This is a genomic window from Pseudomonas sp. WS 5411, from assembly GCF_012985595.1.
Classification (GTDB): domain Bacteria; phylum Pseudomonadota; class Gammaproteobacteria; order Pseudomonadales; family Pseudomonadaceae; genus Aquipseudomonas; species Aquipseudomonas shahriarae.
The window spans coordinates 227,636-342,978 of the sequence record NZ_JAARMC010000001.1 but is presented as its reverse complement, the minus strand read 5'-3'; the positions used below and the strand labels follow the sequence as shown (position 1 = coordinate 342,978).

General features: G+C 61.3%; 98 protein-coding genes and 1 pseudogene (2 of these 99 running past the window's edge). 50 read left to right on the top strand and 49 right to left on the bottom strand.

Going from position 1 to position 115,343, the window contains the following annotated elements; translation table 11 throughout:
* The 3 genes in view from HBR93_RS01565 to HBR93_RS01555 are tightly spaced (at most 10 nt apart) and all read left to right on the top strand, a layout consistent with a single transcriptional unit that may run on beyond the window.
* On the top strand, positions 1-35 hold the final stretch of the coding sequence (locus HBR93_RS01565; RefSeq protein ID WP_115128941.1) for an amino acid ABC transporter permease. It extends 1,147 nt beyond the left edge of the window; only the last 35 of its 1,182 coding nucleotides appear in the window; its start codon lies off the left edge, out of view; it ends in the stop codon at positions 33-35.
* A gap of 10 nt (positions 36-45) precedes the next feature.
* Complete coding sequence (locus HBR93_RS01560; protein ID WP_115128940.1) at positions 46-1,143, top strand: amino acid ABC transporter permease; 1,098 nt, start codon at positions 46-48, stop codon at positions 1,141-1,143.
* Between the two features lie 10 nt (positions 1,144-1,153).
* A complete protein-coding gene (locus HBR93_RS01555; protein ID WP_045062117.1) occupies positions 1,154-1,918 on the top strand; it encodes an amino acid ABC transporter ATP-binding protein in 765 nt (254 codons plus the stop codon).
* 107 nt (positions 1,919-2,025) lie between these two features.
* On the opposite strand, the gene HBR93_RS01550 is transcribed toward HBR93_RS01555, so the two are convergent.
* On the bottom strand, positions 2,026-2,199 hold the full coding sequence (locus HBR93_RS01550) for a YgiT-type zinc finger protein (RefSeq protein WP_169959846.1): 174 nt from the start codon (positions 2,197-2,199) through the stop codon (positions 2,026-2,028).
* Positions 2,200-2,219: 20 nt separating this feature from the next.
* A pseudogene (locus HBR93_RS26860) lies at positions 2,220-2,291 on the bottom strand (type II toxin-antitoxin system MqsR family toxin); the annotation flags it as partial.
* Positions 2,292-2,450: 159 nt separating this feature from the next.
* Between HBR93_RS26860 and HBR93_RS01545 the strand changes: the two are divergent.
* Both HBR93_RS01545 and HBR93_RS01540 read left to right on the top strand, forming a co-directional pair.
* Entirely contained in the window at positions 2,451-3,110 is a 660-nt protein-coding gene (locus HBR93_RS01545; protein ID WP_057958539.1) for a FadR/GntR family transcriptional regulator, read from the top strand.
* Positions 3,100-4,380, top strand: coding sequence for a CynX/NimT family MFS transporter (locus HBR93_RS01540; RefSeq protein ID WP_169959726.1), 1,281 nt, complete (start codon positions 3,100-3,102; stop codon positions 4,378-4,380). The genes HBR93_RS01545 and HBR93_RS01540 overlap by 11 nt, the downstream gene beginning before the upstream one ends.
* Here HBR93_RS01540 and HBR93_RS01535 read toward each other — a convergent pair.
* From HBR93_RS01535 to HBR93_RS01500, 8 genes are all read right to left on the bottom strand, one after another.
* Positions 4,377-5,027: a DUF1120 domain-containing protein gene (locus tag HBR93_RS01535; RefSeq protein ID WP_169959725.1), complete on the bottom strand. Its 651-nt coding sequence runs from the start codon at positions 5,025-5,027 to the stop codon at positions 4,377-4,379. The genes HBR93_RS01540 and HBR93_RS01535 overlap by 4 nt on opposite strands.
* A 17-nt stretch (positions 5,028-5,044) precedes the next feature.
* Positions 5,045-6,187, bottom strand: a complete 1,143-nt coding sequence (locus HBR93_RS01530; RefSeq protein WP_169959724.1) for a DUF1120 domain-containing protein — start codon at positions 6,185-6,187, stop codon at positions 5,045-5,047.
* An 11-nt stretch (positions 6,188-6,198) separates the two neighbouring features.
* Positions 6,199-8,631: a fimbria/pilus outer membrane usher protein gene (locus HBR93_RS01525; RefSeq protein WP_346266837.1), complete on the bottom strand. Its 2,433-nt coding sequence runs from the start codon at positions 8,629-8,631 to the stop codon at positions 6,199-6,201.
* A 55-nt stretch (positions 8,632-8,686) separates the two neighbouring features.
* Positions 8,687-9,388 carry a fimbria/pilus chaperone family protein gene (locus HBR93_RS01520; protein WP_115128934.1) on the bottom strand — a complete coding sequence of 234 codons (702 nt, stop codon included), beginning with the start codon at positions 9,386-9,388 and terminating at the stop codon, positions 8,687-8,689.
* Positions 9,389-9,421: 33 nt separating this feature from the next.
* Positions 9,422-10,048 carry a DUF1120 domain-containing protein gene (locus HBR93_RS01515; protein ID WP_115128933.1) on the bottom strand — a complete coding sequence of 209 codons (627 nt, stop codon included), beginning with the start codon at positions 10,046-10,048 and terminating at the stop codon, positions 9,422-9,424.
* Between the two features lie 89 nt (positions 10,049-10,137).
* Positions 10,138-10,758 carry a DUF1120 domain-containing protein gene (locus HBR93_RS01510; protein WP_115128932.1) on the bottom strand — a complete coding sequence of 207 codons (621 nt, stop codon included), beginning with the start codon at positions 10,756-10,758 and terminating at the stop codon, positions 10,138-10,140.
* A gap of 37 nt (positions 10,759-10,795) precedes the next feature.
* Positions 10,796-11,410 carry a DUF1120 domain-containing protein gene (locus tag HBR93_RS01505; RefSeq protein WP_115128931.1) on the bottom strand — a complete coding sequence of 205 codons (615 nt, stop codon included), beginning with the start codon at positions 11,408-11,410 and terminating at the stop codon, positions 10,796-10,798.
* A gap of 47 nt (positions 11,411-11,457) precedes the next feature.
* Positions 11,458-12,084 carry a DUF1120 domain-containing protein gene (locus tag HBR93_RS01500; protein ID WP_057438259.1) on the bottom strand — a complete coding sequence of 209 codons (627 nt, stop codon included), beginning with the start codon at positions 12,082-12,084 and terminating at the stop codon, positions 11,458-11,460.
* A gap of 428 nt (positions 12,085-12,512) precedes the next feature.
* Here HBR93_RS01500 and HBR93_RS01495 point away from each other — a divergent pair, with 428 nt between their 5' ends.
* From HBR93_RS01495 to HBR93_RS01475, 5 genes are all read left to right on the top strand, one after another.
* On the top strand, positions 12,513-13,322 hold the full coding sequence (locus HBR93_RS01495; protein ID WP_057958546.1) for a response regulator: 810 nt from the start codon (positions 12,513-12,515) through the stop codon (positions 13,320-13,322).
* 200 nt (positions 13,323-13,522) lie between these two features.
* Positions 13,523-14,158, top strand: coding sequence for a response regulator transcription factor (locus HBR93_RS01490; RefSeq protein ID WP_057438263.1), 636 nt, complete (start codon positions 13,523-13,525; stop codon positions 14,156-14,158).
* An 84-nt stretch (positions 14,159-14,242) separates the two neighbouring features.
* Positions 14,243-14,713: a nuclear transport factor 2 family protein gene (locus tag HBR93_RS01485; RefSeq protein ID WP_120734108.1), complete on the top strand. Its 471-nt coding sequence runs from the start codon at positions 14,243-14,245 to the stop codon at positions 14,711-14,713.
* Positions 14,714-14,749: 36 nt separating this feature from the next.
* Positions 14,750-15,034: a GIY-YIG nuclease family protein gene (locus tag HBR93_RS01480; protein ID WP_057444436.1), complete on the top strand. Its 285-nt coding sequence runs from the start codon at positions 14,750-14,752 to the stop codon at positions 15,032-15,034.
* A gap of 81 nt (positions 15,035-15,115) precedes the next feature.
* A complete protein-coding gene (locus HBR93_RS01475; protein WP_057438265.1) occupies positions 15,116-16,045 on the top strand; it encodes a glutathione S-transferase family protein in 930 nt (309 codons plus the stop codon).
* Positions 16,046-16,243: 198 nt separating this feature from the next.
* On the opposite strand, the gene HBR93_RS01470 is transcribed toward HBR93_RS01475, so the two are convergent.
* The gene (locus HBR93_RS01470) at positions 16,244-16,597 is read right to left on the bottom strand and encodes a glutaredoxin family protein (RefSeq protein WP_057438267.1); all 354 of its coding nucleotides are present in this window, start codon (positions 16,595-16,597) and stop codon (positions 16,244-16,246) included.
* Complete coding sequence (yejK, locus tag HBR93_RS01465) at positions 16,597-17,601, bottom strand: nucleoid-associated protein YejK (protein ID WP_038443112.1); 1,005 nt, start codon at positions 17,599-17,601, stop codon at positions 16,597-16,599. The genes HBR93_RS01470 and yejK overlap by 1 nt, the downstream gene beginning before the upstream one ends.
* Positions 17,602-17,997: 396 nt before the next feature.
* Here yejK and HBR93_RS01460 point away from each other — a divergent pair, with 396 nt between their 5' ends.
* Positions 17,998-18,279: an HU family DNA-binding protein gene (locus HBR93_RS01460; RefSeq protein ID WP_038443110.1), complete on the top strand. Its 282-nt coding sequence runs from the start codon at positions 17,998-18,000 to the stop codon at positions 18,277-18,279.
* A gap of 67 nt (positions 18,280-18,346) precedes the next feature.
* On the opposite strand, the gene rlmF is transcribed toward HBR93_RS01460, so the two are convergent.
* From rlmF to HBR93_RS01435, 5 genes are all read right to left on the bottom strand, one after another.
* Complete coding sequence (gene rlmF / locus HBR93_RS01455; protein ID WP_057958549.1) at positions 18,347-19,363, bottom strand: 23S rRNA (adenine(1618)-N(6))-methyltransferase RlmF; 1,017 nt, start codon at positions 19,361-19,363, stop codon at positions 18,347-18,349.
* A gap of 138 nt (positions 19,364-19,501) precedes the next feature.
* Positions 19,502-22,348: a valine--tRNA ligase gene (locus tag HBR93_RS01450; RefSeq protein ID WP_169959722.1), complete on the bottom strand. Its 2,847-nt coding sequence runs from the start codon at positions 22,346-22,348 to the stop codon at positions 19,502-19,504.
* 213 nt (positions 22,349-22,561) lie between these two features.
* Positions 22,562-22,945 carry a DNA polymerase III subunit chi gene (locus HBR93_RS01445; protein WP_169959721.1) on the bottom strand — a complete coding sequence of 128 codons (384 nt, stop codon included), beginning with the start codon at positions 22,943-22,945 and terminating at the stop codon, positions 22,562-22,564.
* Positions 22,946-22,952: 7 nt separating this feature from the next.
* The gene (locus HBR93_RS01440) at positions 22,953-23,381 is read right to left on the bottom strand and encodes a DNA polymerase III subunit chi (protein WP_057438270.1); all 429 of its coding nucleotides are present in this window, start codon (positions 23,379-23,381) and stop codon (positions 22,953-22,955) included.
* A gap of 65 nt (positions 23,382-23,446) precedes the next feature.
* Positions 23,447-24,937, bottom strand: coding sequence for a leucyl aminopeptidase (locus HBR93_RS01435; protein WP_057438272.1), 1,491 nt, complete (start codon positions 24,935-24,937; stop codon positions 23,447-23,449).
* A gap of 282 nt (positions 24,938-25,219) precedes the next feature.
* On the opposite strand from HBR93_RS01435, the gene lptF reads away from it, so the two are divergent.
* The 10 genes from lptF (at position 25,220) to tadA (ending at position 35,713) form a co-directional block, all read left to right on the top strand.
* Positions 25,220-26,338 carry an LPS export ABC transporter permease LptF gene (gene lptF / locus HBR93_RS01430; RefSeq protein ID WP_057438274.1) on the top strand — a complete coding sequence of 373 codons (1,119 nt, stop codon included), beginning with the start codon at positions 25,220-25,222 and terminating at the stop codon, positions 26,336-26,338.
* A complete protein-coding gene (lptG, locus tag HBR93_RS01425) occupies positions 26,331-27,410 on the top strand; it encodes an LPS export ABC transporter permease LptG (RefSeq protein ID WP_115128928.1) in 1,080 nt (359 codons plus the stop codon). Before lptF ends, lptG begins: the two co-directional genes overlap by 8 nt.
* A gap of 152 nt (positions 27,411-27,562) precedes the next feature.
* A complete protein-coding gene (gene lepA / locus HBR93_RS01420; protein WP_003210439.1) occupies positions 27,563-29,362 on the top strand; it encodes a translation elongation factor 4 in 1,800 nt (599 codons plus the stop codon).
* A gap of 5 nt (positions 29,363-29,367) precedes the next feature.
* Positions 29,368-30,222: a signal peptidase I gene (lepB, locus tag HBR93_RS01415; RefSeq protein ID WP_057438278.1), complete on the top strand. Its 855-nt coding sequence runs from the start codon at positions 29,368-29,370 to the stop codon at positions 30,220-30,222.
* Positions 30,223-30,376: 154 nt separating this feature from the next.
* A complete protein-coding gene (gene rnc / locus HBR93_RS01410) occupies positions 30,377-31,066 on the top strand; it encodes a ribonuclease III (protein WP_029297476.1) in 690 nt (229 codons plus the stop codon).
* On the top strand, positions 31,059-31,961 hold the full coding sequence (gene era / locus HBR93_RS01405) for a GTPase Era (protein ID WP_029297473.1): 903 nt from the start codon (positions 31,059-31,061) through the stop codon (positions 31,959-31,961). The genes rnc and era overlap by 8 nt, the downstream gene beginning before the upstream one ends.
* Positions 31,962-32,127: 166 nt before the next feature.
* Entirely contained in the window at positions 32,128-32,817 is a 690-nt protein-coding gene (gene recO / locus HBR93_RS01400) for a DNA repair protein RecO (protein WP_057438280.1), read from the top strand.
* 51 nt (positions 32,818-32,868) lie between these two features.
* Positions 32,869-33,612, top strand: a complete 744-nt coding sequence (gene pdxJ / locus HBR93_RS01395; RefSeq protein ID WP_057438282.1) for a pyridoxine 5'-phosphate synthase — start codon at positions 32,869-32,871, stop codon at positions 33,610-33,612.
* Positions 33,613-33,842: 230 nt separating this feature from the next.
* Entirely contained in the window at positions 33,843-35,222 is a 1,380-nt protein-coding gene (locus HBR93_RS01390) for a multicopper oxidase family protein (RefSeq protein ID WP_057438284.1), read from the top strand.
* A complete protein-coding gene (gene tadA, locus HBR93_RS01385) occupies positions 35,222-35,713 on the top strand; it encodes a tRNA adenosine(34) deaminase TadA (RefSeq protein ID WP_057958555.1) in 492 nt (163 codons plus the stop codon). The genes HBR93_RS01390 and tadA overlap by 1 nt, the downstream gene beginning before the upstream one ends.
* An 85-nt stretch (positions 35,714-35,798) precedes the next feature.
* On the opposite strand, the gene cmoB is transcribed toward tadA, so the two are convergent.
* From cmoB to lon, 5 genes are all read right to left on the bottom strand, one after another.
* Positions 35,799-36,755 (bottom strand): tRNA 5-methoxyuridine(34)/uridine 5-oxyacetic acid(34) synthase CmoB, encoded by a 957-nt coding sequence (cmoB, locus tag HBR93_RS01380; protein WP_057438288.1) that lies wholly within the window; start codon positions 36,753-36,755, stop codon positions 35,799-35,801.
* Complete coding sequence (gene cmoA / locus HBR93_RS01375; protein ID WP_057438290.1) at positions 36,752-37,495, bottom strand: carboxy-S-adenosyl-L-methionine synthase CmoA; 744 nt, start codon at positions 37,493-37,495, stop codon at positions 36,752-36,754. The genes cmoB and cmoA overlap by 4 nt, the downstream gene beginning before the upstream one ends.
* A 192-nt stretch (positions 37,496-37,687) precedes the next feature.
* Positions 37,688-38,335: a lysoplasmalogenase gene (locus HBR93_RS01370; RefSeq protein WP_057958557.1), complete on the bottom strand. Its 648-nt coding sequence runs from the start codon at positions 38,333-38,335 to the stop codon at positions 37,688-37,690.
* A 1-nt stretch (position 38,336) separates the two neighbouring features.
* Entirely contained in the window at positions 38,337-38,729 is a 393-nt protein-coding gene (locus HBR93_RS01365; protein ID WP_029297456.1) for a protease inhibitor I42 family protein, read from the bottom strand.
* Positions 38,730-38,919: 190 nt separating this feature from the next.
* Entirely contained in the window at positions 38,920-41,340 is a 2,421-nt protein-coding gene (lon, locus tag HBR93_RS01360) for an endopeptidase La (protein WP_057438296.1), read from the bottom strand.
* A gap of 387 nt (positions 41,341-41,727) precedes the next feature.
* Between lon and HBR93_RS01355 the strand changes: the two genes are divergently transcribed.
* Positions 41,728-44,064: an EAL domain-containing protein gene (locus HBR93_RS01355; RefSeq protein WP_169959720.1), complete on the top strand. Its 2,337-nt coding sequence runs from the start codon at positions 41,728-41,730 to the stop codon at positions 44,062-44,064.
* 187 nt (positions 44,065-44,251) lie between these two features.
* Here HBR93_RS01355 and HBR93_RS01350 read toward each other — a convergent pair whose 3' ends face one another.
* The 3 genes from HBR93_RS01350 to HBR93_RS01340 form a co-directional block, all read right to left on the bottom strand.
* Entirely contained in the window at positions 44,252-46,663 is a 2,412-nt protein-coding gene (locus HBR93_RS01350) for a glucose/quinate/shikimate family membrane-bound PQQ-dependent dehydrogenase (RefSeq protein ID WP_169959719.1), read from the bottom strand.
* A 100-nt stretch (positions 46,664-46,763) separates the two neighbouring features.
* Entirely contained in the window at positions 46,764-48,101 is a 1,338-nt protein-coding gene (locus tag HBR93_RS01345; RefSeq protein WP_057438298.1) for a carbohydrate porin, read from the bottom strand.
* 439 nt (positions 48,102-48,540) lie between these two features.
* The gene (locus HBR93_RS01340) at positions 48,541-50,559 is read right to left on the bottom strand and encodes a TonB-dependent receptor (protein WP_057438300.1); all 2,019 of its coding nucleotides are present in this window, start codon (positions 50,557-50,559) and stop codon (positions 48,541-48,543) included.
* A gap of 177 nt (positions 50,560-50,736) precedes the next feature.
* On the opposite strand from HBR93_RS01340, the gene HBR93_RS01335 reads away from it, so the two are divergent.
* Positions 50,737-50,970: a VF530 family protein gene (locus tag HBR93_RS01335; RefSeq protein WP_057438302.1), complete on the top strand. Its 234-nt coding sequence runs from the start codon at positions 50,737-50,739 to the stop codon at positions 50,968-50,970.
* A gap of 4 nt (positions 50,971-50,974) precedes the next feature.
* Entirely contained in the window at positions 50,975-51,601 is a 627-nt protein-coding gene (locus HBR93_RS01330) for a Pr6Pr family membrane protein (protein WP_115128923.1), read from the top strand.
* 106 nt (positions 51,602-51,707) lie between these two features.
* Here the strand turns inward: HBR93_RS01330 and HBR93_RS01325 are convergent, their stop codons facing one another.
* A complete protein-coding gene (locus HBR93_RS01325; protein ID WP_169959718.1) occupies positions 51,708-52,475 on the bottom strand; it encodes a siderophore-interacting protein in 768 nt (255 codons plus the stop codon).
* Positions 52,472-53,044, bottom strand: a complete 573-nt coding sequence (locus HBR93_RS01320) for a PadR family transcriptional regulator (RefSeq protein ID WP_169959717.1) — start codon at positions 53,042-53,044, stop codon at positions 52,472-52,474. The genes HBR93_RS01325 and HBR93_RS01320 overlap by 4 nt, the downstream gene beginning before the upstream one ends.
* Before the next feature lie 490 nt (positions 53,045-53,534).
* Here HBR93_RS01320 and HBR93_RS01315 point away from each other — a divergent pair, with 490 nt between their 5' ends.
* The 7 genes from HBR93_RS01315 to HBR93_RS26795 all read left to right on the top strand — a co-directional run bounded on the left by HBR93_RS01315 (position 53,535) and on the right by HBR93_RS26795 (position 61,256).
* Positions 53,535-54,026, top strand: a complete 492-nt coding sequence (locus tag HBR93_RS01315; protein WP_057438304.1) for a CS1 type fimbrial major subunit — start codon at positions 53,535-53,537, stop codon at positions 54,024-54,026.
* A 117-nt stretch (positions 54,027-54,143) separates the two neighbouring features.
* Entirely contained in the window at positions 54,144-56,669 is a 2,526-nt protein-coding gene (locus HBR93_RS01310; RefSeq protein ID WP_169959716.1) for a CS1-pili formation C-terminal domain-containing protein, read from the top strand.
* A gap of 5 nt (positions 56,670-56,674) precedes the next feature.
* The gene (locus HBR93_RS01305; RefSeq protein ID WP_225923819.1) at positions 56,675-57,934 is read left to right on the top strand and encodes a hypothetical protein; all 1,260 of its coding nucleotides are present in this window, start codon (positions 56,675-56,677) and stop codon (positions 57,932-57,934) included.
* 641 nt (positions 57,935-58,575) lie between these two features.
* Positions 58,576-59,223, top strand: coding sequence for a hypothetical protein (locus HBR93_RS26855; protein WP_057438309.1), 648 nt, complete (start codon positions 58,576-58,578; stop codon positions 59,221-59,223).
* 15 nt (positions 59,224-59,238) lie between these two features.
* Positions 59,239-59,979: a hypothetical protein gene (locus tag HBR93_RS01295; protein WP_057438396.1), complete on the top strand. Its 741-nt coding sequence runs from the start codon at positions 59,239-59,241 to the stop codon at positions 59,977-59,979.
* A gap of 56 nt (positions 59,980-60,035) precedes the next feature.
* Positions 60,036-60,506 carry a CS1 type fimbrial major subunit gene (locus HBR93_RS26800; RefSeq protein WP_057438311.1) on the top strand — a complete coding sequence of 157 codons (471 nt, stop codon included), beginning with the start codon at positions 60,036-60,038 and terminating at the stop codon, positions 60,504-60,506.
* Positions 60,507-60,515: 9 nt separating this feature from the next.
* A complete protein-coding gene (locus tag HBR93_RS26795; protein WP_057438313.1) occupies positions 60,516-61,256 on the top strand; it encodes a hypothetical protein in 741 nt (246 codons plus the stop codon).
* Here HBR93_RS26795 and HBR93_RS01285 read toward each other — a convergent pair.
* Positions 61,253-64,342 (bottom strand): transglycosylase domain-containing protein, encoded by a 3,090-nt coding sequence (locus HBR93_RS01285; RefSeq protein ID WP_169959715.1) that lies wholly within the window; start codon positions 64,340-64,342, stop codon positions 61,253-61,255. The two genes, HBR93_RS26795 and HBR93_RS01285, sit on opposite strands and share 4 nt — an antisense overlap.
* Before the next feature lie 616 nt (positions 64,343-64,958).
* On the opposite strand from HBR93_RS01285, the gene HBR93_RS01280 reads away from it, so the two are divergent.
* Positions 64,959-66,377 carry an amino acid permease gene (locus HBR93_RS01280; RefSeq protein ID WP_057958570.1) on the top strand — a complete coding sequence of 473 codons (1,419 nt, stop codon included), beginning with the start codon at positions 64,959-64,961 and terminating at the stop codon, positions 66,375-66,377.
* Between the two features lie 51 nt (positions 66,378-66,428).
* Here the strand turns inward: HBR93_RS01280 and HBR93_RS01275 are convergent, their stop codons facing one another.
* Positions 66,429-72,917, bottom strand: a complete 6,489-nt coding sequence (locus HBR93_RS01275; RefSeq protein WP_169959714.1) for an NEL-type E3 ubiquitin ligase domain-containing protein — start codon at positions 72,915-72,917, stop codon at positions 66,429-66,431.
* 62 nt (positions 72,918-72,979) lie between these two features.
* Positions 72,980-74,116, bottom strand: a complete 1,137-nt coding sequence (locus HBR93_RS01270; RefSeq protein WP_115128918.1) for an OpgC domain-containing protein — start codon at positions 74,114-74,116, stop codon at positions 72,980-72,982.
* A gap of 262 nt (positions 74,117-74,378) precedes the next feature.
* Here HBR93_RS01270 and HBR93_RS01265 point away from each other — a divergent pair, with 262 nt between their 5' ends.
* Genes HBR93_RS01265 through HBR93_RS01255 form a run of 3 tightly spaced genes read left to right on the top strand, consistent with a single transcriptional unit; the run spans position 74,379 to position 77,273 of the window.
* On the top strand, positions 74,379-74,753 hold the full coding sequence (locus HBR93_RS01265; protein ID WP_115128917.1) for a GtrA family protein: 375 nt from the start codon (positions 74,379-74,381) through the stop codon (positions 74,751-74,753).
* Positions 74,750-75,697: a glycosyltransferase family 2 protein gene (locus HBR93_RS01260; RefSeq protein WP_169959713.1), complete on the top strand. Its 948-nt coding sequence runs from the start codon at positions 74,750-74,752 to the stop codon at positions 75,695-75,697. Before HBR93_RS01265 ends, HBR93_RS01260 begins: the two co-directional genes overlap by 4 nt.
* Positions 75,684-77,273 (top strand): glycosyltransferase family 39 protein, encoded by a 1,590-nt coding sequence (locus HBR93_RS01255; RefSeq protein WP_169959712.1) that lies wholly within the window; start codon positions 75,684-75,686, stop codon positions 77,271-77,273. Before HBR93_RS01260 ends, HBR93_RS01255 begins: the two co-directional genes overlap by 14 nt.
* 4 nt (positions 77,274-77,277) lie before the next feature.
* Here HBR93_RS01255 and HBR93_RS01250 read toward each other — a convergent pair whose 3' ends face one another.
* Positions 77,278-77,562, bottom strand: coding sequence for a putative quinol monooxygenase (locus tag HBR93_RS01250; protein ID WP_057438320.1), 285 nt, complete (start codon positions 77,560-77,562; stop codon positions 77,278-77,280).
* 12 nt (positions 77,563-77,574) lie between these two features.
* Positions 77,575-79,194 carry an FMN-binding glutamate synthase family protein gene (locus tag HBR93_RS01245; protein WP_057438323.1) on the bottom strand — a complete coding sequence of 540 codons (1,620 nt, stop codon included), beginning with the start codon at positions 79,192-79,194 and terminating at the stop codon, positions 77,575-77,577.
* 233 nt (positions 79,195-79,427) lie between these two features.
* Here HBR93_RS01245 and HBR93_RS01240 point away from each other — a divergent pair, with 233 nt between their 5' ends.
* On the top strand, positions 79,428-79,700 hold the full coding sequence (locus HBR93_RS01240; RefSeq protein WP_057438325.1) for a type B 50S ribosomal protein L31: 273 nt from the start codon (positions 79,428-79,430) through the stop codon (positions 79,698-79,700).
* A gap of 12 nt (positions 79,701-79,712) precedes the next feature.
* Here HBR93_RS01240 and HBR93_RS01235 read toward each other — a convergent pair whose 3' ends face one another.
* From HBR93_RS01235 to HBR93_RS01220, 4 genes are all read right to left on the bottom strand, one after another.
* Positions 79,713-81,113, bottom strand: a complete 1,401-nt coding sequence (locus tag HBR93_RS01235; RefSeq protein WP_169959711.1) for an ATP-binding protein — start codon at positions 81,111-81,113, stop codon at positions 79,713-79,715.
* Between the two features lie 2 nt (positions 81,114-81,115).
* A complete protein-coding gene (locus HBR93_RS01230; RefSeq protein WP_115128912.1) occupies positions 81,116-82,921 on the bottom strand; it encodes a DAHL domain-containing protein in 1,806 nt (601 codons plus the stop codon).
* Positions 82,918-83,859 carry a cytochrome c peroxidase gene (locus tag HBR93_RS01225; protein ID WP_170044124.1) on the bottom strand — a complete coding sequence of 314 codons (942 nt, stop codon included), beginning with the start codon at positions 83,857-83,859 and terminating at the stop codon, positions 82,918-82,920. The genes HBR93_RS01230 and HBR93_RS01225 overlap by 4 nt, the downstream gene beginning before the upstream one ends.
* Before the next feature lie 63 nt (positions 83,860-83,922).
* Positions 83,923-85,797, bottom strand: a complete 1,875-nt coding sequence (locus tag HBR93_RS01220; RefSeq protein ID WP_057444419.1) for a GGDEF and EAL domain-containing protein — start codon at positions 85,795-85,797, stop codon at positions 83,923-83,925.
* 252 nt (positions 85,798-86,049) lie between these two features.
* On the opposite strand from HBR93_RS01220, the gene HBR93_RS01215 reads away from it, so the two are divergent.
* The 3 genes from HBR93_RS01215 to HBR93_RS01205 all read left to right on the top strand — a co-directional run bounded on the left by HBR93_RS01215 (position 86,050) and on the right by HBR93_RS01205 (position 88,740).
* Positions 86,050-87,396 (top strand): HD domain-containing phosphohydrolase, encoded by a 1,347-nt coding sequence (locus tag HBR93_RS01215; RefSeq protein ID WP_057438331.1) that lies wholly within the window; start codon positions 86,050-86,052, stop codon positions 87,394-87,396.
* Positions 87,397-87,662: 266 nt separating this feature from the next.
* Positions 87,663-88,076: an NUDIX domain-containing protein gene (locus HBR93_RS01210; protein WP_169959709.1), complete on the top strand. Its 414-nt coding sequence runs from the start codon at positions 87,663-87,665 to the stop codon at positions 88,074-88,076.
* A 25-nt stretch (positions 88,077-88,101) separates the two neighbouring features.
* A complete protein-coding gene (locus HBR93_RS01205) occupies positions 88,102-88,740 on the top strand; it encodes a LysE family translocator (protein ID WP_057438335.1) in 639 nt (212 codons plus the stop codon).
* A 4-nt stretch (positions 88,741-88,744) separates the two neighbouring features.
* Here the strand turns inward: HBR93_RS01205 and metR are convergent, their stop codons facing one another.
* Positions 88,745-89,662, bottom strand: coding sequence for a transcriptional regulator MetR (gene metR, locus HBR93_RS01200; protein ID WP_169959708.1), 918 nt, complete (start codon positions 89,660-89,662; stop codon positions 88,745-88,747).
* Positions 89,663-89,844: 182 nt separating this feature from the next.
* Here metR and HBR93_RS01195 point away from each other — a divergent pair, with 182 nt between their 5' ends.
* From HBR93_RS01195 to HBR93_RS01175, 5 genes are all read left to right on the top strand, one after another.
* Positions 89,845-90,864, top strand: a complete 1,020-nt coding sequence (locus tag HBR93_RS01195) for an alpha/beta hydrolase (RefSeq protein ID WP_169959707.1) — start codon at positions 89,845-89,847, stop codon at positions 90,862-90,864.
* A 61-nt stretch (positions 90,865-90,925) separates the two neighbouring features.
* On the top strand, positions 90,926-91,579 hold the full coding sequence (locus HBR93_RS01190) for a DsbA family oxidoreductase (RefSeq protein ID WP_057438339.1): 654 nt from the start codon (positions 90,926-90,928) through the stop codon (positions 91,577-91,579).
* A gap of 184 nt (positions 91,580-91,763) precedes the next feature.
* Complete coding sequence (locus tag HBR93_RS01185) at positions 91,764-92,684, top strand: hypothetical protein (protein WP_057958584.1); 921 nt, start codon at positions 91,764-91,766, stop codon at positions 92,682-92,684.
* Positions 92,681-93,061: a transporter gene (locus HBR93_RS01180; protein ID WP_057438341.1), complete on the top strand. Its 381-nt coding sequence runs from the start codon at positions 92,681-92,683 to the stop codon at positions 93,059-93,061. The genes HBR93_RS01185 and HBR93_RS01180 overlap by 4 nt, the downstream gene beginning before the upstream one ends.
* Positions 93,058-93,471: an EamA family transporter gene (locus tag HBR93_RS01175; RefSeq protein WP_057438343.1), complete on the top strand. Its 414-nt coding sequence runs from the start codon at positions 93,058-93,060 to the stop codon at positions 93,469-93,471. The genes HBR93_RS01180 and HBR93_RS01175 overlap by 4 nt, the downstream gene beginning before the upstream one ends.
* Positions 93,472-93,585: 114 nt before the next feature.
* Here HBR93_RS01175 and HBR93_RS01170 read toward each other — a convergent pair whose 3' ends face one another.
* Positions 93,586-94,350, bottom strand: coding sequence for a MipA/OmpV family protein (locus tag HBR93_RS01170; RefSeq protein ID WP_169959706.1), 765 nt, complete (start codon positions 94,348-94,350; stop codon positions 93,586-93,588).
* A gap of 230 nt (positions 94,351-94,580) precedes the next feature.
* Between HBR93_RS01170 and HBR93_RS01165 the strand changes: the two genes are divergently transcribed.
* From HBR93_RS01165 to HBR93_RS01140, 6 genes are all read left to right on the top strand, one after another.
* The gene (locus HBR93_RS01165) at positions 94,581-95,279 is read left to right on the top strand and encodes an MtnX-like HAD-IB family phosphatase (RefSeq protein WP_057438346.1); all 699 of its coding nucleotides are present in this window, start codon (positions 94,581-94,583) and stop codon (positions 95,277-95,279) included.
* Entirely contained in the window at positions 95,272-96,666 is a 1,395-nt protein-coding gene (locus HBR93_RS01160; RefSeq protein WP_057438348.1) for an aminotransferase class III-fold pyridoxal phosphate-dependent enzyme, read from the top strand. The genes HBR93_RS01165 and HBR93_RS01160 overlap by 8 nt, the downstream gene beginning before the upstream one ends.
* The gene (locus tag HBR93_RS01155) at positions 96,663-97,544 is read left to right on the top strand and encodes an alpha/beta fold hydrolase (protein ID WP_057958588.1); all 882 of its coding nucleotides are present in this window, start codon (positions 96,663-96,665) and stop codon (positions 97,542-97,544) included. Before HBR93_RS01160 ends, HBR93_RS01155 begins: the two co-directional genes overlap by 4 nt.
* A gap of 84 nt (positions 97,545-97,628) precedes the next feature.
* Positions 97,629-98,756 (top strand): GNAT family N-acetyltransferase, encoded by a 1,128-nt coding sequence (locus HBR93_RS01150; RefSeq protein WP_169959705.1) that lies wholly within the window; start codon positions 97,629-97,631, stop codon positions 98,754-98,756.
* Positions 98,753-100,531, top strand: a complete 1,779-nt coding sequence (locus tag HBR93_RS01145) for a HAMP domain-containing sensor histidine kinase (protein WP_057438354.1) — start codon at positions 98,753-98,755, stop codon at positions 100,529-100,531. Before HBR93_RS01150 ends, HBR93_RS01145 begins: the two co-directional genes overlap by 4 nt.
* A complete protein-coding gene (locus tag HBR93_RS01140; protein ID WP_057958591.1) occupies positions 100,521-101,918 on the top strand; it encodes a sigma-54 dependent transcriptional regulator in 1,398 nt (465 codons plus the stop codon). The genes HBR93_RS01145 and HBR93_RS01140 overlap by 11 nt, the downstream gene beginning before the upstream one ends.
* 1,329 nt (positions 101,919-103,247) lie before the next feature.
* On the opposite strand, the gene HBR93_RS01135 is transcribed toward HBR93_RS01140, so the two are convergent.
* The 11 genes from HBR93_RS01135 to HBR93_RS01085 all read right to left on the bottom strand — a co-directional run.
* On the bottom strand, positions 103,248-103,586 hold the full coding sequence (locus tag HBR93_RS01135) for a GlpM family protein (protein WP_057438356.1): 339 nt from the start codon (positions 103,584-103,586) through the stop codon (positions 103,248-103,250).
* Positions 103,587-103,596: 10 nt separating this feature from the next.
* The gene (locus HBR93_RS01130) at positions 103,597-104,937 is read right to left on the bottom strand and encodes a sigma-54 dependent transcriptional regulator (protein ID WP_057958597.1); all 1,341 of its coding nucleotides are present in this window, start codon (positions 104,935-104,937) and stop codon (positions 103,597-103,599) included.
* Positions 104,934-106,835, bottom strand: coding sequence for a sensor histidine kinase (locus HBR93_RS01125; protein ID WP_115128904.1), 1,902 nt, complete (start codon positions 106,833-106,835; stop codon positions 104,934-104,936). The genes HBR93_RS01130 and HBR93_RS01125 overlap by 4 nt, the downstream gene beginning before the upstream one ends.
* Before the next feature lie 161 nt (positions 106,836-106,996).
* On the bottom strand, positions 106,997-107,731 hold the full coding sequence (locus HBR93_RS01120) for an amino acid ABC transporter ATP-binding protein (protein WP_057438360.1): 735 nt from the start codon (positions 107,729-107,731) through the stop codon (positions 106,997-106,999).
* Positions 107,728-108,399 carry an ABC transporter permease subunit gene (locus HBR93_RS01115; RefSeq protein WP_057438361.1) on the bottom strand — a complete coding sequence of 224 codons (672 nt, stop codon included), beginning with the start codon at positions 108,397-108,399 and terminating at the stop codon, positions 107,728-107,730. Before HBR93_RS01115 ends, HBR93_RS01120 begins: the two co-directional genes overlap by 4 nt.
* Positions 108,399-109,145, bottom strand: a complete 747-nt coding sequence (locus HBR93_RS01110; RefSeq protein ID WP_057438362.1) for an amino acid ABC transporter permease — start codon at positions 109,143-109,145, stop codon at positions 108,399-108,401. The genes HBR93_RS01115 and HBR93_RS01110 overlap by 1 nt, the downstream gene beginning before the upstream one ends.
* A 195-nt stretch (positions 109,146-109,340) precedes the next feature.
* A complete protein-coding gene (locus HBR93_RS01105) occupies positions 109,341-110,273 on the bottom strand; it encodes a glutamate/aspartate ABC transporter substrate-binding protein (protein WP_029295166.1) in 933 nt (310 codons plus the stop codon).
* A 378-nt stretch (positions 110,274-110,651) separates the two neighbouring features.
* Positions 110,652-112,190 (bottom strand): glycerol-3-phosphate dehydrogenase, encoded by a 1,539-nt coding sequence (glpD, locus tag HBR93_RS01100; RefSeq protein WP_057438364.1) that lies wholly within the window; start codon positions 112,188-112,190, stop codon positions 110,652-110,654.
* 270 nt (positions 112,191-112,460) lie between these two features.
* Positions 112,461-113,216, bottom strand: a complete 756-nt coding sequence (locus HBR93_RS01095; protein ID WP_057438366.1) for a DeoR/GlpR family transcriptional regulator — start codon at positions 113,214-113,216, stop codon at positions 112,461-112,463.
* 95 nt (positions 113,217-113,311) lie between these two features.
* A complete protein-coding gene (gene glpK / locus HBR93_RS01090; RefSeq protein ID WP_057438368.1) occupies positions 113,312-114,817 on the bottom strand; it encodes a glycerol kinase GlpK in 1,506 nt (501 codons plus the stop codon).
* A gap of 78 nt (positions 114,818-114,895) precedes the next feature.
* Positions 114,896-115,343, bottom strand: the 3' portion of a protein-coding gene (locus HBR93_RS01085; protein WP_057444414.1) for an MIP/aquaporin family protein. 407 nt of this gene lie beyond the right edge of the window; 448 of the gene's 855 nt are visible here — the last part of the coding sequence; its start codon lies beyond the right edge, outside the window — the gene reads right to left on this strand; its stop codon occupies positions 114,896-114,898.

Below are 115,343 nucleotides of genomic sequence, written 5' to 3'. Positions count from 1 at the left end.
GGTACAACAAGCGCATTGCGCTGATCGAACGGTGAGGACACCCGCATGACTTCCCATACTTTCAAACCTGATATGCCGCCGCCGAACAAAGTCTTTGGCCCGATGGCATGGATGCGCGCCAACCTGTTTTCCAGTTGGCTCAATACCCTGCTGACCTTGCTGGCGTTCTACCTGGTGTACCTGGTGGTGCCACCGATCCTGCAGTGGGCGATCCTCGACGCCAACTGGGTCGGCACCACCCGCGCCGACTGCACCAAGGAAGGCGCCTGCTGGGTGTTTATCCAACAGCGCTTCGGGCAGTTCATGTACGGCTACTACCCCGGCGACCTGCGCTGGCGCGTGGACCTCACCGTGTGGCTGGCCGTGATTGGCGTGGCACCGCTGTTCATCTCGCGGTTTCAGCGCAAGGCGGTCTATGGCCTGGGCTTTCTGGTGCTGTACCCGATCATCGCCTACTTCCTGCTGCACGGCGGGATCTTCGGCCTGACCAACGTCGCCACCAGCCAATGGGGCGGCCTGATGCTGACCCTGGTCATCGCCACCGTTGGCATCGCCGGGGCCTTGCCCCTGGGGATTGTGCTGGCGCTGGGGCGACGCTCGAACATGCCGGCGATTCGTGTGGTGTGTGTGACCTTCATCGAGTTCTGGCGCGGCGTGCCGTTGATTACCGTGCTGTTCATGTCGTCGGTGATGCTGCCGCTGTTCCTGCCTGAAGGCATGGGCATCGACAAGCTGCTGCGGGCCCTGATCGGCGTGATCCTGTTCCAGTCGGCCTATGTGGCTGAAGTGGTGCGCGGTGGCTTGCAGGCGATTCCCAAGGGGCAGTACGAAGCGGCCGCCGCGATGGGCCTGGGCTACTGGCGCAGCATGGGCCTGGTGATCCTGCCGCAAGCCCTGAAGCTGGTGATCCCCGGCATCGTCAACACGTTTATTGCGCTGTTCAAGGACACCAGCCTGGTGATCATCATCGGCTTGTTCGACCTGCTCAACAGCGTCAAGCAAGCCGCCGCCGACCCGAAATGGCTGGGCATGGCCACTGAAGGCTATGTGTTCGCGGCCCTGGTGTTCTGGATTTTCTGTTTTGGTATGTCGCGCTATTCCATTCATTTGGAACACAAGCTCGACACTGGCCACAAGCGTTAGGAGTTTTTTGATGAGCGAAGCAATCAAACAGCCGGTGAGCCCTGAAGGCATTATCCAGATGCAGGGCGTCAACAAGTGGTACGGCCAGTTCCATGTGTTGAAAGACATCAACCTCAACGTCAAGCAGGGCGAGCGCATCGTGCTGTGCGGCCCGTCGGGCTCGGGCAAATCCACCACCATTCGCTGCCTCAACCGCCTGGAAGAGCACCAGCAGGGGCGCATCGTGGTCGATGGCGTGGAACTGACCAATGACCTCAAGCAGATCGAAAGCGTGCGCCGGGAAGTGGGCATGGTGTTCCAGCACTTCAACCTGTTCCCGCACCTGACCATCCTGCAGAACTGCACGCTGGCGCCGATGTGGGTGCGCAAAATGCCCAAGCGCAAGGCCGAGGAAATCGCCATGCACTACCTGGAGCGCGTGCGCATCCCGGAGCAGGCCCACAAGTTCCCGGGACAATTGTCGGGCGGCCAGCAACAGCGCGTGGCGATTGCCCGTGCCCTGTGCATGAAGCCGAAAATCATGCTGTTCGACGAGCCGACCTCGGCCCTCGACCCGGAGATGGTCAAGGAGGTGCTGGACACCATGATCGGCCTGGCCGAAGACGGCATGACCATGTTGTGCGTGACCCACGAAATGGGCTTTGCGCGCACCGTGGCCAACCGCGTGATCTTTATGGACAAGGGCGAGATCGTGGAACAGGCGGCGCCCAATGACTTCTTCGACAACCCGCAGAATGAGCGGACCAAGTTGTTCTTGAGTCAGATTTTGCATTGATGGATGTTTGAGACCAACCCGGCCTGGCGCCGGGTTTTTTTTGCGGCTAGGAAGCGTTGAGTACTTCAGTGTCGCTGTTCACGGTAGAGGTGAAGGCACCGAACAAATCAGCACCCTCGGCGGATGCGTTTTATCTCGGCGCCGATCATTTTTCGCGCGGCGAGAACCAACTCATCACCCGCTTCTGCATAGCGATCCGCACTATCGGTATCGGGGTCCCAAAAGCCGTCGCCACAGGCTTTGCATTCCCAGCCTGAAAGAGTGTCGACCCGACGCTCCATGCCCTGGACACTGATGGTTTTGCGTTCCTTCCAAGCCGCCTGACATCCGCCTTTATCACCGCCAAATCGTAATGAGGTGTGTACTTTTCCATAAGACACCTGAGGCCAATAATTACCCTTGAAGGGTAATTTTACTGATCGAAAATTCGCTTCCTTTGCCCGCCTGAAAACCCTGGTGCGTTGCTTCTGTAGGCAACTCCGAATAGGCTGTACGAAAATTCATCCTATGATTGGACGAAAGTACAAAACCCATGCCGGACATCGCCCCTCTGATCAAACGCTCCCTGGTCGACCAGGCCCTGGACCAACTGCGCCAGCGCATCACCCAAGGCAAATGGGCGATTGGCGAGCGCCTGCCCACCGAGCCGGAGCTGTCGGCCGAGCTGGGCATCAGCCGCAATACCGTGCGCGAAGCCATGCGGGTGCTGGCGTTCTCCGGGCTGATCGAGGTTCGCCAGGGAGACGGTAGCTACCTGCGTTCCATGACCGATCCGTTGGGGGTGATGAATGCCATGTCCCAGTGCACCCTGGAGCAGGCGCAGGAGACGCGGCAGATTCTTGAGGTCGAGGCCGTCGGCCTGGCGGCCTTGCGCCGCACCCCTGAGGATCTGCAACGCCTGCACCAAGCGCTGCAGGCCAGTGGCGAGCACTACCACGGCGACCTGGAGCACTACATCCAGTGCGACCTGGTGTTCCACAAGCGCCTGGTGGACGCGGCCCACAACCCGGCCTTGAGCGAGCTGTACCAGTACTTTTCCAGCATCGTCGGCGCCCAGTTGCGCCAGACCCTGAATATCAAGCCGCGTCGCCAGGCAGTGTTCGACCTGCATGTCGAACTGCTCAATGCCGTGGAGCAGCAGGCCCCGGAGCGCGCCAAAGCCCTGTCCCGGCAGTTGATCAATGAACCTTGAACCCGAGAACGCCATGTCCCGCCCAGAAAATGCCCTTGAAGAATTGCTGATCGACGCCGAGGCCGACGACGAGGTGGTCCAGCACAGTCCGCCGCAGGTGCATCGTCCGTGGCTGTTATTACTGGGCCTGATCCTGGTGGCGTTGAACCTGCGCCCGGCGTTGTCGAGCATGGCACCGCTGCTCAGTGAAGTGTCCGCCAGCCTGGGGTTGTCGGCGGCCCAGGCCGGCCTGCTGACCACCTTGCCGGTGCTGTGCCTGGGCCTGTTTGCGCCCATGGCGCCGATCCTCGCCCGACGGTTTGGCGCCGAGCGGGTGGTGCTGGGGATTTTATTGACCCTGGCCGCCGGGATCATTCTGCGCAGCTCGTTCGGTGAGGTCGGGCTGTTCGCCGGCAGTCTGTTGGCCGGGGCCAGTATCGGCATTATCGGGGTGTTGTTGCCGGGGATCGTCAAGCGTGACTTCGCCAGGCAGGCCGGGGCCATGACGGGGGTCTACACCATGGCCCTGTGCCTGGGCGCGGCGTTGGCAGCAGGGGCCACGGTGCCGTTGAGTCATTACTTCGCAGACAGCTGGAACATCGGCCTGGGCTTCTGGATGCTGCCGGCACTGCTGGCGGCGCTGTTCTGGTTACCGCAAGTCGGGCAGAAACACGGCGCCCACCAGGTGGCGTATCGGGTCAAAGGCTTGCTGCGCGACCCGCTAGCCTGGCAGGTGACGTTGTACATGGGCCTGCAATCGTCCCTGGCCTATATCGTGTTCGGCTGGTTGCCGTCGATCCTCATCGGCCGTGGCCTGAGTGCCACTGAAGCCGGGTTGGCCCTGTCCGGCTCGATCATCGTGCAACTGGCCAGCTCCCTGGCCGCACCCTGGCTGGCCACCCGTGGCAAGGATCAACGCCAGGCCATTGTGGTGGTAATGCTGCTGACCCTCGGCGGCCTGTTCGGGTGCCTGTATGCACCGTTGGACGGTCTGTGGGGCTGGGCGATTCTGTTGGGCCTGGGCCAGGGTGGCACGTTCAGCCTGGCGCTGACCTTGATCGTGCTGCGCTCGCGCGATTCCCATGTGGCCGCCAACCTGTCGAGCATGGCCCAGGGCATCGGTTACACCCTGGCGTCCCTTGGCCCGTTCGCGGTCGGCCTGGTGCATGACTGGACCGGCGGCTGGACGGCCATTGGCTGGATTTTCGCGGTAATCGGCCTGGGTGCAATCGTCGCCGGGCTGGGCGCAGGACGTGCGCAGTATGTGCAGGTCACCAGCGAGAAACTCTAGAGATACAGCACTTCCAGGGTTGCCGAGCCATCCAGCGGGGTATCGGTGCTCAGGTCCAGGTTCTGCCGGGCATTGATCACCGCCTCGACTTTGACCGTGCTGATCAGAACCTGAATCGCCGACGGTCCGGCGACACTGTCTTTGGTTTCGGTGAAACCCAGGTAACTGTTGGCGCCAATCTCGATGGTGTTGAGGTTGGCGGTACGCCAGGCCAGGCCGCCGGTGGTGGACTCGGTGCCGTAGATCAGCGAAGTACTGTCGACCAGCGTTTTTCTGGGATCAAACGTCATGGAGTACAGCCCGATGCGATTACCACTGTTGTCGAACCCCAGCCCGTAATAGATCTCGCTGTTGACCGTGGCCGAACCGTTGCGATTGTCGCGCATGCGCAGGGCAAAGCGCGCTGGGGCATTGCAGCCGATTCTGACTTGCAACTGCTTGATCGGCAGGCGTGTGCCCTTGTCGAGGTTCAGGTCATGCTGGGAAATCTTGCCGTAGTCGATCATCCCGCCGCTGGACAGCAGCGGGGTACAGGCTGTCGGCGTGACCTGGCCTTTGACGCTCAGGTCCACGGTCGAGGCGGCCAGCGCAGGTTGCGCCGAGACCAGTAACAGCAGGGCGGGCAAAGCCAGGCAGTGCTTGTGCATAAAGAAGGTTCCAGAGGTCAGAGGTAGATGATTTCCAGGGTGCCGGAGCCGTTGATACGCACCACGTTGCGCAGGTCCATGGATTGGGTGGGGGCCAGGTAGGGCTTGATGCGCACCGTGCCGACCAGGTGTTGAGCGGCAATCGGCCCCAGGGTGCTGCCGATGCTGTCGGTAAACCCCATCAGGCTATTGGCGGCGATCGGGATCTGCCGGGCGGTGGCGCTGCTCCAGGCCTGGCCGTTGCTGGTGGAGTCGGTGCGATAGAGGGTGCCCAGGTTATCGGCGCTGAAGTCCGCCGGGTCGATGTTCAGATAGTAGCGACCGATTTTGTTGTGACTGGCATCCACGCCCAGGCCGTAGGCGGTCTCATCGGTGCCGCCGATGGCCGAGCCGAATCGGTTGTCGTGCATCACCAGGGCGAAGCGTGCGGGGGCATCGCAATTCACGGAAAACTGCAACGTACGGGTGGGCAGCGGGGTTTCTGCAGTGGCGCTCAGGTCCTTGGCCAGCAAGGTGCCGTAATCCACCAGGCCGCCGTTGGATAACTGCGGTGTGCAAGCGACGGGGGCGAAGTGGGCGCGCAGGGTCAGTTCCCGGTAGCGTCCGCTTTGGGGGGCGTCGAAGGTGCCCGACACTTCCCAGGTGGTCGCATCGCGCACGTGGGTCGCGGCCACGTCGGCCCAGGCACTGAGGCTTACTTGCAGGGAAAAGTGCTGGCCTTGCACCGGAGTGCCGCGGACCATCGGCACCACCCCATGGCCTGGACGCCAGTTCAACGCTGTGGCGACGGTGGCGGGAGGCTGGCCGGCGCCCGGTAGTAACCCCAGCTCCACTGCCTGGCCATCCAGCACGCCATCGCTGACTTGCAGGGCGTAGTGTCCATGTTCGGTAAATTGCAGGTATTGCGCATTCGCCGCCAGGGCCCGATAGAACACACTCATATCCGCCGGTTGCGGACAGCTCAGGTTCAGGCTCAGGCGGCGTTCGCCGAGCAGGCGCTGGGGGGCGCTGTCGTTTTGTGCAAGGCGGCTCATCAGGCCCAAATCCAGCAGGGATTCACTGAGGGTCAACTGGCACTCGTCATCGGCCAGGGCATTGCCGGCAAGGCCGACGGTAAGCACGACCGCCATCAGTCGCTTTGGGGCGCGGAAAAGGCGCATGGTGATCGTCCTCATAAGGCGTTGCAGCTCGCTGGCGCGGTTTCGAAGTACACCTGGGGATCGCCCTTGGCCGACAGTTCAAATTGCAGCCGGCAGCGCTCCATCTCTGGTGCGCTGACCCACAATTCGGACTGCTCCAGCACGTTGGGCAGGAACACCTGGCCACCGTCCTGCACCAGGGTCACGAACTCGCCGCTGGCGGTACTGACAGAGGCGCCACGGGGCAGCAACGCCCCCTGCGCGGTGCGCGCGGTGAGCAACACTCGACGGGTCAAGGTCACGCCGAATTCGACCCGTTGCACGGCGCCGCGCCCGGCCGAGATCATGGTCAGGCCGTTGTTGATATCGGCGTTGCGCGGCAGCGAGCGGGTCTGCACTTCCACCGGGCTGCGGCCATAGGCGCTCACCTGGGGCACCACGGCCTGGCCTTGCCAGTCGGTCCACACCGGGCCGCTGGGCGTGCTCAGCTTGATACCGCCCATGTCGCCCAGCGCCACCACGGCAAAGGTGTCGCGCACCGCATACGGCGACAACGTGACACCGCCACCATGCAGCACCACGCCCCCCCGGGCGCTGCCCTGATAGCTCGAACGCTCGGCATCGGCGCGGCTGTAGCTGAAATCGAGTTGGCTGTAGCGGGGCAGGGCCGAGAGGCCGAGGGTGGTTTCGACCTGCTGGTCGCGGGTGTCGTGTTCGGCGCTGACGCGGTAACTCAATTGATCGTCGATCTGTTCGTTCAGCCCCAGCCCCGTGCGATGTTCGCCACCCGAGTTGCGGACCCAGGCCCGCACGCGGCGGCTCTCGCCCAGGGGCAGGCTGACGTTCAGGTACACCGCGTTGTCCTGCTGCTGGCGCCCGCCCATCTGCCACTCGGCACTGGCCGACAATGACACCCCGCCGACGCTGGTGCCCCAGGACGCCAGGCCGCGACTGCTGCTCTCGCCGTCAGCGCTGCTCGAGCGCGAAACCCCGGCACTGAAAGCCCCCAGCCACGGGTGGGACCAGCCCAGCGTGGCGCTTTGTTGATCGCGATAACGGGAGCGCGGTTGCTGGGTGGTGTCGGGCGCGTAGGTGGCTTCTTCCAGTTCCCGATAGCCCGGTGTCCTCCAGGAATTGGCCACGCTGAACGACCATTGATCATTCAGGCGCTGGGCCCAGGACAGGTCGGTTTGCAGGCCACGGACCTTATCCCGCGCCTGGGTATCGGCGAGCTGTGTGGACAGCTGGATCTGACTGTCCAGCCACGGCAGCCAACCCAGGCTCAGCCCCGCAGCCCGGTATTCACTGGACATCAGCACGCCGCTGCCCAGGGACAGTTGCGAGTGCACGGCACCGGTCCAGCCCGCGCTGGCGACCCACGGATCGTCGCCCTGGGCATCGCCGATATTGCGCACACGGCCCACCGCCACCGAGTACCCCGGTGCTGGCAACCCGAGGCCGAGCATGGCGGCGGGGACGGTGAAGCGTCGCTCGCCGCCGCTGCTTTCCTTGACCGTGACTTCGACGTCCGAACGCGAGTTCAGGCGCCGTACGTCCGTCAGGGAGAACGGGCCGGCGGGCACCACCGTGGAGTGAATCAACGCGCCGTTCTGCCGCACCTCGACTTGCGCCGGGCTGTTGGCAATACCGTCGATGGTCGCGCTTTGCCCCTGTTCCAGTAGAGCCTGTTCGGTCAGAACCTGGACCCCGGTGATCTGCGCACCGGATAACACCGGGTTGTAGAGGCTGATCTGCCCGGCTTGCAGCACGGCTTGATGGCTGGCAAAGGTGCGCTGGGCATAGGCCTCCAGATGGGTGCTGCGCGACAGCCCATCCTGCCAGGTCTGTACTTGGCGGCTGCGCATGATCCAGTCGCCGGCGTTGAAACCCACCTCGGTATTGGCCGAGCCAAACCGGCTGTTGCCGTCGCCGAAGCGGTTATAGAACCCTGTGAGATCGTAATTGAGCAAGCCGGCGACGCCGCCGGTTTCATAGCCCGAGACGTCCTGTTGCACCGGGCGCAATGCATCGGTTGGCACCACCAGGGACACGCTGAGGCTGGCGGGGTCCGGCTCCACCAGGCTTTGTGGGTACTGCGCGAGAAAATCATGGCAGGGCCCTTCGTCGCCGGGGATCGTCAGGTTGGCGGCGTCCAGCAAGGATCGGTCAAAACACAGTACGCCCTGTTGATCAAAACCCACCTCCAGGCGCCCACGAGGCTGGCCGTTGACCCGCAGGCTCACCGCCTGCCTGCCGGCGGCAAAGCGCGGGGCGTCCAGCAGCAGGTTGGCCAACTGTGGGTCAATGCCGCGCTGGTGCAGGGTGGTGGCGTCGAAGCCGGGCCGTGCTTCGGCCCAGGCTTTGCCCGGCAATAAGGCACAGGCCAGCAGCATCGCGGGGAAGGCAAGGCGAGCGGGGGTGTCGGGCACTGCTTCGCCGTCACGGGAGCTCAATATTGTTTTCACGAAAGGCACTCGATTGAAGGGCGTCTGTGGCGGGGCGGGAACCTCTTGTTGCTCGTCAGATGATCGGGGCTTCGTAGGCGGCAGCCGCAAAGCCGTAGACGGTGGCCGGTTGCAGTCGCACTTTAGTGGCGGGGCCGCCGCTGGCCTGCACACTCAGGGTCTCCCCGGGCAACACGTAGGTGCGAGGCAGCATGGCTTTGCCGTCACCGGGCAGCAGGCGCAGGTCCTGGGCCAGGCGCACCACATACGGGCTGTCGTTGCGCACGTGCAAGGTACTGCCCTGTTGCGACCAGGTCAGGCTGGTCCAGGGCGTGCGATTGAGGGCCAGGCCCTTGGGGTGGATGATCACCGGCAGGTTCTGGCGCACCGTCACGCCGACCTGTGCGTGCCCGGCTTTGGCCGCGGAACGGCCCTGGGGCATACCTTCGAAGATCGCCCGTTTGAGCCGCTGGGTACGCAGCGGTTGTTGGCTTTGCAGGATGAAACGGACCAATTGCGATTTGTCCGGCTCCACCCGTGACAGTGGCGGCGTGACTACCAGCAGGGGTTCGGTGTCTTCGGGAATGTCTTCCAGGGTGACGTGCAACAAGGCGAGCTGGCCGTCGGTGTTGGTCACTGAAACGGCGGCCTCACCCTCGGCTTCGTAAATAATCACCACGGAGGTGTCCGGCACCATGCCGTCGGCCTGGGCCTGTGCGCCAAGCAGCAGCGACAGGGCAAGCCAGCAGGTTGTTGTTTTGAGTAAGGTTGTGGTCATGCCGGGGTCTTCCATTGGGGCAGCGTGAAGAGGTCAGAGGTAACGCAGGTCCAGCACGATGGAGCCATCGAGCGGCACCTCCTGATTCAGGGTCAGGTACTGGGTGAAGTTGATCGACGTGTCGATGCGCAATTGAGTCGTCAACTGGCCGATGAAGTCCGGCTGGCGATCTCCGGGCAGGGCAAAGCCGACATAGGATTTGGGGTACGCATTGGGTTCCGGGCGCCAGGTTTCGCCACTGTCGGTGGAGGCCAGGACCTGCATGGGCTGTGAGTCGCCCTGGGGGTTGCGGTAGGACAGGGCGATGGACCCCAGGCGCTCGGCCGGGACGTGGATGTTTCGGCCCAAGCCATAGAAGAAACCAGGGGCCAGTGAGGATTGCGCGCGGTTATCGAGCCCCACCAGGGCAAACAACATCGGCCTGGTGCATTGCACCTTCAGTTCCAGCAACTGGCCCGGTAGTACGGTGAACTCGTTGGCGTTGAGGGTGTGGGCGGGAATTTTCCCATGATTAACCGTGCCGTCCTCTGACAGCGTCACGTGGCAGGCATCCGGCGTCAGCCGCCCCGTTACCGTGATATCGACAGAAGACGCGGCGAAGGCCGCTGCGCCATTCGTCAGCAAAAGCCAGATCGCCAGAAGGCGAGGGTAGGTGTTCATCGGTGGGCGCCACTGGCCGAAGTAGACACGGCCGATACGAAAGAAATACCCATGCCCGCAAGTCTCAGCCAGGCATGGGCGTCCAAGGGTTACAGGTACTTGACTTCAAGGGTGGCGGAACCATCGAGGGTGACCTCGTTGCTCAGGTCCAGGCCGTCGGTACGGGCAATGCTGGTTTCCACTACCAGTTCCGCCACCAGCTCCTGGATGGAGGCCGGCTGGGTGGCGTCATCCATGCTGGCTGCGGCCATGTACAAACCTGGATTCCAGAACTTTTCGCTGTACCAGGTATTGCCGCCGTCTGCGGATGCAATCGGCTGCATCGGTATTCCGTTGGCGACCGCGTTGCGCAGCGTCAACCCGAACCAGCCCAGTTTTTGCGTGCCGTTGATCAAGCCCAGGCCGAACTGGGCCGCAGTGGGGGACGAGCCGGCGCGGTTGTCGATGGCGTGCAGGGCAAATTGAATCGGGGCATCGCACGTGACCCCCAGGATCAGGACGTGGGTGCCGATTTGTGTGGAGCTGTCCGCATGCAAGTCTTTCGCGGAAATCTTGCCATGGTCGACGATTCCGCCATGGTCCATGTTAGGCGTACAGGCGCTGGGTACGATCAGACCCTTGACGGTCAGGTCGACGGTGGAGGCCGCGTAACTGGTGGCAGAGCCAAGCAGCAGCAGGCTGGTGGCGATGGCGGTGAACACGGGTTTCATGGGAGCGAGTTCCTTTCGATTGGGGCTGTGTGTGGCGTTACAGATAGTTGACCTGGACCGTGGCGTGCCCATCGACGGGGACTTCGTCGGTCAGGGTCAGGCCATCGGCAGGCGCAATGTGGGTGTACAGGCGGATCTCCGCGTCCAAGGCGCGGACGGCGATAGGTACCAGGTCATTGCCCCTCGCAACTGCCGTCACCAGGGTGTGGTTGAGCATATTGGTCAGTTCCCACGTCACGCCGCCGTCTCGCGAGGTAATGGTCCGTACCGGGGCACCGTCAGCTATCGGGGTGTAGAGATGAAAGGCGGACCCTCCCAGTTTCTCGCCCTCGGGCGTCATGCCCAGGCCATGCCAGTTGTCGTGGTTGGCCGAGGAGCCGGCACGGTTGTCGACAGTGTTCAGGGTGAAAAGCGTCGGTGCTTCACAGCGCACGCTCAGTAGCATGGATTGATTGGGCAGTTTGGTGTGCTGGTCGGCGTTGAGGTCCTTGGCCGACATTTTCCCGAAGTCGATGGTGCCGTCGCCTGAGATCAACGGTGCGCAGGCGCTGGGCGTAATGGTGCCTTTGACGGCGAGGTCGGTGGTGCTGGCGGCGAATGCCGCCGGTGTGAACAGCAATGTCAGTAGGAGTCTGGAGGCAAAAGCGTTCATAGACATAGGGCCCTTTATCTGGAGTGGTCCAAGCAGCGTCGACCGGTTTAGAGGTACTTCACTTCCAGGGTTGCCGAACCGTCCAGCGCCACCTCATCGGTCAGGGTCAGCGTGTTTGCCGGGGCAATCCAGGTATTGAGCACGATCTCCACGGATGCGGTTTCGAGGGGGTGCGGCAAGTAACCGACATCCGGGACAAAGCTGCCGAATGCAATCAACCGGTTGGGCGCGACATAGTCGTCGTCCCACTGCATGCGCCATGTGCCATCGCGAAATTGCAGCATTTGCGATGGGATGTCGGCGACGGGGTTACGCACGATCACTACATACATCCCGAGTTTTTCCGTGCCATTGATCAGCCCCAGGCCATAGCCTGAGGCATTGGTGCCGTGCGATGTACCTGCCCGATTATCGACAGGGTTGATCGCAAACAGCGTCATGGCCTCGCAATTCACAGTCAGTTGCAGGGTCTTGTCTTCAATTCGTGTTTGTGTGTCCGGGTTCAGGTCTTTGGCCGAGATTTTCCCGAAGTCGATAGCGCCCGGCACGGTGAGGGTGCAGGCGCTTGGGGTGATAAGCCCTTTGACCGTAAGGTCCACGGTGCTGGCGGCAAAGGCCGACGAGGCACTGGCGAGCAACAGGGCGGTGCCCACCAGGTTTAACGACTTGTTCATGTTCAGGTTGTTCCAGTGCAGGTTCGGCTGATAAGGCGCACACGGCAATACCTGCCCTTTGTGAAGGGTGGCTTACAAGGCGGCTTGGGCTTATGGGTTTCAGGGCTGCTGCGGGGCGGCGCCTGAGCTCCCTCTTCTCGGGGTAGGCGCAATTTAGCGGGGAGACTGGGCAGGGGAAATACAACTATTACGACAATCGGCGGGAGAGGGAAATCAGTTTGGAGCGTGTCGGAATAAGTTAATTTGTTTTGTAGGAAAGTTGGTTTTTTCGTAGTTTTTGCATCGTCATGACCGCCTTCATAAGGCTACTTTTGTAGTGCGATAGCAGTCTTGTGAAGTGTTCGCACGTCCCCTGGCTGTTGCGTCAGCGTTGCCGGCCTACTACGAGCGCTGGGCGTTGCAGGACCCATCGCAATCATGAGGTGACCATGGAGACTGGCGTATTTTCCAACGCAGTGCTTTCCCGTGAACCGACACCTTCGCCTACACCGCCTGTGCACTGGCAGCACCTCAAGGTACTGGTGGTGGAAGACCACTCCGCCTACCGTATCTTAATGGGGTGGTTCCTCAAACAGCTCGGGCTGGGCCATCAATTGGTCGGCGACGGGCAGCACGGGCTGGCAGCCCTTACCGAACGACGATTCGACCTGGTGATCAGTGATTGTCAGATGCCGCATATGGACGGCTACACCATGAGCCGTGCAATCCGTCTGCGTGAACACGCTAACGCCCAGAGGCGGGTACCGATCATTGCCTTGACCGGTAACCTGGTGCATGACGACCCCCAGCGTTGCCGCGATGCAGGCATGGATGCCTGGTTGCTCAAGCCGTTGTCCCTGGGGCAATTGCATAGCGTATTGGCATTGTGGCTGCCAGGCCCGGCCGATGTGCAGGCGCCGGTGCCCGTTTCGGCACTCTGGCCGACCCGTGCCGGCCTGATTGAAACCTTTGGCGATGCTCTTGTAGTGGACCAGATGCTCGCCAGCCTGCTTTGCGAAGCCCGGGAGGACAGTGTCGGCCTGGCTCATGCGTGCCGGACTCTGAATGCGCCGTTGACCGCCGAGCGCTTGCATCGCCTGGTGGGGAGCCTGGCCTTCCTCGGGGTGGCGGACCTGGAGTTGCGAGGCATGCGCCTGATCGAGCGCGTCCATGCCCAGGGCATAGCATTGAGCGCGTCGCAGCTGGAAGCGTTCCAGGCTGACTTGCATACCTACCTCACTTACTTGGGCTCGCTGTGATGCCTTTGTCGATTTGTAGGTAAATGGAAGTCTGTGTTGAAAGTTTTTGGTGTAGGCGTTTTCTTTTTATTTTGTAGGTGTTGCCGGGCTGGCTACCAAACATTGATCGTGATGAAAAAACCGGGAGCTCAGGCAGTTGTTGAAGGGGACCGGCGCAGGTATTTTGCGCGGATTCAAGTTGCCATCATCCGTGGGTATTTATGCTTCGCGTAATTATTGCTGACGATCATCCCATTGTGCGTATCGGGCAGAGAGTGGTAATCGAGGCGAATGGTCGGTGCAAAGTCGTGGGGGAGGCCGATGGCCCCGATGAACTGCTGCGGTTGCTGGAAACCACGCCCTGCGACGTACTGGTGACCGACTTCGCTATGCCGGGCGGCCAGCAGGCTGACGGCTATGGCCTGCTGAGCCTGTTGCACCGCCAGTACCCGAGGTTGCCGGTGATTCTGGTGACCATGTTTGCCAACGTCGCCACCTTGCGCGCCTCCTTTGCCCACGGCGCACAGGCGATCGTCGCCAAAAGTGCCTCGGCCAAGGAGTTGCCCCTGGCTATCAAGACCGTGCACGCCGGCCAGACCTTTGTCAGCGAATGCCTGCGGGTGCAGTTGGTGGAGGCGGGTACGGGCGACCAGTCGCAACAGCCGCAGTTGTCCGGCAAGGAGCGCGAAGTGGTGCGCATGCTCGCCAGTGGCATGACGGTCAGTCAGATCGCCGCGCGGGTCAATCGCAGCATTTCTACCATCAGCAAACAGAAAAGCACGGCCATGAACCGCCTGTGTATTTCCACCGACGTGGATCTGTTCGCCTATGCTCGCAGCTGCGGGATGGTGCCCTAGGTATTCCGCAGATCAATGCCGATGGTGTTGCAGGCCCATGCACACTATCGTAAGTGACTTTCAACCCTTTGCCGGATGCTGCCCATGAGCGACGCCCATAACGCCCTGATCAACGAATTCTATGGCGCCTTCCAGCGCCTGGATGCCGAGGCCATGAGTGCCTGCTACACCGAGGATGTGCTGTTCAGCGACCCGGCGTTCGGCGAATTGCGCGGGCGCGATGCTGGCGACATGTGGCGCATGCTCACCACCCGGGCCAAGGACTTTTCCCTGACCTTCGACCAGGTACACAGTGACGACAACAAAGGCAGTGCTCACTGGGTGGCGACCTACCTGTTCAGCCAGACCGGCCGCACGGTGGTCAACGATATCCAGGCGCGCTTTGTGTTTCGCGACGGCAAGATCTGCGAGCACCACGACCATTTCGACCTGTGGCGCTGGTCGCGTCAGGCCCTGGGCGCCAAGGGCCTGCTGCTGGGCTGGACGCCGCTGGTGCGCAACGCGGTGCGCGGCCAGGCGTTGAAAGGGTTGAAGGCGTTCCAGGCCAGTCGTTGATAAGATTGGCGCTCTTTTCGTTTGCCAGAACCTTTTGTGAACAGCCCACCTGAACCTGTCGCGCCCAAACCCTGGTTTGTCTACCTGGTCCGGGCGGCCAATGGCGCGCTCTATTGCGGGATCAGCAACGATCCGCTGCGCCGCTTTGCGATGCACCAGAGCGGCAAGGGCGCGCGGTTTTTTCTGTCCAGCCCGGCGGTGGCGCTGGTGTATACCGAGGCTTGCGCGAGCAAGGGCGAAGCCCTGCGCCAGGAACGCCTGATAAAGAAGCTCAAGAAAAGCGCCAAGGAGTGTCTGGCCCGGGCTTATCAATCTGACTGATCAGTTCCCATCAGGCCAATGGCTAGGCCGCCGGGGTTTTGCGCGATAATCTGGCCGCTCCTTCATCTGGCGGAGTCCGGCATGTCTGAGTTGATCCTGCACCACTACCCCCAATCCCCTTTCGCGGAAAAAGCCCGCCTGCTCCTGGGCTTCAAAGGGCTGTCCTGGCATTCGGTGATCATTCCCCCGGTGATGCCCAAGCCGGACCTGACGGCCCTGACCGGCGGTTACCGCAAAACCCCGGTGCTGCAGGTGGGCGCGGATATTTATTGCGACACCGCGCTGATCGCCCGTCGCCTGGAACAGGAAAAGGCCACGCCGCCGCTGTTTCCCGAAGGCCAGGAACTGCTCAGCCAAAGTTTTGCCGCCTGGGCCGATTCAGTGGTGTTTTCCCATGCCGTGGCCCTGGTGTTCCAACCCGAATCCCTGGCCGTGAAATTTGCCAAGGTGCCACCGCAGTTGCTGCAGGTGCTGGTCGCCGACCGTAGCAAGATGTTCGGCGACGGTAGCGCCGCCCGCATGCCGCTGGAGGTGGCGCGGCACCAGTGGCCGGCAATCATTGCGCGGCTTGAGCAACAGTTGCAGCGTCAGTCAGGGGATTTCCTGTTTGGCGAACCGTCGATTGCCGACTTCGCCATGGCCCATCCGTTGTGGTTCCTCAAAGGCTCATCAGTGACCTCGCCGCTTGTGGATAACTATCCGGCTGCCAGCGCCTGGCTTGCTCGGGTGCTGGGCTTCGGGCATGGCACCGCCAGCGAGATGAATGCCGGGCAGGCCCTGGAAATCGCCCGCGATAGCGCGCCTGCGGCGTTGCCGGATGAAGTGTTTGAAGATCCCAACGGGTTCAAGGTCGGCCAGCAAGTGACCATCGCCGCGACCGACTATGGCGTCGACCCGGTGGCGGGGGAGTTGGTGTTTGCCGGTCGCGAAGAGTTGATCCTGCGCCGCGAGGATGAGCGTGGCGGCACCGTGCATGTGCACTTTCCGCGCCTGGGCTTCTTAATCCGTTAATCAAACCGCTGTAGGCGCGGGTTTGCTCGAATGCCGTTCAGTCAGGTGCAGATCCCCTGTGGGAGCGGGCTTGCTGGTCAGTCAACATCAATGTTTGCTGGGCCGACGTCTTCGCGAGCAAGCCCGCTCCCACATTTGGTCTTCGCTGCGTTGAGCATTGCGTTCGCTTAACGGGTCGGCATTAGGGCTTGCTCGCGCCTACAGGTTCAGGGCGGACAGGATGGCATCCGGGTTGTAGTCGCGGATCTGCGTGCCATTCACGTCCACAAATGGAATCCCGCCGCCTCCCAGGGCCTCATAAGCCTTGCGTCCCTGGGCATCCTTCTCGATGTCCACGGTCTTGTAGGGGATACCCTTCTGATCGAGGAACCGCTGGGTCTGCTTGCAGTACCCGCACCACTCGGTGCTGTACAGCGTGACCCGGGCAGTGGCGCGTACCTGCTCCGGGACGACCTGCGACGGATTGAACAGTCGCTCGATCTTGCCCCAGTTCTGGATCGCCACCACCACCAGCAACACCAGCAGGACTTTCTTCAGTACCCCGCCGAGCATCAGTTACGGCGCTTGAGCTGGTCGGTCAGTTGGGTCGGCAAGCCCTTGATGATCAGGGTGCCGGCGGCTTCGTCATACTCGATCTTGTCGCCCAGCAGGTGCGCTTCAAAGCTGATCGACAGGCCCTCGGCGCGCCCGGTGAAGCGGCGGAACTGGTTGAGGGTGCGTTTATCCGCCGGGATTTCCGGCGACAGGCCGTAATCCTTGTTGCGGATATGGTCGTAGAAGGCCTTTGGCCGATCTTCATCAATCAGGCCCGACAGTTCTTCCAGGCCCATCGGCTCGCCGAGCTTGGCCTGGCTGCTGGCGTAATCCACCAGGGTCTTGGTTTTCTCGCGGGCGGACTCGTCCGGCAGGTCTTCGCTTTCGACGAAGTCACTGAAGGCCTTGAGCAGGGTGCGAGTCTCGCCCGGACCGTCGACGCCTTCCTGGCAGCCGATAAAGTCGCGGAAGTACTCCGAGACCTTCTTGCCGTTCTTGCCCTTGATAAACGAGATGTACTGTTTGGACTGCTTGTTGTTCTGCCATTCGGACACGTTGATGCGTGCCGCCAGGTGCAACTGGCCCAGGTCCAGGTGGCGCGAGGGCGTCACGTCCAGCTCGTCGGTCACTGCCACGCCTTCGCTGTGGTGCAGCAGGGCGATGGCCAGGTAGTCGGTCATGCCCTGTTGATAGTGGGCAAACAACACGTGGCCGCCGACGGAGAGGTTGGACTCCTCCATCAGTTTTTGCAGATGCTCCACGGCAATCCGGCTGAAGGCGGTGAAATCCTTGCCGCCTTCGAAGTATTCCTTCAACCAGCCACTGAACGGGTGCGCGCCGGACTCGGCATGGAAGAAACCCCAGGCCTTGCCTTGTTTGGCGTTATAGCTCTCGTTGAGGTCGGCGAGCATGTTCTCGATGGCGGCGGACTCGGCCAATTCGGAGTCACGGGCGTGGAGAACTGCGGGCGTGCCGTCGGGTTTTTTGTCGATCAGGTGGACGATGCAATGACGGATCGGCATGGGCTTCTCGGCTGGTTGAGCGGGAGCGGTTGGCCTCCCGGAAAAAGTCGCCAGTGTACCGCACCCGTTGGTCGCGGCGTCGTTTGAAGCGGTTTCGGGAGGCCTCTGACGGGTCATATGCCTTTTTTTCACGGTTTAGAGCGATAAAGCTGACCAAATGGGTAGGTAGAAGCGGATATTTCCCCGTCTCTGTGCTAGTTTTGCCCGGTCTTACGCGATGTATCGGCGTTAAGCGTGCATTCAGCATTTGTCAGGTCGAACCAAACCCCGTTTCAGGCATCTATAACCCCGATCTCTCGCGGTTATGGCCAGGGGTGCCAGGCCATGACGGTCGGGCTCGATGGCTGACACTGCACTCTGCAATCCAAATGAATTTGATAGGGAAGGAACACCACAATGGCTTTGACTAAAGACCAACTGATCGCTGATATCGCCGAATCCACTGATACCACCAAGGTTCAAGTACGTGCCGTACTGGAGCAACTGGCTCAGATCGTTGGTGACCAGCTGGACAACGGCGGCGAAATCACTCTGCCAGGTGTTGGCAAGCTGAAAGTGACCGAGCGTCCAGCCCGTACCGGCCGTAACCCTTCGACTGGCGCTGCCATCGAAATCGCTGCGAAGAAAGTGATCAAGCTGGTTGTGGCCAAAGGCCTGACCGACTCGATCAACAAGTAAGACGCAGCAAAAAAAACCGTGCACCGGAGCGATCCGGGCACGGTTTTTTGTTGCCTGCGATTTACCTCTAGCGCACCCAGCGCTGGCGCCAGATCTGCTGCTCGTTCTTGGTCTGGAAGGTCCAGGCCACAAAACGGCTCTGTTTCTGGCCCTGGGACATCTCCACTACCTGGCTTTCCAGGGCACCGGCTTTTTTCAGCGCGGTCTCGATGGCAGGCAGGTTGGAGGCTTTTGACACCAGAGTGCTGAACCACAGCACTTTATGGGCGAAATGCGCGCTTTCGGCGATCAATTGCGTGACAAACCGCGCTTCGCCGCCCTCACACCATAGCTCTGCCGACTGGCCGCCGAAGTTCAGTACCGGCAACTTGCGCTTGGGGTCGGCCTTGCCCAGGGCGCGCCACTTACGCTCGCTGCCTTTGGTCGCTTCGTCCATGGAGGCATGGAACGGCGGGTTGCACATGGTCAGGTCAAAACGCTCACCCGGCTCCAGCAGCCCCAGCAGAATATGTTTCGGGTTGGTTTGCAGGCGCAGTTGGATGACCTTGCTCAGGTCGTTGGACTGCACGATGGCCTTGGCGGCCGCCACGGCGGTAGGGTCAATCTCGGAACCGAGGAAATTCCAGCGGTAATCCATGTAGCCGATCAGCGGGTAGACGCAGTTGGCGCCCATGCCGATATCCAGCACCTTGACGATCGAGCCACGGGGGATCTTGCCGTCGTTGACACTGGCCAGCAGGTCGGCGAGGAAGTGCACGTAGTCGGCACGCCCTGGCACCGGTGGGCACAGGTAGTCAGCCGGGATATCCCAGTGCTGCACGCCATAGAACGCCTTGAGCAGCGCCCGGTTGAACACCCGCACCGCGTCCGGGCTGGCGAAGTCGATGCTTTCCTTGCCGTAGGGGTTGAGGATCACGTACTGGGCCAGTTCCGGCGTGGTCTTGATCAGCGCCGGGAAGTCGTAACGGCCCTGGTGGCGGTTGCGCGGATGCAGAGTGGCCTCTTTGCGTGGCACCACGGGCTTGGCTGTGGCGGCGGTTTTCGGCTTCTTGCGGGGCGGTTTGGGTGTGCTGGGGGCGGTCATGATGATTCTGGTGTTGGCTCAAAGTGGCGGCCATTGTCACACATCCTGAGCCCGCCCCGGGCAAATGTGGGAAGCGGGGTGTTTTCCAGGGCCAAAAAAAAGAGACCCGAAGGTCTCTTTTTTTACGCGGGTTGCCTCTTACAGGCTGGAAATCCGCGCATGTTGCTCCGCCAGCTTGCCCAACGCCTGTTCGGCCTCGGCCAGCTTGGCGCGTTCCTTGTCGATGACTTCGGCCGGGGCCTTGTCCACGAAGGCTGCATTGGACAGCTTGCCGCCCACGCGCTGCACTTCGCCCTGCAGGCGCAGGATTTCCTTGTCCAGGCGCGCCAGCTCGGCACCTTTGTCGATCAGGCCGGCCATCGGCACCAGCACTTCCATCTCGCCGACCAGTGCGGTGGCAGACAGCGGTGCTTCGGCGCCGTCAGCCAATACGGTGATCGACTCCAGCTTCGCCAGCTTCTTGAGCAGGGCGTCATTCTCGGTGAGACGGCGCTGGTCCTCGGCACTGGCGTTCTTCACGAACACCGCCAAAGGCTTGCCGGGGCCGATGTTCATCTCGGCGCGGATATTGCGCGTGCCGAGCATCAGGGTCTTGAGCCATTCGATGTCGCTTTCGGCAGCCTCGTCGATGCGTGCTTCATTGGCCACTGGCCAAGGTTGCAGCATGATGGTCTTGCCTTCGATACCGGCCAGCGGCGCCAGGCGCTGCCAGATTTCTTCGGTGATGAACGGCATGAACGGATGCGCCAGGCGCAACGCCACTTCCAGCACGCGCACCAGGGTGCGACGGGTACCGCGCTGGCGCTCGACCGGCGCGTTCTCGTCCCACAGCACCGGCTTGGAGAGTTCCAGGTACCAGTCGCAATACTGGTTCCAGATGAACTCGTACAAGGCCTGGGCGGCCAGGTCGAAACGGAACTGGTCGAGTTGGCGGGTCACTTCGGCTTCGGTGCGCTGCAGCTGCGAGATGATCCAGCGATCAGCCAGGGACAGCTCAAAGGCTTCGCCGTTCTGGCCACAGTCTTCGCCCTTGTCCAGCACGTAGCGCGCTGCGTTCCAGATCTTGTTGCAGAAGTTGCGATAGCCTTCGACGCGACCCATGTCGAACTTGATGTCGCGACCGGTGGACGCCAGCGAGCAGAAGGTGAAACGCAGGGCGTCGGTGCCGTAGCTGGCGATGCCGTCGGCGAACTCGTCGCGGGTCTGCTTCTCGATTTTTTTCGCCAGTTTTGGCTGCATCATGCCCGAAGTGCGTTTCTGCACCAGGGTTTCCAGGTCGATACCGTCGATGATATCCAGCGGGTCCAGGACGTTGCCCTTGGACTTGGACATCTTCTGGCCCTGGCCATCACGTACCAGGCCGTGTACGTACACGGTCTTGAACGGTACCTGCGGGGTGCCGTCTTCATTCTTCACCAAGTGCATGGTGAGCATGATCATCCGGGCAACCCAGAAGAAAATGATATCGAAGCCGGTGACCAGCACGTCGGTGGAGTGGAACTTCTTCAGGAACTCGGTCTGCTGCGGCCAGCCCAGGGTCGAGAAGGTCCACAGGCCGGCACTGAACCAGGTGTCCAGTACGTCGTTGTCCTGCTGCAGCGCCACGTCCGGGCCGAGGTTGTGCTTGGCGCGCACTTCGGCTTCATCGCGGCCGACATAGACTTTGCCTGACTCGTCGTACCAGGCCGGAATGCGGTGGCCCCACCACAATTGACGGCTGATGCACCAATCCTGGATGTCACGCATCCACGAGAAGTACATGTTTTCGTACTGTTTGGGCACGAACTGGATACGGCCGTCTTCCACGGCAGCAATCGCCGGCTCGGCCAACGGTTTGGTCGACACATACCATTGGTCGGTCAGCCACGGCTCGATCACGGTGCCGGAGCGGTCGCCCTTTGGCACTTTCAGGGCGTGGTCGTCCACGCTGACCAACAGGCCGGCGGCATCGAATGCGGCAACGATCTGCTTACGTGCTTCGAAACGATCGAGACCGGCGAACTCAGCCGGGATCCTGCCGTCGATGCTGTCGTTCAGCGTGCCGTCGAGGTTGAACACCTGGCAGGCGGGCAGTACGGCAGCGTTTTTATCGAAGATATTCAGCAGCGGCAGGTTATGGCGCTTGCCGACTTCATAGTCATTGAAATCGTGGGCCGGGGTGATTTTCACGCAGCCGGTGCCGAATTCAGGGTCGCAGTAGTCGTCCGCGATGATCGGGATGCGGCGGCCTACCAGCGGCAGCTCGACGAACTTGCCGATCAGTGCCTGGTAACGCTCGTCGTTCGGGTTAACCGCTACGGCAGCGTCGCCGAGCATGGTTTCCGGACGGGTGGTAGCGACGATCAGGTAGTCGTTGCCTTCGGCGGTCTTGGCGCCGTCGGCCAGCGGGTACTTGAGGTTCCACAGGAAACCCTTCTCGTCGTGGTTTTCCACTTCAAGGTCGGAAATCGCTGTGTGCAGCTTGGTGTCCCAGTTGACCAGGCGCTTGCCACGGTAGATCAGGCCATCTTCATGCAGGCGCACGAAGGCTTCCTTGACCGATTCCGACAGGCCATCGTCCATGGTGAAGCGCTCGCGGCTCCAATCCACCGACGAGCCGAGACGACGGATCTGACGGCTGATATTGCCGCCGGAATGGTCTTTCCATTCCCAGATCTTCTCCAGGAACTTCTCGCGGCCCAGGTCGTGACGGTTTTGGCCAGTGGCTTCCAGTTGGCGCTCCACCAGCATCTGGGTGGCGATACCCGCGTGGTCGGTGCCTGGCTGCCACAGGGTGTTGCGGCCCTGCATACGGCGGAAACGGATCAACGCATCCATGATCGCATTGTTGAAGCCATGGCCCATGTGCAGGCTGCCAGTGACGTTCGGCGGCGGAATCATGATGGTGTAGGACTCGCCCGCACCTTGCGGAGCGAAATAGTTCTCGGACTCCCAGGTCTGGTACCAGGAAGTTTCAATAGCGTGCGGCTGGTAGGTCTTATCCATGCGCGGCGGGACCCTAGTTGGCATTTATTCAGGAAAGCCGGCAAGTATAACGAGGGATAGGGGAGAGGGCGAGACGAAGAGAGGGGCTAAGGCTGGCGCGGGTCAAATGTGGGAACGGGCTTGCCCGCGATAGCGGTGTGTCAGTCATCGACAAATCGACTGATCCACCGCCATCGCGGGCAAACCCGCTCCTACAGGGGATATCTATGTGGCTTAGGATTGGTACTGGCTAAGCAACCGCTCCATCCGCGCATCCATCCGGCGCTTGATCTCGGTTTCGATATGCGGGGCAAAGTCGTCGATCACGTCCTGCATGATCAATTGCGCAGCGGCGCGCAGTTCGTTGTCCAGGTGCAACAACAGGGCATCGGGGGCTTTTTCGGCGGCAGGTGCTGCCTGGGCGACGGGCGGTTCGACCGGCGCGGCGGCGGCTGGCTTGGCGCCGACTGTATCGAACAGCAGGGGGATCTGTACCTCTTCTGCGACAGTATCGGTCAGCAGCGGCGGTTGCAGGTTGTCATCACCCAGCAACTGGCGGATCGACTCGAGGTCGTCCAGCAGGTGGTCAGACGGTTTTAGCGGGTTTGAAGTGTCCATCATGTGCTCAGAGTCGCTGTAATCGGTGATCTTGCAGAGAATAGCCCTGTTCGCGGTAGAAACGGAAACTCTCACGCGCGGCCTGACGAATAGCCGGATCTTCCACCACCACTTCCGCGACCCGGGCAAACCCCTTGGCGAAGGCTGGCACTTTCAGATCCAGGTTGACCAGCAGGTCATGGTGATCGCCACAACTGTCGCCCACACCCAGCACCACCTGGCTGTCCGGCTCCGATTCTGCGGGGCCGTGGGGCACGAAGCTCTCGCCCTTGAAGCGCCACAGGCGGGCATCGAGGTCGTCACGCTGGGCGGCATCGCTGCAGTGCAGGTAGATGCGGTGGCCCATGCGCCAGGCCTTTTCCGTGAGTTTGCAGGCAAAGTCCAGGCGAGCCGACGGATCGGCGCTGGGCAATATATAGAAGTCGACTTGGGTCATTACATTTCCAGGCAGGCACGCAAAAACCTGTAGGAGCCTGTAAATCGGCTCCTACAGGGTTGCGTTTAGGCTTTGGCGCGATCCAGCAGGTACTGGGTCAGCAACGGCACCGGACGGCCGGTAGCGCCTTTGTCCTTGCCACCGCTGGTCCAGGCGGTGCCGGCGATATCCAGGTGGGCCCAGTTGAAGTTCTTGGCAAAACGCGACAGGAAGCACGCCGCCGTGATGGTGCCGGCCTTTGGCCCGCCAATGTTGGCGATGTCGGCGAACGGGCTGTCCAGTTGCTCCTGGTACTCATCGAACAGGGGCAACTGCCAGGCGCGGTCGTCGGCCGCCTTGCCGGCGCTGAGCAATTGCTCGACCAGCTCGTCGTTGTTGCCCAGCAGGCCCGAGGTGTGGGAGCCGAGAGCGACGATGCAGGCGCCGGTCAGGGTGGCGATATCAATCACTGCCTGGGGCTTGAAGCGCTCGGCGTAGGTCAGGGCATCGCACAGCACCAGGCGGCCTTCGGCGTCGGTGTTGAGGATTTCCACGGTCTGGCCGCTCATGGTGGTCACGATATCGCCTGGGCGGGCAGCACCGCCGCTCGGCATGTTTTCGGCACAGGCCAGGATGCACACCAGGTTGATCGGCAGCTTGAGCTCCAGCACGGCGCGCAGGGTACCGAACACACTGGCGGCGCCGCCCATGTCGTACTTCATCTCGTCCATGCCGGCACCCGGCTTGAGGCTGATGCCGCCGGTGTCGAAGGTGATGCCTTTACCGACCAGGGCGAACGGTTTGTCGGCTTTCTTGCCGCCGTTGTATTGCATGACGATCAGGCGGGGCGGCTGGTCGCTGCCCTGGCCCACGGCATAGAACGAGCCCATGCCCAGTTCTTTGATCTTCTTCTCGTCGAGGACTTCGACTTTCAGGCCCTTGAATTCTTTGCCCAAGGCCTTGGCCTGTTCACCGAGGTAGGTCGGGTGGCAGATGTTGGGTGGCATATTGCCCAGGTCGCGGGTGAACGCCATGCCCGCAGCGATGGCCTGGGCGTGGGTGGTGGCGCGCTGTACTTCAGCCTGGGCGGCCTTGATGGTCAGCAGGGTGATTTTCTTCAGGGCGCGGGGTTCGGCTTTCTGGCTCTTGAACTGTTCGAACGTGTAACCACCGTCCAGTAGGGTTTCGGCCAACAGGCGGGTCTTGCCGTAGCTGTCGCGGCCCTTGACCACGATTTCGTCCAGCGCCAGTGCCGCATCGCTGCCGCCCAGGCCCTTGAGGGTGTTGAGGATGGCGCTGATGATCTTGCGGAACGGGCGGTCGCCCAGTTCGGCATCCTTGCCCACACCCACCAGTAACACGCGGTCGGCTTTGAGGTTCGGCAGGCCTTGCAACAGCAGGCTTTGCCCGACTTTGCCGGCCAGGTCGCCACGCTTGAGCACCGCGCTGATGGCGCCACCGCTCAGTTCATCGACTTGTTTGGCGGCCGCGCCGAGCTTGCGGCCTTCGCCGATGGCGACCACGAGGGTGGCGGTCTTCAACGTTTCGGGGCTAACGCTTTTTACAACCAATTCCATGTTCGGGTCCCTTATATAAGGTCAAAGAGCCTGGAGTCTGTACTCCGGCCTGTGGGCTGGGCCGCCTGTAGACGGCCGCGACAAAGCCCGCAGTTTGTACCGCGTCGCCCGAGCCTGACAACCCTTGACGCCAGCTTTGTGCATGGGTGTGAGCAAGCTCCGTGACAGGCGCGGACAATCACAGGATAATGCGCCATCTTTTTCGCCGGCCCGTGTCAACGGGGCGACTTGATATGCTTGCTTGTTTGGCCGCCTTAGCCTGACAACCCTGGAGTGTCTGGTTTGATCGTCTTCCGTTATCTGTCCCGCGAAGTTCTGCTGACCCTGAGTGCCGTGAGTGCGGTACTGCTGGTCATCATCATGAGTGGTCGTTTCGTCAAATACCTGGCCCAGGCCGCCTCGGGTGCCCTGGATCCGGGCTCGTTGTTCCTGATCATGGGGTTCCGCCTGCCTGGCTTCTTGCAGCTGATCCTGCCCCTGGGCCTGTTTCTCGGGATCCTGCTGGCCTATGGCCGGCTCTACCTCGAAAGCGAGATGACCGTGCTGTCGGCCACCGGCATGAGCCAGCAGCGTCTGCTGGCCATGACCATGGTCCCGGCCACCGGCGTAGCGCTGGTAGTGGCCTGGCTGAGCCTGAGCCTGGCGCCCCAGGGCGCCATGCAATTTCAACTGGTGCTCAACAAACAGGACGCGATGACCGAGTTCGACACCCTCGAACCGGGGCGCTTCCAGGCGCTCAACGACGGCACCCGCGTAACCTACACCGAGCGCATGACCGACGATCGGGCCAACCTCGGCGGTGTGTTCATCTCCGAGAAGCGCCTGGGCCAGGACAAGAAAGACCGAGGCATTTCGGTACTGGTGGCCGATAGCGGGCGCCAGGAAGTGCGTCCGGACGGCAGCCGCTACCTGATCCTGGAAAACGGCTATCGCTACGACGGCAGCCCCGGCCAGGCCGACTACCGCGCCATCAAGTACGAGACCTACGGGGTCATGCTGGCCCGGCCGGATGTGAGCAACGAGGTCACTGACCGCGATGCCATCCCGACCTCAGCCCTGATCGGCAGCAAGGAACTGCGCTCGATTGCCGAGCTGCAATGGCGTATTTCCCTGCCACTGCTGGTGTTTATCGTCACCTTGATGGCGGTGCCGCTGTCCCGGGTCAACCCGCGCCAGGGCCGCTTCCTCAAGCTGCTGCCGGCGATCCTGCTGTACATGGCCTACCTGACCATCCTGATTTCCGCTCGTGGCTCCCTGGAGAAGGGCAAGCTGTCGCCGACCCTGGGGCTGTGGTGGGTCCACGGCATCTTCCTGGTGATTGGCCTGGGCCTGCTGTATTGGGAACCGATTCGTTTGAAAATGCAGAGCCGTCGCGGCATGAAGGAGATGGCTCGTGGGTAAGTTGGATCGCTACATCGGTAGCAGCGTACTGGTCGCCATCCTGGCGGTATTGGGCATCATCCTCGGCCTGGCGTCGTTGTTTGCCTTCATTGATGAAGTGGGCAACGTCACCGATACCTACACGGTCACTGACGTACTGAGCTACGTGGCGCTGACCGCCCCGCGCCGGCTCTACGACATGATGCCGATGGCCGCACTGATCGGCTGCCTGATCGGCCTGGGCAGCCTGGCCAGCAACAGCGAGCTGACCATCATGCGCGCCGCCGGGGTGTCCATTGCCCGTATCGTCTGGGCGGTGATGAAACCCATGCTGCTGCTGATGGCCGCCAGCGTGCTGATCGGCGAATACGTGGCGCCACCGGCGGAAACCACCGCCCAGGCCAACCGTGCGCTGGCCCAGGGCTCGGGCGATGCGCAGAGCTCCAAGCGGGGCCTGTGGCACCGCCAGGGCGATGAATTTATCCACATCAACGCCGTGCAACCCGGTGGCCTGCTGGTGGGGGTGACCCGCTATCGCTTTGATGAAGAGCGCCACATGCTGTCGTCGAGCTTTGCCAAGCGGGCACAGTTCAATGACAACCAGTGGGTGCTGAGCGATGTCACCACCACCCATTTCCGCAACCCCGGTAAAGGCACCGAGGCCAGCACCGAGGTGATCAACGAGCCGACACAGACCTGGGACATCGCCCTCAAGCCGGAACTGCTCAATACCGTGGTGATGATCCCGGAAAGCCTGCCGATCTCCGGTTTGTGGAGCTACATCCACTACCTCAAGGACCAGGGCCTGAACAACGGCCGCTACTGGCTGGCATTTTGGGTCAAGGTGTTGCAGCCGGTGGTGACGGCTGCCCTGGTGCTGATGGCGATTTCGTTTATTTTCGGCCCGTTGCGCTCGGTAACCCTGGGCCAGCGAGTATTTACCGGGGTATTGGTCGGTTTCACCTTCCGCATTGCCCAGGACCTGCTGGGGCCGTCGAGCCTGGTATTCGGCTTCTCGCCGCTGTTTGCGGTGCTGGTGCCGACCGGCATCTGTGCCCTGGCCGGGTTCTGGCTGCTGCGGCGGGCCGGTTGATCCGCGGTTGTTGAACAAAAAATGCCCCATTCGCAAGAACGGGGCATTTTTGTTATTGGTCGTCAAAGATGACGTCTGGCCTGAGCATCAGGTACAATTCCCGGCTATTTTTCAGCGGGCAATCTGCCTGCAGCCTTTTTGAGTGTTGATCCGTGAGTGATTTGAGTCATATCCGCAATTTCTCCATCATCGCCCACATTGACCATGGTAAGTCGACGCTGGCCGATCGATTCATCCAGATGTGCGGCGGCCTTGCCGAGCGTGAAATGGAAGCCCAGGTCCTGGACTCCATGGACCTCGAACGCGAGCGCGGGATCACCATCAAGGCCCACAGCGTTACCCTGTACTACACCGCCAAAGACGGTATCAAGTACCAGCTGAACTTCATTGACACCCCGGGCCACGTCGACTTCACCTACGAAGTCAGCCGTTCCCTGGCCGCCTGCGAAGGCGCGCTGTTGGTGGTGGACGCGGGGCAGGGCGTTGAAGCCCAGTCCGTGGCCAACTGCTACACCGCGATCGAGCAGGGCCTGGAAGTCATGCCGGTGCTGAACAAGATCGACCTGCCACAGGCCGATCCGGACCGTGTGAAGGAAGAAATCGAAAAAATCATCGGCATTGACGCCACCGACGCCGTCGAGTGCAGCGCCAAGACCGGCCTGGGTGTCGACGAAGTGCTCGAGCGCCTGGTCAAGACCATTCCTGCGCCAACCGGTAACTACGAAGATCCGCTGCAAGCGTTGATCATCGACTCCTGGTTCGACAACTACCTGGGCGTTGTGTCCCTGGTACGCGTGCGCCATGGCCGGGTGAAGAAGGGCGACAAGATTCTGGTCAAGTCCACCGGCAAGATCCACCTGGTGGACAGCGTCGGTGTATTCAACCCCAAGCACACCGCTACCACTGATCTGAAAGCCGGTGAAGTAGGCTTCATCATCGCCGGTATCAAGGACATCCACGGTGCGCCGGTCGGTGACACCCTGACCTTGAGCTCGACGCCTGATGTCGACGTGCTGCCAGGCTTCAAGCGCATCCAGCCCCAGGTCTACGCCGGCCTGTTCCCGGTCAGCTCCGATGACTTCGAGGATTTCCGCGAAGCCCTGCAAAAGCTGACCCTCAACGACTCGTCGTTGCAGTACACCCCGGAAAGCTCCGACGCCCTGGGCTTCGGCTTCCGCTGCGGGTTCCTGGGCATGCTGCACATGGAAATCATCCAGGAGCGCCTGGAGCGCGAGTACGACCTGGACCTGATCACCACCGCGCCAACCGTTATTTTTGAGCTGGCGCTGAAAACCGGTGAAACGATTTACGTCGACAACCCGTCCAAGCTGCCGGATCTGTCGTCGATCGAAGACATGCGCGAACCGATCGTGCGCGCCAATATTCTTGTGCCGCAGGAACACCTGGGCAACGTCATTACCCTGTGTATCGAAAAGCGTGGCGTGCAGCACGACATGCTGTTCCTCGGTACCCAGGTCCAAGTGACCTACGATTTGCCGATGAACGAAGTGGTCCTGGACTTCTTTGACCGTCTCAAATCCACCAGTCGCGGCTATGCTTCGCTGGATTACCATTTCGACCGTTATCAATCGGCCAATCTGGTGAAGCTCGATGTGCTGATCAACGGCGACAAGGTCGATGCCCTGGCGCTGATCGTGCACAAGGATAATGCGCACTACAAAGGTCGCCAGTTGACCGAGAAGATGAAGGAACTGATTCCGCGCCAGATGTTCGACGTTGCGATCCAGGCCGCCATTGGCGGGCAGATCATTGCGCGGACCTCCGTCAAGGCTCTCAGAAAGAACGTACTGGCCAAATGCTATGGCGGCGACGTCAGCCGTAAGCGCAAGCTGCTTGAGAAGCAAAAGGCCGGTAAAAAACGCATGAAGCAAGTGGGTAACGTGGAAATTCCACAAGAAGCCTTCCTTGCGGTGCTCAGGTTGGATAGTTAGGTCCTATGTCACTAAATTTCCCGCTGTTGCTGGTCATCGCCGTTGCCGTCTGTGGCTTCCTGGCGCTGCTCGATCTGCTGTTCTTCGCCCCGCGTCGCCGGGCGGCCATCGCGTCCTATCAGGGCAGCGTCAGCCAGCCCGATGGCGTGGTGATCGAGAAGCTGAACAAAGAGCCCCTGCTGGTTGAATACGGCAAGTCGTTCTTCCCGGTGTTGTTCATCGTGCTGGTGCTGCGCTCGTTTCTGGTAGAGCCGTTCCAGATTCCTTCGGGTTCGATGAAGCCAACCCTGGATGTGGGCGACTTTATCCTGGTGAACAAGTTTTCCTACGGGATCCGCTTGCCGGTGATCGACAAGAAAATCATCGAGGTGGGTGATCCGCAGCGCGGCGATGTGATGGTGTTCCGCTACCCAAGCGACCCGAACGTCAACTACATCAAGCGTGTGGTCGGCCTGCCGGGTGACGTGATTCGCTACACCAGCGACAAACGCCTGTTCGTCAATGGCGAGTCGGTGGCTGAGAAACTCATCGGTGCCGAGCCGAATACCCTGGGCAGCGCCGAGCTGTACGAGGAAAAACTCGGGGCGGTAGAGCACCAGATCCGCAAGGAAATGAGCCGCTACCGTTCGCCGCCCGACAACCAGTGGACCGTGCCTGCCGGGCACTACTTCATGATGGGCGACAACCGCGACAACTCCAACGACAGCCGCTACTGGGATGATCCAAGCATTCCCAAGGAGCTGCTGGGCATGGTTCCGGACCAGAATATCGTCGGCAAGGCCTTCGCGGTCTGGATGAGCTGGCCCGAACCCAAACTCAGCCACCTGCCGAATTTCTCGCGGGTGGGGCTGATCAAGTAATCCATGCGGCGCTGTGAACACAGCGCCGAATGCTTTTCTGGGGCTTGGACATTGGTCCGGCCTCGAGCGATACGCAGCATTGCCAGGATTTGAATTTGAACACAGCGTTAATCGTCGATGGCCTTTGCCGCCACGTACTGAAAGTAGGTAAACCGTGAGCGTTTCTTTGAGTCGTCTTGAGCGTCAGCTCGGCTACACCTTCAAGGACCAGGAATTGATGGTCCTTGCCCTCACACATCGCAGTTTTGCCGGGCGCAACAATGAACGCCTGGAATTCCTCGGTGATGCCATTCTCAACTTCGCCGCTGGCGAAGCCTTGTTCAACCGCTTCCCCCTGGCCCGTGAAGGCCAGCTGTCGCGCCTGCGCGCGCGCCTGGTGAAAGGCGAGACCCTGGCCGTACTGGCCCGTGGTTTTGACCTGGGCGAGTACCTGCGCCTGGGGTCCGGCGAGTTGAAAAGCGGCGGTTTCCGTCGCGAGTCGATCCTGGCCGATGCCCTGGAAGCCCTGATCGGCGCGATCTATCTCGATGCCGGGATGGAAGTGGCCAAGGAGCGGGTCATGGCCTGGCTGGCGTCGGAAATCGACAGCCTGACCCTGGTGGATACCAACAAGGATCCCAAGACCCGCCTGCAGGAATTTTTGCAGTCGCGCGGCTGCGAACTGCCACGCTACGAAGTGGTGGATATCCAGGGTGAGCCGCATTGCCGTGTGTTCTTCGTCGAATGCGAAGTCACCTTATTGAACGAAAAAAGCCGAGGTCAGGGTGTGAGCCGTCGTATTGCCGAACAGGTAGCGGCCGCTGCAGCACTGATTGCCCTGGGCGTGGAGAATGGCCATGACTGATTCAACCGCAACACGCTGTGGCTATGTTGCCATCGTCGGCCGTCCCAACGTGGGCAAGTCCACGCTGCTCAACCACATCCTCGGGCAGAAGCTGGCGATCACCTCGCGCAAGCCGCAGACCACCCGCCACAACATGCTGGGCATCAAGACCGAAGGCAACGTGCAAGCGGTCTATGTCGATACCCCGGGCATGCACAAAGGTGGCGAGAAAGCCCTGAACCGCTACATGAACAAGACCGCTTCGGCGGCGTTGAAAGACGTCGACGTGGTGATCTTCGTGGTTGACCGCACCAAGTGGACCGATGAAGACCAGATGGTCCTCGAGCGTGTGCAGTACGTCACCGGCCCTTTGATCGTCGCGCTGAACAAGACCGACCGCATCGAAGACAAAGCCGAGCTGATGCCGCACCTGAGCTGGTTGCAGGAACAACTGCCGAACGCCCAGATCATGCCGATCTCGGCCCAGCACGGGCACAACCTCGAAGCCCTGGAGCGGGTGATCGCCGGCTACCTGCCGGAGAACGAGCACTTCTTCCCGGAAGACCAGATTACCGACCGCAGCAGCCGCTTCCTCGCCGCTGAACTGGTACGCGAGAAAATCATGCGCCAGATGGGCGCCGAACTGCCGTACCAGATCACCGTGGAAATCGAAGAGTTCAAGCAGCAGGGCAAGACCCTGCATATCCATGCGCTGATCCTCGTCGAACGTGACGGCCAGAAGAAAATCATCATTGGCGACAAGGGCGAGCGCATCAAGCGCATCGGCACCGAGGCGCGCAAGGACATGGAATTGCTGTTCGATTCCAAGATCATGCTTAACCTGTGGGTGAAGGTTAAGGGTGGCTGGTCCGATGATGAGCGTGCACTGCGCTCCCTGGGCTACGGCGACCTGTAATCAGCCTTTAGTAACACCGCAGGACAAAGTGTGGGAGCGGGCTTGCTCGCGAATGCAATGGATCAGTCACCAGATGCTTTGGCTGACCCACCGCATTCGCGAGCAAGCCCGCTCCCACATTGGATAGTCGTTGTTTTCCAGACCGTGTTCCCGCAGCGAGAACCCCATGTCCCCAACCCCACCCCCCAGCCAACCCGCCTACGTCCTGCACAGCCGCGCCTACCGCGAGACCAGCGCCCTGGTGGACTTCCTCACGCCCCAGGGCCGGCTGCGCGCGGTGTTGCGCAGCGCGCGGGGCAAGGCGGGCACGCTGGCGCGGCCATTCGTGGCCCTGGACGTGGAGTTTCGCGGCAAGGGCGAGCTGAAAAACGTCGGCCGCCTGGAAAGCATCGGCACCTCGGCCTGGCTCAATGGCGAGGCGCTGTTCAGCGGCCTCTACCTCAATGAACTGCTGATCCGCCTGCTGCCCGCCGAAGACCCGCACCCCGCGGTGTTCGATCACTACGCTGCGACCTTGCTGGCCCTGGCCGAAGGCCGCCCCCTGGAGCCGCTGTTGCGTGCTTTCGAGTGGCGTCTGCTCGACGACCTGGGCTACGGTTTTGAACTGAGCAACGACCTGCACGGCGAGCCCATCGCCAGCGACGGCATGTACCGCCTGCAGGTGGATGCCGGCCTGGAGCGCGTCTACCTGCTGCAACCCGGCCTGTTCCAGGGCACCGAGTTGCTGGCGATGGCCGACGCCGACTGGAGCGCCCCCGGTGCCTTGTCTGCGGCCAAGCGCCTGATGCGCCAGGCCCTGGCCGTGCATCTGGGCGGTCGGCCGCTGGTCAGTCGCGAGTTGTTTCGAAAGCCCTGACATCCCCGTGTATGCTGTGCGCCGATTCTTTCCCTTTTCAGGAGCGCTTCCGTGACCACCAGCAATCGCATTCTTCTTGGCGTCAACATCGACCACGTCGCCACCCTGCGCCAGGCCCGGGGCACTCGCTACCCTGATCCGGTCAAGGCCGCGCTGGATGCCGAAGAAGCCGGCGCCGACGGGATCACCGTGCACCTGCGCGAAGACCGCCGGCACATCCAGGAGCGCGACGTACTGGTGCTCAAGGATGTGCTGCAAACGCGCATGAACTTCGAAATGGGCATCACCGAAGAAATGATGGCCTTCGCCGAGCGCATCCGTCCGGCGCATATCTGCCTGGTCCCGGAAACCCGCCAGGAACTCACCACCGAAGGCGGCCTGGATGTCGCCGGCCAGGAAGCGCGGATCAAGGCGGCAGTCGAGCGTCTGTCGCAGATCGGCAGTGAAGTCTCGCTGTTTATCGACGCCGACGAACGGCAGATCGAAGCCTCGCGCCGCGTGGGCGCCCCGGCCATCGAGTTGCACACCGGCCGCTACGCCGATGCCACCACCCCCACCGAAGTGGCCGAAGAACTGCAGCGCATCATCGACGGCGTGGCCTGTGGCCTGCGCGAGGGCCTGATCGTCAACGCCGGCCATGGCCTGCACTACCACAACGTCGAAGCCGTGGCGGCGATCAAGGGCATCAACGAACTGAACATCGGCCACGCGCTGGTGGCGCACGCGCTGTTCGTCGGTTTCAAAGGAGCGGTTGCCGAAATGAAAGCGCTGATCCTGGCTGCCGCCAAGCCCTAATCAACGCTGGGCTTGTGTGGGAGCGGGCTTGCCCGCGATAAGGGCGTTTCAGTCGATACCTCTATTGACTGACACAGCGCTATCGCGGGCAAACCCGCTCCCACACAAGCTTGCTCCCACATAAGGCCTTTCCCACATGCGGCAATGCGAAGCCTTACTGTTTAGCCGGTAGGGGTGTATCGTATTTGCCCTTTGCGGGCCTTGGGCCTGCGCAGATTTGTGAGGTTGTTGTGTCCCGATCCTTTTCCCGTCGACAAATCCTTGGTGGCCTCGTCGGCCTGGCAGTCGTGGGTGTCGGTGCCGGTGGCGCCTATCGCTACTGGCTGGGGAAAGTCGCGGACGCCAGCGCCGGGCGCGATTACGAGTTGATCGCCGCACCGTTGGACGTGGAACTGGTGCCGGGACACAAGACCGAGGCTTGGGCCTTTGGCCCTTCGGCGCCGGGCACCGAGTTGCGCGTACGCCAGGGCGAATGGCTGCGGGTGCGCTTTATCAACCATCTGCCGGTTGCCACCACCATCCACTGGCACGGCATCCGCCTGCCCCTGGAAATGGACGGCGTGCCCTACGTCTCGCAACTGCCGGTATTGCCCGGTGAGTATTTCGACTACCAGTTCCGCGTGCCGGATGCCGGCAGCTACTGGTATCACCCCCATGTCAGCAGCAGCGAAGAACTGGGTCGTGGCCTGGTCGGTCCGTTGATTGTCGAGGAGCGCGAGCCCACCGGCTTCCAGCACGAACGCACCCTGAGCTTGAAAAACTGGCATATCGACGAGCAGGGTGAGTTTGTCGAGTTCAGCATCCCCCGCGAAGCAGCCCGTGGCGGTACGGCCGGGCGCCTGTCGACCATCAACGGTGTGCCGCAGGCGGTCATCGACCTGCCTGCCGGGCAAATCACCCGGGTGCGCCTGCTCAACCTCGACAACACCCTGACCTATCGCCTGAATATCCCTAACGTCGAGGCGCAGATCTACGCGCTGGACGGCAACCCCATCGAGCCACGGCCCCTGGGCAAGGAATACTGGCTGGGCCCGGGCATGCGCATCTGCCTGGCAATCAAAGCCCCGCCGGCCGGCGAAGAGCTGTCGATCCGCAATGGCCCGGTGCGCCTGGGCACCTTCCGCTCGGTGGCCAACACCGACGCGCCCGGCGAGTGGCCACCAGCGTTGCCGGCCAACCCGATTGCCGAGCCCGACCTGGCGAATGCCGAGAAACTCAACTTCAATTTCGAATGGGTCGGCTCGGTCTCGGTCGATGTCGAAAACAGACCGCCGAGCCTGTGGCAGATCAACGGCCAGGCCTGGGATATCACCGACAAGACCTGCGCCGACCGCCCGATTGCCAAGCTCGAGTTGGGCAAGAGCTATATTTTCGAACTGAAGAACATGACCCAGTACCAGCACCCGATCCACCTGCATGGCATGAGTTTCAAGGTCATCGCCTCGAACCGCCACAAAGTCACGCCGTACTTCACCGACACCTACCTGCTGGGCAAGAACGAACGCGCTCGCGTGGCGTTGGTGGCGGATAACCCTGGGGTGTGGATGTTCCACTGCCATGTGATCGACCATATGGAAACCGGCCTGATGGCCGCCATCGAGGTGGCGTGATGCGCCAGATACGCCCGACGGCGATTATCGACCGCAGCCGCGACCAGGACTTTATGCGCGAAGCCCTGGCCCTCGCCGCCCAGGGCGCGGCCCTCGGCGAAGTGCCGGTGGGTGCGGTGCTGGTGCAGGACGGCGAAATCATCGGGCGCGGCTTCAATTGCCCGATCAGCGGCAGCGACCCCAGCGCCCACGCCGAGATGGTCGCCATCCGCGCGGCGGCCCAGGCCGTCAGCAACTACCGCCTGCCGGGCAGCACCCTGTATGTGACCCTGGAACCGTGCAGCATGTGCGCCGGGCTGATCGTCCACTCGCGCATCGCGCGGGTGGTGTACGGCGCGTTGGAGCCCAAGGCGGGGATTGTGCAAAGCCAGGGGCAGTTCTTTACCCAGGGCTTTCTCAATCATCGAGTGATGTATGAAGGCGGGGTGTTGGCCGAGGAGTGCGGAGCGGTGTTGAGTGAGTTCTTCAAGGCGCGCCGGGCTAAACCCTGACCTCAATGTGAGAACCGGATCAATGTGGGAGCAGGCAAGCCAGCTCCCACATTTTTGATCTGCATTTTCTCAGGGCGATTGGGGGTTACTTCTTGGCGATAATCACCGCGCGCATCGGCGCCGGCAGCCCTTCAATCGTCTTGCTGTGATCCTCAGGGTCGAGGAAGTCACTCAGGGACTGATACTTCATCCACTCTGTCCCGCGTTGTTCCTCGACCGTGGTCACGCTCACATCCACGCAGCGTACCTCAGTGAAGCCGGCACGCCGCAGCCATAGCATCAGCGCCGGCACCGAAGGCAGGAACCACACATTACGCATTTGTGCGTAACGGTCTTCCGGCACCAGTACCTGTTGTTGATCGCCCTCGATCACCAACGTTTCCAGCACCAACTCGCCGCCCTTGACCAGGCAATCCTTGAGCGCCAGCAAATGCTCGATCGGCGAGCGGCGGTGGTAGAACACGCCCATGGAGAACACCGTGTCAAAACCTTCCATGTTCGGCGGCAGGTCTTCGAACGGGAAGGGCAGGTGCCAGGCGTTGGGCGCCGACAGGTAGCGCTGCACCGCCTGGAACTGGCAGAAGAACAACCAGTTGGGGTCCACGCCAATCACACTGTCGGCGCCGGCGCCGAGCATGCGCCACATGTAGTAGCCGTTGCCACAGCCCACATCGAGGATGCGCTTGCCCGCAAGGTTCAGGTGCGGCGCGACCCGCGACCATTTCCAGTCCGAGCGCCATTCGGTGTCCACATGCACCCCGAACAGGTTGAACGGACCTTTGCGCCATGGGCTCAGGCCCATCAGCGCGGCATGCATCTGCTCACGGGTTGCGTCATCGCAATCGGTGTCGAGGGTCAGGCCGTTCAGCAGGTCGACTTCGCTTGGCAGGATCTTGGGCAGCGCGTCCAGCGCACTTTGCCAGCGCGCCAGGTCGCCATGGCCCTTTTCCATTTTTGCATCGAGTTGTGCTTGCAGGCCCTGGGCCCACACGGCCAGGGGAGTGCCGACCAGATGGCGGGCGAGGGGGGACAGATCAATCATGGCAAGGCAATCAACGAGGCAAAGTTAAGACACTGGAACCACGGCACGACTTTCGAGAACCCGGCCGCCAGCAGGCGTTCGCGGTGTTCTTCGAGGCTGTCGGGCTTCATGACGTTTTCGATGGCGCTGCGCTTCTGGGCGATTTCCAGTTCGCTGTAGCCGTTGGCGCGTTTGAACGCTACGTGCAGATCGGTGAGCAATGCATGTTCTTCGGGATCATTGAAGCGCAGTTTTTCCGAGAGAATCAGCGCGCCACCGGGCAGCAGCGATTGGCGAATCCGCCCGAGCAAGGCCAGGCGCTCCTCGGGGGCGATAAATTGCAGGGTGAAATTCAGCGCCACCACCGAGGCCGGCTGAAACTCTAGGGCGAGGATATCGCCTTCGATCACCTCCACCGGCAGCAGCTCCTGGAACATCGAGTCCTGGCCGTTGAGGTATTCGCGGCAGCGCTCGACCATCGCCGCCGAGTTATCCACAGCGATCACCCGGCAACCGTCGGTGCGCACGTGGCGACGCAGGGCCTGGGTCACCGCGCCCAGGGACGAACCCAGGTCATACAGCACGCTGCCCGGCTGGGCAAACTGCGCCGCCAGCACGCCGAGGTTCTCGACAATCGTCGGGTAACCGGGCACCGAGCGCTTGATCATGTCCGGGAACACCCGCACCACGTCCTCGTTAAAGGCGAAGTCCGGCACCTGGGGCAAGGGCTGGGCGAATAGGCGATCGGGTTCTTTGCTCACGGCTGTTCCGGCGACGAAGTGGAAAAGGCCGGCATTTTAGCCAACTTGGCCGAGCGATGCGCGCCTTCTCTGATCTGTGGCGAGCGGGCTTGTTGTGGCGAGCGGGCTTGCCCGCGCTGGATTGCGCAGCAGTCCCATCTAGGGGGCCGCTGCGCGCCCCAACGCGGGCAAGCCCGCTCGCCACAGGGGGAGTCAGGTCAGGGGCGTGCGGCGCGGCTGGGAAAAGGCCGAGGCGGTGATGCCCCACTGTCCCAACCAGTAGGTGATGATCAACAGGTACGGTGCGGCATCGAAGGTCACCACAAAGCGGTTGATGCCGATCAGCGTGTCGGAAAACACAAACAACGCCGCGCCGACGGCCGCCAGCTGCGCCGAGCGCTTGGGCACGTCGCTGCCCAGGCGCGCCAGTGCACGCCAGAGCATGGCGCTGATCACCAGCGCATACACCACCACCGGAATCAGCAAGTCGCCCAGGCCGTGGGATATCAGGATGCTCAACAGGATCGCCCCAACCCCCAGGGCCAAGGCCAGCGGCAACAGGGCCGGGCGCCGGCAGTCGCTGAAGTAGGCTTTGAGATACGCCAGGTGCGCGAACAAAAACGCGCCCAGGCCGAAGATAAACAGGTCGCCAGGCCAGGCCAGCAACACATCGCCCACCACGGAGAAAATCAACCCCAGGCTGATCCAGCGTCGATAGTCACTGGGCGGCGCATCATGCAGCCAACCCAACAGCGCCAGTACCGGTAGCGGCTTGACCAACAGGCACAGCAAGGTGGCATGCGTGCTCAGACCGTAGATAAAGGTACCCGCACCCATCAACGCAAGAATCATCCATGGCATATCAGTTCACCGTAATGGCGCAGTCAAAGGTGTCCACCGGATTCACTTCCGGGGCCCAGGGTTGTTGGGAGGTCAGGCGCAGGCGGCCGCTACCTGCGGTAAAGGCCTGGAAGCGCCAGGTGGATTGCCCGGCGGCACCCACTACACCGGCGTCCTCGGGGTTGCTGTAGACCTCGGGGCCGAGGCTGCGCAGCACGCCGCCGGCCGAATCCTGGATCGCCCAGCGATAACCGGTTGTGGGGTTGCTCGGCAAGGTCAGGGTCAGGTTTTGCCCGGCCTTGAGCTTGAGCGGGCAGGCGCTCTGTTTTTCGACGGTGACGTTTTGCTTCGGTGCACTGGCGCAAGCCGCGAGCAGGGCGAGGCTTAGCGGAAGAAGCAGGCGGGCAGCGGTCATGAAGGCTCCGTTTATTGGCGACGAAGGGCGAGCATAACCGAAGATGAGACAAGGTGTTACAGCAGGGTTTTGTGTTGAGGCGGCTGACGCCATCGCGGGCAAGCCCGCTCCCACATTTTGATATGTGAACACATTCAAGTATGGGAGCGGGCTTGCCCGCGATGAGGCCAGTACCGACGCTACAGATCTATCAGAACAACACCTTCGCCACATCCGCAAAGCGCTTGGCAAAGTGCACCGTCATGCCTTCCTTGAGGTACTCCGGCAATTCTTCAAAGCTGCCCCGGTTGGGCTCCGGCAGGATCAGTTCATGGATCTTCTGGCGCCGCGCCGCAATCACCTTCTCGCGCACGCCACCAATCGGCAGTACGTGCCCGGTCAGGGTCAGTTCGCCGGTCATGGCCACGCCTTTTTTCGGCGGCTGGTTGCGCGCCAGCGAGAGCAGCGCACTGGCCATGGTCACCCCGGCACTCGGGCCGTCCTTGGGCGTGGCGCCTTCCGGTACGTGCAGGTGCACGAAGGCTTCGTCGAAGAACTTCGGGTCACCGCCAAACGACTTCAGGTTGGAGCTGATGTAGCTATAGGCGATTTCGGCGGATTCCTTCATCACTTCACCCAACTGCCCGGTGAGCTTGAACCCACGATTGAGCGTGTGGATACGCGTCGCCTCGATCGGCAAGGTCGCGCCGCCCATGCTGGTCCAGGCCAGGCCGGTGATGACACCCGTGCCCGACAGTACCTGCTCGTTGCGGAACACCGGCATGCCCAGGGAGCTTTCCAGGTCCTTGTTGCCGATCTTGATCACCGAGTCCGGCTCATCCAGCAGCTTGACCACCGCCTTGCGCACCAGCTTGCCCAGTTGCTTCTCCAACTGGCGCACCCCGGCTTCACGGGCATAGCCGTCGATCAGCGCACGCAGGGCGCCATCGGTGATGCTCAGGCTGTTCTTGGCCACGCCGGCTTTTTCCAACTGCTTTGGCCACAGGTGACGCTTGGCAATGGCGACTTTTTCTTCGGTGATATAGCCCGACAGGCGAATCACTTCCATACGGTCCAGCAACGGGCCGGGTATCGAGTCCAGGGTGTTGGCGGTGCACACGAACAGCACTTTGGACAGGTCCAGGCGCAGGTCCAGGTAGTGATCGAGGAATTCGACGTTCTGTTCCGGGTCGAGGGTCTCCAGCAGGGCCGACGCCGGGTCGCCCTGGTAGCTCTGGCCCATCTTGTCGATCTCGTCGAGCATGATCACCGGGTTCATCACCTCCACATCCTTGAGCGCCTGCACCAGCTTGCCCGGCAGGGCGCCGATGTAGGTGCGGCGATGGCCCTTGATTTCGGCCTCGTCGCGCATGCCGCCGACGCTGAAACGGTAGAACGGCCGCCCCAGAGACTCGGCGATGGATTTGCCGACGCTGGTCTTGCCCACACCCGGCGGGCCTACCAACAGCACGATGGAACCGGCGACTTCGCCTTTATAGGCGCCGACCGCGAGGAACTCGAGGATGCGACTCTTGATGTCGTCCAGCCCCGCATGGTGTTTATCCAGGACTTTGCGTGCGTGTTTGAGGTCGAGTTTGTCCTCGCCATACACGCCCCACGGCACCGAGGTCGCCCAGTCCAGATAGTTACGCGTGACCGCGTATTCCGGCGAGCCGGTTTCGAGGATCGACAGCTTGTTCAGCTCTTCATCAATGCGTTTCTGCGCCTGGGCCGGCAGCACCTTGCCTTCCAGGCGCTGCTCGAACTGTTCGACGTCGGCGCTGCGATCGTCCTTGGTCAGCCCCAGCTCCTGCTGGATCACCTTGAGTTGTTCCTTGAGGAAAAACTCGCGCTGGTGCTCGCCGATCTTGCGGTTCACCTCGGCGGAGATTTCCTTTTGCAGGCGCGCGACTTCCACCTCTTTGCGCAGCATCGGCAACACTTTTTCCATGCGCTTGAGCATTGGCACGCAGTCCAGCACTTCCTGCAACTCGTTACCGGTGGCCGAGGTCAGCGCGGCGGCGAAGTCGGTCAGGGGCGACGGGTCGTTGGGGCTGAAGCGGTTGAGGTAGTTCTTCAGCTCTTCGCTGTACAGCGGGTTGAGCGGCAGCAGTTCCTTGATCGCATTGATCAGGGCCATGCCGTAGGCCTTGACCTCATCGGTCGGCTCGCTGGGCTGGTGCGGGTATTCGACCTCCACCAGATACGGTGGGCGGTGGTGCTTGAGCCAGGTCTTGATGCGCACGCGGGTCAGGCCCTGGGCAACGAACTGCAGCTTGCCGTTTTCGCGGCTGGCGTGATGCACCTTGACCAGGGTGCCGTACAACGGCAGGGCAGAGGTATCGAAATGCCGCGGGTCTTCGGGCGGCGTGTCCATGAAAAACAGCGCCAGGGAGTGGTGGTCGGATTTGCTCACCAGCTCCAGGGTCTCGGCCCAGGGTTCTTCATTGACGATCACCGGCAACACTTGCGCCGGGAAGAACGGCCGGTTGTGGATCGGAATGATATAGACCTTGTCCGGCAGATTTTGCCCAGGCAGGGCCAGGCCGGTGTTGGACGATGGAGTTTCAGCGTTTTCGGGGTCGGCGTAGTCGTTGAGGTCGATATCGGGGAATTCTTGCTGGTCGCTCATGGGGCACCTGCACAGTGAAGTATGGGGGTTAGATGGGGCAGGTGAGCGGTGGTTTCAATGGCCCGGCGTGGTTAGCAACAAATTGCATGACATTTTCGAAGACCCCTGTGGCACTGGCTGTTTGTGCGGCACCCAGAACCCTTCAGCAAATCAGGGGCGATTTTATGCCTGCGTGCGCCGTTTAGACGGTGATCTGTCGTCAAAATAATGTCAGCCAACCTCCCGTATTTATTAGGTTTACTTCTGCTCGGCGAAGACTAATCTGGGTTTTCCAAATGTTCGGCATCGACGGGCATTTATTTGACACCGGGCCGCCAGTCGCGAGGGAAGCGTATGACAAAAGGGCGCTTGAGCTGGGGCGTGGGCACGCTGCCAGGAGGCAAGCGGATGAAATGGCGCCACGCCTTCCAGGCGCGGCTGGCCGGGGTGTTGGCGTTGCTGCTGCTGGTCGTGGTGGGCGCGGTGTATTTTGCCGTGAAAGTGGCCACTACCCGGGCCGTGGAAAATCAGGCCCTGGTGCAACTGGAGACCGGCAGCCGAGTGTTCGAGCGCCTGCTGGACCTGCGCGGGCGGCGCCTGCAATACGGCCTCGACTGGCTGACGGTGGACGAACAGTTGCGCCGTGCCGTCGCTGAGGGCCAGCCGGCGGCGATCCTTGCGGCCCTGCACCGGCAGGGCAGCGGCATCCGTTCCAGCGAGGTGTTTGTGCTGGGGCTGGATGGGCAGGTCATCGTCAGCACCCTGGCTGGCGTGCCGGCGCAGCAAGTCTTTCCCTACGCCGAGGCGCTGCGTCAGGCTCGGCGCAATTCCCTGCATATGCTCGTTGTCTCCCTGGCCGGCCGGCCGTTTTTGCTGGTCCAGGAAGATGTGCTGGACCCGCTGCCCATTGCGCGGGTGGTCATGGGCTTTTCCATGGATGAGGTGTTTGCCGCCGAGTTGCGCTCCCTGAGCAACCTGGAGGTGTCGTTCATGAGCGTGGACAAGGGCCAGCCGGGCGCCTTGTTCAGCACCCAGCCCGTGACCGATCGCCCGGCCATTATCGAGGCGCTACAGGCTTCGCACCCCAGGGCGCTGGCACAAATAAGCGAGTTTCACGGCCAGCGTTTTCTCAGCCAGGTGCTGCCCCTGGCCAACACCGGCGATGGCGGGCAAGTCATGGCCTTGCTGCAAAGCCCGCTGGACCAGGCCCTGCAATCCTTTGCGCCGCTGGACCGGCAATTTCTCGGCATCGCCCTCGCGGCCCTGCTGGTCTCGCTGGTGGGCGCGCTGTTGATGGCGCGCCGCGTGTCGCGCCCGCTCGATGCCCTGGTGCAGGCAGCCGAGCGCATTGGTGGCGGGGATTACCGCACGCCAGTGGCGGTGCGCGGCAAGGATGAATTCGGCCTGCTGGCCCGCGCCTTCAATGCCATGCAAAGCGGCATCGCCGTGCGCGAGCGGCAACTGGCGCACAATGCCCTGCACGATGCGCTGACCGGCCTGCCCAACCGCGCCCTGGCCATGGAGCGCCTGGGCAGTGCGATCAGTGCGCGGCGGCCGGTGGTGCTGCTGTACCTGGGGATTGAAAACTACCGGGTGATCAACGAAGGCTTTGGCCCCCAAGGGGTCGAGGAAATGTTGCGCGAAGCCAGCCGCTGCCTGCTGTCGAGCCTGGCGGCCGGGGATTCGGCGGCGCGCATTACCGGCAGCGAATTTCTGGTGCTGTTGGAAAACACCAAGCTCGACAGCGCCGTGGCCCGCGCCGACCGCCTGTACAGCCTGCTGACCGAACCGCAGCGGGTGGGTGTCGATGAACTGCGCCACGAAGTGAGCATGGGCATTGCCGCCTACCCCGAAGATGGCCAGCAGGTCGAAGAACTGATCAGCCGCGCGGCCATTGCGCGCCACGATGCGGCCGCGCTGCCCGGCTATCTGCAGATCTATCAACAAGACCGCGACCTTGCCCATCAACGCCAGATCAGCCTGATCCGCGACCTGCGCCGCGCCGCCATCGAAGACGAATTGTTCCTGTGCTATCAACCCAAGCTCGACCTGCGCCACGGCTACGTGCGCCAGGCCGAGGCACTGTTGCGCTGGCAGCACCCGACCCTGGGCCTGGTGTCCCCCGTCGAATTCATCCCCCTGGCCGAACGCTCCGGCAGCATGGCCAGCCTGACCCATTGGGTGATCGAAGAGGCGATCCGTCAGTTGGCAGAGTGGAGCGTGCGCGGGCTGGAGGTGCAGCTGTCGCTGAACATTTCGGTGGACGACCTCGGCGACGAAGGGCTGGCGCCGCGGGTGACCGAACTGCTGGAGCTGCACGGGGTATTGGCCGGGCAGTTGATTTTCGAGATCACCGAAAGCGCGATCATGCACAACCCGGAACAGGCCTTGCGCATCCTCGAGCAACTGCGCGGCTGTGGCATCAGCCTGTCGGTGGACGACTTCGGCACGGGCTACTCATCCCTGGCCCAGTTGCAGCGCCTACCGGTGCAGGAGCTGAAGATCGACCAGTCCTTTGTGCGCAACCTCGACAGCACCAGCGGTGACGCGGTGATCGTGCGTTCGACCATCGAGATGAGCCACAACCTGGGGCTCAAGGTGGTGGCCGAAGGGGTGGAGTTCGAACCCAGCCTGAGGCTGCTCAAACAATGGAATTGCGACACCGCCCAGGGCTACCTGATCAGCCGGCCGTTGAATGCCATGGCCTTTGAGATGTGGATGCGCCGGGATCGCAGTACGGTGTGACGGGGCCTGCGCGGTCAAAATATGGGAGAGGGCTTGTGTGGGAGCTGGCTTGCCTGCGATAGCGGTGGGTCAGTGCAACATATGCCAACGGATCCACCGCTATCGCAGGCAAGCCAGCTCCCACATTTGAGTTGTATTTCAAATAAAAAACCCCGGAATTCCGGGGTTTTTTTGTTGCAGCTGTCGCTTAATCCGCCAGCTTGAACGCCATCACATAGTCACCCTGCTTGGTCCCCAGGGAACCATGACCGCCCGCCACGACCAGCACGTACTGCTTGCCGTCCTTGCCGGTGTAGGTCATCGGGGTGGTTTGCGCGCCTGCAGGCAGGCGGCCTTCCCACAGTTGCTTGCCGTTTTTCACGTCATAGGCACGCAGGTACTGGTCGAGGGTACCGCTGAGGAAGGACACGCCACCGGCGGTGGTGAAGGTCCCGCCCAGGCTTGGCACACCCATGCTCAGGGGGATGGGCACTGGCGAGCTGTCACGCACGGTGCCGTTCTTGTGCATCCAGATGGTCTTGTTGTTGGTCAAGTCCACGGCGGCCACATAACCCCAGGCCGGTGCCTGGCATGGCAGGCCCATTGGCGAGAGCATGGCTTCCAGGACCACGCCATAAGGCGTGCCTTTGTTTGGCTGCACACCTTCGGTCTCGCTGACACGCGGGCCCATGGCGGCGATTTTTTCTGCCGGGATCATGGTCGACTTGAACGCCATGTAGCTTGGGTTGACGAAGGCAATCTGGCGCACCGGATCAACCGAGATGCCGCCCCAGTCGAACACGCCGAAGTTGCCGGGGTAAACGATCGAACCTTGCAGCGATGGCGGGGTGAACGGGCCATCGTAGCGCAGGGATTTGAAGTCGATCCGGCAGAGCATTTGGTCGAACGGGGTCACGCCCCACATGTCACGTTCCTTGAGGGGCGGTGGCATGAAGTTGAGGTCGGACTTGGGCTGGGTCGGCGAGGTGTGATCGCCTGCCACTGCGCCTTGCGGTACCGGGATTTCGTTGATCGGCACCACCGGCTCGCCCGTTGCACGGTCCAGCACGTAGATGCTGCCTTGCTTGGTCGAGGCCATCACGGCTTGCTTCACGCCGGCCGCTGTCTTGATGTCGATCAGGCTTGGCTGGCCGCCCACGTCCATGTCCCACAGGTCATGGTGGGTGAACTGGTAGTGCCAGCGCACTTTACCGGTGTCGATATCCAGGGCGGTCAGGCCGGCAGCGTGCAGCTCGGAAGCCGGGGTGCGGTAGCCACCGAACTGGTCCGGGGTCTGGTTGCCCATCGGCAGGTAGAGCATGCCGAGTTTTTCATCGACGGCGAACATCGACCACATGTTGGGCGAGTTGCGGGTGTAGGTCTTGCCTTCGGCAATCGGCGTGGTGTCGTCCGGGTTGCCGCTGTCCCAGTTCCACACCAGCTTGCCGGTGTGCACGTCGAACGCGCGGATTACGCCGCTTGGTTCGTCGGTGGAGACGTTATCGGTGACGTGACCGCCAATGACCACCAGGTTCTTGGTGATGGCGGGCGGCGAGGTGGAGTAGTAACCACCGGGGGCGAAGGTGCCAATGTTGGCGCCCAGGTCGACCTGGCCTTTGTCGCCGAAGTCTTCACACATCTTGCCGGTGTCGGCGTTCAGTGCGATCAGACGGGTGTCGGCGGTCGGCAGGAAAATGCGGCGCGGGCAGGCATTGGCGGCTGGCGCGGCGGCGCCGGTGGCCGGGCTTTGCTCGGTGGCGGCGTAGGCCGCGTCATCGTGATACGACACGCCACGGCAGGTCATATGCGCCCAACCCTTGAAGTTCTCGGCTTTCTGCGTCGAGAGCTTAGGGTCGAAACGCCAGATTTCCTTGCCGGTGTCCGGATCAAGGGCAATCACCTGGCTGTGCGGGGTGCACACGTAGAGCATGCCGTTGACTTTCAGCGGGGTGTTTTCCGCGGTGGTTTCACCGGGGTCGCCCGGGCCAGGCAGGTCGCCGGTGCGATAAGTCCAGGCCGGCACCAGCTTGTGGGCATTTTCCGGGGTGATCTGCGCCAGCGGCGAGTAACGATCACCGAAACCCGAACGGCCATAGGAATTCCAGTCGCCATCGGCCTGGGCCGGCGCGGCATTGGTCATGCCCGGTACCGCGTCGCGGTCCAGTTGGCCCTTGATTTCACCGGGGTTGGTGAACTGGCTGGCCACGGCGGTTGCGCCGGCCAGCACCACGGCTACGCTCAGCGCGCCGGTGCCCAGCGGGGCGGGTTGGCCGCGCAGCAGGGGACGGCGGAACCACGGCAGCAGCATGACGATGCCCAGGCCGAACAACAGGGCCAGGCGCGGCACCAGTTGCCACCAGTCCAGGCCGACTTCCCACAGAGCCCACACTGTACTGGCGAACAGCACCACAGCGTACAGGCCCAGCGCCGCGCGGCGCGTAGCCAGCAGCAGGACGCCGGTCAGAGTGATGCCGATACCGGCCAGCAGGTAGTACAGCGACCCGCCGAGCATGCTCAGCTTGATGCCCCCGGCCAACAAGGCCAGGCCCATGATCAGCAGCAAGATCCCCAGCAGCCTGGGCAGCAGGCGGCTTGGGCTTGAAGCACCATCAGTGCTCATAGTGTGATTCTCCGTGACGTTTAAAGTAGTCCCGCGCTTGTTCACTGTAGATGACGTTTGTGCGCGGGCTTGGTTCAGGTCTCATTGCGTTTATTGCGATTCAGAAGGACGCTTGCAGCTTGATCCCGCCGACCAGCGCGTCATCCACCTGGGCAACGGCCCCCGGATGCCGGATGTATTGCAGGTTCGGGCGCACCGTCAGCCAGTTGCTGACATGCACGCCGTAATAGAGCTCGGCGCTGTATTCGGTGTCTTGCACCGGCAGGTAGGCGGCGTCGTCGAAGTCGTAGACCGCACGGGCCTGGTTGCTGGCCTGGGCGTTCTTGCGATAGGCCGGGTTGACGTGCACGCGGGCCACGGCAAAGCCGATATCGTCCTGGGCGCGGGCATCGAACGGGCCTTTGTAGACCACCCCGGCCTGCACATAGTTATCCACAGCGTTGGTCTTCTTATCGTGCATCGTCGCGTTGGCGAACACGCTCAAGCCACGGCTGTTGTCGCTGGCGAGGCGGGTGACCTGCTGCTGCACGCCCAGCCACACACCGTGCTTGCTGGAGGCACTGCGATAGGCCTCGCCACTGACGGCGGCGGGCTGGTCGTGGCGGTCCTTGTAGACATCGCTGGCCTTGGCGCTGCTGTAGTAGTAACCGGCGCGGTATTCGCCCGGCAGGCCATGGAACGTTGGCGTCCACACCAGCTCCACCGGCAGCAGGGCGCCCTGGGTGCCGCTGCCACTGAGCTTGAAGCCATTGCCGCGATCGAGGTTGGACGGGTTCTGTTCATAGGCGCCGACCTGCGCGTACAACTCGGGCGTCAGGTGGTATTTGACCCGCAGCGCCCATTGGCTCACGGGCCAGTTGTACCAGATGCCACCGACCCAGTTGCCCACCTGGGAGCCGCAGAACGCCAGGTTCTGGAAGTCACAGGGGAAGCTGTTGAAGTCTTCGCCTTCGCCAAAACGCCCAGCTTTGATATCCAGTTTTTGGTCGAAGAATTTCTGCTGGTACCACATCTGCGTCAGGCGCCAGGTCTGGCCACGGCCCCAGACTTCCTGGGACGAGGTAAAACCGCCGACCCGTGGGTCATTGATGCGGTCATTGCTGATGTTATTGCCACTGCGCTCGGTGATCGTCAGTTGGAACTCGGCGTCGTGCCAGCCGAGGATCTTCTGCAGGTCCAGGTGGCTGCCGAAGGCCCATTGGTCGCTGTAGCGGGCGGTGCGGTCATGGTCCGAGCCGCCATGCAGGTTGCTGCCCATCTCGCCGGTGTAGTCGATCTTGAAGTCGTAGCCTTGTTGAGACAGCGCTGTCCGGGAGCCGCCGAAATCACCCAGCATCCACGGTGACTCGCGGTCAAAGGCAGGGGCGGCCTGGGCACAGGTGATCAGGCACAAAGGCAGCAGCGCAGCGCACAGGCGCAGTGTTGGGAAAGCAGGCATAGGCAAGGGCAGGTCTTAATAGTTTTTGGTTTTAGTACGCAAACGGCGACCGGCAGGGCGGGCGCGCATCAGGTTTTTGGGTGGCAGATGAAACGTTTCAGGTTGTTGCCGACAAGGATAAAGCGCCGGCACGGGGAGAGAAAGGGCTAATCGCAAGATGGATTATTTCGGATTTGGTAACAGTCGGCGCAGAGACCGCAAAGCAGTGAGGGAGCTGGCTTGCCCGCTCCCACAGGGGATCTCGTTTACAGCACGGGTTTGGCTAGACCACACAACTTGATGTGGGAGCTGGCTTGCCTGCGATAGCGTTGGGTCAGCACCGGAAAGGCTGGCTGACCCACCGCCATCGCGGGCAAGCCCGCTCCCACAAGGGGGCTTGTCTGCAGCACGAGTTTGGCTAGACAACACATAGCTCCCACAGGTTGAACATCCCTGTCTGTCAGAAGGTCGTGCGCAGGCCCACCTGCACGCTGCGCCCCGGTGCCGGTGCGATATCGCGCAGGATCGAGCTGGCATAGCGCACGGTCTGGTTGGTCAGGTTCTCGCCGTCAACAAATGCCAGCCACTGGCTGCCACCCAGGTTGAAGCGATAGCCGGCGCTGGCGCCCAATGTGGTGTAGCCATCGGTCCCGCTTTCGTTGTTCGGCACCCGACCCTGGCCAGCAGCATGCTCGACATCAATGCGCGCCTGCCAGCGATCCAGTTCCCACAGCAGGCCACTGTTCAGGCGCAGCGGCGCAATACGGGGCAGGGCTTCGCCGGTCTCCAGGTTGGTGGCGCGGGTGTAGTCGCCCGACAGTTCCAGGGCAAATTTGCCGTAGGCGCTTTCGCCAAGTTTCCAGTGATCCTGGGCTTCGAAGCCAACGAAACGTGCGCGTACGCCGGAGTAGGTGTATTCCGGGATGCCGTCGGCGTCTTCTTCGCCTTCGTCATTCAAGGTGCGACCGCTGTTCAGCAGGCCGATGTAGTTGGAGAAGTGGCTGTAGAACACGCCAAAACTGCCCTTGTGCGTGCCATTGTCAAAGCGCAGGGCCAGGTCGCTGGCCACGGCTTTTTCCTTGGACAACTTGGCGTCGCCCACTTCATAAGTGCCGGTGGCGACGTGGGCGCCGTTGGCGTACAGCTCGTAGAAGGTCGGCGCACGCTCGGTGTAGCCCAGGGTCGCGGCCAGCGACCAGATGGGCGTGAGGGTATACACCGCGCCCGATGACAGGCTGCCAGCGGTGAAGCTGCTGGAGGTGTTGGCATTGGCAAAGCGCTCGTTGCCCTTGCCGTCCGGGTCGACAGTGGTGTGTTCCAGGCGCCCGCCCAGGCTCAGTTTCAGGCGCTCGGTGGCCTGCATTTCTTCGAGGATAAACAGCGCGCCGGCATTGGTCTCGGTCTGCGGTACGAAGGCTTCCTCGCCCAGGGCGGAAAATTCGCTACGGCTGACCTGGGCACCGACGATGCCGTCGAAAGGCCCCATCGGCTGGTGCCGTGCTTCGATGCGCGCCTCATAGCCCTTGTTCTTAAAGGTGGTACCGGTTTCGCCGCCTTCGATTTCCCGGTGTTCGTAATCGGTGTAGCCAGCGTCGAGTTTGACCGAGGTAAACGGCCCTTGCAGGTTGCGGATTTCGGACGCAAAGGCGTAATGCTCTTGCTGCATGCGGATGCGCACATCCTGTTCGGCGGGCGAGCCGTAGTTGCTGTCGGAGTTGCTGTAGGACAACCCGGCGTAACCGTCGTCCCAGGTGTAGGAACCGCCCACTGCGCCACTGTCCTGACGCCCATCGCTGTTGCCCAGGCGGCCGTTTTTGCCGGGGCCGTTTTCACTTTGCGGGGCATGGCGGCTGCGGGCGTAACCGGGGATTTTCAGGTCGTTGAATTGCCGTGCGCTGGCATCCAGGTGCAGGGCGAAGCTGCCGTTGCCGGCTTCCAGCTTACCGGCGCTGCTGCGGGTGGTGTCGGCGCCGCCGTAGCGCAACTCGCCCGCGCCATGGATGCCTTCGATGGCTTCGGTGGGGATGCGGTTGTCGAAGGTATTGACCACGCCACCGATGGCGCTGCCGCCGTAGAGCAGGGCGGCCGGGCCACGGACGATCTCAATGCGCTCGACATTGACCGGGTCCAGCGGCACCGCATGGTCATAAGACAACGACGAGGCATCCAGCGCGCCGACGCCGTTGCGCAGGATGCGGATGCGGTCGCCATCCTGGCCACGGATGATCGGGCGGCTGGCGCCAGGGCCAAAGTACGACGACGACACCCCCGGCTGCTTGTTCAGGGTTTCGCCAAGGCTGCCTTTTTGTTGCAGGGTCAGGTCATCGCCTTCCAGCACCGTGGTGGGCGAGGCCAGTTGTTGGCTGCCCAGCGGGTTGCCGGTGATGATTTGGGGTTGCAGTTCCAGGGCGTGGGCCTGGGTGCCGATCAGCAGGGCGGCGGCCAGCGGCGTCAGGCGCCAGAGAGGGGAGAGGGACATCGGGGGTTCCTTGGCAAAGCAGAGAAGGTTTGATATGAATGGTTACAATATAACATCTCTTTTTCGTCCGGGAAGCGGAACTTTTTCAACGGCTATAGTGAACACGGTGCTTCCGCCTGCCTGGCCTCTCGGCTAAGGTGCGCGGCTTCCTCTTTATTTACTTGGCAAAGGCCCGGCATGACCGCATCGAATAACAACCCCCTGCACGGCGTTACCCTGGAACAGGTGCTCACTGCACTGGTGGCGCATTACGAATGGGAAGGCCTGGCCGAGCGCATTGATATCCGCTGCTTCAAGAACGACCCGAGCATCAAGTCCAGCCTCACCTTTTTGCGCAAGACCCCGTGGGCGCGGGAGAAAGTCGAAGGCCTGTACGTCAAGCTGATGCGCACCAAACGCCCGCTGGACTGATCCCATGAAGCGCTTTATCGCGTCAGCGGCGCTGGCCGGCTGGGCGGGCCTGGCGATCCAGCAGTACCTGGTCCTCTACTCACGCTGGATGGCCGATGCCAGCCTGTTGGGTGGGTTGGTGAGTTTCTTCAGCTTCTTCACGGTGCTGACCAACACCCTGGCGGCGGTGGTGCTCAGTTATGCACTGGTGAATCGCCCTTCAGCCGGGCGCCGCTTTTTCCTGCAGCCTGCGGTCAGCAGCGGGATAGCGGTGAGTATCGTCGTGGTGGGCCTGGCGTATAGCCTGCTGCTGCGGCATTTGTGGAGCCCCGAGGGCTGGCAGTTTATCGCCGACGAATTGCTCCACGATGTGATGCCGCTGCTGTTCCTGGGGTATTGGTGGCGGTGTGTGCCCAAGGGGACGTTGCGCCTCAGGCACATCGGCTATTGGGCGATCTACCCGCTGCTGTATTTCGTGTACGTGCTGCTGCGCGGGCATATGCTGGGGCAGTATCAATACCCGTTTATTGATGTCGACACCTTGGGATATCCACAGGTGTTTATGAATGCGGGGGGGATATTGCTGGGGTTTGTGGCGGTGGCGTTGGCGATAGTGGGGCTGGACAAGATCCCCAAGGTAACGAAGGACTAATGTGGGAGCGGGCTTGCCCGCGATTGCAGTGGATCAGTAGCAAATGTGCCGACTGATACAGCGCAATCGCGGGCAAGCCCGCTCCCACATTTTGACCGAGTGAGTCCTACTCTTCGTCGCTGCCCTGGGCTCGCCAGTAGCCCACGGCCTTGACGAACTCGTCGTTGAGCTGGTGCTTATCCAGCAGCACCCGCCGAACCTGGCGTGACAGCTTGGTCTCGGTAGCCACCCAGGCATACAGCGCCCCGGCCGGTGGCTGCAGGTGCTCCACCGTGGCCAGCAGGTCATCGACCCCGCGCATCACCCAGATCACTTCCACATCCGCCGCACTGTCGAGCGTCTGCTTTTCGTGCTCATCGGCAATTTCAATCACTGCCAGCACCTTGCGCCCCGCCGGCAGTTCTTCCAGGCGCCGGGCAATGGCCGGGATTGCGGTTTCGTCGCCGATCAGCAGGTAGCTGTCGAAGATATCCGGCACGATCATCGAGCCCCGTGGCCCACCGATGTACAGATGTTGGCCGACGGCAGCCTGCTCGGCCCAGGTCGACGCCGGGCCGTCGCCGTGCAGCACAAAGTCGATATCCAACTCCCCGATGGCCAGGTCGAAACGCCGTGGCGTGTAGTCGCGCATCGCCGGTTGTGGGCCCTCGCCCTTGATGGTGAAGGTCGGGCTTTGCAGCGCGGCCAGTTCGGCGGCGTTCTGCGGAAACAGCAGCTTGATATGGTCATCGCTGCCCAGGCTGATAAACCCGGCCAGTTGCTCGCCACCCAGGGTGATGCGGCGCATGCGCGGGGTGATATCGACCACCCGCAATACCTGCAGGCAGCGGCGTTTGATCTCGTGGGTGACGCGGTGGATGACGGGCTTGTTCATTCACTTTTCCCCTGTACAGGTTGGACGGCCGGGCCATCCACAATGGCTTGGGCGGTGCTGTTGAGCAGCCCCGCAACACGCGTGATTTCTTCCGGGCTCCAGCGCCCGTGGTGCAGTTGCAAGGCATGGCGCAGGTTGTGCACCGCCTCGTGGACCTCGGGTGGCCGGTCGTGGCCGCGCAGCGAACGCTTGCTCACGTCGATGCGCATGCGCACACCGTCCAGGGCAATTTTCTGTTCACTCAAGAAGAGACGTCCGGCGTCGGTGATTGTGTAGCGTTTTTTCCCGCCCTCGGCGTCGCCACTGATCAACTCGCTTTCTTCGAGGAAGGTCAGGGTGGGGTAGATCACCCCGGGGCTGGGGCTATAGGCGCCGTCGAACAACCCTTCGATCTGGCGGATCAGGTCGTAGCCATGGCACGGCTGTTCGGCGATCAGCGCCGGCAGAAGGATTTTCAGATCGCCCGGGGCAAAGACCCGGGGCCCCCGGCCACCGCGCTCGCGGCCTGGGCGTTTCTCGAAGCCGTCGCGGCCGTCACCGGGTTCACGGTGGGAATGATGGTCTCTCATTGTCATGCTCTCTGTGGGTGTCTAAGACATAACGTAAGATATATCTTATGGATCGAGCAATGCCTTCTGACGAACGGTAGGGCGCCAACCCCGGGTGCTATCACCGGCACCACAGGCTGATTTATAAATGGTCGGTTTAAATAGAGTTGTGGAGTTTTTGCTCTAAAGTAAGTTCTGCTTAGCTATAGCTATTCGTGTACTCCATTTCTTACGGAACGATGTCTTATATAGGTAAGCCGAACTAATGTTGCATGTATTACCGGGATGACAGGTAATACGTGACTTATTGAGTTTTCAGGATTTTTTCTGCCTGCATAGAGGGTTTGATAACTACGCGCTACACGGAAATGGCTGGCTTACCTGAAGTTGGAATCGGCAGATAATTTACTTGCGTCTTAGGACTCAACTTGGAGTTGGGCTTGTGGCGCGTCATGAAGTTTCGATCGAGTCGAATCTTTAACTTACTTAAAGTGACAACAGGTATTTAACGATGCTGAAAAAAACTGCTTTCGTCCTGCCACTGGTCTTGTTGGCTATCGGCTCTTCCAGCGTGTTTGCTGCCGGTGAAGCCACCAGTGTCATCAACATCAAGGCAACCATTCCTACCAAACAGTTCCACGCCCAGCCGTTGGATCCGGATTTCGGTAAGGATGAAACCATGTCCTACAACACCGTCACTGGCCAATTGAGCCAGATCCGTGCCACCTACGCGGTAAAAAATACTGACGGTTCGATCAAGGCCTACATCGAAGGCGGCCCGGCATCCCTGAGCAACGGCACGTCCTCCATCCCCCTGACCACTTCCTTCAACGGCGTGACCCTGACCGGTTCGCCACTGGAAGTCGTGGATGACGCCAGCTCCACCCCGGGCACCCAGGCCGATATGGTGGTTGTGGCCGCCAAGCCAGCCGACACCGACGCAGGCCTGTTCACCACCAACTACACCGTGGTGTTCGATCACGAGCCACGCGTTGCGCCGTAAAGGCGACCTGTTGATCAGTAAGCATCGGCTTATTGCTTAGCCCTACCGATCGACAGGCAGTCGCTGTCGGTTGATCGGTATTCAAGTATTCCCTGTGCGTAATCAGAGTATCCGTTCATGTTCCCGATGATTTTCATCGCGGCAGCGCTCGCCTTGTTGTTTTGTACGGGGGCGTTTGCAGCTGACGCGGCAACTGGCACAACCCCAAGAAGTTTGCTGTCCCAGGCCAAGGGTTTACCGGCTGACTTCGAGGAGCATTTTTTTGATGTGCCGTTGGCGGTACGGGTCGAACTGGATGAGGAGTTCGTCTCTGAGGCGATGATTGTCCTCACCCGCGACGACCGCCTGACCCTGCTGGATTTCACTGACCATGAAGGCAGTGTGATCAAGGATATCGAGCGCGACCGCTGGGGTGACTACCTCAAGCAGGGTGTGCCGTTGGGGGCCTGCGAAAGTAGCTGCCCGGATCAGTTGCTGGCGGTGCACTACAACCTGGAAAAGTCCCTGCTCACATTGCTCACCGAGAATGCCGAGCGTGAAGGGCAAGAATCGAAGTACTACTCCCTGCCCACGGGCGGCAGCACGGGCCTGATCGTGCGTAACCAGCTGAATATCAGTGGCGGCCAGGGCCAGGACCTGGGCGGACGCCTGGGGCTGGATGCCAGCGGCAGCCTGGGCAATTGGAACCAGGTGCTGAACATGCAGTTCTCGCGCTTGGGCGGCCCGGATGACGATGCCCTCAACCACGCCGTGTACTCGTTGTACTCCCAGCGTGAACTGCACGGTGAGTTCCTGCGCCTGGGCTATTTCACGCCTAACGCCGAAGGCCTGACCCGGCAACTGCGTACGTTCGGCGCGAGCCCCGACACCGCCGTGGGCGTGATGTACGGCAGCTCCGACAGCCTGATGATCAGCAATCCCAAGCCGAGCATCTACCCCATTTACGTCACGGCCAATCGCCAGGCCTCGGTCGAGATTTACCGCAACGGGCTGTTGATCAACACCCAGGCCGTTACCACGGGCTTGCAGAGCCTGGACACACGGCCCTTGCCCGGCGGCATCTACGAGGTGGAAGTGCGCCTGGTGGAAGACGGCCAGATCACCAGCACCACCCAGGAGTTGGTGTACAAGCCCAATAACTGGCGCAACCTCGATAACCGCTGGCGCTACAACGTCTTTGCCGGGCAAGAAAGCAAACTGCTCAGCAACTGGGACGAGCAACCCAGTGGCGACCTGACCGCCGGTGCCTCCCTCAACTATCTGGCTCACCCTCGAGTGGTACTGGGGTTGTCCGGGCGCCAGGTCAAGGACAACATGCAGTACGGCACGTCCGTCGACTGGTCCCTGGCCAATAACGCCAGTCTCTACGCCAACATCTACCAGACCGATAGTTACGGCACCGGCGTCGACTTCAACAGCCTCTACAACTACGGGCTGGGCAGTGTGGTGCTCAACCACACCCGCAGTTGGCTGGATAACCGCAACACCTACGAAACCCTGCCCGACGGCACCCGCATTCGCCAGCGCGATATCTTTGTCGGCCAGACCAGCCAGTCGTCGCTGTCAGTGAACCATCGCCTGAGTAACCTGCGTTCCATCAACGCCCGGTTGGCTTATAGCGAAGGCAACGTTCAAGGTCTGGGGCTGGACCTGGGCTGGACCGAACGGGCTCACCTGTTTGGCAATGACGCCAACTGGCGACTGTCGCTGTTCGACCGTCCTGCCAGCTCCAGCACCGGCGACAAGCGCAATCGCGGGGTCGACCTGAGCGTCAGCCTGGCCCTTGGCAGCCCGGGCGAACAATGGTCGGCCAGCATCGGTACACGCACCTCCCGTGACGGTGGCCGCGACAACAACGGCTCGCTGAGCTATCGCCGCGACCTGCAGGATCATGTTCTGCAAAGTGTTTCGGCCACCGCCCTGGTTGACACCTACGGCGTCGGGCTGTCCGGCATGGCCAGCTTCCAGACCGATGCGGTCAATGGCGACGGTTTTGTGCAGCGCTCATCGTTCAATAACGACCTGACCGGTGGCCTCAACCTGGACAGCACCTTTGCCGTCGGCGGGCAGCGGATGGTGCTCACCAGCCAGTATGCCGGCAGCGGTTCGGGGATGATTGTCGACGTTGAAAGCGATGTGGACGACATCGTCCTGCGGGCCGATGACTTGAGTGGCGGCAGCACCATCTTGCGACCTGGGCGCAACTTCATCCCAATCGCCGCCTACAAGGGCAGTTCGGTCAGCTTCGACTTCGACGGCAACCACGCACCTGCGGCCAATATCCAGCCACCGCGCACGGCGTACCACCTGAACAAGGGCGGCGTGGACTATCGCAAGATCAGCGTGATGCGCACCGTCACCGTGCTCGGGCGCCTGGTGGACCCCCAGGGCAAACCGCTCAAGGGCCACCACATTCTCAACCACGCCAGCCGTGGGGTGAGCGAGGTCGATGGGTTTTTCTCCCTGGAAATGAACGCCAGCTCGCCGACCCTCGAGGTGCGGCGTAACAACCAGCTGCTGTGCCAGTTCCGCCTGGATACCGCCAATGCGCACAGTGAAAACGACGTGCTGATGATTGGGGATTTGCGCTGCACGCCGGACACCCTGGCCGACTCCACCTTTACCCAGCAGACCGCAGGTTGAGTGGCATGACGAGATTACCGACCACCATGAAACGCATCAGAACTTTGATCTGCCAGTTGGGAGGAGTAGGCGCTACGTTGTTGTTCAGTTCGACGGCGGTGGCGCTGACCCAGGACATCACGGCCGTGTTTACGCCGGACCCCGGCAATCCGTTTGTGAACCAGTTTCGTAATACAACGCCTATCAGTTCTATTTGCGAGTCTCACATTCCAAACCAGTGCAAGGCGTTGAATATCTTCAGCCTGCGGGAGTGGAACTTTGAGGCGTTATCCAACGGGCCGATCCTGGCCAACCATGAGAATGACCGCCAGGGCTATTACGTAAAAGTGCCATCCGAGTGGCGAGATGTGCTGGTGACGCATAACAGAACCGGGGAAGTCGAGACCGTAAAGATGCGTATTGCCGGGCTAGGTGGCGTCTGGACTGCGGCCAATCCGCCGGGGGTGGCGGCTTGGGCGCAACCTGGACGCGCATGGCATGCGCAATGGCAAAACGCTCCGAGCCCGTGCCGAAGTACTGGTCACCTTAAGTTTACCAATGCCTCTGCCACGTATTTCTGGTTGGTCCCTGAAGGAGCAGGCGCCTGTGGTCGCAAGCCCTCGCTGGATATTCCCAGGTTGCGCCTGTTCCAACTCGAGTATGCCTATGAGCTTAAAACCCCCAATCCGCTAGGCATGTCCAGCGGTGAATACTCTGGCAGCCTCACCTACACCATGGGGCCTGGGGGAGATTATGACTTCGGCGATGTGCTGATTCCGTCGGACAACCAACTGACCTTCAATTTCGCCCTGGAAGTGCAACACCAGCTCCAGGTGGACGTCCCCCCGGGCGGTAACCGTGTCGAACTGGTGCCCCAGGGCGGCTGGCAAGGCTGGGTGAACCAGGGGCGCAAGCCGGCACGGTTGTTCCGTGACCAGACGTTCAATATTTCCGCCTCGTCGCGCTTCAAGATGCAGATGGCCTGCGATCAGGTCGTAGGGGACACCTGCGCCTTGAAAAACACCACGGACGGTCATGAAGTGCCGCTGGACGTCAGCGTCAGCCTGCCCCATGGCCTGAACCGTGAAGACGGCAGCGCGGTGAATCGCCAGCCGCTGCTGCTCAGCGGCGCCGGCACCGAGCAGTTCAATCCGGGCTTCTACGTCAACAGGCGGCCCGGCACCCTGCACTTCGAGGTCAAGAAAGATTACGCCGAGCAGATGCTCAGTCGAGGCGGTAGCACCTACACGGGCCAGGTCTCAGTGGTCTGGGATTCACAAATATGAGCTGCCGTCAGATAGAGGCCGTCAGTGGTAGCGGCATGAATGTAGCGAAGTGGCTAGGGCGTGGCTCGCAGGTGGCGGCCAGCGTGTTACTGGCGTCGCTGGCAATGCCTGCAATCGCTGTGGAGATGAGCATTCATGCTGAGTTTCGGCCGGACCCTGCACAGCCGCACTTGAACAAGTTCGAGAACAAAACGCCCAGTGTTGGTTACTGTGTGTCATTCCCTGCCCAGTGTAAGTCCTTGAACATATTCAGCCTCAGGGCTGCTATTTCGGCTGAGTCCGTGACGCAAATCTCTGCGTTTCATACGGATCAACGGCAAGGCGCAATGTTTAAGGTCCCAACGGAGTGGCAGGATCTGACCGTGGTGCATCGGCAGACTCAGGAGACCGAGACGTTAAAGGTACGGATCATGGGGGTCGGTTCGACATATTCCATTCCCAACCTGATTAGCCTGGTCGGAGGGGGCGTGACCCCTTTGCAGGCTCATCAGAGAATGTGGACCGGCTCCAGTTGGGTGTACCCGCCGCGTACCTGCCTGGGCACCGGGGTGAGCCTTTATGGGACGATAACCTATGGGTTTTTCTGGCGAACACCCGTCGGCTCTCTATGTGCCAGACAGGCCAGGTTCGACATTCCCACCATGCGCTTAAACAGCCTGGAGTTTGCCTATGAACTCATCACGCCCAACCCATTGGGCATGTCTTCAGGGGAGTACATCGGTAGTCATCAATACACCGTAGGGCCCGGCAAGGACTTCGATTTGGGCGACGTGATGATGCCCAGCAGCCCTACGCTGACTCTGAATTTCACCCTGGCGGTGCAACATGACCTCAAAGTCGAAGTTCCCCCCAACGGCAACCGTATCGAGCTGGTACCCCAAGGCGGCTGGCAAGCCTGGCTGAATCAGGGCCGCAAACCTGCGCGTCTGTTTCGCGACCAGACCTTCAGCATTTCTGCCTCGTCGCGTTTCAAGATGCAGATGAGCTGTGAGCGGTCTATCGGCGACACCTGTGCCTTGAAGAACACCACCGACGGCCACGAGGTGCCGCTGGACGTCAGCGTGAGCCTGCCCCATGGCCTGAACCGGGCGGACGGCAGCGCCGTGATTCGCCAGCCGCTGCTGCTCAGCGGCGCCGGTACCGAGCAGTTCAATCCGGGCTTCTACGTCAACAGGCGGCCCGGCACGTTGCACTTCGAGGTCAAGAAAGACCACGCCGACCAGATGCTCGAGCGCGGTGGCAGCACTTACTCGGGCCAGGTCACGGTGGTCTGGGACTCGGAACTTTAAATGAGACTGATGAAGATGAAACATCTGTTGGCGCTGTGTGCGCTGTGCTGGTTGCCGATCTCGGCACCGGCCGCTCCCAACATCAATGTCGGGGTGTTCTATGACTACCTGGACGGCGATAAAAGTACCTACCTCAAACGGGTTTTCAACGGCGGTGACAGCACGGCATTTATCAAAGTCTCGGTGATGGAGATCCTCTACAACGCCGACGGCACCTCCGAGGAAGTGGAGCTCAAGAGTAACCTCGAGAACACCGCCCGCGACGGCTTGATGGCCACCCCGGCACGCCTGATCGTCCCTGCCGATGGCATGCAAGGCACACGTTTGCTGTACCTGGGCGAGCGCGACAAAGAGCGCTATTTCCGCGTGCGTTTTGTGCCGGTGATGCCGGAGCCGGAGGACGATTTTGCCGTCTCCAGCGACGAGCGCGAGGCCTATAAAACCAACCTCTCGGCCGGCGTCACGGTACTGGCGGGGTTTGGCACAGTGTTTTTCGTGCGGCCCAAGGTCACGCGCTTTGCCACCCGTATCGACGATCAGCCCACTGAGTACGGGATGCATAACGATGGCAACAGCGTGGTTGTGGTCGACCAGTTCAAGGACTGCGCCAGCGACGGTGCCCAGGAATGTTTGCCCGTCACCAAGAACCACATCCTGCCGGGCCGTGCCTTCAGCTTCCCCAAGCAGGCAGGGCGTACGTATCGCTTCACTCTGGTCGAGGGCAGCGAGAAAAAACCATATGAGGTCAAAGGCTAATGGTCATTGAAAGAGCACATAGGCACGGGCACCGCCCATGCAGAGGCTGCAAAGTCGTGTTGGCAGCACTGTTACTGGTGGTTGTCACGTTGCTCAGTACCCAGGCCCACGCGATCCGTGAAGAGCAGGTGTTCGAGGTCTCCGTCACCATTCCCACCGCCGACTTTTATGTGCTGCCGATCAACCCGGTGTTTTTGGAGCGTGAGCAAGAAATGGCGTGGAACCTGGTGACCCGCACGCTCAAGCCGTTGCGCGAACACTTCGACGTGAAAAACAGCGCCGGCGGGATTGTCGCGCGCCTGGGCGATCTGCCGGTGCTGTCCAACGGCCGGCGCCTGATCCTGTTGAACGTGTCCTTCAACGGCCAGGCGCTGGACCTGACGGACACCCTGGTGGTGCCCGCCGATCAAGCGCGGGTCGGCAAGCGAGTGCTGTTGGACATTGCTGCCGTCGAGCCAGAGGACGGCTACGTGCCGGGCGACTATTTCGGCAGCGTTAACCTGATATTCGACGCGTTGCGACCGTAAGAGGTGGTTATGAAATACGTTTATGCAGTACTGGGCGCGTGGCTGTGGTCCTTCAATGCCTATGCCGGGCCGGCCATCAATGTCGGGGATTTTTACGATTACTTGAATGGCGACAAAAACACTTATCTCAAGCGCGTGTTCAATGGCGGCACCAGCACCGCGTTCGTCAAGATCAATGTCACCGAAATGCTCTACAAACCCGATGGCAGCTACGACGAAGTACCGCTCAAAAGCCAAGGCGACGGCATGGTGCGCGATGGCCTGATGGCCAGCCCGGCACGCTTGATCGTGCCGGCCAATGCGATGCAAAGCACGCGCTTCCTGTTTATGGGCGAGCGGGACCGGGAGCGTTACTTCCGGGTGCGCTACTTGCCCGTGGCGCCGGAAAAGGACGATGACTTTGGCGTCAACGACGAGGACCGCGCGGCGTATGAGGCCTCATTGACGGCAGGTGTGCGGGTGATGTCGGGGTACGGCACGGTGTTCTTTGTGCGGCCCGAGCACAGCCGTTTCGATACCCGCACCGAAAACGGTGGCCGCACCTACACCCTGCGCAACGCCGGCAACACCGTCGTGGTGGTGGATGAGTTCAAGGACTGTTCGGTAGCGGATCGCACGGACTGCGCCCCTGTGACCAAGAACCATATCTTCCCGGGGCGGGTGTTCAGCTTTGAAAAACAGGCCGGGCGGACCTACCGGTTTTTCCTGGTGGAAGGCAGCTCCGAGAGAGTCGTCGAGATCAACGGCTAGGGCGCGCGGCACAAGGTGTGGCCAGCGGGCTGCAAATAGGGCGTCAGCACCGGTGCCATGCCCTTGAGCACCTGTACCGGCAGCGCTGAGGTAAACGTGAAATTCTGCGCACCGTTGCCGGGGACAAAGGCGGTCAAGGTACCGAAATGCCGGTCGCCGATATAGAACACAAACGTCGCCGTGCGGTTGATTGCCTTGGAACTGAGGACGCGCCCGCCGGCGCCAATGGCTTCGATGCGATTATCCCCGGTGCCGGTCTTGCCGCCCATGGCCAGTGGCGTGCCGTCGGCCAACTTGAAGCTGCCCGACAGCCTTTTTGCGGTGCCCGCGTCCACCACCTGGGACAGCGCACTCCGTAGGGCTGTGGCGACTTCGCTGGGCATCACCCGCTTGCCTTTATCGGGGTGGTTCACCAGCCGGGTTTCATAGGGCGTGCCCGGGGCGAAGTGCAGGCTGTCGATCCGCAGCGTCGGTTCACGTACCCCATCGTTCAGGATCGTCCCCACCAGTTCCGCCAAGGCTGCCGGGCGGTCACCGGAGCTGCCGATGGCGGTGGCCAGGGACGGCACCAGGTGGTCGAAGGGATAGCCAACCGCCTGCCAGCGCTGATGAATATCGAGGAACGCCTCAATCTCCAGCATGGTGCGGATACGGCTGTCCCGGGCGCTTTTGTGGCGGCTCTTGAACAGCCAGCCATAGACTTCCTGGCGCTCGTACTGGCTGGCGGCGACGGCCTGGGTGAAGGTGGCGTCGGGGGTGTTCAGCAGGTAGCCAAGCAGCCACAAGTCCAGTGGGTGGACCTTGGCGATGTAACCCTGGTCCGGCAGGTCATAGGCGCCGGGGCCGTAGTCTTGATAGAGCTTTTCCAGGCGCGCATCGGTGAGTTTTTCTGCGGCCTTGGTGCCGGTCAGATGGGAGCGCACAAAGCTGTTGAAGCTCTGCTGGCTGGCCTGGGGCAAGAGGTACCGGTGCACGGCGGCCAGGCGAATGGCGGTGGGGTGAATGCTGTCGAGAAAAGTCGCTAGCCGGGCCTGGGTGTCCTTGTTGCGGTACTTTTTCCAGAACCGCAGCAAAAAGGTCTTGCCCTCGCGGTCGGCAAACTGGGCCAGGTATTCCTGGCGGCGCGGGTCGTTGTCGTCCTTGAGCAACTGGGCGCTGTTGCCCGGTGCCTGGTAGGTGCTGTAGCGCACCAGGTCACGCATCAGCCGGATAAACGGCAGGTTGATGGATTCGCGCAGGGCATCACGCAGGGTCGGGTTGCGGCCATTGTCTTCGTTGCGAAAGTTATTGAAGTGATGCAGGCCGCCGCCGGTAAAAAAACGTTCGCCGGGGCTGGCGGAGTACTGCCGGTCGAGGGCCGCGTCGAGCATGTTCGCCAGGCTCCGGTCGCTGTTTTGCACCAGGTAATCCACGGCCCAGCGGGACAGGCGGTCCTGCTCGTCGAACACGACTTTTTTCAGCGCGGCGGGCGTCTGCCCGGCATAGCGCTCGTGCAGCTCGCCGATGATTTGCAGGTAGGTGGTGAGCACCCGCAGCTTGGCGGTGGAGCCCAGTTCCAACTTGCTGCTCTCGTTGATATCGAAGGGTTGGTCGGTGTTGTCGGTTTGCACCCGCACCCGGGCGCCGTCGGGTGTCATTTCGTAGAGGTTGAAGCTGTAGCGCACCTGAGCGGTGCTGGCCGCGGTCAGCAGGCGCGGGCCGAGCAGGCCGAGTTGGCCGGCGACGCTCGGGTCTGCCAGGCGCTTGAGGTACTCGGTGGCCTGGGTTTGCAGATCGCTTTGCAGGGTACTGGTGGCGGCCAGGTCGAGGCGGTCCAGGTCGTACAGCGGACGGTTGAGCAGGGCGGCCAGGCGGCTACGGGCGACGCTGATGCCTTTGTTGGTTTCGATTGGCCGGAGGGTGGGTTGCTGCTGCCAGTCCCGGTAGTTGACCTGACTGGCCAGGGCCGCCGTGGACAGTGCCGGTTCGATCACGCCGTTCTGGGCCAGCAGGCGGATATGGCTGTCGGTGAGCTGAGCCAGCTCATCGCGGCCCTTGGTCAGGTAATGGGACGGGCGGCGCTGGGCAATCATCAGCGACAGCACTTCACGCAGGGCCAGGCCTTTTTGCGCCAGGGTTTGCGGGTCGCTGCCGGCGAGCAGGGCGTTGGTCTGGTTGAAGTCCGCGCCGTACCACACCCGCAGGCCCTCGGCCATGCCATGCACTTCGCCATGCCCCGGCACTGCCGACAACGGCACGCTGTTGAGGTAATCGCGCACGAGGTTTTGCCGTGCCTTCAGTGTCTGCGGACCATTCTGATAAGTGCGCACACTGGCGGAAATCATCTGACGAATTTTTTCGCCGCCGGACAGGGTCAGCCCGTCGGGGGAGTGGCGGTACTTTTCCAATTGCGTGGCGAGGGTACTGCCGCCCGCCGTCTGGCCGGGCAAGTGCAACACTTTGGCGACCTGGGACCAGGCGGCCTTGGCAAAGCGCGGCCAGTCCACGGCGGGGTTGGCCTGGGGCAGGTCGGGGTTGAGCAACTCGCGGTTTTCGATAAACAGCAGGCTGTTGACCACCAGTGGCGGGATGTCGGCAAAGGAAGGGTAGAGCTGCTGCGGGTAGCTGAACTGGTACAGCGCGGTGCCACGGCAATCGGTGATCGACAAGCCCGCCTGGACTTTCTCGGCATAGGGCACGAACAGGCCGTGGCGGGTGTAGTTCATCAGCGCGTCGGAGAAGCGCGCCTGGGACTGGATCAGGTAATCGCGCTTGAGCAGCCTGGGTAAGAAGTCACCCAGGGCGCTGTAGCCCAGGCGCTGATCGAACGGGCCGGCACCGGGGTAGACGATGGCATCGCTGGGGCCAGGCTGCACGCTATAGGTCAGGGTTGCCGCCAGGCGACTGAACTCCCGCGCCTGCCACTTGGATGTGCGCACTTCCCGGGAAGCGGCAAACCCCAGCGCGATCAGGCCCATTACCAGCAACAACCACAACATACGCCAGGCATAGCGTCGTTTGCGGGGCTTTTGGGGCGGTGGCTGTTCATCCGTGCTGGCAGTTGGCACCGCAGCCTTGGTCGAATTGGTTTGCCACAAAGCACCCATAGTCGATTGATCCATTCACGCAGATTGATCGGACTTGTCTGAAGCTTAGACGCTGGTTGGCGTGTGGGAAGGATTTGTGTGGAGTGTGGGATTTTTGCCGAATGCACATGGCGGGGTACGGGGGGATCTACCTATCTCTCCTGCGCTGGTGTTTGGGTAGGTGTGCATATCCGTTGTTTACAGCCAGCCCTCTGAATGTCTGCAAACACCGCGAGCGGTGGTCAGGCAAGGGGACAAGCCCCCGCGCCAGCACACCGCAGGGAAGGCCCGTCCTAGAGCCATCCCCACAGGTAAATCCGCCAAAGGTAGGGGCATGACTGTGCACCATCCTTGTGCAATACTCGCCGCCGTTTAATGAAGGCAATTCCTACATTGCCCAGGTGATGCTCCTCCGTAAAAGGCGCTTTTGCCGAGAGTTCTCGCTGAATCTTGCTGTTTATTGAGTGAAAAGCCCTGCTCATGGCTTTTTATACTGCACCCCCGCTGAGCGGGCCCGGATTCTAGGGCCAGGCAGGTTTGCCCAAAAGGCAGCCTGGCAGGAGGGCGTCGTGGCGATCCGCCGTGATGCCGGACACTCGGTGGTTCATATCCAATAACAAAATGAGGTTGTACCCCTATGCCTGTTGGCAACCATCTGCCCCATGGCGAGACCGCTCAAGGCGGTCCGCTCAAACGCGAACTCGGCGAACGGCATATTCGCTTGATGGCGCTCGGCGCCTGTATCGGTGTCGGTCTGTTCCTCGGTTCGGCCAAGGCCATCGAGATGGCCGGCCCGGCAATCATGCTGTCCTACATCATTGGTGGCCTGGCGATCCTGGTGATCATGCGCGCCCTCGGTGAGATGGCCGTACATAACCCGGTGGCCGGTTCCTTCAGCCGTTATGCCCAGGATTACCTCGGCCCGTTGGCGGGCTTTCTTACCGGCTGGAACTACTGGTTCCTCTGGCTGGTGACCTGCGTTGCGGAAATCACCGCCGTTGCCGTGTATATGGGCGTGTGGTTCCCCGATACGCCGCGCTGGATCTGGGCCCTGGCGGCTCTGATCAGCATGGGCACGATCAACCTGATCGCAGTAAAAGCCTTCGGTGAGTTCGAGTTCTGGTTCGCCCTGATCAAGATCGTCACCATCATTGCCATGGTTATCGGCGGTGTCGGCATCATTGCCTTTGGTTTCGGCAACGACGGCGTGGCGCTGGGGATTTCCAACCTGTGGGCCCACGGCGGCTTTATGCCCAATGGCGTGCAGGGCGTGTTGATGTCCCTGCAGATGGTGATGTTCGCCTACCTCGGCGTGGAAATGATCGGCCTGACCGCCGGTGAAGCGAAGAACCCGCAGAAGACCATCCCCAATGCCATCGGCTCGGTGTTCTGGCGCATTCTGTTGTTCTACGTCGGTGCGTTGTTCGTGATCCTGTCGATCTACCCGTGGAATGAAATCGGCACCCAGGGCAGCCCGTTTGTGATGACCTTCGAGCGTCTTGGCATCAAGACGGCTGCCGGCATCATCAACTTCGTGGTGATCACCGCCGCGCTGTCGTCGTGCAACGGCGGGATTTTCAGCACCGGGCGCATGCTCTACAGCCTGGCGCAGAACGGCCAGGCCCCGGCGACCTTCGGTACCACCTCCAGCAACGGCGTGCCGCGCAAGGCCCTGCTGTTGTCGATCTTCGCCCTGCTGCTGGGGGTGTTGGCCAACTACCTGGTACCGGACAAGGTCTTCGTATGGGTCACCTCCATCGCCACCTTCGGTGCGATCTGGACCTGGGTGATGATCCTGCTGGCCCAGCTCAAGTTCCGTAAGAGCCTGAGCCCGGCCGAACAGAAGGCCCTGAAGTACCGCATGTGGCTGTACCCGGTCAGTTCGTACCTGGCCCTGGCGTTCCTGGTACTGGTGGTGGGCCTGATGGCTTACTTCCCGGATACCCGCGTGGCGCTGTATGTGGGCCCGGTGTTCCTGGTATTCCTGACCGTGCTGTTCTACGTGTTCAAGCTGCAGCCGACCCAGGACGGTCTTGGCGCGCAACGTTCGGCGTAATCCCCTGACCCCTGGCCTGCCTGTTTGCTTCACAGGCAGGCCAGTCGCGCTTCAGACGTGCATCAACGTCCGTTGCGTGCCCTCGGTCAACTGACGCACAAGGCGGTTCTGTTCGGCCGTTTCCTCGTCGAGCAGTTGCTGGTGGCGGGTCCAATACTCATCCGAGTCCTTGGTCGGAAACTCCTGATTCAGCGCGCCGACTTTGTAAGCGATGGTGCCCTTGACGGTGAAAAACGCTTCCGGCTCGCTGCTGGCCAGATACTCGATCCAGAAGTCGGTCATCAAGATTGCTTCCTGCAACGCCGGTGACTGGCCGAGTGCCCGCAGACTCCTGCGCGCTTCATTGACCACCTCGTCGGTGACGTAATCATCCACGGTGTACAGCAACGCCAGTGGATAAAACGGCAGGTTGAATTCACGGGCCAGTTTGTCCCGCAGGTAAACGGTGACCTCGGCGGGGTCGACTTCAAGCCCGGCCTGCTCGCGCTCAAGAATAAACCGGTCGCAAAAGTGATCCAGCTGGTTCAGGTAAAAGCAGCTCTTGGCCAGCTCCAGCAATGCCCTGTCGGCCAGGTAACTCCTTGGCTGCTGCTTGGCCTGATGGATCCGGTGATGCAGCTCCATGTTGGTAAATGCCAGCAGGACGCTGTCGCCGCAATTGCCTGAGCCATAGGTATTGAGGCACACCGTGTTGCGCAGTTGCGTCGACTCGCCCATGGCGATCAGCAAGGTCCAGACCCGTTCGGTCAGGCGCGCCCTCGATGCCGTGTGGCGATAGGCGTGGGTCCGCTTCAGGTCACGCAGCACCCGGAACACATCATCGGCCCTGGCGGTTTCATTCGCTTTCAACTGTTCCCACAGCTCTCGGCGGGCGGGCACGTCTTGTGCCGCGACGCCTGTCAGCCAGGTGTCGAGGTCGTTTGCCGCTACGGGAGCATGGGCCGGTGTGCGAAGTTGCCCGCCCAGGCGGATGCCGGTATCCAGGCGGTATGTGTCGATGCGCGCCAGGGTCTCGGCGGACAACGGGTTTTCATGGAGCAGGGTGTTGCGATTGGCAGTTTGCAGCCATGGGTTGGTGAAAACCTCTTCAGGGACGGTGGTGATCCCGTTTGCCTGCAAGTGCAGTTCTGTCAGGCTTGGCAGGGCGCTGGCGCCGATGGGCCACTGAGTGATGCCTGTATTGGCCAGGTGCAAGGTATTCATCTGCAGCATCCGGCTGACATCCGGTACGAGGGTCAGGTCCGGATTATCGTTCAGATCGAGTTTCTGCAGGTTGACCATGCTTGCCAGGCGTTGCACAGACTCTTGGGTCAAGTGCAGGTCGTTGTCGTTCAGGTCAAGGTGGGTAAGTGTGGTCATGTCGGTGATCGCCTGGGGCAGTTCAGTCAGGCGACAATCAATGCGCAATGCCTTGAGCTGGGTGAACTTGCCAAGAAACTCCGACCCTGTCGCAGGGAACGCATTGCCGGAAATCCGCAGGTATTCAATGTGATTGAAGCCGGTGGTGCCCGTCAGGAATGACGCAGGAGGCAAGCCTTCGTCGTCCAGTTGCAACTCCAGCGAGGGCACGTTGAATAGCCCGGCGATGTAAAACGTAGCGTTTTCCTGACGCCATGCGCTGCGCAGTTGGTAGGCAATATGGCGTCGCCTTCCGCGGTTCATGCCCAGGGGATCGTTGAGCTCGTTGTCGGTCGGCAACAGGGTTTCACTCCAGCGCGACAGCTCCACATCCATGGCCTGATACTCCGCCTGGCGGCGTTCCAGCTCGAGCAGTTTTTCTGGGTCGCTCATGTTCAATGACTGCAGCAGTCGCCGTGCATCGTCATTGTTGAAATGGGGGTACAGCTCTTGGACCTTGGCCACCAGGTCCGGTGGCCGGGGGCCGCGAAAAGGCCAGATTCGTTGCCATAACGGATACACCAGGAACGAACGGTCAACACCCATCGCCGGTTGCATCCAGGGTTGCAGGTGTGGGATATCCAGCAGGCCCTTGATTTCAATACGGCGGGCGAAGGCCAGTTCGGCAAGCTGGTACTGCAGCTCGGCGATACCGCTTTGGGTGTCAACCTGAATTAAGCTCTGCTCGGCAGCAGACAAGGTACTGAGAATGACCCGCAGCAATCTGTTCGATGGCTGGCCCAGCGGTTCGCCCTGTTGGTCATAGGCCTGATAACCCCGGTTGGTCCTGGCGATCGTCTTGCGTGATGTCCCCACCAGATGCCCTGCCGTTTCCAGCAAGCGTCCCTGGTTGTCCCATTCGCGAATATCAATACGCAGGGTTTTCGGCCAGGCGGGCAGGAGTCGCAGCAGGTACAGGGTGATCCGGTCGCTGTCGGCATTGGCGCAGGCATCCACATACAGGCCTTCGTACGCACGGTTCAGGCGCAAGTCGTGGGCACTTGTGCGCGCCTGTTCCGCCAGGCGCAGGCTCAATTGGTTGTGCTTATGCAGTTGTCTGAGCTCCCGTGACGAGGCCTGGCCCAGGATCGCCTTGACCGTGCTGGTGGGCAGGTCCGGGTGCTTGGCCTTGAAACGCCGCTCTTGCTCGCTGCCGCCGGACTCGCTGCGTCGGTACAAAGACTTGAGGAGTTGCGCCCGCTCCCGTTCGGTGTATTCGACGATCCGGGTGACCAGTTGGACCAGACGCTGCTCGGTGGTCTTGGGGACCTGCCCCAGGAGGCCCTCGATAACGTCATCGTGGGGCACGATGGCCTCGAGCAGCCGGGCACTTTTGAACTGCGCATCGGTGACCGTCACCACCTGGTTGTCGGGCCGCTGGTGCTCGGGGTATTGGTGGGTGACGCGATTATCGCGGTCGACAATCTGCAACACGTGGGTGTCGGGCCATCCGGGCAGGCTGGAAATCACCAGCAATTGCAGGTCCGGACGGGCGAAAGGGTTGCTGGGCAGGGCATACATCGCCTCGATGAACCGGTTGATTTCCTGGTCGATGCGCAAGCGCTTGCACGTATCGGCCAGCAGCGGCGGCGATGCCCGATTGCCACGGTGTATCTGGCGCAATACATGGGGCGGGGTGTCGGTCAGGGCGAGAATGGACGTGGCCATATCCTTGGGGAATGCGTAGTGGTCGCTGCCGAGGCGATAGAGCAGGCTGTGGTCATCCCAGCTCATCGGGTTCTCGCTGGACAGGCGCCAGGCACCTTCACCGTTGTGCTCCAGGGTCGGGGTGTCGACGCCGACCTTTTGCGGGTGCATGAGCCGCCACTTGAATACCCGTCTGTCATAGATGATCCGATACCAGGAGCCAAACAGGGGCAGGTAATGGTCACCGCTGAGGGGAAGCAGGCCCAGGGCATCGAGCTGCAGTTTGTGTGGCAAGGACAGCGTGTGTTCGTACTGCGCCAGCGAACCGTTGGCCAGCCTGACAAAGCCTGAAGGGCCGCGCTGGTTGCTCATGTAGTCGCCCAGGGTAGCGCGCAGGCCCAGGGCATCGGTTTCGCTGCTCATGCTGAGTAGCTGCCGTTCATGGGGTTGCAGCACTGAGCCAATGGCCAGGTAGAAGCTGTCCACCGCCGGTGACACGGCAATCGTGCCGGCATTGCGCATGTCATAGGCCTCGTAGACGCCTTCGCCGAAGTGGCGCAGTTCCACGGTGAGGTCGTCGGGGCCGCTGGAGACATAAGGGCTGGCGATGGTGTCAGCGATCACTTCGGTGATGACGAATCTGCGTTTGAGACGTTGCTGTATCAAGGCGGAAGCGAACTCCCTGGCCCATTGATCGGCGTCGTTGTTGAACTGACGGGGGTGATACAGCGCGTCGATGGCGGCGTCGATGCGCAGGGCGGTGCGGTGAGTGTCCAACAGCTCATAAAAGGCCGTTGGCAAAAGCCCGCCACGCAGGTAGGCCTGTTGTTGGCTTGGGGTCAGTGGATGCTGTTCCAACAGCCGTTGGAGCAGTGCCGGTGACAATGGGCTGTTGAGGTCGCGCATTTTTTTCAGCAGCGGGGTGACGGCCACCAGGGGCTCTGCTGCCTTGACCGGCAAGAAACGCCGGACAGAGGGGGGCGGCAGTTGCTCGCTTTTTTCATAACTGGCGTAGTTCACCAGGGCCGCGAACAAGGCCGTGCGTTCGCGCCGTGCCAGGTCTACAACGGCACGGCGCACTGCCATGATCCGCTGGGCGGGGGTGGCATCGGCTTGCTCCGTCAGGCCCAGTTGCGAGGTGTCGGGCTGTAGGCTGATGACCAGGTCCAGCAGGGGGGCGGCGCGGTAGCGCGGCTGACCGCGATGACGTTCGGCCTGGTAACTGCCGTCTTCGTTGCGCACGATTGTCAGGGTCGTCAGCCCAGGCACCCGCTGTTCAGTCTTGCCAAAGGTTTCGATCACTGAGCGTTGTGGGTCGCTGATGCTCAACAGGACTGCGGCGGGCCACTCGGGCAGTTGGGTCAGCAGGCACAGCACCACGCTATCGCCATAGGGGGGCAAATAACCGGCTTCGTGGAAGTGTTCGATAATCTGCTGGATCACCTGATCGGCCTGCAGGCGCCGCACGCCTTCGATCAGGTTCAGGGGGGGCGGTGCGCCGCGCCAGACATTTTCCAGGATGGCGCGGGAGGTGGCGGTGCTGCGCAGCATCCGTTCCAGGTCGACCGGGGAGATGATCGACGAACCATTGTGCAGCATCTGTTGCAGCAACTGCGTATCCGACAGGTCTTGGGTGTGGTGCAAGTCGAAGGTCCAGGCTTGCAACTGCGGGGCAAACACAATCGCAGGCTTGTAGGCGCTGCGGCTGTTCTTGAGCACGTAGCGCTGATTGTGCTGGTCGTGGATGACCTCGGCCACCAGGGTCTGGCGCTCGTGGTGCAGTTTGACGTACTGCCTGCCTTGTACGGTGAACACGCACAGGGCATCGGCACTTTTACCTTCGAGCAGGTATTGCTGGTCATGGGCGTAGTGGCGGGCGTCGGGTTTCCACAATTCATCCACGCCGTCGGGGCGCGTGACCTTGCGCGGGTTACCCAGCTGTTGCAGGTAGTGGAGCATGCGCTGGCGATGGGCTTTGCCGGCAACGCTGATCAAGCGCCCGCTGACGGCCAGATCGGCGACATCGGTCAGGGTCGAAGCGAAGCCGCTGGCGTCGCCCTTGATGGCTTCATCCAGGCCTGCGCTGACGCTGTAGGTCATGCTGCCGAGCACCGCCAGTTGCATGACCCGATTCATCCCCGTGACCCCACCGGGCAGGGGGGTGAGCAACAGTTGCAGGACTTCGTTGGCGATAGCGGCGGTGGCGTCCTTGAGCGCTTGCCAGTCGGCTTCGGAGCGGGTGTTGGCGAGGGTGTCGATATCGGCCTGGCAGCGCTGGATCTGGCGATAAGTCAGGGCTTGCAGCAGGGTTTCGGTGGGGCCGGTGGCAGGGTCGGTGGCGAAATGAATGTCGTTGAGCGTCTGTTCCGGGAAGGCTTTGTGAAAGCCGTCATACAGAAGCCCGGCCAGCCAGCTCATGCCCTCGGGGCGTGGTTCCTGGGTCAGCAACGGCCGGAACAACGACAGGCCTACCAGCGGTAATTGGCGGGAAAACCAGCCGAGGTCGCCTTGCTGGTGACTGTCGAGCAACTGCTGGCGAAAATCAGCCTCGGCCGAGCGTGCGTCGCGGTGGTAGCGGAACGCGCCGCCGGGGCGAAAGGGGAAATAGGACAGCACCGCGAGGCTGGCCACTCTGATCAGCAGCAACGGAACGGGAATCGCACTCTGCCAGGGCACAAAGGGCACGGCAATCACGGGGGTGACGCCGGAGGTCAGGCTCAGGCTCTCGACGGCCAGGGGCGGCCCATTGCCCTCGATCAACGCCGTGAGGCTGTCGTATACCGCCTGGGTCATGCCGTTGTGGGCACGGTTGCGCCAGGCGTCCAGCGCATCGAACCGCAAGAGTGCCAGCGCCGCCTCGCTCATCAACCGGCGCAGCGTGCCGCTCTCGCCGAGTGTGGCCTTGATCTTTACTTGCAACTGGTGGCCCAGGTCCAGCTCGCGGGCGATGGCGATGAACGCCCGGGCGTTGAGGCTGCGATCGCCATCGGGGCCTACCACGCGGCTGGCGTCCACCAGGCTGTAGCCGGAGTCCTGGCGAATGGCGGAGGTAAAGCCGAAATTCACGCAGGCGGCTTCCCACAAGGTCATGCTCTTGACGTGTTCGATTTCGCGCAGATTGCTATCGGAGCGGCGGGGCACGCGGATGTGGCTGCCCGGCTGACGATCCCAGGGCAAGGCTTGCTCGACCTTTTCCAGGTAGGTGGTCTCGAAGCGGTACAACTGCGGGTCGCGTCCGCCGATCCGGTTGCGCAACTGCATCAGGCCGTCTGTCTTGAAGGCCCGGACCACTCGCTCTTTCTCGGTTTCAACCGCCGCCATGGCTGCGAGAGCGTCGCGTTGCAGCTGCAGAAAGCGTTGTTTTTCCTGGGTGTCCAGGCCATCGAGGGCCTGGAGAACGTTGCGCTGGATCAGCTCCAGCGCCTGTTGTTGGGCCCAGGCGGTACTCGATTGCAGATTGCCAGACAGGCCGTTGAGTAATTGATGAGTCGGCATGTGCTCTACCTTTCACGATAAGTGGAAGGTAGATGGAATCAGCCCGCACCCAGGCTCGGGGGCTAACTATTTAAGGGGCGCTCATCACTGCGCCGGGCCTGGTCCAGTTGCTTGTTGAACTCCAGCCATGCCGCCAGCCCAGCCATCAACGCCAGGCCCAGCAGTGCACTGAATATCTGCATCGGCCAGGCGTCGTCGACCTGGGCGTTGAGCATATCCGCCAGCGGCGCCAGTAAGACCCCCAGGCAGAACACTTCCAGGGAATAGCGCCCCATGCGGCAGCTTTGTTGCGCCAGCCAGTTTTGTGTCCAGGCGCGGCCAGGCAGCAGCTTGGCGGTGACATAGGCCAGGGCGAGGAAGTGCAGCAGGCGCACCGGCGACAGATCGGTCTTGCTGATCGGGTACAGCAGGTTGCTCAAGGCGGCGGGCATCAGCTCATCGTGGATCTCGGGCCAGCGCCAGGACACGGTAATCACGCCGGCCAGCAGTGTGTAGGTGGCGGCGGCAAGAAACAGCGGTTGTCGCTGCAACGGCCGGGTCTCAGGTGCATGGGGCTGCCCGGCGCGGATTGCCGCCGCGCCGCCGAGCACGAACAACAACTGCCAGGTCACCGGGTTGAAGTACCACACGCCATCGGCAATCGCCGCCAGGTTCCAGCCCAACTTGGGCGCCAGCAGGTACACCACCAGCGACACCGCCACCACCGCCAGGGGCGCGCGCACCAGTACCGGCAGCACCAGCGGCAAACCGAGCAGCAACACGATGTACAGCGGCAGCGGGTCCATCAGGTTGGGCTTGAAGCGCAGCAGCAATTCATCGGTCAGGGCTTGCTGCGGGTTGGTGATGAAGTGCGTGAGGCCCATTTCCTGGACCAGGTCGCGGGTCTCTACCTTGCTGTTGGCGAAGAAGACGATGCCCATCAGCATCGCCAGCAAGAAAATATGCACCACATACAACACCCAGGTACGGCGCAGGATTTTCAGGCTGACCATCCAAAAACCTTCGCGCTGCAACACTTTGCTGTAGGCCAGTATCGAGGCGTAGCCAGCGAGGAACACGAAGACCTCGGCGGCATCGCTGAAGCCGAAGTTACGCAGGGTGATCTGACCAAGGGGGTTGTGAGGCACGTGATCCCAAAAAATGAAAATCAACGCCAGGCCTCGAAAAAAGTCGATGCGCGGGTCGCGTCCGTTAAGCATGGCTGCGGGCTCTTGAACAGTGGGTTAAATAGTGACCCGTGAGTATCGGCAATGGTCCTGCCGCGCGTCGGGCGGGCGCAGGTTGGCGGTATTTGTAAGCAATTGCAAAGGATGGGTATTACTGAATGTCTCAATTTCGGGATGGGATTATACCGTCGGTCGTATAACCGTCCCCACCTGTTATTTCTGACAGTAGACGAGGTTTTTTCGGCATGGCTTGCTTGCCCATCGACGGCGATGGGCAACGAGGCGCGATGGTGGCATGGGCAGACTATGGATGGGGTTCTCCACCTACACGGTGATCGGCATCGCCAATACGGTGATCCACTGGCAGCTGTTTTTCGTGCTCCGGGCCGCCTTTGATCTGAGCCAGGCCTTCAGCAATTTCCTGGCCTTTTGCGTGGCGGCGACCTTTTCGTTTTTTGTGAATGCCACTTTCACCTTTGGTATGGCGGCTTCGCTGGGCCGCTACCTGCTGTTCATCTTCTGCCTGGGCAGTTTGAGCCTGGCGGTGGGGTGGCTGGCGGATCGCTGGCGCTTGCCCGGGCTGGTCACCGTGGTGGTGTTTTCCCTGGTCAGCCTGGTGTGCGGTTTCCTGCTATCGAAGTACTGGGTGTTCCGCAGGTCCGCCCCATGAGGCTCTCGCTGATCGTGCCGTTGTTCAATGAGGAGCAGGCGACACACCTGTTTTACCGGGCCGTACGCCAGGAGCCGTCGTTGCAGGATCACGAAGTCGAGATCGTGTTTATCAATGACGGCAGCACCGACCGCACGGCTGATATCGCCAGGGATATCGCGTTGGCCGATAGCGATGTGGTGTTGATCAACTTTTCCCGCAATTTTGGCAAGGAACCGGCACTGTTTGCCGGCCTGGAGTACGCCAGCGGTGAGGCGGTGGTGCCCATGGACGTCGACTTGCAAGACCCGATTGAAGTGGTCGCGCGCCTGATCGAGAAATGGAAGGAGGGCGCCGATGTGGTCCTGGCCAAGCGTCGTGATCGCTCCAGCGATGGCTACCTCAAACGCCACAGTGCCTCGATGTTCTATCACCTGCTCAATCGCATCGCCTACACCCATATCGAAGAAAACGTCGGCGACTTCCGCCTGATGGACCGCAAGGTGGTGGACGTGATCAAGGCGTTGCCGGAGCAGCAACTGTTCATGAAGGGCGTACTGTCCTGGGCCGGGTTCACCGTGGCTATCGTCGAATATGACCGGGTTTGCCGGGTGGTCGGCCACAGCAAGTTCAATGCCTGGAAACTGTGGAACCTGGCGCTGGAGGGCATCACTTCGTTCAGCACCTTGCCCTTGCGGTTATGGAGTTACATCGGTGCCGGTATTTCGTTATTGGCGCTGGGGTACGCGGGGTATCTGATCATCGCCAAATTACTGTTTGGCAATGAGGTGCCGGGGTATCCGTCGCTGATGACGGCGATTCTTTTTTTAGGCGGTGTGCAACTGATCGGGATTGGCATATTGGGGGAATATGTGGGGCGGATCTATATGGAAGCCAAGCATAGGCCGCGGTATGTAGTCGCCAATGTAGTGAAGAACCAGGAGACGCCAGATGAGTCAATTTGACGGGGTGGCTATGGGCGGTGTTGATAACTCGAAGCGAACAAAAATTGATATTTCCCTGGCTCTTATAGCGTTCTATTTTTTTGTGTTGTTGGTTTCAGTGGGGGTGCGGTTTGCCGAGTTGACTGAAACAGGTATATGGCTTGATGAGGCTTTTAGCCTGCTGCTGAGTATGAAGCCGCCTTCTGAAATTCTGTCTCATACGGCCCGTGATGTTCATCCGCCACTGTACTATCTGATGTTGCATGAGTGGATCAAGGTGTTCGGTAATGGCGCTTTTGCCGCCCGCAGTCTGAGTGTGTTTTTTGGGGTTGTTTCGGTGGCGCTGGGGATCTGGTTGTCGCACCTGTTGCTCCCTCGACGTGCGGCAATGCTGGCAAGCATATTATTGGCGATCTTTCCGGCGGCCGTTCGCTACAGCCAGGAAGTCCGTATGTACTCGTTCCTGGGGGCTTTGATGCTGGGCGCGACGATTGCATTTATCTACTGGCTTGACCGTCCGCAGAGTAAAGTTCCGCTCGCCCTGTACATCCTGCTGATGGTGGCAGGGCTTTATACGCACTATTTCGCGGCTTTATGCCTATTGTCCCATTGGGCCTATATTTCGCTTCTGGCAACGTCTCGACAGATAAAATATAAGTACCTGTGGAGTCGTAGTTGGTGGCTGGCCAATGGTTTGATTGTGATTTGTTTTTTACCCTGGTTGCCCAGCCTGCTAAATCAATTGACGTATTCGAGGTTGGACTGGATCGCCAAGCCGGGTATTAAGGAATTGGTCGAACTGACTTGGTTTTTTCTGAATTTCAGTGAAGGTCAGCAGGTGCCTGTCTGGGGGGTTTATGGCCTGGCCTTGGTGGTGTGGATAGCGTCCGTATTTATTTGTCTGTGGGATGCAAGTGATCGAAAAAATAATGCACTTCTTGTTGTGTATGTATGGTGCCCGATAGCGGCGATCATGCTGGTGTCATTGTTTTGGCCGCTGCTGTATCCACGTTATTTTTTATTTGCCGGGCTGGCGTTGCCTCTCGTCATTGCAATGGCACTGGAGGGCGTGTCGACACGAAGTAAGTCGGCGTTCGTCATCGGTTTGTCAGCGGTTATTCTGCTTGAGTTGAATGGTTTGTGGCATGTGTATAACAAGACGTGTACGTGGTGTTATGAAAACAATCAGTTGGGCGCGCTGGCCGATTATGTTGACCACACCTCGCAGCCGGGAGACGGGGTGTTGGTGCTGGAGCCTTTCATGCACTTGTCCATGATCTATTACCTCAAGAACGAACGCCCTGCGATGCAGTACACACCAATAAACGCGGATGGCACATCAGGGCGTCCCAACGGGTATCAGATTTCCACACTGATTCAAGACAAGGCCGATCAGATCTATGTCGATGACCTGGAATCGCTCACAACGGCCTCAGGCCGACTTTGGCTGATTGATGCCCAGGACCGTGGCACCCTCACGCGAAAGCTTCCTGCCCATTGGCAGTTGCTTGGCACCTATAGGGTAGGTAAGGAAAAAGCCCAGCTTATGGCTATTTGCCTGTTGGCGAGTGGCTGCCAGAAACCGCCTCTTCAATGACGGATTAAAACCCATCCATCAACAACACCCGGCAAGGCTTGGCCTGATACGCGTTGATCTGCGGCACCAGCCGGGTGAAGTGTTCGGTCTGGCAGTGGGCATCCAGCGCGGCCTGGTCGGGCCATTGCTCGATAAACACAAAGTGCCCCGGGTCTTTCTGGTCGACGAACAAGTCGTAGGCGATGCACAGCGGTTCCTGGCGGGTTTTTTCCACCAGTTCGGCGTACCAGGGGCGCACGGTTTCCAGGTGTTCGGGTTTGATAAAGTCTTCGGCGATCACTTTCAACACAACAGTTGTCCTTTAAGCCGCTTCTACTTCATGGGGCTCGAAACTGTCGGCCCGCGCCATTTGCCACATCCGCGAATAAAACTCGCCGTTCACTTCACCGGTCAGCAGTTCCCCTGGCTTGAGGAACACATGCAACTGCGAGAACAGCTTGATCTCGGTGGCCGACATGCGCCGTACCAGGTGTTTGGCCGACAACTGCGAAGGGTGATCCAGGCCGGCCGCCGCGAGCATTTCCGCGAGGGCCTTGAGGGTGTTGCGGTGGAAGTTGAACACGCGCTGGGCCTTGTCCGGTACCACCAGTGCGCGCTGGCGCAACGGGTCCTGGGTGGCCACGCCGGTCGGGCATTTGTTGGTGTGGCAGCTCTGCGACTGGATGCAGCCGATGGCGAACATAAAGCCCCGGGCCGAGTTGGCCCAGTCGGCGCCGATGGCCAGGACGCTGGCGATATCGAAGGCGCTGACGATCTTGCCGCTGGCGCCCAGTTTGATTTTGTCCCGCAGGTTCAGGCCCACCAGGGTGTTGTGCACAAACAACAGGCCTTCACGCAGGGGCACGCCGATATGGTCGGTGAACTCCACGGGGGCGGCGCCGGTGCCGCCTTCCTTGCCGTCGACCACGATAAAGTCCGGCAGGATCCCGGTCTCGAGCATGGCCTTGGCGATGCCCATGAACTCCCACGGGTGGCCCAGGCAGAATTTGAAGCCCACGGGTTTGCCGCCGGACAATTCACGCAACTGGGCAATAAAGTGCATCAGCTCAATCGGCGTGGAGAAGGCACTGTGGCGTGACGGCGAGATGCAGTCTTCGCCCATCATGATGCCACGGGTCTCGGCGATTTCCTTCGTCACCTTGTGCTTGGGCAGAATCCCGCCATGGCCGGGCTTGGCGCCCTGGCTCATCTTGATTTCGATCATCCGTACCTGCGGGTTTTGCGCCTGCACGGCAAAGCGTTCGGGGTCAAAACGGCCGTCGCTGGTGCGGCAGCCGAAGTAGCCGCTGCCCAGCTCCCAAGTCAGGTCGCCGCCGTTTTCCCGGTGGTAGGCGCTGATGCTGCCTTCTCCGGTGTCGTGGGCGAAGTTGCCGAGCTTGGCGCCCTGGTTGAGGGCGCGGATGGCGTTGGCGCTCAACGAGCCAAAGCTCATGGCCGAGATATTGAACACCGACGCCGAGTACGGCTGGGTGCACTGCGGGCCGCCGACCACCACGCGAAAGGCGCTGGGGTCGCTCAACGGGGCCGGGCGCATGGAGTGGCCGATAAATTCGAAACCGGACTGGTACACGTCGATCAGGGTGCCGAAGGGTTTGTCGGCGCTTTCATTCTTGGCCCGCGAATACACCAGCGAACGCTGGGCCCGGGAGAAGGGCAGGGCGTCGCTGTCGGACTCCAGCAGGTACTGGCGGATTTCCGGGCGAATGCCTTCCACCAGGTAGCGGATATTGCCCAGGATCGGGTAGTTGCGGCGCACCGCGTGGGGGCTTTGCAGCAGGTCGAACACGCCGATCAGGCTGAGCACGCCGGTCACCAGGGTCATCGGCCAGAGCCATTCGTGTTGGATAAAGGGGAGGCTGGCGAGGGTGAAAATGACACACACGGCAAAGAATGCATAACGGCTAAGCAACGACAGGCTCATACGGTTTCCTTGGGTTCGGACGCTCTATGACCTGTAGGAGCCTGCTCCTACAAGGTTCTATTCTTTATGCGGGTTCACGGTTCAACACGGGGCCCAGCTTACGGTCGAGTTCCTTGCCGGGGCAACCGCAGAGAACCCAAGCCTCTCTTGGTATTGCAATACGTTCTCGTTTGGGTGCATTATTTACGTTACTGTATAACGTATTAATCCTGCCCAGATGCCCCGGAGGCCCTATGAAAGCTGGTATTCACCCCGACTACCGCACCGTGCTGTTCCACGATACTGCCGCCGATGTGTTTTTCCTGATCGGCTCCACGGTCGACACGGATCGCACCCACCAACACACCGATGGCAACACTTACCCTTACATGGCCCTCGACGTGTCCAGCGCGTCCCACCCGATCTACACCGGCCAGCAGCGCAAGACTCAGGTCGAAGGGCGGATTGCCGGGTTCAACAAGCGGTTTGCCTCGTTTGGCTCCAGCCCCAAGCCAACTGAAGCCTGAACATCAGAGGCGTCACGCCGCTGTCTGCCGGATCGGCAGCACCACCCGAAAGGTGGTGCCCCTGCCGACTTCACTGCTCACCGAGATATCCCCGTGGTGTTTCTTGACGATGCCATAGGACAGCGACAGCCCCAGGCCCGTGCCTTCGCCCACCGGCTTGGTGGTGAAAAACGGGTCGAAGATTTTCTGCAGGCTATGGGGCGCAATCCCGCAGCCGTTATCCGCCACCTCCAGCCACACCCGATCGCCCTCGACCCCATTGCTGAGGGTGATCGTGCCGCGTTCCGGGCCCATGGCCTGGGCTGCGTTGATCACCAGGTTCATCACCACCTGGTTGATTTGTGAGGCCAGGCATTCAATCTCGGGCAGGGGCTGGTAGTGCTTGATCACGTCCGCCTTGTGCTTGAGTTCACTGGCCACGATGTTCAGGGTCGAGTCGATCCCTTGCTGCAGGTTCGCCCATTGCCATTGCTCGTCGTTATCGACCCGGGAGAAGTTCTTCAGGTCTTTGACGATCTGCGTCACACGGCCGATGCCGTCCTTGGATTCGCGGATCAGGATCGGGATGTCCTCCTTGAGGAAGTCCAGGTCCAACTCGTTGCGCAAGGCGCTCAGTTGTTCAAGGCAGTCACCGGGCGCCAAGGCTGCCTCAGCCTGTTGATAGGCGTCGATCATGCGCTGCAATTGTTTGAAGTCACTCTCCAGCGTGCCAAGGTTGGAGGTGACGAAGCCCACGGGGTTATTGATTTCGTGCGCCACCCCGGCGGCCATCTGCCCCAGGGAGGCCAGTTTCTCCGATTGGATCAACTGGCTTTGTAGCTGCTTGCGTTCGTCGATTTCCTGCTGCAAGGCCTGGCTGGCGAGGGTCAGTGCCTCGGTGCGTTGTTCTACCAACTGCTCCAGGTGCCCGGTCTTCAGGCGAGCGCGACGGGCCATGTCCCATTTGGCCGCCAGGGTATTGGCCATCTGTTGGACTTCGATATTGTCGAAGGGCTTTTTCAGGATCAGCAGCCGGTCGTGGGCCTTGAGACGCGACAGCAACTCTTCCCAGGAGTAATCCGAGTAGGCGGTACACACCACCACTTGCAGGTCCGGGTCGACCTTCCAGAGTTCTTCCATGGTCTGTGCGCCGTCCCAGCCCTGGGGCATGCGCATGTCGACAAAGGCCAGGGCGTAGGGGCGTGCTTGTTGCATGGCGGTACACAGTAGTTGCAGGCCCTCCTGGCCGCCATAGGCCGAGTCAAGTTCAAACGGTGGGGCCTGGGGTTTGGCGGCCTCGCCAAACAGTGCGCTTTCCATTTCGTCCAGTGCCGCGTTCTGTTCCATAGGCGGCATGAGGATCTTGCGAAAGTCTTCGTGGATCGACGGGGTGTCGTCAATCAGCAGGATGCGCCGGTTCGGGGGTTGATTCATGGTCAGGTCTCGGCACGCTCAAGAGGGATTTGCAGGGTAAACACGGCCCCCAGGCCGGGCCCATCGCTGTGTGCGGTCAGGTGACCATTCATTTCGATGGCGGCCAGGGCACAGCTGTGCAGGCCGAAGCCGTGGCCTTCCTTGCGGGTGGTAAAACCATGGGTAAAGATCCGCGTCATGTTCTCTGCGGGGATGCCTTCGCCTTCGTCCTTGACGCTGATCTGCAGGGTGTCGCCCTCCACGGCCTGGACCGTCAGGGTTATCTGGCGTGGCCGGTCGCTGAGGTTGGACATGGCGTACTTGGCGTTGCTGATCAGGTTCACCAGAATCAACAGCAACCGGTGTTTGTCGGCCATGACCTCGGGGACCGGCTGATAGTCCTTGACCACGGTGACATGGTGGCGACTCAAGGCCCCGGAATTCATGCGCAGCGCGTCTTCGACCAGGGCGCTGATATGGACCGGTTCCAGCAGCTTGGAGGCGCCAGCATAGGACTGCTGGGTGGAGACGATGTCCTTGATGTGGTCGACGCTCTTGGTCAACTGCACCAGTTCATCGGCCATGCCTTGCTGCTCGATGGCAATCGCGTCCACCAGTTGATTGAGGTATCCCGGCAACATTTTGCCCTTGTCATCCTCCGTCAGGAAGGTGCCCAGGTCATGGGGATGCTCGTTGATCAACTGCATGGCCTTGCCCAGCCCCAGGGCCTTGCTGGCCCGCAGCTTACGGGTGACCAGGTCGGCGGACACATTCACGCTGTTGAGCACGTTGCCGACGTTGTGCAGCACATTCGTGGCGATTTCCGCCATGCCGGCCTGGCGGGCGCTGTCGAGCAGCTCGCTCTGGGCGTCCTTGAGTTCCCGGGTGCGTTCCTCGACCCGTTGTTCGAGGCTTTCGTTGGCGGCCTGCAGGGCGCGGTTGACCCGGTTGATCTCGGCGAAGCTGCGTAACAGGCGAACAGCCAGGTACACCAGTACCAGCATCAATAACGTCGAAAACACCAGCAGGTAACGGTGGTACTTCTGCTCGGTCAGTTCGGCGACCCGTTGATCCTGGTCGAGTTGGTTGGTCATGACGTCCAAGTGCTCGGACAGCGGGATTGCGGCGATGCGCTCAAGCAAACTGTTGACCACCGGTTGCTCACGCAGAATCAGGGCAATGTGCTTGCTGAGAAGCTCGATAGGGCTCTGGAAATCCCCAGGCAGGTGTTCTTTGTTGATCGCCAGTTTGTTCAACCCGACAAGAATCTCTGCGGCCTTGTCATTATTGGCAACCAGCGCGAACTCAAGACTGCTGAGCAACAAGTCGTAGGTGTCGCTGGTAACGTCTTGCAACTGCAGGCGGCTGTTGTCGTCCAGCAGTCCGAACTGCGCCTGGATATCGTCCTCGGCGGTCGGCAGGAAGGCCAGGGAGTTGCGCAGCAAGGCGTTATGGGATTTGAACTGGTCCACCAGCCGCGCTTTTTCCTCGACCGCCGCTCGATAGTTGTTCTGTTCCCATTGCCATTTGGTTGGATCGGCATGCTGGTGCAGGTGCTCGCGCGCCTCCAGCTCGGCCCAGAGGCTGTTCATCTCGTTGAGGGGCGCGACCAGCGGGTCGTAGTTGTGGGTCAGGGCGATCCGCGCCTTGAGCACCTCGCTGTCCCATTGCGCGTTCAATTGCTTGATATGGCGGATCAGGTCCCGGGACGGGGTGTAGTTGCTGCTCTGGTCGGTGGAAGACTTGATGTACAAAAAAACCAGGATCGAGGCCAGCACTAAGGTGACGAAACCGAGCAGGGCCAGGCTGGCGCGGCGAGTCAGCTTCATAGCGGCTTGCCCTCCCACTCGCCGGTCAGTGTCTTGAGGAACAGCGCAATCCGGGCCTTGTCATCCGCCGACGGCGTGCGTCCCAACTGGTACTTGAACATCACGTCGATCGCCTCGTCCAGGGTCTTGGCCGAGGCGTCGTGAAAGTACGGGGCGGTGACGGCGACGTTACGCAGGCTGGGCACTTTGAACACATGGCGGTCTTCCTCATCCAGGGTGACCAGGTAGCGCCCCAGGTCCGCGTCCACCGGGTTGCCGCGGTCCTTGAAGTAGTCACCCAGCACGCCGAACTTTTGGTACATGTTGCCCCCGATGTTGACCCCTTGATGACAGGCAATACAACCGTACTCCTTGAAGCGCAGGTAGCCCTGTTTTTCGTCATAGCTGAGGATGTCGGTGTTGCCCAGCAGGTACTGGTCGAAGCGTGAATTGGGCGCGAGCAGGGTGCGCTCGTACGTGGCCAGGGCATTCTGCACGTTGGCCGCCGTGACGCCATCGGGGTACGCCTGGGTGAATGCGCGTTGATATTCAGGCGCAGCGGACAGCGTCGCGACCACGGTTGGCCAGGTGTTACCCATTTCCACGGGGCTGGTCACCACTTGTTCGATCTGTGCCTCCAGGGTGTCTGCCCGGGCGTTCCAAAACTGTTTGAAGTTCAGGCTGGCGTTGAACACCGTGGGCGTGTTGAGGGCCACGGGCTTGCCGTCGAAGCCCAGGGAGAAGGGTTTGTCATCCGCGCCGCCTTTGTCCAGGCGATGGCAACTGGCGCACGACAGGGTGTTATTGATCGAAAGACGCGTTTCATTGAACAGCCGACGCCCCAACTCGACACGGGCGGCATCCAGCACCGGCGTTCCAGGCAGCGGTTTGAGCGCCTCATCGAGTGGCGCTGCGAGTGCCGTTGAGCCGCCCAGCCATACGCCGAATACCAGGCTTATGACCCATGCCGACGGGTAACGCGGTGATGTATTGCTCAACTTCAATTCCTTGTGAGCAGAGAATCATTGATCCGGCATCAGATGATGTGGGCCGGTTTGCAGCAGCCGGGCAAAATCCTCGGCCGCCACGGCTTTGCTGAACAGATAGCCCTGGCCCTCCTCGCAGTGCCGGGCCTTGAGGAACTCCAGTTGTTCGACGGTCTCCACGCCCTCGGCAATGATATTGAGGTCCAGGCTCTTGCCCAGGCTGATAATGGCACTGATCAATTGCATGTCCTGGGTGTTCTCGCCCAGGCCACGAACAAACGACTGGTCGATTTTTAGCACATCGACGGGAAAGCGCCGCAGGTAACTGAGGCTGGAGTAGCCGGTGCCGAAGTCATCAATGGCCAGCCGCACCCCCATTTTTTTGATCTCGTGCAGGATGGCAATAGTGTCCTCGACGTTTTGCATCAATACACTTTCGGTAATCTCCAGCTCCAGCAGGGCGGGCGCCAACCCTGTCTGCTCGAGTATGGTCGCAAGGTTGCTGACAAAGTCGCGCTGACGGAAGTCGATAGCCGAGATGTTCACCGAGACACAAATGGGCGCCAAGCCCTGGGCTTGCCAGCGTTGCGCCTGTTCGCAAGCCTGGCGCAAGACCCACTGGCTCAAGGGCACGATCAGGCCGCTGTCTTCGGCCATCGGGATGAAGTCCGATGGGTAGACCCAGCCATGAGCCGGTTGAAACCAGCGAATCAACGCTTCGGCGCCGACAATCCGCCCACTCTTCAAGTCCAGCTTCGGCTGATAGTGCAAGACGAACTCATCGCGCTCCAGGGCCAGGCGGATAGCGGCCTCCAGGGTCTGCTGCTGGCGCGCGATGAGGTTCATGTCTTCGATAAAAAAGCTGAAGTTGTCCGGCCCCTGTTCCTTGACGTTACGCATGGCGGTTTCCGCCTTCTTGATCAGCTCCACGGCGTTGAAACTGTCATTGGGGTAAATGCTGATGCCAAGGCTGGCAGTGACACGCAGGTCATGGCCCGCCACATGGCGGGTGCGGCCCAGAGCCTTGAGGACCTTCTCGGCAATGCTTTTGGTTTGCTGGGGGTGATGAATGTCGTTGAGGATCATCACGAACTCGTCGGCGCCATAGCGGAACACCGAGTCGGATTTGCGGACCGTTGCCGCCAGGTCCTCGCCGACCTGTTGCAACACTTGATCGCCCACGGGGTGGCCCAGGGCGTTGTTGATACGCTTGAAGCGGTCCAGGCCAATAAACATCACGGCCAGTTGAGTATCGTGGCGCCGGCCCAGGGCAATGGCCTGCGTCAGTCGGTCGCCGAGCAACGTGCTGTTGGGCAGGCCGGTGAGGGCATCGTATTGCAGCAGGTGCGAGACCTTGAGCAGTTCCTGGACCCGTTCTTCGATCGTGCGCTCCAGGTTCGACACCTTGAGCAGCGCATCCTGTGCCAACTGCCATTTCCAGGTCAGGGCACTGGCCATCTGACGGATTTCCAGATGGTCGAAGGGTTTTTTCAGGATCAGCAACTGATCGCTGAACTTCAGGCGCGCTTCAATCGCTTCGAAGGAGTAGTCGGAATAGGCGGTACACAGGGCGATTTGCAGGTTGGAGTCGATGTTCCACAGCTGCTCGATGGTCTCCAGGCCATCCCACCCCGGCGGCATGCGCATGTCGATGAACGCCAGGGCGTATGGCGCGCCATCAGCCAGCGCCTGGCTCACCAACGCCAGGGCTTCCTGGCCCTGGTAGGCGGAGTCCAGGGTGTAGCGCTGGTGAACCGCGGGTGCCGTACCGAACAGGCTTTGCTCGATACTTTCCAGCGTCTGGTCAGCGATGGCCTCGGCACAGAGGATTTTGCGGAAGTCCTGATGGATAGAGGCCGTATCGTCAACGATCAGAATGCGTCGGTTTGCATGTTTAGGGCGCTGGCTCATGACCCGGACCCATCGGCATGCAACAACATGGAGGGGTGCATAAGGATTCCTTTCCGCAACGGGTGAGAGGAGTGAGTCAATTGCTGACTCTATGTACAAGCGTAGTCGGCTCCCTTGAATTAGTCGGCCAGTTGGCGTCAAATCAACGGCAGCTCACCCTTTGACGTAGAGCGCTGATTGCCTGGGCAAGCACCGCGCAGTCAACGGCAGGTGCAAGGGTTAAATCTAGTTCAAGTTTGAGTAGGTGTCGCCATGGATGAGCAACTCGCTACAACTTCTCCCTACAGGCCCACGGTTTTGCTGGTCGATGATGAAGAGTCGATCCTCAACAGCCTGCGCCGCCTGCTGCGCGGTCAGCCTTATGACGTCTTATTGGCCGGCAGCGGTGCCCAGGCGCTGGAAATCATGGCGGCCCAACCCGTGGACCTGGTCATGACCGATGCCCGGATGCCGGCCATGGACGGGGCGACGTTGCTGGCCGAAACCCATCGCCTGTACCCGGCGACATCGCGCATCCTGCTGACGGGCTACGCCGACCTGACGATGATCATCAAGGCCATCAACGAGGGGCAGATCCACCGCTATATCAGCAAGCCGTGGAACGATGATGAACTGCTCCTGATCCTGCGCCAGTCCCTGGAGCATCAGTTTTCCGATCGCGAAAGGCTGCGCCTGGAGCAACTGACCCGCGAACAGAACGATCAACTCAAGGCGCTCAATGCCACCCTGGAAAAGCGCGTCCTCTCGCGCACCAGCGAGCTGCAACAGACCGCCGACATGCTTGACCTGGCCTACGATGAGCTCAAACGCAGCTACGTGACCGGCACCGAAGTCTTTTCCCTGCTGGCCAACCTGCGCCTGCCCAAGGAAAAACAGACCAACCGCCCATTGATCGAGCTGATCCGGGTGTACTGCCGAGCCCAGTCGATGGATGAGTCCAGTGTGCGCGACCTGACCATGGCTGCGGCGCTGTACAACGTCGGCAAGTTGAGCTGGACCGACAGGATGATGATCGCTCCCGCCGACCTGTTGCACAGTACTGACCGCGAGCTGTATCGCACCTACCCGACCCAAAGCGAATCGCTGCTGATGACCCTGGAGCCGATGAAGGATGCGGCGCGCATCATCCGCCATCACCAGGAACGCTGGGACGGCAGTGGTTTCCCCGACCACCTCAAGGGCGATGGGATTCCGTTTGGCTCGCGTTTGCTGAAGTTGGCGGTGGACTTTATCGAATTGCAGCGCGGCTTGATTCTGGAGCGGCAGATGAACAGCGACGAAGCGTTGCTGTACATCCGCAAATACGCCGGGCGCCTGTATGACCCGGATATGGTGGAAGACTTCGTCCAGGCCTGTGCGGCCTTCCTCAGCGACGTGACCCTGGGCGACCCGACGGTCAAGGTGCTCGGCACGCGGGAATTGGCCGAAGGCATGATCCTGGCGCGCAATCTCAATGCCGACAACGGCATGCTGCTGCTCAACGCTGGCAAGGTGCTGAACCTGCCGCTGGTGGACAAGCTGATCGCCTTTGAGGCGATGGAAGGCGCCAAGTACAGCGTGTTCATCAAGGAGCCTGACGAACCGCTCCCTGCTCAATAAAAAATCACACAACCTGTGGCAAGGGGGCAACCAGCCTTGTTGTGGCGAGCGGGCTTGCCCGCGCTGGGCTGCGAAGCAGCCCTAATCAGGCCACCGTGTTTTCTCAGTTGGAGCTCGGTGGGTGGTCTGGGGCGGCTTCGCCGCCCAGCGCGGGCAAGCCCGCTCGCCACAACAAACCCGTCATCACAAAAAAACGGCCACAAAGCTGGCAGCGCAGCGCAGGGTCGTGTGATCCTTTGCGGCCTTTACTCCAAGGCGTTTATTTCATGTCCCAGACCATCCGTATCGCCGCCGCCCTGTTGATCGGCAGCGACGGCCAGACCCTGCTGGTGCGCAAGCGCGGCACCCAGGCGTTCATGCAGCCGGGCGGCAAGATCGACGCGGGCGAACAACCGGTGCAGGCCCTGGCGCGTGAGCTGTACGAAGAGCTGGGGTTGCGTATCGACTCGGCCCAGGCACACTACCTGGGCCACTTCTCGGCGCCGGCGGCCAACGAGCCGGGGTTTACCGTGGCGGCCGAGCTCTTTGAAGTGCGTATCGACGTGGCGGTAACGCCCGCTGCCGAGATCGAAGAAGTGCGCTGGATCGACCCGGCCGGCGACGGCGGCCTGCAGCTGGCGCCCTTGACACGTGACTTGATCCTGCCGTTTTATCGCGCATCGCTGACCACTACTGCCTGAACTGTCGGGCGCAAAGGACTGAGCCGTGATCCCCCTCAATGAACTGCTGATTTTTGCCGCCGCCTCGCTGCTGCTGGTACTCACGCCCGGGCCGAACATGATCTACCTGATCTCCCGCTCGATCTGCCAGGGCCGCAGGGCCGGGGTCACGTCGTTATTGGGGGTGGTCGCAGGTTTTTTTGTGCACCTGTTCGCCGCGGCTGCTGGGTTGACCGCAGTGTTTCTCACGGTGCCGGTGGCCTATGAAGTGCTGAAATGGGCCGGCGCGCTATACCTGCTATGGCTGGCCTGGCAAGCAGTGAGACCGGGCGCCCGTTCGCCGTTCGAGGCCCAGCAACTGCCCGCCGACTCGCCGCGCAAGCTGGTGACCATGGGCTTTCTGACCAGTGCCCTGAACCCGAAAATCGCGGTGTTCTACCTGTCGGTATTCCCGCAGTTCATCACCCCGGAGCACGGTTCGGTCTTCACCCAGAGCCTGATGCTGGGCTTTACCCAGATCAGCGTCAGCTTTGTGGTCAACCTGCTGATCTCGCTGTGCGCCGCGAGCATCGCCGCCTGGTTTATCCACAACCCCACGTGGCTGGCGGTGCAGCGTTATTTCATGGGGTTTGTGCTGGCCGCCCTGGCGGTGCGCCTGATGCTGGAGCAACGGCGCAGCGCGTGAGCAATCAACGGACTGCGCTGACCCCATCCAGGGTCGAAAACGAGGTGTCCTTGGCCGTCAGCAAAAAGTCGCGCATGTACGGCGCATCCAGCATATCCGCGCGGATCCCGGCGTACAGCGTGGCAAACAGACCCCTCTCGCCCAACCGCTTGGCCTTCACATAACCCCGCGAGCTGTACTCGTGCAGCGCCCAGTGGGGCATGCCACACACGCCGCGTCCGCTGGCCACCAACTGCATCATCATCACCGTCAGCTCCGAGGTACGGACCTGGGCCGGCTCGACGTCGGCCGGCTCCAGGAAACGGGTGAAGATGTCCAGGCGGTCGCGCTCTACCGGGTAGGTGATCAGGGTTTCGCTGAGCAGATCCTCGGGCACGATGTACGGCTTATTGGCCAGGGCATGCTGGTTGGCCACGGCGAGCATCGCTTCGTAGGTGAACAACGGCACATAGGTGATGCCCGCCAGCTCCAGCGGGTCGGAGGTCACTACCAGGTCCAGGTCGCCACGGGCCAGGGCTGGCAGCGGGGCGAAGGCAAAGCCGGAAGCCAGGTCCAGCTCGACTTCCGGCCAGGCATCGCGGAACTGGTCGATGGTCGGCATCAGCCACTGGAAGCAGCTGTGGCACTCGATCGCCATATGCAGGCGCCCGGCGGTGCCGCCGGCCAGGCGTGCGATATCCCGTTCGGCACCGCGCAGCAGCGGCAGGGTGGCGTCCGCCAGTTGCAGCAGGCGCAGGCCGGCGCTGGTGAAGCGTACCGGTTTGGTCTTGCGCACAAACAGCGGCATGCCCATGCGCTCTTCCAGCTCTTTGAACTGGTGGGACAGTGCCGACTGGGTCAGGTGCAGGCGCTCGGCGGCTTCCACCAGGCTGTCGGCTTCGCGCAAGGCGTGCAGGGTCTTGAGATGACGGATTTCGAGCACGGGCTCTCCATGAAGATAATTTGTGACAAGTTCGGATAGCGTGAGTTTGTCTCATGTTGCCAATTCTGTCGACCATGACCGCTGGGCACTCTTCATCAAACTGTCACGTAACTGTGGCAGCGCGCTTGAACAAACTTCATCAGACTCGCGCTCTACTGGGGTTCTGCGTTTCGGTGTTTTTCATGCGCGTGTTGCTTTTACTGGCCGCCTTATTGTTCGGCCTGCCGTCTTTTGCGGCTTCTCGATGTGATGTCAATGTCCCGACTGAGCGGGTCGACCTGGAGCAGGTGAGCCTGGCGTACCAGAGCATCGGCCGTGCTTCCGACCCAGCGTTGCTGCTGGTGATGGGCCTGGGCGGGCAGTTGATCCACTGGCCGGACGAAGTGGTGGTCGCCTTGTGCCAACAAGGTTTTCGGGTGATCCGCTACGACAACCGTGACGTTGGCCTGTCCACCTGGCGCCAGGCCCCGGCCAGCGCCAACCTGACCTTTGAAGTGCTGCGCTACAAACTCGGCCTGCCGGTGGCTGCGCCCTACACCCTGACCGATATGGCCGACGACGCCCTGGGGTTGATGGATGCGTTGCAGGTGCGCCAGTTCCATGTACTGGGCGCGAGCATGGGCGGGATGATCGCCCAGCATCTGGCGGCGATGGCGCCGCAGCGCGTAGAAAGCCTGACCCTGATCATGACCAGCTCCGGCGCCGAAGGCCTGCCCGCGCCGAATGCCGCGCTGGTGCAGTTGCTGTCGCGGCGCAGTGCGCCCAACCGTGAAGTGGCCCTGGAGCAGCAGGCCGACTTGCTGGCCGCCCTGGGCAGCCCCCAGGTCGAGGATGACCGCCAGGCGTTGCTGCAGCAGGCGGCGCAGTCTTACGACCGGGCATTCAATCCCGAGGGTGTGAAGCGCCAGATCATGGCCATCCTTGCCGAACCGAGCCGGGTGCCATTGCTCAACCAACTGCGCGTGCCGACCCTGGTGGTGCATGGCACGGCCGACCCGTTGTTGCCGGTGATGCATGGTGTGCACCTGGCGGCGCATATCCAGGGCAGCCAGTTGCGGCTGATCCCGGGTCTGGCCCATCGTTTTCAGGAAGCGTTCAAGGCGCCGTTGCTGGCGGCGGTGTTGCCGTACCTGCAAGCCCACCGCGAAGAGGCGGCGCAGTGGGCGCAGGTTGAGCCCGTGGCCCCCGCCAAGGTTTTATGACGGCCGCGTAGAGGTGTATGGTGCGAACTTTGTGGCGTGTAATGCCTGCGAGGTTGCCTGAATGAGTACTTCCCTGAAAATCGACTTTGTCAGCGACGTGTCCTGCCCCTGGTGCGTCATCGGCCTGCGCGGCCTGACCGAAGCCCTGGACCAACTGGGCGCCGAAGTGCAGGCCGAGATCCACTTCCAGCCCTTCGAGCTGAACCCGAACATGCCCGCCGAAGGGCAGAACATCACCGAGCACATCACCGAGAAATACGGCTCCACTGCCGAAGAGTCCCAGGCCAACCGCGCGCGCATCCGCGACATGGGCGCCGCCCTGGGCTTTGCGTTTCGTACCGATGGCCAAAGCCGTATCTACAACACCTTCGACGCCCATCGCCTGCTGCATTGGGCCGGGCTCGAGGGCTTGCAGTACAACCTCAAGGAAGCGCTGTTCAAGGCTTACTTCAGCGATGGCCAGGACCCGTCCGACCACGCCACGTTGGCAATCATTGCCGAGAGCGTTGGCCTGGACCTCAAGCGCGCAGCCGAGGTTCTGGCCTCGGACGAGTACGCCGCAGAAGTCCGCGAGCAGGAGCAGCTGTGGGTATCACGCGGGGTGAGTTCGGTGCCGACCATCGTGTTCAACGACCAGTACGCGGTCAGTGGTGGGCAGCCGGTTGAAGCGTTTGTCGGTGCAATCCGCCAGATCATCAACGAAGCCAAAAGCTAACAAACACCACCGACCAAATGTGGGAGCGGGCTTGCTCGCGAAAGCGGTAGATCAGCTAAGTATCTCTTGACTGACCCACCGCCTTGGCGAGCAAGCCACATGGGTTCCTGGCCCATCCCTTGCATTACCCCCCTAAAGCCCCGCCGGTAAGCGGCTGGGCACTGCCAGGGGGTGAAACATTACCTTGAATATTCTTGATCTCGACCACAGCCTCACAGCCCAGGCACCCATCGCCCGGCGTCTGGCCAGTGGTCAAGCGACGCGCCTGGACCTGCTCGACCTGGGCCCGAAACTGCGCCTGTGGTCCACCGAAAAAACCTGGAAACGCTTTGCCCAGCGCCTGGCCCAACGGCCCCGGCCAAGCACGGCGCGCCCGGAAATCTTCTTTGTCGGCTCCGGCGACTATCACCACCTGACCCCGGCTTTTCTCGCCGAAGTGCAGGAACCCATCAGCCTGATCCACTTCGACAACCACCCCGACTGGGTACGCCTGGCCCCGCGCCGACACTGCGGCTCATGGGTCAATCAAGCCCTGAAGATGCCGGCGATCCAGCGCATCGTCACCCTCGGCCCGTGCAGCGATGACCTGCATAACCCGCAACTGCGCGGCGGTAACCTCGGCGCCCTGAAGCGCGGGCACTTGCAGTTGTTTCCCTGGCAGCACGCGCCGTCGAAAGTCTGGGGGCGGGTAGGGGATGGCGCCGGCCATGCACAACAGGAAAACCACCTGCACTGGCGCAACCTCGCTGAGCTCGACTGGCCTGCATTCCTTGAGCAAATGATCGCCAGCCTGCCCACCGAGGCGGTATGGATCACCCTCGACAAGGACGTGCTGGCCAGCGAAGACGCGGCCACCAACTGGGACCAGGGCGGCATGCGCCTGACGCACCTGCTGCAAGCCCTGCGTGCGTTGGCGGCGAGCAAGCGGATCCTTGGCATCGACGTGTGCGGCGAGTTTGCCCAGCCTGCGTTCAGCAACGCCTTCAAGCGCTGGGAAGCCAAGTCCGACCAGCCGCCGGCCGCACGCTGGAGCGCTGACGACCTGCTGCGTAACGCCACCACCAATGAAGCGTTGATCAACCTGTTCGAGGAGCTGTTCCCGTGACCCTGACCGTCGTGTTGCTGGTGGCCTTTTCCATCGTTCTCGATGTGATCGGCCAGTTGTGTTTCAAATTGGGCCTGGACCGCTTGCCCGAACTCGAAGGCGGCTTTCGCCTGAATGCCTTCTGGGGCCAGGTATTTAATGCGCCGTTGCTGTGGGCGGGCATCGGCGCCTATGTCATCGAATTTTTTGTCTGGCTTGAAGCCTTGTCCCGCGCGCCGTTGAGCCTGTTGTTCCCGGCCGCCGCACTGGCTTACTGCGGGGTGGTGTTGGCGGGCAAGGTGATACTGGGCGAAACCGTCAGCCGCCGGCGCTGGCTGGGCACGATGGTGATTACCGCCGGCGTGATGTTGGTGGCTGTAGCAGGAGCACAATCATGAGTTCGCAAGAGATGGCTATCCGTCCGGTTGGCTGGCTGCATGGGCGCTTGGGCACCGTAGTATTATGGGCGTTGTTGATCCTCACCGAAAGCGCCGGGCAGTTGTTTACCAAGGTGGCTGGCGATCAAATTGGCCAGATGGATTTCAATTGGCAATGGTTGGCGGCGGTGGCAGTCAACCCGGGGATCCTCGCGGCGATCGCCTGCTATATCGGCGCGTTCTTTGTGTGGATGCTGATCCTGCGACGCAGCAGCCTATCCCTGGCCTTCCCCCTGAGTTCGCTGGTGTTTGTGGTGGTGCTGCTCGGCTCGTGGTTGGGGCTGGGCGAGCACATCAGCTTCCTGCACTGGGTGGGCGTGGTGGTGATTATTGGCGGGATTGCACTGCTGGCCGAGGGCGAAGAAAACTGAGCCCAGACTGGAATGACGGACAAATGTGGGAGCGGGCTTGCCCGCGATGCAGGCGCCGTGGTGTATCAGTTACACCGCGGTGATGCTATCGCGGGCAAGCCCGCTTCCACACAATCAATCGAAGGTGTAGCTGATCGCCGTCTGCACCTGCCCCTGGTTCACCTCGCCGGCCTGGCGAACGATGCTGCTGTCCGCCGCTGATCCCAGCAGATGCACCCAACTGGCACTGGCCAGCAACGACCATTTGGGCGCCAGGGGAATCTGCACGCTCTGGGTCAGTGTCAGGTTCTGGAACCCGCCGCTGGCGTTGTACGGGCGAATCCCGGAGCCTGCCGCTTCCTGCTCATCCACCCCGAAAAACGTCTGGGTCTGGCGGCCATCGGCAAAATGCGCGACCAGCCCCGTGCTGCCAATCACTGCGCCGCCCAACGGGTAACCCAGCTCCCCGCCGAGCTTGCCGAGCACGCCGCTTTGCGCGCGGGCACCGCCCACGGCCCGCCCCAGTTGCGCGTAGACCCGCCAGAAGTCCGCTGGCGCGTACTGGATAAACCCGCCGACCTCGGCCATGTCCGACACATCCCGCAGGCCCTTCAGCGGCCCGTGGGCCGTGCGTCCCGCCAGGTAATTGAGGTACGGCCCGGCACTCAAGCCATTGCTGTTGAGCGCACTCCAGGTCAGGCCGTCATCGGTATCGAGGCTGACATCTCCCCAATCCAGGTCGAAGTAGGGCACCGGCACGGTCTGATAGCGGCTGGCGGCGGGCTCCCGTGGCTGATAGCTCAGGCCCAGGCCCACCTCGCCGCTGATGTCGGCCGCTGCTGCCGAACCCATCCACAGCCCCAGGACGCCGGCGAATACCCGCGAAGTCACCCTGAACATATTGCTTGCTCCTCTTGCAAAATATGCGCGCATGAACGCGCAGGCGCAGGGCCCCACGCAAGCACTCATGTTGTTTGTAGCGACCTACAAAAATTGTAGCTTGGGCGCTGGGTATTTCACCGTGACATGCGGCAGAAGCCCGGCCCCATTGGGTTTTGTGCACTTGGCACAGTCCCTGCTCTAACCCTGGTACAAGCGCATCCGCGCTGTCATCTCCAAGGTAAACGCAGATGAATGACTGGCATATCGTGTGTGACTTCGATGGGACCATCACACCCACCGATGTCATCGACAATGTTCTCCAACGCTTCGCCGGCCCCGAGTGGGAAACCATCGAGCAACAATGGCTGGACGGCCATATCGGTTCCCGCGAATGCCTGAGCCGCCAACTGGCATTGATCAAGGCGACACCGGCCGAACTGCTGGCGTATTTCGACACCGTCGAGATCGACCCGGACTTCCCGGACTTCGTCGACCATGTCCTTGGCCTGGGCGCGTCCCTTGAAGTGGTCAGCGACGGCATCGAGCAAGGCATCGCGCGGATCCTTTCGCGCAACTACGTGACCCTGCTGCCGATCATCGCCAACCGCCTGCGCCAGGTTGACCAGAACAGCTGGCGCATCGACTTCCCCCATGCCAGCGACGCTTGCCGCGCGGCCTCGGGCAACTGCAAATGCAAGTCCACCCCGCGTAACAAACGGGTGTTGGTGATCGGCGACGGCAAGTCCGATATGTGCGTCTCGACCACCGCCGATTTTGTCTTCGCCAAGGGCAGCCTGGCCCAGTACTGCCAGGCCCACGCCATCCCCCATCTGCGCTTCGACACCTTTGCCGAACTGCCGGCCTTGCTGGCCAGGCTGCCCCAGGGCATCGCCGCCAACGCCACCCATTTCACTTCCGAAAATCAGGAACTCTTTCATCATGTCTGATATCCGTATCGCTACCGCCGAAGACCAGGTTCTGCTGGATAAAGAAGCCAAATACTGCTCCTACGGCGACACCGTCCACTACATCGACCCGCCGCGTATCTTCAGCCGTTGCGAAGGCTCCTACGTGTGGGACACCGAAGACCAGGCCTACCTCGACCTGCAAATGTGGTACTCGGCGGTCAACTTCGGTTATGCCAACCCGCGCCTGAACAATGCGCTGAAACAGCAGATCGACACCCTGCCGCAAATCGCCAGCCAGTACCTGCACAAGGGCAAGATCGAGCTGTCGGAAATGATCGCGGTGGATGCCAAGAAAAAATTCGGCCTCGATGGTCGGGTGCATTTCAACGTCGGCGGTTCGCAGTCCATCGAGGACTCGCTGAAGGTGGTGCGTAACGCCACCAACGGCAAGAGCCTGATGTTCGCCTTCGAGGGCGGTTACCACGGGCGCACCCTCGGTGCGTCGTCCATCACCTCCAGCTACCGCTACCGTCGCCGCTACGGCCACTTTGGCGAGCGCGCCAACTTCATCCCGTTCCCGTACCACTTCCGTGGTCCCAAGGGCATGACCAAGGAAGAATACGGCAGCCACTGCGTGCAGCAGTTCGCACGGCTGTTCGAGACTGAATACAACGGTGTGTGGGACCCGAAAGTCGGCCAGAGCGAGTACGCAGCGTTCTACGTCGAGCCGATCCAGGGCACTGGCGGCTACGTGATCCCGCCGATGAACTTCTACAGCGAACTCAAGCAGGTGCTCGACCAGCACGGCATCCTGATGGTGGTCGATGAAATCCAGATGGGCTTCTGGCGCACCGGTAAGTTGTGGTCGATCGAGCACTTCGATGTGCAGCCGGACGTGATCGTGTTCGGTAAGGCCCTGACCAACGGCCTCAACCCCCTGGGCGGCATCTGGGCCAAGGAAGAGTTGATCAACCCGAAAATCTTCCCACCAGGTTCCACCCACTCCACCTTCGCCTCCAACCCGCTGGGTACGGCGGTGGGCCTGGAAATGTTCAAGATGACCAGCGAAGTCGACTACGGCGCGATGGTCATGGCCAAGGGCAAATACTTCCTTGAAGGCCTGCAAGAGTTGCAAAAGCGCTTCCCGATCATCGGCGACGTCGATGGCCTGGGCCTGGCCCTGCGCTGTGAAATCTGCGGTCCCGATGGCTTCACCCCAGACAAGGCGACCCTGGACTACATGGTTGACGAGGGCATGAAAGGCGACATGTTGGTAGACGGCCAGAAACTCGGGCTGATCCTCGATGTGGGCGGCTACTACAAGAACGTGATCACCCTGGCGCCGTCCCTGGAAATCAGCTACCCGGAAATCGACCTGGGCTTGAAGCTGCTGGAGCAACTGCTGACCCGAGCGATGAAGCGGTGAACCAGGCCGATATCGATCTCGGCGAAGGCAACGCCGGCTTCGTTCTCGGCAACGGTCCGGTCGGGGTCTTGTTGATCCACGGCCTGACCGGCACCCCGACCGAGTTGCGTCGGGTCGCCCAGGGCCTGGCCAAGGAGGGCAACTGCACCGTGTATGTGCCGACCCTGGCCGGGCACTGCGGGGGCAACGAAGACCTGCAGGCCACCGGTTGGCGCGACTGGTACGAGGGCGTGCGCAAGACCTTTGTCGGCGTGCAGCAGCGCCATGCGCAGGTGTTCGTCGGTGGCTTGTCCATGGGCGCGGTAATGTCGATGTACCTGGCCTCGGAGTTTCCGGGCCAGGTCGCCGGGTTGCTGATGTACTCCACGACCCTCAAGTACGACGGCTGGAGCATCAACAAATTTGCCTTCATCACGCCGTTGCTGATCCGTATTCCGTTCGGCGTGCGCCTGTTCCGCTTTACCGAGAAGCCGCCCTACGGCATCAAGAACGAACGCCTGCGGGCCATCGTCGAGCGGCAGATGAAAGAGGGTGAGAGCAGCGAGGCCGGGTTGTTGACCATGGAAGGCGTCACCGTGCGCGAGCTGCACTGGATGAATGCGGTGGTGAAGAAACGCATGCCGTCGATCAAGACCCCGGCGCTGGTGCTGCACTCCATCGAGGACGACATCACCAGCCGCTGGAACGCCGACTACGTGGAACGCCACCTGGGGGGGCCGGTGACCAAGATCCTGTTGGACAACTGCTATCACATGATCACCGTCGACCTGCAATACCGCCGGGTGATCGAGTTGAGTGCCGACTTTATCGAGCAGCACACCGGTTCAAAAATGGGCGATGTCTCGTTCTGCGAGCCCGCGCTGGCGGCGGCACAGTAAACATTGATGTTGCCTGAGCCACCGCTATCGCAGCCTCGCGGGGCGAGACAGCGCCTACAGGAGCACTTACAGGGATATTCCGATGTGATCACCGCACACACCTTCCCGAGCATCCACGCCATCGAACGCAGTGCCTGGAATGACTGTTTTCCCCAGGCGTTGGAGGATTGGGATTACTACGTCGCCGTAGAAAACGCTGCCATCGACGACTTCCAGTGGCGCTACCTGGCCCTCTATGAGGACGGGCAACTGCTGGCCGTCGCCCCGGCGTTCATCACCCATTACCGCCTCGATACCACCGTGTCGGGCATCGCCAAACGCTTTACTCAGCGCCTGGAACGCTGGTGGCCGGGAGCGTTGCGCCTGGGCTTGTACGCCATCGGCTCGCCGGTGGCCGAGCAATGCCATGCCGGTGTCGCCAGCCATGTGCCCGCTGCGCGCCGCAGTGCGCTGTTGGAGCAATTACTGGTCGCCGCGCGTCGGGATGCCGATGCATTCGGCATCGGCCTGCTGGCGGTCAAGGACGCGCCGAGCCTGGATCAGGACTGGGCCGACAGCTGCAAGACCGCCGGCCTGCACAGCATGCCGAGTTTGCCTACCGGGTTGCTGCCGCTGCCCTACGGCTCGGTGGATGCCTATCTGGGCTCCCTGGGCAAATCCACGCGCAAGGATTTGCGGCGCAAGCTGCGTGCGCCGGGGCCACACGTGGAGTGGCGGGACAATGTCGATGATGTGTTGCCGGATATCATGCGCCTCTACGAAGCCACGCTGGCTCGCGCCGACCTGCAATTCGAGCGCCTGCCTGCCGGTTATTTCAGCCAGGTGCTCGCCCAGCTTGAACAACGGGCGCGCTGTGTACTTTACTGGGTGGATGGGCAACTGGTGGCGTTCAACCTGGTGCTGCTGGACCAGCACCGGCTGATCGACAAGTTCTTTGCCCACGACCTGGCCCAGAGCCGCGAACATAACCTGTACTTTCGCAGTTGGCTGACCAACGTCGACTACTGCATCGAGCACAATATTGCGTTGTACGAGTGCGGGCAGGCCGGGTATGCCAGTAAGCTACGCCTGGGCTGTGAGTTCGCCGGCAATACGCTGTTCTTCCAGCACCGCAACCGGCTGCTCGATACCCTGCTCAAGCTGGTAAAAGTGTTTATTCGCCCGGACCGATCCGACCCTGCCATGGCTGCTGCAATAAGCGAAACCCGATGATCGCCAAAACCCGTCAGAAAGCCCGCCCATTTGCCATTTCCCGCTGGAGCCTGCAGCGCAAGCTGGTGTTGGCGTTCTGGCTGGTGACGGTGATCCCGACCATGATCGCCGCCGAGCTGGCGGCCACCACCCTGTCGCAGATTTTCGACAGCAACGTGCGCATCTGGCTGCAAGAGTCGACCCGCATCGTCAAGGATGAAGTCAGCGACATCCTGCACGACAACGCCCGTGTGGCGCAGATCTTCCTGCGGTATGTGCGTCCGCCTTCCAGCCATGAAGCGATGCGTCATGACCGTTTGATCGCGGACATTGCCCGCGCCACTGATATTGATGTGGTCACGCTGATTCGCAGCAGTGACAGCAAGGTGATGTTCAGCACCGTGGGCGATGATGTGGTGAAACAAATCAGCCTCGCTCCCAATGCCGTGTTGCAAACCGTGCAGGTCGGCGGCGTGGCCACCGGGGCCGTGATTTCCTCGTTCGAGACCAGCCAGGATGGCGTCGACTACGAACTGTTGGTCGGTACCTACCTGGACAGCAGCTTCCTGACCAGCGTCGCCGAGGTGCACTCCCTGGACTTGCGTCTGTACCTGGCCAATACCGAAGGCTTCTCGGAGATCTTCTCTACTCAGCGTTTTGAAGACCACCCGACCCGCGTGCCGAAATCCGTGGAAACCCTCCTGCGCAGCACCAAGCAGCCCAGTGAACAGTTCACCAGCAACTACAGCGGCCTGTACTGGCCGATCTTCAATGACACCGGCGAGTTACAGGGCGTGATCTTCAGCGGCCTGCTGCGCCACACCAGCCTGGTGGGGCTGGTGAACCAGAGCAATCTGTTTGTGCTGATCTTCCTGCTCAGTTCCGCTTTGTCCCTGGGGGCCGGTGTGCTGGTCTCCCGGCACCTGACCCGGCCACTGCGCGAATTGTCCCAGGGTGTGAGCGCGGTGATCAGCGGCAACTACCAGCACCGCGTGGCCGTCACCGGCGGTGACGAGCTGGCGCAATTGAGCAGCACCTTCAACCATATGACCGAGCGCCTGGGCGAGTTGCATCACCTCGAAGCCCAACTGCGCCGCCGCGACCGCCTGCATGCCCTGGGCGAAGTGGCGATGGGCCTGGCCCATGAAATCCGCAACCCGCTGGGCATCATCAAGACCGCGACCCAACTGCTGCACCGTCGCACGGACCTGCCGGAGACCGACAAGCGCCACCTGGAATACGTGATCAGCGAAGTCAGCCGGATCAATGACCTGATCACCGATTTCCTCGACTTCGCCAAGCCCAGCGAACCGCTGCGCAGCCAGCAACCGGCGCGGCCGCTGGTGGAAGAAATCCTCGGTTTCTGCGCGCCGGAGCTGGCCAGCCACGCCATCGACGCCCATCTCGACGACCAGGCGCCGGGTGCGACCCTGTATGTGGACGCCAAGCAATTCAAGCAGGCGTGCCTGAACCTGATCCTCAACGCCATCGACGCCATGCCCCAGGGCGGGCGCCTGACCTTGAGCATCAGCCGTGTCGATCACTACACGGTGATCAGCATCAGCGACAGCGGCCAGGGCATCCCCCCTGAAATGATCGAGCGGATCTTTACCCCCTTTGTTACCACCAAGGCCTCGGGCACCGGCCTCGGCCTGGCGAAAGTCTATTCAATCATGGAGAGTCACGACGCCAGCATCGAATGCACCAGCGAGAAAGATGCCGGCGCCACCTTCAGCCTGTACATTCCGGCCAACGGTGAAGATGACGGCGACGACGAGGACAGTCATGACACATAACATATTGGTGGTCGACGACGAGCCCAAGCTCTGCGATTTGCTGTCGTCGGCCCTGAGCCAGAACCATATCCAGGTGTTTATCGCCGGCAATGGCCTGCATGCGCTCAAGGTGCTGGAGCAGGAGGACATCGACCTGGTGATCAGCGACTGGCGCATGCCCGGCATGGACGGCCCGCAACTGCTGGCCGAGATCAAGGTGCGCTACCCGCAATTGCCGGTGATCGTGATGACGGCCTACAGCACCGTGAAAAATGCCGTGCAGTCCATGCGTAACGGCGCCTACGACTACATTGCCAAGCCCTTTGACATCGACGAGCTGGACATCACCGTGGCCAAGGCCTTGCAGTTTCGCGACATCATGCGCGACAACGCACGGCTGCGTGCCGAACTCGATGAACATGCCCAGTTCGATAGCCTGGTCGGGGAAAGCCCGGCGTTTCGCCGAGTGTTGCAGGCGGTGGATTCGGTGCGTGAAAGTAACGCCACCATCCTGTTGACCGGCGAAAGCGGCACCGGCAAAGAAATGGTCGCCCGCGCCATTCACAAGCATGGCAACCGTGCAGACAAGCCTTTTGTGGCGGTCAACTGCGCGGCGATCCCCGAAGGCCTGCTGGAAAGCGAAATGTTCGGCCATCGCAAGGGCGCGTTTACCGGCGCCGTGGCCGACCGGGTAGGGCGCTTTATGCAGGCCGACAAGGGCACGCTGTTTCTCGACGAAGTGGGGGATATGCCCCTGGCGTTGCAGGCCAAGATCCTGCGCGCCTTGCAGGAACGGGTGATCGAGCCGGTCGGCGACCCGCGTGAGCGCAAGGTGGACGTGCGGGTGATCGCCGCCACCAACAAGAACCTGCTGGAAGCGGTGGCGAACAAAGAGTTTCGCGAAGACCTCTACTACCGCCTGAATGTGTTCCCGATCCCACTGCCAGCATTGCGCGAGCGCGTCGAAGACATCGCCCCGCTGGCCCGCCACTTTGCCCGCAGCCTGAGCGCCAACGCCGGTAAACGCATCACCGGCTTCAGCCCCGACGCCTTGCAGGCCATGGCCGCCTACAACTGGCCGGGGAACATCCGCGAGCTGCAAAACTGCGTGGAGCGCGCGACCATCGTCGCCTCCAGCCCGGTGATTGAAGATATCGACCTGCCGGCCTACCTGTTCGCGTCCCAGCCGACCGAGCGGGATGTGACGACAATCCTCAGCGAAGGCCCAGGCGTGCCCCAGGACCTGGACGCGGCGCTGGCCGAGGTGGAAAAGGCCTACATCCTCGCGGCCTTGCAGGAGAGCAATGGCGTACAGGCGGCTGCGGCGTCGCGGATTGGCATCTCCGAACGTAGCTTTTGGTACCGCTTGAAAAAGCTGGGGATCCAGATCGACAAAATCGTACGCTGAGCCCTGGGAACCACACATAAGCAAATGTGGGAGCTGTCGAGCTTTAGCGAGGCTGCGATGCAGGCAGCTGGGTTTTTCAGGTGTACCGAGTCGATCCCATCGCAGCCTCGCTGGGGCTCGACAGCTCCCACAAGGGATTGGGGAATCGCAGGGATCAAATGTGGGAGCTGTCGAGCTTTAGCGAGGCTGCGATGCAGGCAGCCGGGTTTTTCAGGTGTACCGAGTCGATCCCATCGCAGCCTCGCCAGGGCTCGACAGCTCCCACAAGGGATTGGGGAATCGCAGGGATCAAATGTGGGAGCTGTCGAGCTTTAGCGAGGCTGCGATGCAGGCAGCTGGGTTTTGCAGGTGTACCGAGTCGATCCCATCGCAGCCTCGCCAGGGCTCGACAGCTCCCACAAGGGATAGGGGAATCGCGGGGATCAAATGTGGGAGCTGTCGAGCTTTAGCGAGGCTGCGATGCAGGCAGCTGGGTTTTTCAGGTGTACCGAGTCGATCCCATCGCAGCCTCGCCGGGGCTCGACAGCTCCCACAAGGGATTGGGGAATCACAGGGATCAAATGTGGGAGCTGTCGAGCTTTAGTGAGGCTGCGATGCAGGCAACTGGGTTTTGCAGGTGTACCGAGTCGATCCCATCGCAGCCTCGCCGGGGCTCGACAGCTCCCACAAGGGATTGGGGAATCACAGGGATCAAATGTGGGAGCTGTCGAGCTTTAGCGAGGCTGCGATGCGGGCAACTGGGTTTTGCAGGTGTACCGAGTCGATCCCATCGCAGCCTCGCCGGGGCTCGACAGCTCCCACAAGGGATTGGGGAATCACAGGGATCAAATGTGGGAGCTGTCGAGCTTTAGCGAGGCTGCGATGCGGGCAACTGGGTTTTGCAGGTGTACCGAGTCGATCCCATCGCAGCCTCGCCGGGGCTCGACAGCTCCCACAAGGGATTGGGGAATCACAGGGATCAAATGTGGGAGCTGTCGAGCTTTAGCGAGGCTGCGATGCAGGCAACTCGGTTTTGCAGGTGTACCGAGTCGACCCCATCGCAGCCTCGCTGGGGCTCGACAGCTCCCACAAGGGATTGGGGAATCACAGGGATCAGATGTGGGAGCTGTCGAGCTTTAGCGAGGCTGCGATGCAGGCAACTCGGTTTTGCAGGTGTACCGAGTCGATCCCATCGCAGCCTCGCTGGGGCTCGACAGCTCCCACAGGGGATTGGGGAATCACAGGGATCAAATGTGGGAGCTGTCGAGCTTTAGCGAGGCTGCGATGCAGGCAACTCGGTTTTATGGGTGTACCGAGTGGGTCCAGTTCCCACAGTGGAGCCGTGGAGTGTCAGGCGTGAATTCGAATCCACACACTCACCAGCACCGTCGCCGCCATCAGCCACGCCACCGCGGCCACCGCCAGGGAGGCCTCCAGGCGCATGCGGTCGACCATCACATACAGCGTCGCCAGGTACACAAAGTACGGAATGATCGACCACATGCCGAACACAATAGTGGTCTTCAGGTCGTCCACCGAGCGGCCCTTGCCGACGATGTAGTGGGCGATCAGTGCGAAGGTCGGAAACAGCGGCACCAGGCCGGCGATGTAATAGTTCTTGGTTTTGGCCAGCACCGCCAGGAGCAACACCACCGCCGCTCCGAGGGCGGCCTTGAAGACTAAATCCACGCATGACTCCTTAATGGCTCAGGCCGTATTTCTTGACCTTGTCGAACAGGGTGGTCTTGGCCATTCCCAGTTCCTGGCTGGCCTGGGTCAGGTTGCCGCCGCTGCGTTGCAGGGCGTCGCTGAGCAGGTTGCGTTCAAAGGCTTCCACCGCTTCGGTAAAGGCCAGGCCATGGTTGTCGGGGCTGGCGCCGCTTTTCTTGAAGGCGGGCAGGCCCAGGGCAAAACGTTCGGCGACGTTGCGCAGTTCACGTACGTTGCCGGGCCAGTCATGGCTCATCAGGCTGGACAGGGTCTGGTTGTCCAGCTCCGGGGCGATGCGGTCGAAGCGCAGGGATGATTGCTGCAGAAAGTGTTCGAACAACTGCAGGATATCTTCGCGACGCTCGCGCAGCGGCGGCAGTTCCAGGGTCACCACGTTCAGGCGGTAGTACAAGTCGCTGCGGAACTGGTTGGCGCGGCTCAAGTCGTCGAGGTCGGACTTGGTCGCGGCAATCACCCGGCAATCCACCGCCACGCTCTGGTTCGAACCCAGGCGCTCCAGGGTGCGCTCTTGCAAGACCCGCAGCAGTTTGATCTGCAGGTTCATCGGCATGCTTTCCACTTCGTCGAGGAACAGCGTGCCTTCGTGGGCATGCTCGATCTTGCCGATCCGCCGTTTGCCCGCACCGGTAAAGGCGTTGGCTTCGTGACCGAAAATCTCGCTCTCAAACAGGTTTTCCGGCAGGCCGCCGCAGTTCAGGGCGACGAACTGGTGGGCGTGGCGGCGGCTAAAGTCGTGCAGACAGCGGGCGACCAACTCTTTGCCGGTGCCAGTCTCGCCTTCGATCAGCACGTTGGCCGAGGTGTCGGCGACGTTGGCGATCAACTCGCGCAGGTTCTGCATCGCCGGCGAGCGTCCGATGATCCGGCCTTCCAGGGAGTCACGTTCGGCCAGTTGCCGGCGCAGCGCCCAGACTTCCCGGGCCAGGCCACGCTGTTCGAGGGCGCGGCGCACCACGTCCACCAGGCGCTCCGGAGAAAAGGGTTTCTCCATGAAGTCATAGGCACCGTTGCGCATCGCACCCACGGCCATGGAAATATCGCCGTGGCCGGTGATCAGCACCACCGGCAGGCTTTTATCCAGGGCCTTGAGGCGGGTCAACAGCTCCAGGCCGTCAATGCCGGGCAGGCGGATGTCACTGATCACAATGCCGGCAAAGTTCTCGCCGACACGCTTGAGTGCCTCTTCAGCGCTGGCCACGCCGACGCTGGGAATATCTTCCAGGGCCAGGGCTTGCTGGCAGCCGAGCAACACATGGGGATCGTCTTCGACAATCAGCACGGTCAGCTCGGTGTTGGGTTGGCTGTTCATATCGACTCGCCGGGTTGATGGCCTGCCAGGGGCAGGCTCAGGACAAAGGCTGTACCACCAGCGGCCGGATGCTCGACGGCCAGGTTGCCGCCGGTGGCTGCGGCCAGGCTGGCCGACAGGGTCAGGCCCAGGCCCAAGCCTTGCTCGCCGGGTTTGGTGGTGAAAAAGGGTTCGAACAAATGCTTGCGGGTCTCAGGGTCGATGCCATGCCCGTTGTCCCGCACCCGCAGGCGGTATTTGCCTTCGCTGATGTCACTTTCCAGCCACAGCTGCGGGGCGGGTTGGGCGTGCATCGCGTCCAGGGCGTTGCCGATCAGGTTGACCAGGATTTGCTCCAGGCGCGTCTGGTCGATCTGCAACATGGCCTGGCTGAACTGACGGTGTACGGTCAGCGGCAGGCTGTCGAGGCGGCTGCCCAGAACCTGAAATGCCGCATCCACGGCCTTGCCCAGGCTGGCTTCGCCCTGGTCGTCACCCCGCCGGGCAAACGAGCGCAGGCTGGCGGTGATGCGTCCCATGCGGTCGATCAGTTCATTGATGGTCTTGAGGTTGGTGCTGGCAGTATCCAGGGCGCCGCGCTCGAGGAAGCGCACGGTATTGCCGGACAGGGTGCGCAGGGCCGCCAGCGGCTGGTTCAGTTCATGGGCGATGCTGGTGGACATCTGGCCGATGGCCGCTAATTTGCCGGCCTGGACCAATTCGTCCTGGGCCCGGCGCAGGGTTTCTTCGGCCTGGCGCCGCTCGCGGATCTGCGCCTTGAGCCGTTCGTTGCTGGCGCGCAGGTCGGTGGTGCGCTCGGCAATCCGCCGCTCCAGCTGGTTGTTGGCTTCCTGCAGGGCCTCGCGGGCGGCCAGGCGTGTGGCGATTACCTTGCGCCGCTCATTCCAGGCAATCAGCAGGAACGCCACCAGGGCAAAGGCCACCGCAACGAGGATGCCCTGGTTGATCGCGGCCTGGCGCAGGTCGTTGAGCGGGGTGAGCAGGGTGAAATTCCACGGTGTGTCGTTCAGGGGCCGGGTCTGGGCCAGGTAGGTGACTTCCCGGTCGTCGGCCACCACTTCACTGTTGGCCGGGAAGGTCAGTTTTTCGGTGCCGGTGTCGAGCTGTTCGCGGGCCAGGGGTTGCAGTTCGTTGAGGGTCGCCCAGTAATATTGCAGGCTGCGGGCCAGGCGCTCCTTGGTATCGTCGCTCAGCGGGCGCACCGCCTTGAGCCGGCGTGCCGGGTCGCTGGAGAGGATGATGATGCCGTTCTCGTCGCTGACAAAGGCTTCCAGGCGCGCGCGCTGCCAGCGTTCTTCCAACGCTTCGAGGCGCACCTTGACCACTGCGACACCAATGATCTTGCCGTGTTCTTCCAGGCCGTGGGCCAAGTAGTAGCCAGGCTCGCCATTGGTGCTGCCGATGCCATAGAAACGGCCGGGCTGGCCACGTACGGCATTCTGGAAATAGGCGCGGAACGACAGGTCTTCACCGAGGTAGCTGTCGACATCGCGCCAGTTACTGGTGGCCATCACGCGGCCGGTGGTGTCCATCACATAAATCGCCCGACTGCGGCTGCGCCGGTTCAGGCCTTCGAGGTATTCATTGACCGCTTGCCGGTGTTCCGGGTTCGGGTCGGCCAGCAGTTTGGAGACGCTGGATTCCAGCTCCAGCAGGCTGGGCAGGTAGGTGTACTTGCTGATCTCACTCTCGACCGTGCGCGCATGCAGCTCCAACTGGCGCTCGCCGTTCTCGCCCAGGGTCCGGATGCCGTAGTACTCGCTGGTCCAGAAGCCGATAAAACCCAGGCCGATCATCAACAGGATGATCAGGGGCGGCAGGAACAGCTGGCGAATCAGACGAGGCTTCACGGCAAGGGATGGCGGTGCGGCGCGATAGAGGGTGGGGTCGCATTTCATCACAGATGCCTTGGGTCAACCAGCGCTTGCCTGGACCGGTGTGGGGGGCGGGCTTGCCCGCGATGACGGTAGGTCAGCCACAGAGGTTGACTGATATGCCGCAATCGCCGGCAAGCCCGCTCCCACAGGGCCCGGTTTCTACAGTGGACGCTGTGTTGTGCTTAGTGCTGCAGGATTTTCTCGAGGAAGTGCTGCGCACGTTCGGAGCGGGCGCTGATATCGCCGAAGAACTCTTCTTTAGGGCAGTCTTCGATGATCTTGCCGGCATCCATGAAGATCACGCGGTCGGCCACTTTGCGGGCGAAGCCCATTTCGTGGGTCACGCACATCATGGTCATGCCTTCCTGGGCCAGTTGCACCATCACGTCCAGTACTTCGTTGACCATCTCCGGGTCCAGGGCCGAGGTCGGTTCGTCGAACAGCATGACGATCGGGTCCATTGCCAGAGCACGGGCAATCGCCACGCGCTGCTGCTGGCCGCCGGACAGTTGGCCCGGGTGCTTGTCCTTGTGTGCCGACAGACCTACACGCTCCAGCAATTGCAGGCCTTTCTTCTCGGCTTCTGCCTTGCTGCGGCCCAACACCTTGATCTGCGCAACCGTCAGGTTTTCGGTGATGGTCATGTGCGGGAACAGTTCGAAGTGCTGGAACACCATGCCTACGCGCGAGCGCAGTTTCGGCAGGTTGGTCTTCGGGTCGGCAATCGAGGTGCCATCGACCACAACGTCACCTTTCTGGAACGGTTCCAGGGCGTTGACGCACTTGATCAGGGTGGATTTGCCCGAGCCGGACGGCCCGCACACCACGATCACTTCGCCTTTTTTGACCTCGGTGCTGCAATCGGTCAGCACCTGGAAGTCGCCATACCACTTGTTGATGTTCTTGATAGAGATCATACGGCAAACCTTTTTTGCAGACGCTTGACCAGCAGCGAGGCGGCAAAGCTGATGATGAAGTAGACGACACCGGCAAAGATCAGGAACTCATTGGAGCGGCCGATAATGTCGCCGTTGGAACGGGCGGAGTTGAGGAAATCCACCAGGCCCACGGTGTAGACCAGCGAGGTGTCCTGGAACAGGATGATGCTCTGCTGCAACAGCAGCGGGGTCATCTTGCGGAACGCCTGGGGCAGGATGATCAGGCGCATGGTCTGGCCGTAGGTCATGCCCATCGCTTGTGCCGCAGCCATCTGGCCCTTGGGGATCGACTGCACGCCGGCCCGCACGATTTCGCAGAAGTACGCCGCCTCGAACATCATGAAGGCCACGACGCAGGAGGTGAACGCACCGATTGGCGTGTCTTCGCCGGTGATCCAGCGCAACACGAACGGCACTGCCAGGTAGAACCAGGTGATCACCAGCAGCAGCGGGATCGAGCGGAAGTAGTTCACATAGGCGCCGGCCACGCGGGACAGCAGTTTGCTGGAGGACAGGCGCATCAAGGCCAGGATAGTACCGAGAATGATGCCGCCGACCACGCCCATGACCATCAGCTTCAAGGTCATGACCATGCCGTTCCACAGGCCAGGCATGGCCGGGATAATGCCGCTGAAATCAAATTCCATTATTTGCCCCCCACGGAAATCAGGCCGGGCACAGCGACTTTCTTCTCGACCAGGCGCATCAGCAGCATCAGGCTCATGTTCAGGGTGAAGTAGATCAGCGTGGCCAGGGTGAAGGCTTCAAACAGGTTGGCCGAGAACTCGGCGGTCTGCTTGGTTTGCGCCAGCAGTTCCATCAGGCCGATCAAGGACGCCACGGAGGAGTTCTTGAACACGTTGAGGAATTCCGAGGTAAGCGGCGGAATGATGATCCGGTAGGCCTGGGGCAGCAGCACGTTCCAGTAGATCTGCGACAGGCTGAAGCCCATGGCGCGCGCGGCGGCTTCCTGGCCACGGGGCAGCGCCTGGATACCGGTACGCACTTGTTCACATACGCGGGCGGCGGTGAACAGGCCCAGGCACACGACAACGCTCAGATAGGCTGAGGTGGTCGGGTTCAAGTCTTGTTTGTACCAGTCCTGCAGGTTTTGCGGCAGCAGGTCGGGCACCAGGAAGTACCAGATGAACAGCTGTACCAGCAGTGGCACGTTACGAAACAGTTCCACATAGCAGGTGGCGATGCCGGCTACGAGGCGGTTAGGCATCGTGCGCATCACACCCAGTATCGAGCCCAGCAGCAAGGCGACGATCCAGGCCACGACGGCGATGGCGATGGTCCAGCCCAAACCGGAGATGAACCAGTCGAGATAGGTCTCGCTGCCCACGCCGGTGGACTTGAAGAATACGCCCCAGTCCCAGTTGTAATTCATTAGGGTCTCCCCCGAAATCAATCGATGTACAAGCACCCGCTTGGGGAAGATCCATTCCCGCCTGACGGTGAACGTCAGGCACACGCGATCGGCTCGGAAACCGCCAGGTCGAGTGTTCCAAATAATAATGCCAGCAGGTAGTAACAGACGCCTGAGGGAGGGTTGGCTCCCTCAGGAGATAAGGTTAGTTCGGAATCAGGACTTTTTTTCAGCCGTTTTGTCGTCGGCTGCTTTGTCGGTCGGATTGGCGATCAGGGCCTTGAGTTCGTCGCTCATCGGGAACATCAGGTTCAGGCCTTTTGGTGGGATCGGCGAGCTGAACCACTTGGTGTAGATGTTGTTGATTTCGCCAGACTTGTAGGTAGCGACGATAGCGTCATCCACAGCCTTCTTGAACGGTGCATCGCCTTTGCGAACCATGCAGCCGTAGATTTCGAAGGATTGCGGCGTGCCGGTCACGGCCCAGTCGGTAGGCTTCTTGGCCTTGGCCATTTCACCGGCCAGCAGCGCATCGTCCATCATGAAGGCAACGGCGCGGCCGCTTTCCAGCATCTGGAAGGACTCACCGTGGTCTTTGGCGGAGATGACGTTCATGCCCATCTGCTTGTCAGCGTTCATGGACTTGAGGATGCGCTCGGACGTGGTGCCGGCGGTGGTCACGACGTTCTTGCCCTTGAGGTCAGCGAAATCCTTGTAGGTCGAGTCCTTTTTGGACAGCAGACGGGTACCGATTTCGAAGATGCCGACGGAGAAGTCGACTTGCTGCTGACGCTCAACGTTGTTGGTGGTGGAACCACACTCAACGTCCACGGTGCCGTTCTGCACCAGCGGGATACGGGTTTGCGAAGTGACCAGGTTGTATTTGACCTTCAGCTCGCCTTCCTTCATGCCGAGGTCTTTCTCGACAGCTTTGACGATGGCCAGTTGAATGTCGTGGGAGTAGCCCACTGGTTTGCCCGAACCATCCGCAATGTAGGAAAACGGAATGGAGGCGTCGCGGTGGCCCAGGGTGATGGTGCCCGACTCTTTGATTTTCTTCAGCGTGCCGGTCAGTTCGGCGGCGAAGACTGGAGTGCTAATCAGAGCAGCAGCGATAGCTGCGCCCAAAATATGGGGAACGATACGCATCAATACTTCCTCGACATTTGTTTTTTTTATGAAGCCTGGACGGCTCTTTCGATACAGCGAATGCCTGTGACGGCTCCTGAAGCATCTCAGACAAACACGTACCAAGTGTAGAGCATGAGTCGTGCCAGACTGTGATTAAAAGTCTAACCGTATGATTTATATAGCGATTAACTTTATATGACGAGGTTTATCCGGTGTTTAAATCCGGCAAACCGAATAGGGTGGCGTTACCACGTTCGGAAAACCGAATCTGTAGGCATTGGCTGCCGGCGATCACCGCCCGTTGTTGCAGGCCAGCCAGCTCCCCCATTGATCGCATTTCACATCAAGACGTCCATAAAAAAGCCCCTGGGCCTTTCGGCGCAGGGGCTGGATGCATCAGGCTGCTTCGATCTTGCTGCGGTTCTGTTCGACCTTGACCAAGTAACGCTGCAGGTTTTCCTGCTCCTCGGGGGTGGTGAACAGCCCGAGTTTGGTGCGCCGCCACAGGATGTCGTAGGCCTGGGTCGCCCATTCCTCGGCGCACAGGTAGTCGACTTCCCGGGTGTACAGGCCGCCACCCAGGTGCTCGCCCAGGTCGGCCAGCGATTGCACGCCTTCGAGCAGGCGCCAGGTGCGGCTGCCATAGGTGGTCGACCAGCGGCGGGCGATTTCGCTGGGGATCCACTCGAACTTGCTGCGAATGTCGGTGGCCAGGGCTTCTGGCGTGCTCATGTCTTCACCGCCGGGCAGGCTGGCCTTGGCGGTCCAGCTCGGCTTGATATGCGGGAAGTAGGGGGCCAGTTGCGCCAGGGCCGACTCGGCCAGCTTGCGGTAAGTGGTCAGCTTGCCACCGAACACCGACAGGATCGGCGCTTCTTCGCCGCTGCCGGACAGTGCCAGGGTGTAGTCGCGGGTAATGGCCGACGGGTTATCCGACTCGTCGTTGCACAGCGGGCGCACGCCGGAATAGGTGTGCACGATATCGTCGCGGCTCAGCTGCTGCTTGAAGTGGGCGTTGACCACCTTGAGCATGTAGTCCGTTTCACCTTCGGTGATCGCCACTTTCGCGGGGTCGCCGGTGTACTCACGGTCGGTGGTGCCGATGATGGTCAGGTGATTGAGGTACGGAATGGTGAAGACGATACGCCCATCCTCGTTCTGCAGGATGTGCGCATGGGCGCCTTCGTACAGTTTCGGCACGATCAGGTGGCTGCCCTGGATCAGGCGGATGCCATACGGCGAATCGAGCTTGAGGTCATCCTTGATGAACTTGGCGACCCATGGGCCGGCCGCGTTCACCAGAGCCTTGGCGCGGATCGACAGCAGGCTGCCATCGGCGCGCTCCAGGTGCAGGTGCCACAGGCCCTTGCTGCGACGGGCGCTGACGCAACGGGTCTGGGTGTGGATATGTGCACCCTTTTCCCGGGCGGCCATGGCGTTGAGTACAACCAGGCGCGCGTCGTCGACCCAGCAATCGGAGTATTCGAAGCCCTTGGTGATTTCGCTTTTCAGCGGGCTGTCGGCGCCGAACTTCAGGCTTTTGGAGCCTGCAAGTTTCTCGCGCTTGCCAAGGTGGTCGTACAGGAACAGGCCGGCACGGATCATCCAGGCCGGGCGCAGGTGCGGGCGATGGGGCAACACAAAACGCATCTGCTTGACGATGTGCGGGGCCTTGGCCAGTAGCACTTCGCGTTCGGCCAGGGCTTCGCGCACCAGGCGGAATTCGTAATGTTCAAGATAGCGCAGGCCGCCATGGATCAGCTTGCTGCTGGCAGACGAGGTGTGGCTGGCCAAGTCATCCTTTTCGCAAAGGAATACCGACAGGCCGCGACCGGCTGCGTCTGCCGCGATGCCTACACCATTGATCCCGCCGCCAATCACGGCAACATCATAGACTTCGGCAAGGGGTGGAGCAGGCAAGGTAGAAGGGGTCATCGGCTGGCCTCGCGATCTTTTTTAATATTGGAATTCGAACATTAATGTTCATTTGCGAAAATGGTAGCTTATAAACGCGGGCACAGCCAGCTGACTTCGATTGAAAAAACTCATCGAAGGGCGGGAAAAGGAAAAATTGTGAACATTGAGCCGGATGCTGGCTCAAGAGAGTTGTGGCCTCCGGGCCGCCATCGCGGGCAAGCCCGTTCCTGTGGGAGCGGGCTTGCCCGCGATGGCGCAGGTCCAGGCGCCAACGAGCTCAGGGGGCGCTCAGACGACTTCCAGACGAATCTTGTTCTGGCTCAACAACTGCACCAGCGCCGGCACCGGCTGCTGATCGGTGACCAGGCAATCAATCAAACTGATCGGCCCCAGGCGAATCATGGCATTGCGCCCGAATTTGCTGGAGTCCGCCGCGAGGATCACCTTGCGTGCGTTGGCAATGATTGCCTGGGAAACCCGCACTTCCTGGTAATCGAAGTCCAGCAGGCTGCCGTCCTCGTCGATACCGCTGATACCCACCAGGGCGAAGTCGACCTTGAACTGATTGATGAAGTCCACGCTGGCCTGGCCCACCACGCCGCCGTCACGGCGTACATTGCCGCCGGTCAGCAGCACGTCGAAGTCGTCCTTGGCGCTGAGCATCATGGCGACGTTGAGGTTATTGGTGATGATCTTCAGGTGGCTGTGGTTGAGCAGCGCCCGGGCAATGGATTCGGTGGTGGTACCGATATTGATGAACAGCGAGGCATGATCGGGGATCTGTGCGGCAATGGCTTCGCCGATACGCTGCTTTTCATCGCGCATCTGGTCGGCACGCATGGCGTACTCGGTGTTTTCGACACTGGAGTCATAGGCGGCGCCGCCGTGGTAGCGACGCAGCAGATTGGCGTCGGCCAACTGATTGATATCGCGGCGGATGGTTTGCGGGGTAACAACGAACAACTGCGCCATTTCCTCGATACTGACGTAGCCGCGTTCGCGGACCAGTTCGAGGATTTGTTGCTGACGGGGAGGCAGATTCATTGGGCGTCCTGTGGGCTGCCATACAAAAGTGGCCCATGATGACGCAGGAATCTGCTCCCTGCCAGTTACAACCCGATGTGGGTCCTACGCTTGGCTTATTCAGCGCCTTCGTGGGGTTCCCAGTCACGGGTGCGGCTGACCGCTTTTTTCCAGCCGGCGTAGAGTTTTTCTTTGGCGGGCTCGTCCAGTTGTGGTTCGAACTCGCGTTCGATCACTGCCTTGCCACGCAGCTCATCCAGGCTGCCCCAGAAGCCACAGGCCAGGCCGGCCAGGTAGGCAGCGCCCAACGCCGTGGTCTCGCGCATTTGCGGGCGCTCGACCTGGGTGCCGAGGATGTCGGCCTGGAACTGCATCAGGAAGTTGTTGGCCACTGCGCCGCCGTCTACCCGCAGGGATTTGAGGCGTTCGCCGGAGTCCTGCTGCATGGCGTCGAGCACGTCGCGGGTCTGGTAGGCAATCGACTCCAGCGCTGCACGAATAATGTGATCGACACGTACGCCACGGGTCAGGCCGAACAGCGCGCCACGGGCGTAGGGGTCCCAGTACGGAGCGCCGAGACCGGTGAACGCCGGTACCAGGTACACGCCGTTGCTGTCTTTGACCTTGTTGGCGAAGTATTCGGTGTCGTGGGCGTCATTGATGATCTTCAACTCATCGCGCAGCCACTGCACGGTGGAACCACCGTTGAACACAGCGCCTTCGAGGGCGTAAGCCACTTCGCCACGCGGGCCGCAGGCGATGGTGGTGAGCATGCCGTGCTGGGATTTGACCGCTTTGTCGCCGGTGTTCATCAACAGGAAGCAACCGGTGCCGTAGGTGTTTTTCGCCTGGCCCGGCTCAACGCACATCTGGCCGAACAGGGCGGCTTGCTGGTCGCCGGCAATGCCGCCGATGGCAATCCCGCTTTTGGTGCGGCCATAGATTTCCGAGGAGGACTTCACTTCCGGCAGCATCTCGCGCGGGATGTCCAGGACCTCCAGCATCTTCGCATCCCACTCCAGGGTGTGGATGTTGAAGAGCATGGTGCGCGAAGCGTTGGTGTAGTCGGTGACGTGGGTCTTGCCGCCGGTAAATTTCCAGATCAGCCAGCTGTCGATGGTGCCGAACAGCAACTCGCCGTTGCGCGCGCGTTCGCGGCTGCCTTCGACGTTGTCGAGGATCCACTTCAACTTGGTGCCGGAGAAGTACGGGTCGGTGACCAGGCCGGTGGTGTCGCTGATGTATTGCTCATGGCCGTCGCGCTTGAGCTGCTGGCAGATTTCGGTGCTGCGCCGGCACTGCCAGACGATGGCGTTGTAGATCGGGCGGCCGGTGACCTTGTCCCAGACCACGGTGGTTTCACGCTGGTTGGTGATGCCGATGGCGGCAACCTGGTCATGGTGCAAGCCGGCTTGTGCCAGGGCCTCGACCATCACGGCGCTCTGGGTGGCGAAGATTTCCATCGGGTCATGCTCGACCCAACCGGCTTGCGGGTAGTGCTGGACGAATTCACGCTGGGCGGTACACACCACGTTGGCGTCACGATCAAAAATGATCGCCCGGGAACTGGTGGTGCCCTGATCGAGGGCAATGATGTAGTTCTTATTCTGTGTGTCGGTCATGTCGATTGCCTTGGACGGAAAAAAGGAGTGGGTAAGTAGCCTGGGCCGCAAGGGGCAGAAGGGCTCAGGCTACCGCTTTCAAGAAGTTCGGGTATTGCCGCTGGTGGCGGTTTCGGCTGCATCAGTTGTAGCAGCTGCGGCGTTGGGCAGATGGCGGGCAATCAACCCGCGATAGGCCGCAGCGCCGAGGCAGGCACCGACAATCGGTGCAACGATCGGAATCAGGAAGTAGGGAATATCGCGCCCGCCGGTGAAAGCCATTTCACCCCAACCGGCGAAAAAGGTCATCAGCTTGGGGCCGAAATCCCGAGCCGGATTCATCGCAAACCCGGTCAGCGGGCCCATGGCGCTGCCGATCACGGCGATCAGCAAGCCGATCAACAGCGGGGCCAGGGGGCCGCGGGGCAAGCCGTTATTGTCGTCGGTCAGGGCCATGATCACGCCCATCAGGATCGCGGTGATGACCATTTCCACCAGGAACGCCTGGGCCGTATTCAGCAGGGCGTGCGGGTAGGTGGAGAACACC

Bases quoted from the DNA above. Each gene is read 5' to 3' on its own strand.
- glpD (WP_057438364.1), bottom strand. From the start codon at position 112,190: ATGACCCCTTCTACCTTGCCTGCTCCACCCCTTGCCGAAGTCTATGAT.
- HBR93_RS01260 (WP_169959713.1), top strand. From the start codon at position 74,750: ATGAGGCTCTCGCTGATCGTGCCGTTGTTCAATGAGGAGCAGGCGACA.
- HBR93_RS01520 (WP_115128934.1), bottom strand. From the start codon at position 9,388: ATGACCACAACCTTACTCAAAACAACAACCTGCTGGCTTGCCCTGTCG.
- HBR93_RS01540 (WP_169959726.1), top strand. From the start codon at position 3,100: ATGAACCTTGAACCCGAGAACGCCATGTCCCGCCCAGAAAATGCCCTT.
- HBR93_RS01210 (WP_169959709.1), top strand. From the start codon at position 87,663: ATGTCCCAGACCATCCGTATCGCCGCCGCCCTGTTGATCGGCAGCGAC.
- tadA (WP_057958555.1), top strand. From the start codon at position 35,222: ATGCGCCAGATACGCCCGACGGCGATTATCGACCGCAGCCGCGACCAG.
- HBR93_RS01140 (WP_057958591.1), top strand. From the start codon at position 100,521: ATGACACATAACATATTGGTGGTCGACGACGAGCCCAAGCTCTGCGAT.
- HBR93_RS01195 (WP_169959707.1), top strand. From the start codon at position 89,845: ATGCGCGTGTTGCTTTTACTGGCCGCCTTATTGTTCGGCCTGCCGTCT.
- HBR93_RS01110 (WP_057438362.1), bottom strand. From the start codon at position 109,145: ATGAATTACAACTGGGACTGGGGCGTATTCTTCAAGTCCACCGGCGTG.
- HBR93_RS26855 (WP_057438309.1), top strand. From the start codon at position 58,576: ATGCGCTTAAACAGCCTGGAGTTTGCCTATGAACTCATCACGCCCAAC.
- cmoB (WP_057438288.1), bottom strand. From the start codon at position 36,755: ATGATTGATCTGTCCCCCCTCGCCCGCCATCTGGTCGGCACTCCCCTG.
- HBR93_RS01345 (WP_057438298.1), bottom strand. From the start codon at position 48,101: ATGCCTGCTTTCCCAACACTGCGCCTGTGCGCTGCGCTGCTGCCTTTG.
- rlmF (WP_057958549.1), bottom strand. From the start codon at position 19,363: ATGACCGCCCCCAGCACACCCAAACCGCCCCGCAAGAAGCCGAAAACC.
- HBR93_RS01265 (WP_115128917.1), top strand. From the start codon at position 74,379: ATGGGCAGACTATGGATGGGGTTCTCCACCTACACGGTGATCGGCATC.
- HBR93_RS01485 (WP_120734108.1), top strand. From the start codon at position 14,243: ATGAGCGACGCCCATAACGCCCTGATCAACGAATTCTATGGCGCCTTC.
- recO (WP_057438280.1), top strand. From the start codon at position 32,128: ATGTCCCCAACCCCACCCCCCAGCCAACCCGCCTACGTCCTGCACAGC.
- era (WP_029297473.1), top strand. From the start codon at position 31,059: ATGACTGATTCAACCGCAACACGCTGTGGCTATGTTGCCATCGTCGGC.
- HBR93_RS01470 (WP_057438267.1), bottom strand. From the start codon at position 16,597: ATGCTCGGCGGGGTACTGAAGAAAGTCCTGCTGGTGTTGCTGGTGGTG.
- HBR93_RS01215 (WP_057438331.1), top strand. From the start codon at position 86,050: ATGGATGAGCAACTCGCTACAACTTCTCCCTACAGGCCCACGGTTTTG.
- HBR93_RS01305 (WP_225923819.1), top strand. From the start codon at position 56,675: ATGACGAGATTACCGACCACCATGAAACGCATCAGAACTTTGATCTGC.
- HBR93_RS01330 (WP_115128923.1), top strand. From the start codon at position 50,975: ATGAAGCGCTTTATCGCGTCAGCGGCGCTGGCCGGCTGGGCGGGCCTG.
- HBR93_RS01170 (WP_169959706.1), bottom strand. From the start codon at position 94,350: ATGTTCAGGGTGACTTCGCGGGTATTCGCCGGCGTCCTGGGGCTGTGG.
- HBR93_RS01350 (WP_169959719.1), bottom strand. From the start codon at position 46,663: ATGAGCACTGATGGTGCTTCAAGCCCAAGCCGCCTGCTGCCCAGGCTG.
- HBR93_RS01235 (WP_169959711.1), bottom strand. From the start codon at position 81,113: ATGAATCAACCCCCGAACCGGCGCATCCTGCTGATTGACGACACCCCG.
- HBR93_RS01365 (WP_029297456.1), bottom strand. From the start codon at position 38,729: ATGACCGCTGCCCGCCTGCTTCTTCCGCTAAGCCTCGCCCTGCTCGCG.
- HBR93_RS01105 (WP_029295166.1), bottom strand. From the start codon at position 110,273: ATGCGTATCGTTCCCCATATTTTGGGCGCAGCTATCGCTGCTGCTCTG.
- HBR93_RS26795 (WP_057438313.1), top strand. From the start codon at position 60,516: ATGAAATACGTTTATGCAGTACTGGGCGCGTGGCTGTGGTCCTTCAAT.
- HBR93_RS01095 (WP_057438366.1), bottom strand. From the start codon at position 113,216: ATGAATCTGCCTCCCCGTCAGCAACAAATCCTCGAACTGGTCCGCGAA.
- HBR93_RS01370 (WP_057958557.1), bottom strand. From the start codon at position 38,335: ATGCCATGGATGATTCTTGCGTTGATGGGTGCGGGTACCTTTATCTAC.
- HBR93_RS01335 (WP_057438302.1), top strand. From the start codon at position 50,737: ATGACCGCATCGAATAACAACCCCCTGCACGGCGTTACCCTGGAACAG.
- HBR93_RS01310 (WP_169959716.1), top strand. From the start codon at position 54,144: ATGTTCCCGATGATTTTCATCGCGGCAGCGCTCGCCTTGTTGTTTTGT.
- lepB (WP_057438278.1), top strand. From the start codon at position 29,368: ATGTCACTAAATTTCCCGCTGTTGCTGGTCATCGCCGTTGCCGTCTGT.
- HBR93_RS01295 (WP_057438396.1), top strand. From the start codon at position 59,239: ATGAAACATCTGTTGGCGCTGTGTGCGCTGTGCTGGTTGCCGATCTCG.
- HBR93_RS01340 (WP_057438300.1), bottom strand. From the start codon at position 50,559: ATGTCCCTCTCCCCTCTCTGGCGCCTGACGCCGCTGGCCGCCGCCCTG.
- yejK (WP_038443112.1), bottom strand. From the start codon at position 17,601: ATGCCGATCCGTCATTGCATCGTCCACCTGATCGACAAAAAACCCGAC.
- HBR93_RS01450 (WP_169959722.1), bottom strand. From the start codon at position 22,348: ATGGATAAGACCTACCAGCCGCACGCTATTGAAACTTCCTGGTACCAG.
- HBR93_RS01445 (WP_169959721.1), bottom strand. From the start codon at position 22,945: ATGGACACTTCAAACCCGCTAAAACCGTCTGACCACCTGCTGGACGAC.
- HBR93_RS01495 (WP_057958546.1), top strand. From the start codon at position 12,513: ATGGAGACTGGCGTATTTTCCAACGCAGTGCTTTCCCGTGAACCGACA.
- HBR93_RS01315 (WP_057438304.1), top strand. From the start codon at position 53,535: ATGCTGAAAAAAACTGCTTTCGTCCTGCCACTGGTCTTGTTGGCTATC.
- HBR93_RS01530 (WP_169959724.1), bottom strand. From the start codon at position 6,187: ATGCGCCTTTTCCGCGCCCCAAAGCGACTGATGGCGGTCGTGCTTACC.
- HBR93_RS01220 (WP_057444419.1), bottom strand. From the start codon at position 85,797: ATGAGCCAGCGCCCTAAACATGCAAACCGACGCATTCTGATCGTTGAC.
- lon (WP_057438296.1), bottom strand. From the start codon at position 41,340: ATGAGCGACCAGCAAGAATTCCCCGATATCGACCTCAACGACTACGCC.
- HBR93_RS01545 (WP_057958539.1), top strand. From the start codon at position 2,451: ATGCCGGACATCGCCCCTCTGATCAAACGCTCCCTGGTCGACCAGGCC.
- HBR93_RS01475 (WP_057438265.1), top strand. From the start codon at position 15,116: ATGTCTGAGTTGATCCTGCACCACTACCCCCAATCCCCTTTCGCGGAA.
- HBR93_RS01175 (WP_057438343.1), top strand. From the start codon at position 93,058: ATGAGTTCGCAAGAGATGGCTATCCGTCCGGTTGGCTGGCTGCATGGG.
- HBR93_RS01440 (WP_057438270.1), bottom strand. From the start codon at position 23,381: ATGACCCAAGTCGACTTCTATATATTGCCCAGCGCCGATCCGTCGGCT.
- HBR93_RS01560 (WP_115128940.1), top strand. From the start codon at position 46: ATGACTTCCCATACTTTCAAACCTGATATGCCGCCGCCGAACAAAGTC.
- HBR93_RS01230 (WP_115128912.1), bottom strand. From the start codon at position 82,921: ATGAAGCTGACTCGCCGCGCCAGCCTGGCCCTGCTCGGTTTCGTCACC.
- glpK (WP_057438368.1), bottom strand. From the start codon at position 114,817: ATGACCGACACACAGAATAAGAACTACATCATTGCCCTCGATCAGGGC.
- HBR93_RS01255 (WP_169959712.1), top strand. From the start codon at position 75,684: ATGAGTCAATTTGACGGGGTGGCTATGGGCGGTGTTGATAACTCGAAG.
- HBR93_RS01190 (WP_057438339.1), top strand. From the start codon at position 90,926: ATGAGTACTTCCCTGAAAATCGACTTTGTCAGCGACGTGTCCTGCCCC.
- HBR93_RS01505 (WP_115128931.1), bottom strand. From the start codon at position 11,410: ATGAACGCTTTTGCCTCCAGACTCCTACTGACATTGCTGTTCACACCG.
- HBR93_RS01550 (WP_169959846.1), bottom strand. From the start codon at position 2,199: ATGGAGCGTCGGGTCGACACTCTTTCAGGCTGGGAATGCAAAGCCTGT.
- HBR93_RS01130 (WP_057958597.1), bottom strand. From the start codon at position 104,937: ATGAACAGCCAACCCAACACCGAGCTGACCGTGCTGATTGTCGAAGAC.
- HBR93_RS01240 (WP_057438325.1), top strand. From the start codon at position 79,428: ATGAAAGCTGGTATTCACCCCGACTACCGCACCGTGCTGTTCCACGAT.
- HBR93_RS01555 (WP_045062117.1), top strand. From the start codon at position 1,154: ATGAGCGAAGCAATCAAACAGCCGGTGAGCCCTGAAGGCATTATCCAG.
- HBR93_RS01115 (WP_057438361.1), bottom strand. From the start codon at position 108,399: ATGGAATTTGATTTCAGCGGCATTATCCCGGCCATGCCTGGCCTGTGG.
- HBR93_RS01160 (WP_057438348.1), top strand. From the start codon at position 95,272: ATGTCTGATATCCGTATCGCTACCGCCGAAGACCAGGTTCTGCTGGAT.
- HBR93_RS01325 (WP_169959718.1), bottom strand. From the start codon at position 52,475: ATGAACAAGCCCGTCATCCACCGCGTCACCCACGAGATCAAACGCCGC.
- HBR93_RS01270 (WP_115128918.1), bottom strand. From the start codon at position 74,116: ATGCTTAACGGACGCGACCCGCGCATCGACTTTTTTCGAGGCCTGGCG.
- HBR93_RS01280 (WP_057958570.1), top strand. From the start codon at position 64,959: ATGCCTGTTGGCAACCATCTGCCCCATGGCGAGACCGCTCAAGGCGGT.
- HBR93_RS01285 (WP_169959715.1), bottom strand. From the start codon at position 64,342: ATGGGTGCTTTGTGGCAAACCAATTCGACCAAGGCTGCGGTGCCAACT.
- HBR93_RS01500 (WP_057438259.1), bottom strand. From the start codon at position 12,084: ATGAACAAGTCGTTAAACCTGGTGGGCACCGCCCTGTTGCTCGCCAGT.
- HBR93_RS01125 (WP_115128904.1), bottom strand. From the start codon at position 106,835: ATGAAATGCGACCCCACCCTCTATCGCGCCGCACCGCCATCCCTTGCC.
- HBR93_RS01510 (WP_115128932.1), bottom strand. From the start codon at position 10,758: ATGAAACCCGTGTTCACCGCCATCGCCACCAGCCTGCTGCTGCTTGGC.
- HBR93_RS01355 (WP_169959720.1), top strand. From the start codon at position 41,728: ATGAAATGGCGCCACGCCTTCCAGGCGCGGCTGGCCGGGGTGTTGGCG.
- HBR93_RS01435 (WP_057438272.1), bottom strand. From the start codon at position 24,937: ATGGAATTGGTTGTAAAAAGCGTTAGCCCCGAAACGTTGAAGACCGCC.
- HBR93_RS01460 (WP_038443110.1), top strand. From the start codon at position 17,998: ATGGCTTTGACTAAAGACCAACTGATCGCTGATATCGCCGAATCCACT.
- HBR93_RS01515 (WP_115128933.1), bottom strand. From the start codon at position 10,048: ATGAACACCTACCCTCGCCTTCTGGCGATCTGGCTTTTGCTGACGAAT.
- HBR93_RS01120 (WP_057438360.1), bottom strand. From the start codon at position 107,731: ATGATCTCTATCAAGAACATCAACAAGTGGTATGGCGACTTCCAGGTG.
- HBR93_RS01165 (WP_057438346.1), top strand. From the start codon at position 94,581: ATGAATGACTGGCATATCGTGTGTGACTTCGATGGGACCATCACACCC.
- HBR93_RS01535 (WP_169959725.1), bottom strand. From the start codon at position 5,027: ATGCACAAGCACTGCCTGGCTTTGCCCGCCCTGCTGTTACTGGTCTCG.
- HBR93_RS01145 (WP_057438354.1), top strand. From the start codon at position 98,753: ATGATCGCCAAAACCCGTCAGAAAGCCCGCCCATTTGCCATTTCCCGC.
- HBR93_RS01490 (WP_057438263.1), top strand. From the start codon at position 13,523: ATGCTTCGCGTAATTATTGCTGACGATCATCCCATTGTGCGTATCGGG.
- HBR93_RS01245 (WP_057438323.1), bottom strand. From the start codon at position 79,194: ATGAGCCTGTCGTTGCTTAGCCGTTATGCATTCTTTGCCGTGTGTGTC.
- HBR93_RS01275 (WP_169959714.1), bottom strand. From the start codon at position 72,917: ATGCCGACTCATCAATTACTCAACGGCCTGTCTGGCAATCTGCAATCG.
- HBR93_RS01320 (WP_169959717.1), bottom strand. From the start codon at position 53,044: ATGAGAGACCATCATTCCCACCGTGAACCCGGTGACGGCCGCGACGGC.